Genomic DNA, 115,343 nt, shown 5'->3' with positions numbered 1-115,343 from the left:
AAGGAGATTGGATCATTTATTATTCTCCTAAAAAAAGTCTAGATGGTAATGAACCTGTAAGAGCATTTACCGCAATTGGAAGGATAAAGGACGACCGAATATACGAGTTACAAATGGCGGAAAATTTTATTCCTTTCCGAAGAGATATAGACTTTTATAAAGATGCAAAAGCTGTACCAATAAAAAGAATCTTAGATTTTTTAGAATTTGTAGAAGATAAATCGAAATATGGCTATAAATTCAGATTTGGTCATTTTGAAATAAGCAAAAAGGACTTTTTATTAGTTGCTCATGAAATGGGATTACCGTTGAAGTATGGGTGAATTTGGTTGGACAAAAAACGTTACTTTCTTAATTCCCCTTAAGAAAATAACGTTTTTAAATTTGCCTAAATCTTTATTTAAGAAGAGTATTAAGGTTAGTTACAAATACTGTCTTGCGCAAATTGCTAGCAACGACAATGCCTAATACAGCACCAATAGTACTTGAAGTTAAAAAGGCTGGCATGAAAAATAAAGCAGCTACAGAAGTCCCCGTTAATAAATGTGCGTAGGGCACTGCAATGAGTGAGGCAATAATACCTGTCCCAAACATTTCACCGACACCTGCGAGCCATTGTTTGTCGCTGTATTTATAGGCAAGGGCGGCGCATAAAGCACCAATGACACTGCCAGGTATAGCTAATAATGAGCCTGTACCTGTTAAAATACGAATAATAGCTGTGATAAAGGCGATCATAACAGTAGGCACTGGTCCAAGAATAATCGCGCCAATAACATTAATGGCATGCTGTACAGGGTAGGCACGCGCAATTCCTGTCGGTATTGAAACGAAGGTAGAACCTGCTACGGCAATTGCTACTAATAAGGCCATGATTGTTAATTTTCGAATTGACATATTTTCCACTCCTATTTTGTATTTATTGAATTGCTAATAAACCAGAAAAAAGCCGCTCCCTATAAGCATTAGGAAGCGGCCTTGCATTTAAAATAGTAAAAAGCAAGTGTCGCCACTTCCCTCCGCTAGTGTGAACTAGATCAGGTTCAAAGGGTCCGTATATGACAATATGCGTCTCAGCCTTTTAAAGACTCCCCTAGTGGTAATGATTTTAACTCTTAATTTTTCTAATAATAACGTAGTCAAGACAGCCTGTTTCCCTCGATATACAAGGAGTTTAACAGGAGGAATCAATCATAGTTACTAACATTTTAGCACACTCGAAAGAACAGAGCTAGAACTGCCACATACTCAATGGATGGTCTACAAGTGTCGTCACTAAAGAAATAGGGAGGAATCCTTCAAGTGAAGAACTAAAGTTGAAGCGCGATCAATAATTTGTCGCCTTTTTATGTATTGAGTCTCTCCATTCCGTGTGCATGGTCAACAATATTTTTCAGCTTATTACACTCCACTATGCAGTCTTGTTGGAGGAAATGTGTAGGTATATAATGGAATATATACCGCGAAACTAACTAAAGGAAAACCAAAACCATGAATACCAAACAAACCAATACGAATCGTTTAAGACTCATGCCATTTCAAATGACGAGGGATATTTTAAAGGTGTGGAAGTATGCGTACCGTCCTTTTCTTTTATTTGAATTGATATACAAACTGCTAACGATAAGTGTATTTATCCCGTTGTTATCCATAATTTTCAACAAATTACTGGCTGTAGGGGGCTTCGAAGCAGCCGCCAATCATGACCTTCTGCGCTTCTTGTTCAGCAAATATGGCTTACTTAGTGTACTAGTAATGGTGCCAATTGCGATAATGCTCATTTACACAGAGTTCACGGTTCTCTTCTATATTGCGTACTACGGGATTCAGGAGAAGCGCCCACGAATCCGCCCTGTATTGTTCAAGGCAATCTCTAGCTTACCAGGCTTATGGCGCATCGGGGTTTTCGGACTTGCTCTCTATTTATTGCTCCTGTTCCCGCTACTTGATGCCAACATCGGCGGAACACTTTTACCTAATATGACAGTTCCAAACTTTATTACGGGCGAGCTGATGAAGACAACCTTCGGAACTATCGCTCTTGTTATCGTCGGACTGCTCATCTTGGCATTGAACTTAATCTGTATCTATGCTCTGCCGATTATGGTATTGGAAGGCAAGTATCGATTCTGGAACGCCGTTCGCGAGAGCAAGCGATTGTTCTGGCGTAGTAAGTGGTCATTAGTTAGAGCTGTGTTTGAATGGGTAGTAATCTTCCTGTTTCTGTTTATTCTACTTATCTGTTTAATCATCCTAATCGTGCTTCTCCTTCCTAGTGGGGATGGTGAGTCCAGATTAATGACTACCATTGGCGTCATGCTAAGCCTTGGTTTGTATATCGCAACACTAATTATGACTCCAATGTTCATTACCATCATCACCTTGCTCTATGTACGCTATCAAGGCCATGACCATGTGAACATTGATACCGATGGAGTCGATGCTACTGTCTGGAAAGGACGCGATATGCAGCGTTCGCTCATGCGACGTTATCGTTCAATGCTGACTACATTCGGACTGTTCATTCTTATTGTTATAGGCTGGGGAGCAACTGCCCTGTTGACTGATTGGGGAGAAACCAATGAAAAGTTCATCATTATGGCTCATCGGGGCGACACCACTTCAGGCATAGAGAATACAATGGGTGCCTTCGAAGGCGCCATTCGCACAGGTGCTGATTATATCGAGCTCGATATTCTGCAGACGAAAGATGGCAAGCTTGCGGTCATCCATGATGAGAATTTGAGACGATTGTCCGGCAAAAATGTGAATGTTTTTGATCTTTCCCTTGCCGAACTTCAACAAATTTCGCTGCGCGTAGGCAAGTTCCAAGACAATGTCCCATCTCTTGATGAGGTGTTGGAGCGTACGAAAGGTAAAATCAAGCTTAATGTGGAACTCAAAACACATGGACATGAAAAGAATTTTGTCCCTATCTTAGTGGATACGATTCGTAGACATAAGGCAGAACAACAGATTATTCTCCAGAGCTTAGACTATGAGCTCGTAAAGAAAGTGAAGAAGGCCGCACCAGATTTAACAGTCGGGTATGTCATATTCGCTACATTCGCTTCGCTTAATCAGTTCGACGCGGATTTCTTCGTTGTTGAAGAGTCTTTCGCCCGTCCACGATTGATTAGTTCAGCGAAAATAATTGGCAAGCCGATTTATGTTTGGACCGTGAATGATGTGAAGAGCGTTGAACACCTCTATACGTTAGGTGTAGATGGCATCATAACGGACATTGCCGTTGACGCAAAGGAGACCGTTCAAAAGTTACAGAAAGAATAGGGTCAGAAATGAAAATATCATCTGCTCTTTTTTGAATAAAGCATGAACACCCGGTATTTCGCACGAGGCGCTAAATACCGGGTGTTTTGTGTTATCTATAGTTGCACATTATGACTGTCAGTCTGCAACTTCTCAAGTTTTATGTTGGTAACTTCTTATGAATAATCTTTCTCTATACAGCAAGTGAATAAAATTTTCCTATTGTCCAACGAGTTATCTAATCGTTGCGGTCATGCTAGTAAAAATAGTCAATCACTTTTCAGACTATTTTGTATCAGGATGCATAAGGTGAGGGGCTTTTTTCATTGTCCAAATAAGGGCAAGGAAGAAGCATGCCATTAAAATAATAGCCCCGAAAATATAAGGACTGTTCATATTCCAATCGAATAAAATACCTGCTAAAGCTGGACCAATCATATTACCAAGACTCATATACGCATTGTTCAGACCAGCTGCAAAGCCCTGTTCATTTTCAGCAAGCTTGGAAATCAACGTGTTGACTGCTGGACGAATCAATGTCGTAGCTGTAGAGAAGATTGTCGCTACCACTAAAATAAGAGCAAAGCCAGATACGAATAGTATTAAGAATATTGACACGGATGCAATAAATAAATTGACTAACACTACTTTCATTTCGCCGAAGCGATTAAACAGTGGTGTAATCACAAACATTTGAACAACAACACCAAAAGCGCCTCCCACAACTAATATAATGGCGATATCAGTAGGTGTGTAATTAAACTTATCTGTCACAAATAATGATAATGTTGTTTGGAAGTTAGCAATCCCGAATGAGAATACTAGCATGATAATAAGCATGACAAAATAAGGCATTCGGACTGAACGTGCCATTTGCTTTGCAAGATTATCCTGCCTCTGCGTTTTTTGTGCTGTGTTTGGTTTTGCACCAGGCAATAAAAAGAACGATAAAATCGCTGCTAAAATAGCTGCACATCCAGCTGTATAAAATGGGAAATGCAAACTAACTTTTGAAAGGAATCCACCGATACCTGGACCAATCATAAAGCCAAAGGACATTGCTGCTCCTAGCATACCCATACCTTTTCCTCGTTCCTCATACGTTGTGACGTCTGCCACAAAAGCCATAATAGGAGGTGCCACAAATGCAGAACCAAGGCCACCTAAAAAGCGTGCCAAGAAGAGCATCCACACATCTGTAGAAAGCCCGAAACCAATTTGTGCAAGTCCTGTTACGATAAGACCGAAGATAATGAGATTTTTTCGACCGTATTGATCTGAAAGATTCCCAGCAATTGGAGAAAATACGAATTGTGCTAAGGCGAACGTTGCAATCAACATGCCAAGTACTTGTCCTGCAGCACCAAATAGTTTTAAATACTCAGGCATGACAGGAATAATAATTCCAATACTCCCCATTGCGATAAACATATTAAACATTAAAATAAACAAAGCCGCCTTATTAGACTTCTGCTGGGTCATCGAATACCCCTTTCTTTATTCAAATATATTACAGTCTACCACAAGGCTTGTACGTTTACTATTGACTATAAGTCTGAAATAAGAATTCAGATGACCTTCCGGCAAAACGAGGGGTTGATTTCCGTTCCAACTGGGCGCTTTGTTGTTGCTGTCGCTTTGTTTTCGCACAGATAAACATTTGCTGTCGCTTTGCTTTCGCACAGATAAACATTTGCTGTCGCTTTGCTTTCGCACAGATAAACATTTGCTGCCGCTACGCTTTCGCACAGAGCAGAGCTTCCTGGGGGCGTCCGATGAGCCGCTTCGCTACGCTGCAGAGTCTCATCTGTGACGCTAATCCCCAAGGAGTCGCCCAGTCTCCACTCCAATCAACGACTACAAAAGAATGTATCTTTCTTACATATCACTCTAATTTATAGTAATAAGGCTATGTATCCTAGCCTCTTTTTTCGTTTAGCTAATGGTAGACTTCTATGGTGAAACTTGTGCAGTATTTGTTTTAATAATTAGAATCCCACACCTGACAGTAAGATTAAAAAAATATAACATCAAAAAAACGCAAGAAATCAACTTTTCTAAAATTGATTTCTTACGCTTTTTAAGTTTATTAGCTTTGAGCTTATCGAATACTCATTTTAAATTCTAAAAACAGCTCATTGTATTTACCTAAATAATCAGGGCCTAAGTTTTTATAAACTTCTAATGTTTTACGTTGTTCTTCAGAAGGATAGAATCGCTTATCAGATACAACTTCCTTATCCATTAACTTCACCGCTGCAATATTAGGAGTAGAGTAGCCTACATAATCAGCGTTTTTAGCACCTGATTTAGCTTTTAGCATGAAATTAATGAAGGCATGTGCACCATCTATATTTTTTGACGTTTTTGGGATGACCATATTGTCAAACCATAAGTTTGAGCCTTCCGTCGGTACAGCAAAGTCTAAATCTTCATTTTCTGACAACATGTCAGCTGCTTGACCAGACCAAGTGAGTGCCACGCTCGCTTCATTATTAACCATCAGCGGTGTAATTTCATCCCCGATAATAGCTTTTACATTTGGCGCCATGGTGATTAGCTTATCAGTAGCTTCACGTAGCTCCTCGTTATTTAAAGAGTTTAGAGAGTAGCCAAGGCTGTTTAAGCCCATACCAATCACTTCACGTGCACCGTCTACTAAAAAGACTTTACGCTTTAATGAAGGATCCCATAAGTCCTCCCAAGATGAGAAGTCAAGGTTTCCAACGAGCTTTGGATTATAGACAACGCCGACTGTTCCCCAGAAATATGGAACAGAATATTTATTGTCGTCATCAAATGGTAAATCTAAAAAATAAGGATCGATATTTTTAAAATTAGGGATTTTCGTTTTATCTAAAGGAACAAGTAAGTTTTCTTCCTTCATTTTTTCAATCATATATTCAGAAGGTACTGCAATATCGTAAGCTGTACCACCTTGTTGAATTTTTGTCATCATTGCTTCATTTGAATCAAACGTCTCATAAATAACGTGAATCCCTGTTTCTTTTTCAAATTGTTTCAGCAAATCAGGGTCAATATATTCTCCCCAGTTAAAGATTGTTAACGTATCTTTACCACTTTTCCCACCACCCGCACTTAGGGCGTCAGCAGCATAGAATAAAAGGGCGGAAACAACAAGTATTGCGATTGTTGCTTGAATTAATTGCTTCATTGAGTTCCCCCCGTTCTTTTACTAGCGCGGCTTGTGATGAAGTAATAGCCGACTACGACTATAACCGTTACAAAGAATACTAAACCAGAAATAGCATTAACCGTTAAGGAAATACCGGCACGTGCCATCGAATAAATTTCAACAGATAATGTACTGAAACCGTTACCTGTTACGAAAAATGTTACCGCAAAGTCATCTAGAGAATACGTTAAGGCAAGGAAGAACCCCGCAAAAATACCAGGTTGAATATACGGTAAAATAACACGCATCATAACATCTTTTTTCGTTGCTCCTAAATCTAATGCAGCGTCGATTAATGATTTATTCATTTCTAATAGTTTCGGTAAAACCATCAGAACAACGATTGGAACACTGAACGCTACATGTGCTAATAACACAGAAGCAAAGCCTAATTTAATACCAATCATTGTGAATAAAATTAAAAAGCTTGCACCAATAATGACATCCGGGCTAACAATTAACACATTGTTTAAAGAAAGTAGTGTATTGCGCATTTTTGAATCTTTAACAGTAACAATACCAATAGCTCCTAGTGTTCCGATGATTGTAGAAATCAATGCAGAGAGTAAAGCCACGATGACTGTATTTATTAGAATGACGAGTAGACGTGAATCCTCAAAAACAGCTTTATAATGTTCTAACGTAAAGGACTCAAAACTATTCATCGTTCCACCACTATTGAACGAATAGAAAATTAAATAGAAGATAGGTGCATACAAAACGATAAAAACAATCGCTAAATATACTCTTGCTGAAGCAGATAGTTTTTTCATCGTACGCGACCTCCTTTATCCTTTTTCTGTCCCGTAATTAACATAATAATGACCATAAATAAAATTAAGAAAACAGCAATTGTTGAACCCATTCCCCAGTTTTGAGTGACAAGGAATTGTTGTTCAATAGCTGTACCAAGTGTAATAACACGGTTTCCTGCAATTAAACGAGTGATCATGAAGAGTGATAATGCAGGAATAAATACAACTTGAATACCGGATTTAACACCGTCCATTGTTAACGGCAAAATAACGCGACGGAACGTAGTAAAGGCCGATGCCCCTAAATCACGTGCGGCATAAACAAGAGCCGGATTTAAACGATCCAATGAGTTAAAAATCGGTAAAATCATAAATGGAATAAAAATATAAACGGATACGAACACAAAGCTAATGTCAGTAAATAGCATTTGCTTCGGATCAAAACCAAATACTTCGATAAATGCATTTAATGGACCGTATAAGCCGAAAATTCCAATAAAGGCATATGTTTTTAACAAAAGATTAATCCAAGAAGGAATAATTATTAGTAAAAGCCAAAGTTGTTTATGTTTCGTCTTCGTTAAAAAATAGGCTGTTGGATACGAAACAAGTAATGTAAAGAACGTAATTAAAAACGCATACCAGAATGAACTTAATGTCATTTTTAAATAGACAGAAGTAAAGAATGCTTTATAGTTATCGAGTGTGAAATTGCCATGTATATCTAGTAGGGAATAGTAAACAACGAGTGCAATCGGTGCGATAACGAAAAGTGCAATCCATAAAACATAAGGAAATAAGGCTGATTTTGAAGTCTTAGTTTGCATCTTCGTCGTCCCCATACGCCTCTAAACGTTTATCGAATTCTTCTTCTGTTTCATTTAAGCGCATTACATGAATTGCTTCTGGGTCAAAGTCTAAACCAATTTCTGTCCCTACCTCAGCTTTTTTCAATGAATGCACAAGCCATTCATTGCCATCTTTGTCGTACGTAGATAATTCATAATGTACCCCGCGGAACAATTGAGTATCGACTTTAACGACAAGTTTTCCTTTATCGATTGTTGTCATTTCTAGATCCTCTGGGCGAATGACAATATCAATTTTTTCGTTTGGCTTCATACCTTGGTCAACACATTCAAAAACTTTACTAGCAAATTCTACTTTGAAATCTTCAATCATTACGCCAGGAACAATATTTGATTCACCAATAAAATCAGCAACGAAGCGGTTAATTGGCTCATCATAAATATCTACTGGTGTACCAGATTGTTGAATTTCACCTTCGCTTAAAACAAAGATTTCATCACTCATGGCAAGTGCTTCTTCTTGATCGTGTGTGACAAATACAAATGTTTTCCCAAGTCGTTGTTGTAACTCACGTAACTCATACTGCATTTCTGTACGTAGCTTTAAATCTAACGCTGACAGAGGCTCATCAAGTAAAATTACTTCAGGATCGTTCACAATCGCACGAGCAATGGCCACACGTTGACGTTGACCACCAGACATTTCAGAAATTTCACGATTACCATAGCCTGCTAAGTTTACGAATTTTAATGCTTCTGTAACACGGTTTTTAATTTCACTTTCAGGAAGCTTTTTTATACGAAGCCCAAATGCGACGTTTTCAAAGACGTTTAAATGAGGAAATAACGCATAATCCTGAAAAACTGTATTTACTTGGCGTTCATTAGCTGGTACTGAGTTGATTTTTTTATCATGAAAATAGATATTTCCTGTTGTCGGCTCTGTGAATCCAGCGATCATACGTAAAATAGTTGTTTTACCACAACCGGACGGACCTAGTAGCGTATAGAATTTTCCCTTTTCTAACTCCAGGTTAATGTTTTTTAAGACGACCGTGCCGTCATTATAAGACTTTGAAACGTTTTCAAAGCGGATAATCGAATTCGTTGTCATAGATGCGCCTCCTTAAGCTATAAATATGAATCCGTTGCGACAAGTAAAATTTTTGTTTCATCAGCATGTGCATTAAAAATTTGATGATGATCCGTCGCTTCAAAATAGAGAGCATTACCTTCACTCGCTATGTATTGTTCATCTCCTAAAACGAGACGAATACGCCCTTCGACAACATAAATAAATGTTTCTGAAAGGGAGGGTTCAAACTGCTTAAATTCACCATCAGCAGCAAGTGTTAAGAAAATGGGTTCCATTTCTTTTTCATTTGATGTAGGAATCAACCACTGAATTTCATATTTTTTTTCTTCATCTGTATAAGTGGATTGATCTTCCTCTGTATATACAACCTTTTGTTCAGGTGCTCCATCATCGAAAAATTCCTTAGGTGTAGACCCTAAAACTTCTAATAGTGAAAATAATGTTTCAATGGAAGGTGAATTTAGATCACGTTCTAATTGTGAAATATACCCTTTACTTAAATCTGTACGTTCTCCAAGTTCCTCTTGGGTAAGACCTTTTTTTAAACGAAGCGCTTTGATTTTTGCTCCTATTTGCATCTTTTCCCTCCTAGAAGAAGTTTAGCAATCATAAACTTTTGAAATATGAAGTTTACTTTAACGAAACTTTTAGTTTACTAAAACCATTACAATTATACATAATAAAAAAGAATTTGCAATCGTTTTTAATGAAAAAAAAGTAGATGAAATTTTTAGAAATTATACATAAATGTTGTGTAGAAAAAAATTGTTTAAACTAGAATAAAATCGTTAAAAGTAGCTAATAAATAGGCTGTAGCAGCTATTCCATTTGGGGATTTGACGAAAATTTGTCAGATAATTAAATGTGTGCACTTTTGTGAAGTTTACTTGTTTGAAAAACTACGATTACTCTGCTATCGTAGAAGACGAGTTCGCTGGTGCGAATGGAATATATACACTACATATATAATCGGAGGGATTTATAATGGCAGAACGCATGGTAGGTAAACAAGCACCTGACTTTACAATGGAAGCGGTACTTGCAGATAAATCATTTGGCAAAGTATCTTTAGAAGACATTAAAGCACAAGACAAATGGACAGTACTTTTCTTCTATCCAATGGACTTCACTTTCGTATGTCCAACAGAAATCACAGCAATGAGTGATCGTTACGATGAGTTCGAAGACTTAGATGCAGAAGTAATCGGTGTTTCTACTGATACAATCCACACTCACTTAGCTTGGATTAACACTGACCGCACTAAAAATGGTCTTGGTGAGTTAAAATACCCATTAGCAGCAGATACAAATCACCAAGTTTCAAAAGAATATGGTGTATTAATTGAAGAAGAAGGTATCGCACTACGCGGCTTATACATCATCAACCCAGAAGGCGAATTAAAATACCAAACAGTATTCGATAACAACATCGGCCGTGATGTAGACGAAACTTTACGTGTTCTTCAAGCTTTACAAACTGGTGGTCTTTGCCCAGCAAACTGGCGTCCAGGTCAAGCAACTCTATAATTAACTTCTTTCAGTTACTGAAAGAAGTTAAAGCCTCCGGCGGATGTCACGGAATCGGAAAGGAATGCTTTGTGCAGCACAAAGCCGATTCCGGACGCAATTATGCCGAGGCATAATTGATTAAATAGAGGTTTGTCGGGCTTTGAACTAAATTCAAGGTCTGATGAAATTGATCCTTTAACAAATAAAGAGTCCCCACAGTAAGTTTGTGGGGATTTTTTTAAACTTGATATAGAAAAAGGAGAATGTTTTATGAAACTTCGTGAACAAATGCCTGAACTTGCAGGCGCAACGACTTGGTTAAATGGAGAAGTAACAAAAGCGGATTTAGTAGGCGAAAAACCAACGTTAATCCACTTCTGGTCAGTTAGTTGTCATTTATGTAAAGAGGCGATGCCGGATGTGAACAATTTCCGTGACCAATACAAAGATGAGTTAAACGTTATTGCCGTGCATATGCCACGTTCTGAGGAAGATACAAATTTAGAAACAATTAAATCGGTAGCGGCAGAGCATGACATTGTTCAACCAATCTTTGTGGATAGCGAGTTAAAGCTAACAGATGCATTTGAAAATCAATACGTACCTGCATATTTTGTGTTCGATAAAGACGGTCAGCTTCGACACATGCAAGCTGGTGGTAGCGGTATGAAAATGCTAGAAAAACGTGTAAATCGTGTTTTAGATGAAATGCGTAACGCATAATAGCAGTAACAGGCGAGGATGTTTTATTCCTCGTCTTTTTTTATGTAAAATAAAATGTTAGTGATCCTGAGCAGAAGGATCACTAAAAATGCTCAAGGGTTGTCTTTCTATGACGAATAGTCTCTTGTTTTGGCGATACATATAGCAGAGAATGCGTTACAATATGGGTATAGTAGTTTTCGGAGGGATTTAAAATGATGAAAAAAGAGTTTGCTGTCATTGGACTTGGACGTTTTGGAGGTAGCATAGTCCGCGAGCTAATGAGTCAAGGGGCACAAGTTATGGCGATTGATCATTCCTCAGAGCGGGTGGACGAATTCGCTTCCATTGCCACACAGGCGGTTATCGCAGATTCGACGGATGAATCGGTATTAAATTCATTAGGTATTCGTAATTTTGAGCATGTGATTGTAGCAATTGGTGAAGATATTCAGGCTAGTATTTTGACGACGATTATTTTAAAAGAAATCGGTGTTCAGCAGATTACTGTAAAGGCTCAGAATGATTATCATGAAAAAGTTCTGCGAAAAATTGGTGCAGATTTTGTCGTGCATCCTGAGCGTGATATGGGAATCCGTATTGCTAATAATATGCTGTCTAATACAGTGCTTGATTATCTAGAGCTTTCGGATGAACATTCCATTATGGAGCTAAAGGCCAATGATGCGATTGCAGGTTATTCTATTATGGATTTAGATATTCGTGCAAAGTACGGGATTAATATTGTAGGTCTTAAGCGTGGTGCAGATATTATCGTATCTCCACAGGCGAGTGATAAAATTTTGCTAGGAGATATTATGCTTGTCATTGGGGCTGATGTAGATATTAACCGCTTTGTGAAAAAAGCATTGAATGGGTAATGAACATGAATAAACGAAGATGGAAACTAGTTATATTTGCTGCAATTATTCTGATTGGCGCTTTTACATTGCAGTCTCGCGAAAAAAATGAGGAAGAGGCTATTTCTCACATTTTAGATCATGCAGCAGAAATTGATGCAGTCGAGCTATTTAAAGGAGAGCAATCTGTAATTAAAGCAACAGGTCAAGATGCAACAGCCTATATTGAAAACTATCCTCTAAGCCATGTAAAGAAATTAAGCAAAAAAGAACGAGCTATATTTGAGGAAAAACCACTCTATCATATTGTCTACGAAATAAAAGGGAAGTCTTTATATGAGGTGGATATTTTAAAAGTCGCGATTAGCTCTGAGCTAAATGAGGAATTACAGCAGATGGTTTTTAATGTTGGTGATCAGCAATATTTGATCTATTGGGTAAATGAGAAAAAAGCACTTGAGCAATCAACAAATACGCAACGCTTGCTTGAACAATATGTTAAATAAAGGGGGTAGTGAAACAGCAGCACGCTGTCATCACTACCCTTTTTTATAAACTATAGACTAACTTTGCGTATTTGTTTCTAAGACACAATAGTAGTTTTTCCTTGAAGTGCACGTTCTTGCATCTCTACATCAAACTCTTTTTCAGATTTCGATACGACTACACAAGCTACACCGTTACCAATTAAATTTGTTACGGCGCGTGCTTCAGACATGAATCGGTCAACACCAATTAGTAGCGCGATCCCTTCGACTGGAATCATTGGGAAAGCAGCAAGTGTCGCTGCTAATGTAATAAAACCAGAACCTGTTACACCGGCAGCACCTTTAGATGTAATCATTAAAATCCCAAGTAGTGTAATGATTTGAATCCACGTTAAGTCCATTCCGTATGCTTGTGCAATAAATAATGCAGCCATCGAAAGGTAGATGGAAGTTCCATCAAGATTGAAGGAATAACCAGTTGGTACTACTAATCCAACAACTTGCTTAGAGCAACCAAAGTTCTCCAATTTACGCATCATAGATGGCAAGGCAGATTCAGATGATGAAGTACCAATTACTAAGAAAATTTCTTCTTTAATATAAGCGATAAATTTAAAAATATTAAAGCCGAAGAATTTTGCAATCGCTCCTAAAACAAAGACTACGAATAAGAACATAGTAATATAGACGGCAGCCATTAATAGACCTAAGTTGCTTAAAGATTTCAAACCAAAATTACCAATCGTATAGGCCATTGCACCAAAGGCACCGATTGGAGAAATTTTCATCACCATACTTACGATTTTGAAGAAAATTTCTGCCACTTGTTCAAAAAATGTAATGACCGGTTTTGCAGGTGCGCCAATAGAAGCAGCAGCTAAACCGAATAATATTGCAGAGAATAACACAGGAAGTAATTGCCCTGTTGCAAGAGCACCTACAACGTTTTCAGGAATGATGCTAGAGATGAAAGCACCTAAACCTTGCTCACTTTCAGAAGCAGCAGTTGTAAATTTTGAGATATCAGCTTCGGAAGCACCTGATGTATCTAATCCAGTACCTGGGCTTACGATTAGTGCAACAGCAATCCCAATTGCTAAGGCAATGGTAGAGACAATTTCAAAATACAGTAACGCCTTTCCTCCGATTTTTCCGACCTTTTTCATATCTCCCATACTACCGATTCCGATTACAACTGTTAAGAAGATAATAGGGGCGATTAACATTTTAATTAACTTAATGAATAAGTCTGCCAGGATTTTAAGGCTTGCACCAAACTCAGGGAAGACGGCTCCGACAATAACCCCCAAAATGATTGCAGCTATAACCTGAACAGTCAAATTTTTCAGTAATTTCATTTTATGCTACCTCGTTTCTGAATTTTCTCTTTGATATCGTTTTCACTAGAATTATCATAACGAATCCTTTTGGAAAAAAGAGATTTAGAAAATAAGAAACATATCGTTCATTAAGTACATTCATCCATATTTTCAATGAAACGTAGTGTTTTCAATGGCTCGACCTGTTATGATACTGTGCGGCTGATTTATCTTTGTTATAATACAATAATAATTAGTGATAGAAAATTTTGTTTTATACCAATTTTCCGTAATATTGTTCATTAAGTTCATGACTTTCTCCTACTTATGTCAACTAAAGTGTTGTCAAAAGATTTTTTTGAAGATAATCTTAAAAGCATATCATTTGAAGAAGTGAGATTGCCTTAAGACTTTTATAGTGCAAATGCAGATTTGGAAAGGGGAAGATTTCAAATGATGAAAATGCCTGTAAACGGCAAAATATTGTTAGTGACATTTTTAATCATCGCATTCTCCTTTTTACTTGGTGGCATTTTTGTACTTGGTAACCTGTTAACGGAGCAAGAAAAGGAGTTTGGTCAGCGTGCTATGCTCGTTGCACGGACTGTATCAAATGTGCCAGAAATTAGTACACATTTGAAAAATGACAATATGAAAGAAGCTGCGAAACATGTTAATAAAATTGTTGATGGAATTCGTGTTGTTAATAAAGCGGAGTATATTGTTGTGATGAATAAGGATCGTATTAAACTATCTCACCCAGTCAGTAAAGAAATAGGGAAGCGTAGTGAATCACAGGATTTAAATGCTGCCTTTAGTGAGCATTATTATGTATCGAAGGCGCAAGGGGAAGCCGGGGTAATGATTCGAGCGTTTGTCCCAATCATTGATGAGAAAAAAGAACAAGTGGGCATTGTCATTGTAGGGTATTCACTGCCTACTTTTATAGAAATGCTGCAAAATTATGAGCATGAAATATTTATTACGATTCTGATATCGCTTGTTTTTAGCATTTGGGGGGCTTATATGCTTGGCCGACATATTAAAAAGCAAATGTTTGGGCTTGAACCTCATGAGATTGCGAAGATGTATGTGGAACGAACAGAAACATTCAATGCTATGCATGAAGGCATTATAGCGGTGGATAAAGAAATGAATATTACAATTTTTAATGAAAAAGCAGCTGATATATTAGGCGTTACTAGAAAGATAGAGGATTGTATTGGGGAAAATATTTATGATGTTTTGCCAGACACACGATTGCCTGAAATTGTTGAAACAGCAAATCCTGTATACAATCAAGAGCTCTATATTAATCATCATAGTATTTTGAGTAATCGTGTCCCGATTATAGTAAATGGTGAGTTAGTCGGAGCAGTTGCTATGTTTAAAGATTTAACTGCGGTGAAAAAGCTTGCGGAAGAGGTGACGGGTGTTAAAGCTTTTGTTCAAGCACTCCGTGTACAAACACATGAGCATAAAAATAAGCTACATACGATTGCAGGTCTTCTGCAATTGGGACATACAAAGCAAGCACTTGAATACGTTACAGCTACTACCGAAAATGAGGCCTCTTTAACGAAGTTTTTAAATGAACGCTTTCATAATGAAAATATTTCAGGATTATTGCTAAGTAAAGTTAGCTATGGCAAGGAATTAGGCATACAAGTAGAAATCGATCGAAAAAGTCATTTTAAACGCTTTCCACCTTTATTAGATCACCACGATTTTGTTGTCTTATTAGGAAATTTAATTGAAAATGCCTTTGAAGCGCTAAATGTACTTTCAAAAGATGATAAATATGTAGCGATTTCTGTAGATGAGCATGACGGTGTTTTAGCAATTGCTGTTTCTGATAATGGAATTGGGATGTCTGAAGAGGTGCAAGCTCGTATGTTTGAAAATGGATTTTCTACAAAGGCAAGCGAGAATCGCGGTATTGGCTTGCATTTAATACATGAAATTGTAAAAAAAGGTAATGGTGATATTGAAGTAGTGAGTGAATTTATGAAAGGGACAAGTTTCTTAATCTTATTGGAGTTAGGAGAAGAGTAGATGGATGTAATGAACGTGTTATTAATTGAGGACGATCCGATGGTACGAGAAGTGAATAGGCAATTTATAGAGCAAATCAAAGGATTCTCGTTAATAGGCTATGCTAGTAATGGGATAGAAGGGATTGAGAGGATTAAACAATTAAATCCCGACCTAGTCTTTATGGATATTTTTATGCCCGAGCAAGATGGCATTATTACGCTAGGGAAAATTCGTGAAGAACATCTTCCCGTTGATGTTATTGCTGTAACTGCTGCAAATGATATGCCTACTGTGCAGCGAATTTTACATTTAGGCGTCTATGATTATATTATGAAACCTTTTACGTTTGAACGAATTGAACAAACTTTAAAGAATTATCAAACATATAAAAAGAAAATAAGCGGTATGGAAGATCTAACACAGCATGATGTGGATCATCTAATGCAGCAACGTATCCCTGAACAAGTAGCTGTTCCCCCCATCACTGAGACAATTGTAATAGAAGAACTACCAAAGGGTTTTAACCGGGCGACATTAGGCAAAGTGCTTGCCTATATTCAAGAAAGTAACGAAGCAGTCTCAGCGGAGGAAGTGTCTACATATATTGGAACAGCGCGCGTAACGGCTCGACGTTATTTAGACTTTTTAGAAAAACAAAATTTATTAAAGGTAGATATACAATACGGAAGTGTTGGACGTCCTATCCATCGATATTATATTTAACTTCTATCAGCGAGTGTTCAAACACCCGCTGAAATAGAGGAACTAGGCTAAGAACTTCTCATCCTGTAAAGACGTTATCACAGGACGTGATGCTTTTAGCCTTCGTTCCTCTATTGCTGATCCCCAAAGTGTCGCCGATTCGGAACGTGTTTTAACAATCATCATCCACATTTTAGTTATTAGCCATTGATTTTCCATTAACGCTTTGTAATAATAAAGAAAATTTTAGTTATATAATTACCTGAATTTTTCGAAAAAAAAACGAACGTTATGATGGCAAGGTTGAGGATCATGAAAAAATATATTCAATACAATGCATTTCAAAATGAAGAAGTAATAATTGCGATACCTGCGCTTGGTGAACGTAAAGAAATGTTTGCAGCATTAGCCAGCGCCCTTCCAGAAACTTATATTGTAGCAATCGATTTACCGGGGCATAATGGTCGACTAGACAGTGATTTTTCATTTCAAACGTTTATCAATACGATAAAGGAAATTATGGAGCATTTAAACATTACTAAAGCTCATTTTCTTGGGAATTCAATAGGTGCATGGATTATTCAAAAGTTTTATACAAACTATCCAGATTCGGTTCAATCATTAATATTGTTAGACGGTGGATATTATTTTATAGGAGAATATCAACTTGATGATGAAGCGGAAATACAATTACCTATCATCGAACGATTAGAAGATTTACAGGAAGCTATTACTGAAGAGGTAAGTAATATGATAAACTTATCCGCTGAAAATAAAGAATATTTGTATAATTATTTCTTTCATAATTTCGTTGAAAAAAATAATATCTTTTACCATCACAGCAATTTGAAACATATTAAAGGAGGGAGCAGTTTGCGTATTCCGAATAAGTTAACAGTAGGTGATGAGATACGTGTTATTGCACCTAGTCGTAGTGCGGCAATCATCACAGCAGAAGGCGCTGAACAAACAAAGAAAAAGCTTGAAGAGTTAGGCTTTCGTGTATCTTTTGGTCGATATATTTTTGAATGTGATCTACAACATTCATCATCAATCGAGCATCGAGTTGCAGACATTCATGATGCCTTTCGTGATGAGGGTGTAAAAGCCATATTAACAGTTATTGGTGGTTTTAACTGTAATGAAGTATTACCTTATTTGGACTACGACATGATAGCAAATAACCCGAAAATCCTTTGTGGTTTCAGTGATATCACAGCTTTAGCAACAGCAATTACAAAAAAATGTGAATTTGTTACGTATTCTGGGCCTCATTTTTCTAGCTTTCAAATGGAAGAGGCACAAGACTATCAGCTATCCTATTTCCAAAAATGTTTAATGACTAATACATCATATACGATCAAAGCGTCAAGCGTTTGGAGTGATGATGCGTGGTATTTAGATCAGCATAATCGTCATTTTGAAGCAGCTAGCTGGAAGGTGTATTCTGACGGTGAAGTAAGTGGACAATTATTTGGTGGGAATTTATGTACGTTAAATTTACTTCAAGGGACACTGTATATGCCAGATTTATCGAACAGTATTTTATTTGTAGAGGATGATGAAATAGTTAATCCAGAAATATTTGCTCGTGATTTCACCTCATTATTGCAAGCTACTAGCAATATTAAAGGTATTGCGATAGGGCGTTTCCAAAGAGCTTCTAATATGACAGAGGAGCAGTTACATTTTATTTTAGATAAGCATCCCAAGTTAAAAAGAATCCCAGTTATCTATGATGTTGATTTTGGACATACACAGCCAATTTTTACGTTTCCTATCGGTGGTGAAATTCAAATGAACACGGAAAACTTGATGATACAATTCACTCAATTTTAACTTCTTTCAGCAAATGTTTAATATAGCGACAGGTACAGAAGATGAATGCGGTTTTAAGTCACTTTTCAGCAGATGTTCCACCATCCGCTGAAATAGATGAACTCAGTCTAAGAACGCCACGTCCTGTGGCAATGACTGAGTGACCAACATCACGTTGGCCTAAAGCCTCCGGCGGATGTCGCGGAATCGGAAAGAAGTTCTTAGAGGATGTTAGCCTAAGATCATCGCATCCATGCGATAACGGCTAACTGACCTGCATCGTGCAGGCCTAAACACAAAGCCGATTCTGGACGCAATTATACCGAGGCATAAATGATAAAAAAGGAGCTAAATCAAGATGTTAATAAGAGAGGCTATACGAGAAGATACTGAGCAGGTCATAGCTGTCATAAAAAATGCGGAAGAATCTAATTTTATGTTGTTCAAGCCAGGTGAACGAAAGTTAGAGACTGAACAGTTTACTAAGTTTATAGAGAATATGAACAATAACAGCCATTCAGCTTTATTTATTGCTGAAATTGAAAAGGCTATAGTTGGTTATTTAATTGTTCAAGGTAATCAAACGCCATCTAGAGTTTCGCATCGAGCCTATATAGTCGTAGGTATCCATAGTGATTATAGAGGACGAAAAATAGGTACTGCATTATTTAGTCACCTCGACGATTGGGCAAAAGAAAAGGGTATGCACCGCCTGGAACTAACTGTAATGGCAAATAACACCGCAGGCATTGCTTTATATAAAAAAATGGGGTTTGAAATTGAGGGGACTAAAAGACATTCTTTATATGTTGATGGGGAGTATATGGATGAATATTACATGTCAAAAATATTGTAACAAAAAAGGAGGAGTTCCTATATGAATCCTATGAGCATCAGAAGCGGTATCAATATTGGTGTTTTTTCTCCATCATCGCCATCATCCGTCAGTTCACTTTCTCGATATAAGCGAGGGAAAGCTTTTCTTGAACAAAGAAATATAAACTTAATTGAAGGAAGTCTAACTGGTAAATCTGATAGTTATCGCGCTGGAACTCCAAAAGAGCGTGCCGAAGAATTAAATGAATTACTACGAAATCCAAACGTCCACATCATAATGTCGACAATCGGTGGTACAAATTCGAATAGTATGCTGCCATATATCGACTATGAGGCGTTTCAAAGCAATCCGAAAATCGTTGTTGGTTATTCTGATGCAACGGCAGTTTTACTTGCACTTTACGCAAAAACAGGAATTACAACTTTCTATGGTCCAGCTTTAGCTCCTTCATTTGGTGAGTTTGAGCCATTAGTTAATGATACATATCGATTCTTTGAGAACTACTTCTTTAAGTCACAATCATTACCTTACGAAATTCCGATGCCGTCTTATTGGTCAGATGAACCTGTCAATTGGCTAGAAAAAACGGTGGAAAAAAAGTTAAATAAGAATGAGTGGGTGACGGTTCGAGAGGGAGTTGCTGAAGGTAGGTTAATTGGTGGCAATGTAAATGCGATGTATGGATTTATTGGTACGGCTTATTTTCCAAATATTAAAGACGGAGATATTTTATTAGTTGAAGATTGTGCAAAAAATACAGCTATACTTGAGAAAAATTTTGCGATGTTGAAATTGCATGGTGTATTTGAAAAAATAAGTGGCATTATTTTAGGTAAGCATGAGTGTTATGATGACTTGGGGACTGGACGTAAACCGTATGAAGTCCTGCTTGAACAGTTAGATAACATTGATATCCCGATTTTAGCAGAATTCGATATATGTCATACGCATCCGATGCATCCAATTGCAATTGGAAAAAGAGTAAGATTAGATGCAACGGCCAAAAAAGTCTATTGTATTGAAGAATGGTTGTAATTTAAATAAGCCCTGCTGATTTTTGCAGGGCCTAATCCAATTTATGATTTAATATAGTCATCATCTGTAATAGCATACATTTTAATATTTTGGTGAAGTCCTTTAACAAACATACTTTTTCGTAAAATACCTTCGAAAAGCATACCCGATTTTTCCATTACTTTTTGGGAACCGATATTGTCCTCAAAACAGCGTGCTTGTATTCGAACCATTTTTAATTCGTTAAATCCATAGTCTATTAATTTTTTTACTGCTTCGGTCGTAATCCCTTTATTCCAATAATCTTCAGAAATAACGTATCCAATTTCCGTCCATTTATGTTGGTCATTAACAGAAACAAAGTCGATAGTGCCAATTAATTTCTGCTCAAATTCAATACCCCATAATAGATGATTACCTTGTTTATACCCATTTAAAACTAATTCAACAAACACTTTTGTTTCGTCTAAACTCTTATGAGGATCCCATGTAACATAGCGTGCAACGTTTTCGCAGGACGTGTAATTAAACATTGCCTCTAAATCATTTAATGAAATAGGTCTTAATATTAATCTTGCTGTTTTTAAAACTGTTGGTGCTTGTATAAAAATGTTATCGCTCACAAAACTCCCCCTTAAAAGCATTTTAGTGGATTTAATTATAACAAGATTTGTAAATTCCTGTTAAGCTTTTTATTTGAGATTGAAAGGGGATGACATTTTGTTAAAACGTATATCATGTAGAAAAGTTGATTGGTGTGAAGGCTGGGGCGACTCCTTGGGGATCAGCAATAGAGGAACGACGGCTAAAAGCATCACATCCTGTGATAACGCCCCCGTGACCAACATCATGCTGCTTCATCAAAATATAGAAAAAAGGCCCCCCTTTAAGGAGAGCCCATTTTACATTTATTTATTAATTTTCTTCAGTGTCTTTTCGGTTTTTCTTTAACATTTTAGATAGCATTTCATACACGATTGGTACAACTACTAATGTTAATAATGTTGAAGATAGTAAACCACCAATTACGGTAATCGCCAGGTCTTTTGAAATTAGACCACTGCCACCATTACCAATTGCCATTGGAATCATCGCACCGATTGTTGCGATAGCAGTCATTAGGATTGGACGTAAACGAGTTGCCCCTGCCTCTAAAATAGCCTCGCGCATAGCAAGTCCGTCACGTTCCATATGGATAATGCGGTCTACTAATACAATGGCGTTTGTTACAACGATACCTATTAGCATTAATAGTCCCATCATAACAGAAACAGAAATAGTTTGATTTGTGACGTACAAGCCGACAAATGCACCGATTACTGCGAATGGTAGTGAGAACAGAATAGCGAATGGTGCTAAACCTTCACCGAATGTAACTACTAGAATGAAGTAAACAATCGCGATTGCAGCTAACATAGCAATGCCAAGTTGTGTGAATGTTTCTTGCATATCTGCAGCCACACCTGCAACGCCAGTCGTTACACCTTTAGGTAAATCTAATTTATCAATTTCTTTATCAGCAGCTGAAGTTGCTTTTGAAATATCGTCACCTTTAATCGTGCCAGAAACTTTTGCGAAATACTCACCTTTTGAGCGAGATAATGTGTTTAACGTAGTGCCTTCTTCTTTTGTTACTAACTCACCGATTGTCATTGTTGTGCCTAAAGCTGTTTGGATTTTAGTAGCTAATACATCATCAATTGATTTAGCTGCAGCTTTTTCTTCGCGTTGTACAATAACATCGATATCTTCACCATCATACTGAACTTTAGTTAAAACTTCAGGCGATGTATTTTCATTTAAAGCCATTACAATTTGAGCAGTAGTTAAACCGTATTGTAGAACATTCTTTTGATCTACTTTTAAGGTATGCTCAACAAATGGATCTTCATTATCAGACTTGATTTCTTCTAATCCATCAACTTCTTTTAATGCGCCTTCCACTTGTTTCACGGCTTTACGAAGCTTATCTAGATTTTCACTATATAATGTGTAACTTACTTCATTTGAAGATCCCGACATTGATGAGAAGTTTTGAGATTTCCATTCTCCTGATTGACCAATGTTCGTTACATAGTCTTCTACTTCTTCGCGTGCTTCAGGGAAGTTCTCCATATCTGGATCGAAGATGAGGTACATTAAGGCACCACCAGCGCCGCCACCCATCATCATTGCCGAAGGATCAACATGTTTAGGGTCATTGATAGAAACTTGCAAAATATCTACGTCTTTGCGTTTCATTAATTCTTTTTCTACTTTTGCAACGTTTGCTTCTGTATCTTTCATTAGCTCGCCTGTAGCAGGAGTATACGTTAAGTACATAACCTTTTCTTCTTGTGAGCCCATGAAGCTGAAGCCAATAAGTGGTGTTAAAGCAAGAGAACCAACAAGCAATACGATCGCAATAACTGATGTAATGATTTTATGGTTTAATGTTTTCTCTAATACACCTTTATACCAAAGAGCTAGTTTACCAACTTCTTTATGTTGACTTTCTTTTTTCTCACCGTATATTTTTTTACGGAATAGGAAGTGAGATAAAGCAGGGACTATGGTAATAGCCACTATTAATGAAGCACCTAGCGCAAATGACATTGTTAACGCAAACGGCATGAATAATTCACCAACCATACCGCCTACAAACATTAGTGGGGCGAATACTGCCACAGTTACTAATGTAGAAGAAAGGATTGGTTTGAACATTTCAATTGTCGCTTCACGAATAAGAGCACGACCTGTTAGTTTTTCTTCTTTTAAATGGATACGTCGATAAATATTTTCAACAACTACAATGGAGTCATCGATGACACGACCAATTGCTACGGTAATCGCACCGAGAGTCATAATGTTTAATGTGATATCCATCCAGTTTAAGAGTAGTAATGCCATGAATACTGAAACTGGGATAGAAATAATCGAAATAATTGTTGATTTGAAATCACGTAAAAATAGTAAAATAATTAATACGGCAATGGCACCACCGAATACTGCTTTTTCAATCATTGTGAAGACTGAATCTTCAATTGGTTTACCTTGGTCAAGTGAGATATCCACTTTTAAGCCGTCTAATGATTTTTCTTCGTCTTTCATTAAATCTTTCACTGCATTTACGACTTTTACCGTATTTGCATCTTGAGCTTTAACGATTTGAATCGCAATCGCATCTTCGCCATTTGTACGTGATACAGATTGTACTTTACCTTCGACTTCAATCGTTGCAATATCGCCTAAGCGAACGAATGGTGAAGGATTTGTAGCTGAAGGTGTGACTGGGATCAATAAGTCTTTTAACTGATCGATAGATTGTACTTTACCGTCTACTGATACGGCCTGTTCGCCAACAGTAAATTGGTATAAACCAAGTGATAGTGACATATCACTTGCTTGAATCATTTGCTTGACAGAATCCTCTGTTAAGCCGAGAGCAGCCATTTTCGCTTGATCATATTTAAATGATATTTCATTAATGTGCTGGCCGTTGATAGTTGCTGAAGCAACGCCATCAATTTTTTCGATTTTAGGAAGTAAAATGTCTTCAACTGTTGACGTTAATTCAACAATATCTTCCTTAGAGCTACTAACTGATAAAGCGACAACAGGCATCATATTCATGCTAATTGCCATAACTGTAGGCTTTTGGGCACCTTCAGGTAATTTGATAGATTCTAGAGCGGACTCTAATTGGCGTTTTTTCTCATCCATATCAATTCCGTAGTCGTATTCAACTTGAACTTGTGCTACGTTTGAAGAGGAGTTTGAGTAAACAGCCTTTACATCTTCTAAGCTTTCTATTGACTTTTCAAATGGCATGGAAAGCTCATTCATAACCTGTTCAGGTGTTGCGCCTGGATAAACACCCATTACGATTAAATATGGTATAGAAATATCAGGTATGGATTCCATTTTCATTTTTGTACCTGAATAAATACCAGAGACAGTGATGATAATTGTTAATAACCACACTGCCAATTTGTTTTTCAATACGAAATTAACTAAACCTTTCACCTTTACACCTACCCTTTATTGACTAACTTGATTCAGTTATTTATACTAATGACTAATCGGTCATTTGTCAACGATATACATTAGGAGAGAATTAAAAGTATGTTAAAAAAGCAACTTATTATGGAGAAAGCGTTGGAGCTTTTCTCGGAACAAGGCTTTGAAGCTACATCTGTACAGCAAATTACAGAGCGATGTGGAATTTCAAAAGGTGCATTTTATTTATCTTTCAAAACAAAAGACGAGCTTATAATTTCCATGGTAGAGAACTATCTACAACGGTTTGTTACAGATGTTGACCAAGTAGTCAAAAGTTCCCTTAGTAAAGATATCAAATTAGTTGAGTTTTATAAAAGTATTTTTCAAGCATTTAAAAACCATGCTGCACCTGCCCGTGTGTTTTTTAATGAGAAAGTACTTCTTTCAAAAAAAGAGTTGTTTCAGAAAATTATTGCCTATGATGTCGAAATGTCTAAGTCGATTATCTATATGCTGGAACAGCTATATCAAGATGAACTCCACGAGACAAAATATGATGTCATGTATTGTATTAAAGGGTTTATGAAAAGTTATTCAGAACTTTTTATTTTTTCCGATATACCACTCGATTTAGATCAATTGGCTAGATCTCTAGCTGAAAAGACGGAAATTATTGCACGGCATACGACGATTCCATTTATAACCGAAGAGCTCGTTCAATTAACAGCGAAACCTTGTAATGAAGAAGTTTCACAGGAATCTTTACTAGAATTAATTGGACAACATTTAGATGGCTTAGAAGAGTCTATAGAACGCGAGTCTCTTGAATTATTAAAAGTTCAAATCGAAAATACAACCTATAGTAAACCGATTTTAAAAGGATTGATTGAAAATCTACGCTTGCAGCCAGACCATAGATGGGTTGCTTATGTAATAGCTAAATACTTTAATATTTAGGCATGGAACAGGATTGCTCACTCTCAAGGGTGAACAATCCTATTTTATTGACATTAAAGAGAGGTCGTACGAAAAATAGAAGTTTTAGTGGCTCTTATGTAATAGTCTAGGGAGTAAAATTGAGTTGTTATTACTATATACGAAACAAATAGCAAAGAGGTTTCAGAAAAATGAAAATAAAAAAACTACGCAAATTTGCGTAGTTTTTTGTAATGAGGTTAAACCTCCATAATAATCGGTAAAATCATAGGTCGACGTTTTGTTTTTTCAAATAAATATGGTCCTAATACGTCAGTAATTTCATTTTTCAGCTCAGTCCATTGAGGAGTCTTGCTTTGAATTGACTCATTCAGGTGACGATTTAGCATTTTTTGTGCTTCATTAATCATCGTACCTGACTCACGCATATAAACAAAGCCTCGTGAAATAATGTCTGGGCCAGAAACCATTTTTTGATTTTCCATATCCACACTTACAACAACGATCACTAAACCTTCTTCAGAAAGAATGCGTCGATCACGTAAGACGATATTGCCGATATCTCCAATACCATTGCCATCAATATAAACGTCTCCTGAAGGGATACGACCTGCAACATGTGCTTCATTGGCACTTAATGCTAGCACGTCACCATTCTCCATAACGAATGAATTTTCAAGTGGAACATCACAATCTTCTGCTAGATGAGTATGCATTTTCAACATACGGAATTCACCGTGAATTGGCATAAAGAATTTAGGCTTCATTAAGCGTAGCATCAATTTTTGTTCTTCTTGAGAACCGTGACCAGACGTATGGATATTATTAAGTGCACCATGAATAACTTCTGCACCTGCACGGAAAAGTAAGTTGATAATCTTATTTACACTTACCGTATTTCCTGGTACTGGCGAAGAAGAGAAGATAACTGTGTCACCAGGCTGAATTTGGATTTGACGATGTGTGCCATTTGCGATACGAGAAAGGGCCGCCATCGGTTCACCTTGAGAGCCTGTACATAATATCATTACTTCATTGGCAGGGAGACGATTAATGCTTTGGGCATCAATAAATGTATCCTTTGGTGCATTAATATAGCCTAGTTCACGACCGATTGTAATGGCATTGTCCATCGAACGTCCGAAGACAGCAATTTTTCTTCCGTATTTTATAGCAGCATCTGTTGCTTGCTGTAAACGGTGAATATTGGATGCGAAAGTTGCAAAAATGATACGACTATCAACCTTGCGGAAAATTTCGTCGATACTTTTTCCAACTGTACGCTCTGACATAGTGAAATTCGGCTTTTCTGCATTTGTACTATCTGAAAGTAAGCATAGTACTCCGTCACGTCCGATTTCAGCCATTTTTGTTAAGTTGGCTGGCTCGCCTACGGGTGTAAAATCAAATTTAAAGTCACCTGTATGCACGATGTTACCGGGTGGTGTTTTTACAACAATCCCGTAAGCATCTGGAATACTATGTGTTGTTCTAAAGAAGCTAACAGATGTTTTTCTGAACTTAATAACATCCTCTTCTTTGATTTCGATAAGCTTTGTTGTACGTAGTAAGCCATGTTCGTCTAACTTATTGCGAAGTAAGCCAAGTGCAAGCTTACCACCGTAGACAGGGACATTTACTTGACGTAATAAGTAGGGAATACCACCGATATGGTCTTCATGTCCATGGGTAATGAATAATCCTTTAATCTTGTCGACGTTGCGTACTAAATACGTATAGTCCGGAATAACATAGTCAATACCGAGTAAGTCGTCTTCTGGGAATTTAATGCCGGCATCAATTAAAATGATTTCATCTTGAAATTGAACGCCGTAAGTGTTTTTGCCGATTTCGCCCAGTCCGCCGAGCGCGAAAACAGCTGCTTGGTCATTTTTAACAAACTTCATGTTTGTTAAATTTCCTCTAAGACGAAGTTCGGACTTGCTTGTTCGTAAGCTAAATAGTTACCTTCAAGCAGTTGAATGAACTCGATGTTGTAGTTTCGGTCTTTTAGCTTTTCACGTACTTCGCGGTCTGAAGCAGCTTCAAGGTATAGACTTTTAGTATTTTCGCGAACTGGAATTTCATTTGCTTTTTCTTGGTAATAAACTTTGTAAATCATAGTTTGCTCTCCTTTTATTGCGTACAATTTTTTGCAGCTTTGACTAATACCACGCACGTACTACAAGAAAAAACAACGAATTTCTAGTATACTAATGGCGAAATTAGGCGTTTGAAGTTCTTGTATCTCAGTGTTTTAATCCAGACGTAATTACAACAAGTTGCAATTGAATAAAGCAATGAGCCAGTGGTTGCACATAGCCAAATAAATGCATTTCCTTTATATTATCACGCAGTTACTCTAAAATAAAGAAAAGCCCTTCAAATAATGAAGGGCAAATGTTAGGCAATTGATTTTTTTCCGAGTACGCCGCGAAGTTGCTTCAACAATTTGCGTTTGAGTTTCTTCAGCATGGCACATCACTCCTTAGGATCATTATAATGGAAAATCATACCTCTGTAAAGTCGTTGGCCTTTGCAGAATAATACATAATGAAGGGGACTATAAGATGAAGAAAATATTATTTTTTGATGTAGATGGTACGCTTTATAATAGTGAGAAAATATTACCTGTTTCTGCGAAAGAAGCGCTTTTTGAGGCTCGTCGAAATGGCTATGAGCTAGCGATTGCAACTGGCCGTGCGCCTTTTATGATTCAAACCTTACTAGAAGAGTTGGATATTAATACGTATGTGACATTTAATGGGCAATATGTTGTTTATCGTGGTGAGGTTGTCTATACAAATGGTGTTGAGAAAGACGAGCTAGCCGAAATCATTGCCTTTGGCGAAGCACGGAACGAACCTGTAGTATTTTTAGATGACAAGCAAATGATTGCATCTGTTGAAAATAACGCTATGGTGGCAGAAAGCTTAAATACTTTAAAATACCAGTATCCAAATTTAGACTCAACTTATTATATGCAGAACGATGTATATCAAACACTTATTTTTATGGAAGAAAAAGATGAACATTTATATCGTGAAGCATTTCCTAATGTGCAGTTTGTACGCTGGCATCGCTATTCTTGTGATATTTTACCAAATGGAGGCTCGAAGGCTGTTGGTATTGAAAAGGTTCTTGAAAAAATGGGGCTGACACTAAATGATGCCATTGCTTTTGGAGATGGTATGAATGATATAGAAATGCTACAGGCTGTTGGGACAGGTGTGGCGATGGGGAATGGACATGAGAGAGTAAAGGCTGTTGCTACCCATATTGCAGAGCATGTAGATGAGGATGGCCTTGCTAAAATCATGCGCCAATTAAATATTATCTAAAGAAATGAAAGAGAAGCAACTAGTTGGAGGATTGACTGCAGCTAGTTGCTTTTTTTAGTGATTTTCACAAGCATGTTGATTAACCATTTTTATCTACTCTTATTAATTAGAAGACTCTGATTCAGTTTCTGTGTTTGTTCTTACTATTTTTAACTGTACACCTTTATCCGTGAAATGATTGATTGTTTCTTTAGAGAGTCCACAATCTGTAATAATCATATTTACGGCATCTGCTGGACAAACTTGAATAGCGACATCTTTGTCAAATTTTGAAGAGTCAGCTGCTACATACACAGTTTGGGAAATATTGATAATTTGTTTTCGGGTAACAGCCTCCTCTAAATTGAAATCTGAAATTCCTTTTTCAATCGACACCCCACTAGCACAAATAAAAGCTTTATTAATATTTAGATGATTGAAGCGGAAGAGGAAATCATTAGACGTTACAGATTTTTCAGAATGACGAACTTTACCGCCGATAATGATCACTTCGATATTGGAGCCGATTAAATCAAAGGCTACAGGAAGTGAGTTTGTAATAACGGTTAATTTTTCTTTTTCTAATAAAAAAGGTGTCATTTGATATGTGGTCGTTCCACTATCTAAAAAAATACACTCCCCATCTTGTACTAAAGAAGCGCAAGCTTTTGCGATCGCGATCTTTTCTGGTAGCTGTTCATGAAGTCGATTATCCATCAACCCCTCAACAGGTTCAATATATTTAACACCGCCATAAAACTTCTCCATCTTCCTATCTAGTACAAGCTGTTGAATATCACGACGGATTGTTTCCATTGAAACGTTAAACTCTTTTGTTAATGTTACTAATTTTACTACTTTATGTTTCCGAACAAATTGCAAAATATGCTGTTGCCTTTCTATTGTATACATTTCATCACCTCTACTAAATAATAATCGAAATGAACGCAACCTTGTCAAAAGTTGGTCAGAATTTACTCAACATTTACACAAATATGTAATTCCTTTTACAAATTGTCCCTATACTAAGGTTAAGAACTAAAGAGAGGTGACCAATTTGTTAGAACTAAAAAATATCTCGAAAAACTATAAAAATAAAAAAGTTTTAATGAATATAAATTTAAACATTCAATCGGGTGAAATAGTTTCGTTACTAGGACCGAGTGGTTGTGGGAAAACAACTTTACTCAATATTATTCTAGGTCTTACTCAACATACGAATGGACAGCTTTTTTACAACGGACAAGATATATCGAAACAATCTATGCAAGATCGAGGGTTTAATATTGTTTTTCAGGACTTTGCGTTGTTCCCGCATTTAAATGCTTATGACAATATCGTCTATGGTTTGAAAAATAAAAAAGAAGGAATGTCAAAAAAAGAGGTGCAGGAATATATAGACTTTTTAGAACTGACCCCACATTTACATAAGAAGATTCATGAGTTATCAGGCGGGCAAAAACAGCGTGTCTCTATAGCTAGAACGCTTGTGATGCAGCCTAAAATATTATTGTTGGATGAACCGTTAAGTGCGCTTGATGGTGTGATAAAGGAATCGATTAAGGAACGTATTCAATCCATTGCTCGCCAATTTAATTTAACGACAATCATTGTCACGCACGATCCAGAGGAAGCTCTCACACTATCAGATAAAGTGCTAATTATTAATGAGGGAACTGTTTCGCAATTTGGAACGCCGCAAGAAATAGTAAATACACCAGAAAACCAATTTGTTGAAGATTTTATATTAAGACAGCTTCATATAAAACGTCATAACATTTATCAGCTATTTGGAGAATCGTATGCTTAAAACAAATAAAATAATGAAATTGATTTTTCTTCCGATTATTTTCTTTTTTGTATTCTTTTTAATTGTTCCGTTACTGTATATGTTTTGGCAATCTTTAAAAAAGGGGAAGGCCCTCACCATTCAAAACTATGTGGAAACATTGCGAAATGTGGAGATTCGTGATGCGTTTTTCAATAGTTTTCAAGTCTCTTTAATAGCAGCTTTGATCACGACAATTTTGGCTTTTTTATTGGCCTATGCTGTTCATTTTACAACGATGCATCGATTTACGAAAAAGCTTGTTCAAGTGGGTATTACCTTACCGATGCTATTACCAACCATAACATATGGCTTTGTACTGATTTATACCTTTGGCAATCAAGGGATTATTACGAAGATACTTGGTCAGCCCTTGTTTACGGTTTATGGATTTAACGGTTTATTAATTGGTTATGTGCTGTATACATTGCCTGTTGCTTTTATATTAATGCAAAATTCTATGCAATATATTGATAAAAGATTTCTGCTAGTTTCCATGCTGATGCATGATCGTCCATACCGAAGATTTTATCATACAGTATTTCGTCCGATGCTAGGGACGATTGGTGGGGCATTCATACTATCGTTTGTGTTAAGTTTTACAGATTTCGGGATACCTGCGTCAGTTGGTGGTAGCTACAAAGTTATTGCTACTGAGCTATATCAAGCGATGCTTGGTTCCATTGTACATTTCGAGAGAGGTGCAGTGATTTCGATTTTAATGTTAGTACCTGCAGTGCTTGGTGTCGTTATGTTAACAATTTTGGAACGATTTAATTTTCATTATAAGGAGGTTTCTAAAAGTGACCTCGTTGTCCATCGTTTCCGTGATGTAATGTTTACTGTTTTCTCGTTTGTTTGTGTAGGTGCGGTATTAATCATGTTTTCAACAATATTTATAATACCTTTTACGAAAGGATATCCATATGATTTCAGCTTTACATTTGAGCATGTGAAAAACGTACTAGCTGAACAGGGCTTGAAGCAAGTTTATATGAACTCGCTAATAGTGGCTGTTTTGACAGCTGTTTTAGGTGTGGCTGTAGCGTTTGTGTCCGCTCTATTAAATGTACGAACACCGCTTAAAGGAAGGAAAAGCATAGATTTTGCTTCAATGGTTACGAATACTGTGCCGGGCATGGTACTTGGTCTGTCTTACTTGTTTTTCTTTAATGGGAGTTCCTTAAAAGGGACATTCCTCATCATTATTGCGTGTAATGTCGTTCACTTCTTTACAACACCATATTTAATGGCGAAAAATTCATTGCAAAAAATGGATCCGACATGGGAAGTGACAGCAGAGCTATTAAAAGATTCATGGTTGAAAACGGTTATTCGCGTTATTTTACCGAATATTAGACCTACGATTTATCAAATGTTTAGCTATTATTTTTTAAACGCTATGGTGACTGTTAGCGGGGTAATTTTCCTTGTTAGCACGAAAACGATGCTTGTATCGACACGTATAAAAGAACTTCAACATTTCGCGAAGTATACAGACATTTTTGTTCTATCGATTTTTATTTTATGTACAAACCTCATTGTGAAATTAGGTTGTGACTATATAGCAACACCTAAAGAAAAAACAAAGGAGCATAAAGATGAAAAAATCAACAGTAATGATGTTAGGTACAGTTAGCTCAGCAATTGTTTTGGCTGCATGTGGAGGAGTGGAAGCGGGTTCGAACGATCAAGTTATTATTTATTCAAATGCGGATGATGAAGCAATTGATGTCATGGAAGCAACATTAGATAACAAGGGGTATAAAGGTAAATATTTAATACAATCATTCGGAACGTCTGAACTGGGCGGGAAAATAATGGCGGAGGGGAAAGACATTGAGGCAGATGTCGTAACAACAGCTTCTTATTTTATAGAAAGTGCGCAAAAATCTAAATCTATGTTTGTAGATGTATCTTCTGATTTAAAGCCTTTAGATGATGGTTCTACATTTGCATTACCGATTTTAGGGAATATCGGCTCGATTTTTATTAATACGGATTTATTAAAACAAAAAGGTTTGCCAGTTCCAACATCTATAAAGGATTTAACAAACCCTGCCTATAAAGATTTATTGTCATTTCCTAATATTCTAGACTCGTCAACAGGTTGGTTGTTAGTGCAGGCCATTATTAATGAGTATGGAGAAAAAGAGGGTAAAGAACTATTAGCTGATTTAATCAAAAATGCTGGACCGCATATCGAAAGCTCGGGCTCTGGGCCTATTAAAAAAGTAAAAACGGGCGAGGTAGCTGTAGGGTTTGGTCTACGGATTCAAGCTATTGATGCTAAAAAAGAAGGGATACCGATTGATTATATCGATCCAATAGAAGGTAACTTTACATTAACAGAATCAGTGGCTGTAGTAGATAAAGAGGGGGATGAAGCGTTAGCGCATGAAATAGCCAAAGTAATCGCAACGGAGGCCCGCCCTGATTTATTGAAGCAATATCCTGTAGCTCTTTATGAAGGTGAGCAAGTAAATGAAGAGTATGTGCCTAAACATTTAAAGAAATGGGACACGACATTAACGGTAGACCTATTGGAAAAACATCAAGCTTTCTTTAAAGAAGCGCAAAAATAAGGAGATATCAATTTTATGAACAACTATAAATTGTTAACGCCAGGTCCTTTAACGACAACTGCAGCAGTAAAACAAGAGATGTTAAAAGATCGTTGCACATGGGATGACGATTATAAAAGTGTCACACAAACAATACGTAAGCAGCTTTTAGAGTTAGCACAAGTGACAGAAACGGATTATACAACGGTTCTTATGCAGGGAAGTGGTAGTTTTGTTGTAGAATCTGTGTTAACAACTGCTGTTGGAGAGGAAGATAAAGTACTTATTATCACAAATGGTGCTTACGGTGAACGCATTGTTGAAATGGCAAAAGTGCTTAAACTACAGCACGCGGTCTATAGTGTTCCTTATAATGAACAGCCGTCACCACTCGAAGTGAAAGCGCTGTTGGAAAGTGATTTAACAATAACACATGTGGCTATTGTACATTGTGAGACGACAACGGGCATTTTAAATCCTATTCATGAAATAGGAGGCGTTGTCAAAGGGTTGGATAAAACGTTTATCGTTGATGCGATGAGTAGCTTCGGTGGCGTACCAATGGATTTAAAAGCATTAGGGATTGATTATTTAATTAGCAGTGCTAATAAATGTATCCAAGGGGTACCTGGATTTGGGTTTGTTATCGCAAAGATTGATGAATTAGAAAAGTGTAAAGGGCAAGCTAGAAGTGTTGCATTAGATTTATATAATCAGTGGGAAGTGATGAAACTCGATGGAAAATGGCGTTTTACATCCCCTACACATGTAGTAGCAGCTTTTGCGAAGGCATTAGAGGAACTTGTGGAAGAAGGAGGGATACGTGCTCGTTACGAACGATATGCGAATAATAATCGTATACTTCGTACTCAATTGCAAGCACTTGGTTTTAACGCTTATATTTCAGAGGGGTTACAATCACCTATTATTACGACATTTTTATTCCCTTATGAAGGGTTCTCCTTCGATCATTTCTATAGTGCGATGAAAAAAGCAGGATTTGTCATTTATCCGGGGAAACTAACAGATGTGGATACATTCCGAATTGGCAATATTGGAGATATTCATGAAGATGATATGAAGACATTGTGTAAGGTTATCGAAAATTATATGGTGGTGATAAAAAAATGAAGATTGAAGCGATTATTTTAGATTGGGCAGGTACAACTGTTGATTTTGGTTGCTTTGCTCCTGTGAATGTTTTTCTTACAGTTTTTGAAGATGTGGGAATCAAGGTTACGCTAGAGGAAGCACGTAAACCGATGGGCATGTTGAAAATAGATCATATTCGTACAATGCTTGAAATGCCAAGAATTCGTGAGGCATGGAACGAAAAGTATGGACGAGATTTTACGCAAGAGGATGTCTACGCTTTATATATGCAGTTTGAATCAAAGTTAATGGAATCTTTAGCGACTTACACGGATCCGATTCAGTATGTGATAGAAACGATACAACAATTAAAAGAAGAGGGTATTCGTATCGGTTCCACAACGGGATATACAGACTTGATGATGGAGGTAGTGACTCCGCATGCAGCGGCTAAAGGATATGAACCTGATTTTTTAGTAACACCTACTCAATTAGGAGATAAAGGACGCCCTTACCCATATATGATTTTTAAAAATATGGAGGCATTAGGGATTAAGTCAACGAAGCAAGTGGTGAAGATTGGTGATACAACTTCAGATATTCAAGAAGCTCTAAATGCAGGTGTATGGGCTGTTGGTGTTATTATTGGCAGCTCTGAAATGGGGTTATCTGAAGAAGAGTATTGGGCTTTATCTGAAGAAGAGCAGCAATTTGCTGTTGAAAAAACAGCAATAATATTTAAAGAAACAGGTGCGCATTATACGATTCGAACGATGAAAGAGCTCCCTGCATTATTGGAAAAAATTAATGAACGTTTAGAACGAGGAATCGTAACGGTTTAATGCCTCAGGTGGATGCTAGACTAATCCCGAAGTTAAAGTGTCAGATGAATATCATAGCGAGGCAAGAAAAAGTAAACCCCGCAGTTTAAAAAAACTGCAGGGGTTTGCTTTCTTTTTCGTGCGCCTAATCGCGCTCATATGGTGTAGAATCTGGAATTTCCGCAAATGGATTTTTTTCATTGATGCGGTCGTAAAACATAACGCCGTTAAGGTGGTCTAATTCGTGTTGGAAGGCTATAGCAGGCATTCCTTTAAGGCGCATTTTTTTCTCTTCACCGTCAACGGTTTTAAATTTAACTGTAACACGAGCATGACGCGGTACATAGCCTGGAACATTGCGATCTACAGAAAGACAGCCCTCGCCTGTTGCAAGGTACGTGTTTTCTACTGAGTGACTAACGATTTTTGGGTTGATTGCTACAAAACTTAATTGTTCGCCATTCTCGTCTGTTAAATGAAGGGCAAACATTCGATGGAGGCTATTTACTTGATTGGCAGCTAGTCCAATGCCGCTACGTAGGTTATATTTATCTGCCATTTCGGGATCTTGGCTGTATATTAAATATTGAAGCATGTCTTCTGCGAGTTGTTTTACTTCATCAGTTAAAGGGAATTTTACCTCCTCGGCTTTTGTGCGTAAAGTCGGATGACCTTCGCGAATAATATCATCCATTAAAATCATATATGAATCTTCCTTTCGACTTTGTAGTGTCTTACTTATAAGTATACATCACGTCTTTAAACAATCACATGAAAAAAACCTTATTTGAATATACTTAAAAAATTTTTCAATAGCTATTAGATTGTCTGAAACTGGGCATTCTACTATTGGTAATCATGTAGGAGAACGTAATAATTGAGTACCTTTAATATGGTGTTATAATACAGAAAAAATTAATTAATGGTACAGTATGGAACAGAGTTGTTTAATTGTTATGTTAGAAAAAATCTTTGTTTGTACGCGTAATATATGATTGACCGACAGTGTTTTATTCAGTATACTGAGTGCAAAGAATAAGTTGTACTAGTTGAAACGGTGATTTATTTTAATACAGCTGAAAGGGAGATGTGACAAATGAGCAAGAAAAACAATAATATTTTTGATGCTAAACAAACGCTAACTGAAATCGAAGATAAGTTTGAAATGTTTCAAATTTTGAATGAAGAAGGCGAAATTATAAATGAAGAGGCAGACCCAAAGCTATCTGATGAGGAACTAGTTGAGTTAATGACGCGTATGGTTTATACACGTATTTTAGACCAACGATCTATCTCTCTTAACCGTCAAGGTCGCTTAGGCTTCTATGCACCAACTGCTGGGCAAGAAGCTTCACAACTTGCGTCACACTTTGCATTAGAAAAAGAAGATTGGATTTTACCGGGTTACCGTGATGTACCACAAATCGTATGGCATGGTTTACCTTTAGATAAAGCGTTTTTATTCTCACGCGGTCATTTTGCGGGGAACCAAGTTCCTGAGGGCGTAAACGTATTAGCACCTCAAATTATTATCGGTGCACAATATATTCAAGCAGCAGGTGTAGCTCTTGGTATTCAAAAACGTGGTAAAAAGGCAGTGGCAGTAACTTATACAGGTGATGGTGGTTCATCACAAGGGGATTTCTATGAAGGCATTAACTTTGCAGGTGCATTTAAATCACCAGCAATCTTCATTGTACAAAATAACCAATTCGCCATTTCAACACCTCGCGAATTACAAACAGCTGCAAAAACAATCGCTCAAAAAGGTGTAGCAGCAGGCTTACCAAGTATTTTAGTAGATGGAATGGATGCGCTAGCAGTTTACGTAGCAACACGTGATGCACGTGAGCGCGCAGTAAATGGCGAAGGTCCAACTTTAATTGAAACAATGTGCTATCGCTATGGTCCTCATACAATGGCAGGGGATGACCCAACGCGTTACCGTACATCAGATACAGATAATGAATGGGCACAAAAAGACCCTCTTGTACGCTTCCGTAAATACCTTGAGGCAAAAGGTCTGTGGGATGAGCAAAAAGAAGAGGCTGTTATTGAGCGTGCAAAAGAAGAAATTAAAGAAGCAATCAAAAAAGCCGATGCTGCTCCAAAACAAAAAGTAACAGAGTTAATGGAAAACATGTATAAAGGCGAAATGCCATCTAATTTAAAAGAACAGTATGAAATCTACAAAGAGAAGGAGTCGAAATAACCTATGGCACAAATGACGATGATTCAAGCAATTACAGATGCACTTCGCACAGAATTAAAGAATGATGAAAACGTTCTTGTATTCGGAGAAGATGTAGGTGTCAACGGTGGGGTATTCCGCGCAACTGAAGGCCTACAAAAAGAATTTGGTGTTGACCGTGTATTCGATACACCGTTAGCAGAATCAGGTATTGGTGGCTTAGCGGTCGGTCTTTCTCTACAAGGTTTCCGTCCGGTTCCTGAAATCCAGTTCTTCGGCTTTGTATATGAAGTAATGGACTCAATCAGTGGTCAATTAGCACGTATGAGCTACCGTAGCGGTGGTGTCTATAATGCACCAGTAACAATCCGTTCTCCGTTTGGTGGAGGTGTGCATACACCTGAAATGCACTCTGATAGCTTAGAAAGCTTAATGACAGCACAGCCAGGTTTAACAGTTGTTGTGCCATCAACACCATACGATGCTAAAGGTTTACTTATTTCATCTATTCGAAATGATAACCCAGTCATTTTCTTAGAGCATTTAAAATTATATCGTTCATTCCGTGAAGAGGTACCTGAGGAAGCATACGAAATTCCACTAGGTAAAGCGGATGTAAAACGTGAAGGTAAAGATTTAACAATTATTGCCTACGGTTTAATGGTTCACGAAAGCTTAAAGGCAGCAGAGGAACTAGAAAAAGAAGGTCACTCTGTAGAAGTAATTGATTTACGTACAATCCAACCAATTGATATTGAGACAATTATTGCGTCTGTTGAAAAAACAGGTCGTGCAATCGTTGTACAAGAGGCTCAAAAACAAGCAGGTATTGCTGCAAACGTAGTGGCTGAAATTACAGAGCGCGCGATTTTAAGTTTAGAAGCACCTGTACTTCGTGTAGCTGCACCAGATACTGTGTACCCATTCCCACAAGCTGAAGGTGTTTGGTTACCGAACTATAAAGATGTAATGGAAACAGCTAAAAAAGTTTTAACATTCTAATGTAACTTCTAAACTTGAAAGACAGCAAATAGAAAGGATGGGTACACATGGCATTTGAATTTAGATTACCGGATATTGGCGAGGGTATTCACGAAGGCGAAATTGTTAAGTGGTTCGTTAAAGCTGGAGATACAGTAAAAGAAGACGATATTCTTTGTGAAGTACAAAATGATAAAGCAGTAGTAGAGATTCCGTCTCCAGTTGAAGGGACAGTAGAAGAAGTTTTAGTAGGAGAAGGCACAGTAGCAGTTGTTGGTGATGTCTTAATCCGCCTTGATGCACCTGGCTATGAAGATTTAAAGCTAAAAGGTGATGACCATGCTGAAGCGAAAACAGAGGCTCAAGTTCAGGCGACTGCTGAGTATGGTAAGGAAGTAGCAAAGGCACCTGTTGAAGTTGAGCAGGCTCCAGAGAAAGCTACTGAAAAGACTGAAACTGTTGTGGTAGCTGAAGATAATAAGCGTATCATTGCAATGCCATCAGTACGTAAATTTGCACGAGACAATGATGTGAATATTCGTGAAGTTAATGGTACAGGCAAAAATGGTCGTATTTTAAAACAAGATATTGAGAATTTCCTAAAAGGTGGAGGCGTTGTAGAGGCTGAAGCAGCAGCACCAGTGGCTAATGAAGAAGCTGTGCAGCAAGAAACAACTACACAAGTAGCACCAGTAGTCCTTGAAGGTGATTTCCCAGAAACACGTGAGAAAATGTCGGGCATTCGAAAAGCGATTGCAAAAGCGATGGTTCACTCGAAACAAACGGCTCCACATGTTACACTAATGGATGAAGTCGATGTAACAGCTCTAGTAGCACATCGCAAAAAATTCAAAGATATCGCTGCTGAAAAAGGTGTTAAATTAACGTACTTACCATATGTAGTTAAAGCGCTAATTTCAACTTTACGCGAATTCCCAGAATTTAACCGCTCATTAGATGATGCAACACAAGAAATTATTCAGAAGCATTATTACAATATTGGTATTGCAGCAGATACAGAAAAAGGCTTGCTAGTACCAGTTATTAAGCACGCGGATCGTAAATCTGTTTTTGCAGTATCAAATGAAATTAATGAATTAGCGACTAAAGCGCGTGAAAGCAAGCTTGCACCACATGAAATGAAGGGCGCTTCGATGTCGATTACGAATATCGGCTCTGCAGGAGGACAATGGTTTACTCCGGTAATTAATCATCCTGAAGTAGCGATACTAGGTATTGGCCGAATTTCAGAAAAACCTGTAATAAAAAATGGTGAAATTGTAGCCGCACCTGTGTTAGCATTATCATTGAGCTTTGATCATCGTATGATTGATGGAGCCACTGCGCAAAATGCTTTAAATCACTTAAAGCGTTTGTTAAGTGAACCAGAATTATTATTAATGGAGGCGTAACAAAAATGGTAGTAGGAGATTTTCCAATCGAAACAGATACTCTTGTCATTGGTTCAGGTCCTGGAGGATATGTAGCAGCAATTCGTGCAGCTCAAACTGGCCAAAAAGTAACAATCGTTGAAAAAAATGTACTTGGTGGTGTGTGCTTAAACGTAGGTTGTATCCCATCAAAAGCATTAATTTCAGTAGGTCACCGTTTTGAGCATGCTAAACATTCAGATGACATGGGTATCATCGCTTCTGATGTGAAATTAGACTTCTCAAAAGCACAAGCATTTAAAGACAGCGTTGTTAAAAAATTAACTGGCGGTGTTGAAGGCTTACTTAAAGGTAATAAAGTTGAAATTGTACAAGGTGAAGCTTATTTCGTTGACGCTCATTCAGTGCGTATCATCAATGGTGAATCTGCTCAAACTTACACATTTAACAATGTAATTATCGCAACGGGTTCTCGCCCAGTTGAAATTCCAACATTTAAATTCTCTGATCGCGTACTAAATTCTACTGGCGCACTTTCTTTACAAGAAGTACCAGGTAAATTAGTCGTTATCGGTGGAGGCTATATTGGTACAGAGTTAGGTTCAGCATATGCTAACCTTGGCTCACAAGTAACAATTATCGAAGGCGGAAAAGATATCTTAGCTGGCTTCGAAAAACAAATGACACAAATCGTGAAAAAAGGCCTTAAAAAGAAAGGCGTTGAAATGGAAGTAAACGCATCTGCAAAAGGCGTTGAAGAAACAGAAAACGGCGTAGTAGTAACATATGAAGTTGGCGGAGAAGAGAAAAAAGTTGAAGCTGACTACGTATTAGTAACTGTAGGTCGTCGTCCAAATACAGATGAAATGGGCCTTGCTGAAATCGGTGTTGAATTCGGTGAACGTGGTCTTATCAATGTTGACAAACAATGCCGTACAAATATTCCAAACATCTATGCAATTGGTGATATTGTAGCTGGTCCTCAGCTTGCTCATAAAGCATCTTACGAAGGTAAAGTTGCTGCTGAAGCAATCGCTGGTGAAAAATCAATCGTTGATTATTTAGCTATTCCTGCTGTATGCTTCACAGATCCAGAAATGGCAACAGTTGGTTATAACGAAGATGAAGCGAAAGCTGAAGGCATCGAATACACTGCAGCGAAATTCCCATTCGCAGCAAATGGTCGTGCACTTGCATTAAACCAAACAGAAGGTTTCGTGAAGCTAGTTGCGCGTAAAGAAGATGGCTTATTAATCGGTGCTCAAATCGTAGGTGCTGGTGCATCAGATATGATCGCTGAAATGGGCTTAGCTATTGAAGGCGGTATGACTGCTGAAGATATCGCGTTAACAATCCATGCTCACCCAACATTAGGTGAAATTACAATGGAAGCTGCTGAGGTATTACTTGGCAATCCAATCCATATTGTAGCAAAAAAATAATAAAGTTTATGAAAACGGCTATAAAGCATTTGCTTTGTAGCCGTTTTTTTGTATATTACATGTAATTTTGATAAAGTAATTATATCGAATGAATATTCTAAAAATATAGTTCGGTTGGGAACGTATTACATACCGGATAGACTTTGTGTCAAATAAATCTAGTAATTGACTGCTAGATGTCCGGAAATGATAACGATGTCTTTGAAACAAGGGAAGTTGAACAAAATACTGGGGTGATAAAAATGGAACTAGGCTTAAAGGGGAAAGTAGCAGTTATTACAGGCTCAAGTAAGGGAATTGGCTATTATACAGCGATGCAGCTTGTGAAAGAGGGAGCGAAGGTTGTACTTTGTGCTCGTGGTGAAAAACAGCTTCAAGTGGCTGCTGGCTGTATTAAAAATGAAACAGGCGAGGACGTTTTAATTGTACCAACTGATATTACAAAAGAAAAAGATTGTAAGTACTTAATAGAACGAGCAGTAGAGCATTTTGGTCGCCTTGATATTCTGATTAATAATGCAGGTACAGCTTCAGCAAATCCATTTGAATCGGTTAGTAGTGAGCTATGGCAGGCTGATGTAGATTTAAAGGTGTTTGGTGCTGTCAATTGTTCAAAATATGCTGCACCTCATTTGCGTAAGGTTGGTGGCGGTGCAATAGTTAATGTAACTGCGGTAATGGCTAAAACACCACCGGCAAGCTCACTCCCTAGTACTGTAAGTCGTGCGGCAGGTCTGGCATTAACGAAAGCTATGAGCAAAGACTTAGGAAAAGATAATATACGTGTGAACTCTGTTTGTATTGGGCTTATTCGTAGTGATCAAATAGAGAAGACATGGAAAGAGGCAGAACCCGAGCTATCGTGGGATGAGTATTCTCGTAAAGTAGGTCAAGCAATTCCACTTGGTCGTGTAGGGGATACTCAAGAAGCGGCAAATGTCATTACTTTTTTAGTATCTGATGCAGCTAGTTATGTGTCTGGCACTTCTGTAAACATTGATGGCGGTTCTGGACACGCATTATAGATACATAAAAGAGTGAAGAGAATAGGTTCTCTCCACTCTTTTTTATTCTTCTTCATTAATAATGACATTTTTACCACGCATTTTCATAAAGATCGGTATGAGTAACCAAGACACTGCAACAATTAGAAATACTAATGATAATGGCTTACTTACAAAAATTGAGAAATCACCATTTGAAATAGTTAAAGCGCGACGCATATTGTTCTCGATCATAGGGCCTAAAACTAGGGCTAGTACTAGCGGTGCTACAGGATAGTCGTTTTTGGCGAAAAGATATCCGAGTATACCACAGGCAAGTAATAAATATAAATCGAACGTCGTATATTGAACAGCATAAACGCCAAAGAATGATATAGCTATTATTATAGGTAATAAATATTTCTTTGGAGTTTCAATGACCTTTGCAAAAACACGAACAAGTGGCATATTCAAAATTAATAACATTAAGTTACCGATAAACATACTCGCGATTAAACCCCAAGCCACTTCAGGATGCTCGTCGAAAAGTAAGGGACCAGGCTGAATATTATACATAATGAGTGCCCCCATTAAAATAGCGGTAGTTCCAGAACCAGGGATACCTAATGTTAATAATGGAATCATTGCGCCACCCGAAGCTGCGTTGTTCGCTGATTCAGGTCCAGCTACACCAGCAATATGACCTTTACCGAATTGCTCTGGTGTTTTACTGAATTTTTTCTCGGTAATATAAGAAAAGAAAGAAGCAAGAGTTGCTCCAGCCCCTGGTAAGACACCAATGAAAAATCCTAAAAATGAGCCACGTGCAATGGGTACCATACTATCTTTAAAATCTTGCTTTGTTGGGAAAACGCGATTAATCTTCGCAATTTGACCGTCATCGTTGTCTTTTTCAAGTATTGTTTTGAATACTTCACCTAAGGCAAATAAACCAACTGCAATTGTCAAAAATTCAATCCCAGAGAACAGTGTTGGTTGACCAAATGTAAAACGTTCGATTCCAGATACAGCATCAATCCCGATTGTACCAATCATTAAACCAAGCACCGTCATGATTAAAGCTTTTGTAATCGAGCGCCCAGCTAGTCCACTAACTGCGGCAAGACCTAATAGCATTAAAGAAAAATATTCAGCAGGGCCGAATTTTAATGCGATACTTGATAAAGGCTTTGCTAATAGTACAAGGCCAAGCAATGCTATAATGCCTGCGCAAAATGAGCCAATCGCCGCAATAGCAAGAGCACTACCGGCACGACCTTGTTTAGCCATTTGATAACCATCTAGTGTTGTAACAACAGAAGAAGATTCTCCGGGTGTATTCAATAAGATAGAAGTAGTTGAGCCGCCGTACATAGCTCCGTAATATACGCCTGCAAGTAAAATAATGGAACTTGCAGCGGCAGCTTCAGTTGGTAGCCCTGAAGTAAGTGTTGCAGTAACTGGAATGAGTAAAGCAACTCCACTCATTGGACCTATTCCAGGAAGTACTCCAACCGCAGTTCCGATAATAACACCGACGAACGCAAATAATAAATTTTGCCATTGAAAGGCAACTGCAAAGCCATCTGCTAGAAATTGCAATGTTGTCATGTTTTCACTCCTTTACATTAAAAAGTTGGGAAACTAGGCAAAGATCCTCCTAAAATAACTGAAAATACATAATAAATGCCAACTGAAAAAGCGACTGAAATACTAATAGAAGCTAATATTTTTCCTCGTTCCATCGTTTGGAAACCGATTAATAAAAAGATAAATGTTGTAATAACGTAACCTACTATTTCAAGAAAAAATACATAGGCAATCGCACTAATAAATAGTATTAGAAACTTCTTTAGTTCAATGGGTGTTGTTTGTGATGATGTTTTTGTGTTTCTCACTATTTTTGACTTCGCAGCTTGTTTCCATGTCTCGTAGAAGAGCCGTAAACTTAGTAAAATTAGAACTATACCTAATCCCAAAGGAAATGATTTGGGTCCAACTGTGGATCCATATGCACTATCAGAAATTTGTGTTGCTTCTGTGATAAATAAAATACCAATGATGAAAAATGCAATACTCGAAATTTTATCGAAAGTTTGGCTCAAACGTTTTATCCTCCCCTTGAGAAAAGCGACTATTAAAGTCGCTTTTCTTTATTTTTGCATATCTAAGGCTGTTAAAAGTTCAACGATTATTTTATTTTGTTGATCTAAATACTTTGTGAATTCTTCAGCATTGCGGTACTCACTTTGCCAGCCATTACGCGCTACTTCAGATTTCCACTCATCCGTTTCTACCATTGCTTGTAATTTTTCGGACCAGTATGCAAAAGCATCTTTTGACATATTTTTCGGACCAAAAATACCGCGCCAAATTGTAAACTCTTCATCAATACCTGCTTCTTTAAATGTTGGTACATCGGCTAGTTCACCTTCTAAACGATCTGAAGAACTGACTGCTAGTACGCGGACATCACCTGATTTTACATAAGTTGCAATTGTCGAGGCATCTGTGGCAATTACATCGGCATTACCTCCTAAAAGCGCGGCAACAGCTTCACCACCACCATCATAAGAAACGTATTTAACTGTTTTTAAATCGATTCCTGATTTAAATGCCGGAATAATACCTATCAAATGATCCATGGAACCAGGTGAAGATCCTCCTGCAAGTGTTACATTTTGTGGATTAGTTTTTAAAGCATTTAACATGTCATTTAGGGTTTTGTAAGGCGAATCCTTTTTAACAACAATTGCACCATAGTCACGCGTTAACTGTGCTATTGGCGTTGTATCCTTGTAACCAAATTTACTGTTTCCTTCAGCTTTTTCATGATTAATCAAAATAGGTGGTGATTTTACCATTAGCATGTAGTCATTATTAGATTCTTTAGTTGCAAAAGTAGCCATAAATACTGCGCCTCCGCCACCAGGTTTGTTTTCGACTTGAATTGGTTTTTCAATAAGTTTCGTATCATTCATCGTTTTAGAAATTGCACGTGCTGTTAGATCCCAGCCACCTCCAGCGCCAGAAGGAGCAACAATCGTAATATTGTTTTTTGGATAATTGCTTACTTTCTTTTCTTCTGTGCCTTCATCGCTTGAAGAATCTGAAGAAGTACAGCCTGCTAAAGTAGCTAATAAAAGTGCAGCTGTTGCAAATTTCATCCATGTTTTCCACATAAGAAATCCCCCTTGTAAAAGAAATATGGTAGCGCTGGAATTGCGAGCGCTACCATAAATTTACCGTATATTCTGACAATAACAATGTTGTGATAATAATGATAATTTATTTCATTTTGATCATAAAGTTTATTCTGCATTAACAATTAGTAAATTATCTGTACCGAAAGAAGAAGTTTGGTGGGCGATTGACTGTGCGTGAAAGCCCGATTGGTGAAAACTAATAATTAGTAGGGATGAAGAAAAACCCCTGCTAAAAGTTTCGCTTTATTGAGTGATGAAGTATCTACGCTCTGGTCGACCGACGGTACCATAAATAAGTTCAGTATGTGCCTGTCTTTGCGTAACGAGAAATTCTAAATAACGCCGAGCTGTAGAACGGCTAACCCCGATATTTTTTCCTAGTACTTCTGCAGTGGTACCATCTTCGATTGTATTTAAATAACTGATTACATAATTCATTGTTGTTGGATCGATCCCCTTTGGCAATAATGATAATTTTACTTTTTCATTGGAAGGTGCTTTTGGCCAGAGCTGTTCAATTTTTTCTTGTGTGAATTTTTCATCATTTTGTAAAATAACATGTTTCAAGCGGTATTTTTCGATACTTTCCTTCAATTGCTCGAAAGTAAAGGGTTTTAAAATATAGTCCGTCACATTTTTTCGATAAGCGTCATGCACAATATGCGCCTCTGTTGCGGCTGTAATCAAAATAATGTTAGTAAATGGTCGAAGCTCTTGGATTTTATCAATCAAATCAACACCAAGAATATCAGGTAAAAAAACATCTAATAGAATAAGTTGCGGAGAAAAAGACATGAGCCAGTCTAGTGCCTCCTCACCGGTATTTGCACAGGCAATGACATGAAATCCTTCAATTTTTTCTAAAAAACGCCGATGCACGTCCGCCACACGTACATCATCCTCTATAATCAATACTTCAATACTTTGCATCTTCTAAATTGCCCCCTTTGTTAATAGATACAATGAATAAAGCCCCGCTTAAATCTCCTTCTCCAAGAGCTAGTGTGCCGTTTAATTCATGAACACTTGAGATAACTTTACGTAAACCGTATCCTCTAAATTTTGTATCTTTTGTCGAAATATTTTCTAAGAAGAGTATTTCTAGCTTTTCTTGTGCTATGCCGTTCCCTGAATCTTCAACCTCTATTACAATTTCTTCGCCATTGTCAAAAACAAAAAGTCTAACAATTGGTGGCCGATCTTTGTTTTTCTCAACCTCTTCAAAAGCATTTGTCAACAAATTACCCATGATGGAAATGATGAGACTTTTTTCGATGTTTTCAGGCAATGTTTCTATATAACTGTCTTCATCGAAAATAAGTTTGACTTTTAATTCCCGGGCTCGATTGAAAAATCCAATAATAAGTCCATTTAAAAATGGATCTTTGACACGATTTGTAATGAACTGAGTTAATGAGGATTGTCCTTGTACCTCTTTATGAATAATAGATAAAGCTTCATCTGAGGCATTCAATTGAATTAGCCCAGATATTGTATAGAGAATATTGTTAAACTCATGTGTTTGTGAACGTAAGGCTTCGGTATACTGCTTCACTTGAGATAATTCGATCGCTAGCTGGTCAATTTCAGACTGCAAACGAAAACTAGCAACAGCGCCAACAATTTTACCTTTCATCTTTATGGGCACGCGGTTCACAATTACTTCATTTCCATTAATAATCATTGGTTTATCGTGTTGTTTTTTTCCATAAGTAAGTACTTCAAGAAGGTGAGTATTTGGAACATAATATTTAATATTTTCGCCAATTACGGAATCTTTGTCAGATAAATGCAGAATTTTAGCTGCGGCATTGTTCAGAGTTGTAATTTCACCTTTATGATTAACAGTAATAATTGCTTCTCGTACAGATTCAATCAATGCATTTTTCTCTGTGAAAAGATTGGCGATTTCATTTGGTTCGAGATTAAAAATTTGTTTTTTGATGCTACGAGATAAAAAAACGGAACAGAGAATACCAATTATTAAGGCAATCATCATAATATAAAAAATGTTGTCGAGATATTGCAAATATAGATGGTCTAATTCACTTGTTAAGTAGCCAATTGAAACGACACCGAGAACCGTTCCATCCGTATCTAACACAGGTGCTTTACCTCGAATTGACTCACCCATAGAGCCATTTGCAATCGAAATATAGGATTCTCCATCTAATAATGCACGGTCATTGTCGTCACCAACCATGGGTTTGCCAATTCGTTCAGTAATCGGATGGGAATAACGAATCCCATTTTTATCGCCAATAACTACATAAGCAGCTTCTGTTGTGTTCATAATAGTGATGCTGATTTTTTGAAGTGCTTCAGTTGGATTATCTGTTTTAAACGCAGCTAAAACATCACCACGATCAGCAGTTGTTTCTGCTAAATAAAGTGCTCTTTTTCCAAGTTGTGTTTGCAGTGCATCGGAAATTGTTAAATAAAATAATAAGCCAGCAAAGACTACAATGATTAGAATGAAAAAACTACTATAGTAGGCAAAGCGTGTTTGTAATTTTAATGGTTTTATAATAGATATTCATCTCCTTTTATAGGAATTTAGAAAATTCGAAATAGTAAATCTATAATAACAGCTAATATGTTCTATAATCTATGGTTGTTCAAAAACTATAAAAGGGATTCAAAGGTTGATAGAGTTGAGGAGCATTTAATTATTTTTGTATTTAGAAATAGTAGAAAGATACGTGTACCTAAATAGTATGTTTTGTTGAAATATTGTTTCTATTGTAGGTTTTTTTCTATTGTTTTTCTAAAATTATAATAGACAGAAAATTCCTGCAGTTGTAGAATGGACGTAATGGGGGGGAATGTGGCGAAATGTTGAACGAAAATTTTGTTGCGATGTTAAAGAGAGTTGTTCGAATTATTGTCCAGATTGGGATACTCAATATCTTTTATTACATGGGCGTCGGTATTGTTACTTTACTACAGGTACCTCTTCCCGGAAGTGTAATTGGATTACTATTATTAGCACTTTCACTCCATTTAAAAATAATTAAAGTAGAATACATTCAAGATGGAGCAGGTTTTTTAATTGGCGTATTAACCTTGTTTTTCATTCCTGCAACAGTAGGAGTGATTGACTACCCTGAACTTGTTTCAACAACTGGTCTATTGATTATGCTAGCCGTTATTGCAAGTACGCTAATCTCTATTTATGTGACGGGATTACTTAGTCAAATTGTTGAGAAAAAAGAGCTAACTAAAAAAGAAACAGAAGCCATTGTAGAAGAAGGAGAGGGGGAATTAACGGTTGATTGAAATTATTGTTGTCGTTAGTACCGTTGTGTTATTCGTATTATTTACAAAACTTTATCAACGTTTCCCTCATCCTTTAATGATTCCGCTAGTGACGACAACTATCGTCAGTGCAATTATGTTAGTAATCTTTAATATTCCATACTCTACATATATGGAGGGTGGTGAATGGCTACAAAAAATGCTAGGTCCAGCAGTTGTAGCACTTGCTTATCCTTTATATAACCAGCGTAAGATTATTATGAAATATAAATATGCAATTTTGTCAGGTATATTTATTGCCATGATTACAGGTTTAGTGACAATATTTATTATGCTGAAATGGATTGGTGTTAATAAAAGCTGGTTGCTGACAGCATTACCTAAATCGTTAACGACACCTGTAGGTATGCAGGTGAGTGAGACAATTGGAGGCATACCACCTTTAACAGCTGTGCTTGTCATGCTGGCAGGGTTTGTAGGCGCTATTATAGGACCATTAGTCATTAAACACGGCAAAATTGACTCCGCCGTTAGTAGAGGTGTTGCGGTAGGTAGCGCTTCACACGGTGTTGGTCTTGTTAAATTAAGAGAATACGGAGAACAAGAATTATCAGTAGGCTCATTATCTATGGCCTTAACTGCAATTATTGGCGCATTTTTATGTCCATTATTTGTTTATTTATTCTTGTGAAAAAGCTATATACAGAATCTGTATATAGCTTTTTTTAACTTTTTTCGATAATAAACTGAATGGTATGAGCAAGGCCTGTGTGGAGCTTACCTTCATTTCGCACTTGTTCACCTGTGAAAAAATGAATGATTTTATAAGGCTGACACCATTTTAGAATATCTAATGGATCATATAAAAAATCAAGCTGTCTTGGGCCACCTGAGGCGTAGGGTAGTTGATAAATTGAATAAAGTTCCATCATAATACGACCGCCAGACTTTACGGAATCGACAATCTTCTTAAACACTTCTTGTTGGTGCTCAGCCGGAAAATGTCCAAACACCATAATAGCAGCATCAAACGTTTCGATTGGTAGTTCATCTTCAAGTAGGTCAGTAAGCTTTGTATGAACAGCAACATTATGCTTTTCTGCAAGCTGATTTGTTTTTTTAAGACCGCTTTCAGCATAATCAAAGGCAGTTACTGTATGGCCTTGTAAAGCTAAAAATACTGCATTGCGACCTTCACCTTCTGCGTATGCAGCCACGTTTGTATAATCTTCTAAGTAGTGAACATAGTCTTCTATAAAAGCATTTGGTTGCTCACCATAAACGTATTCGATTGTGTTAAATCGTTGATCCCATGTGTTCAATCCTATCACTCCCATTAAGTTCTTTCAGCGGATGTCAAGGAATCGGAAAGGAGTTCTTAGGGGATGTTAGCCTAAAATCATCGCATCCATGCGATAACGGCTAACTGACCTGCATCGGTAAAAACGCCACGTCCTGTGGCATTACCGAAATGACCGACATCGTGTCGGCCCTCGTGCAGGCCTAAGCACAAAGCCGATTCTGGACGCAATTATGCCGAGGCATAATTGATTATATATATTGTAAGCGAAGCAAGCGCTACAATCGAATTTTTTGCTTCGTTCATGAGAGCAACTATGCGTTGCGAATTAGCAAATAACAACTTCTAGAATAAAGTGTATTAATCCAGTAATATTTGTTCAAATCCAATAAATTGGAGGTGAAATTCAATGAATTTAGAAAACCGTTTAAAAGAATTGAGAGAACAACATAAGTATACACAGGATGATGTCGCAGGCTTTTTAAATATTTCAAGGCAATCCGTTTCAAAATGGGAGTTAGGAAAAGGTTATCCGGATATTGATAATTTGAGAAGGTTAAGTGATTTATATGAAATTTCTTTAGACCAACTTATTACAGGTGAAGAAAAATATCAAACACCTGTAGTTTCTGATTCAAATCAATCCGATCATAAAACTGTTGGTGATTTTTTATGGAAGTATTGGTGGCTTATTTTCCCTGTATTCGCTATGCTCTCTTCTTGGTTCTATTATCAGTATTGATTCGAAACAAAAAGCTACCTCAGAAAGAGGTAGCTTTGCTATTAAATAATAGGTTTGCGTTCTTTTATGACGCGAATCGTTTTTAATGTTGTATCTTCTGGTCCTTGTACAGGTAAACCAGCTTCAATATTCATTTGTATATAACGAATATTCTCTTGTGTAATTATTTCCCCGGGAATAAAAATCGGAATACCTGGGGGATATACCATAACGAATTCTGCACAAATACAATTATCTGCCTCTTCAAGAGGAACAACTTCAGTATCTGCATAAAATGCATCGCGTGGTGACATGGCAAGTGCAGGAATATCCGGTACATTAACCATTGCCTCAGTAATAGTAGCTTCTGAATTGAATGCTTTTGACATACGACTAAGAGCATTGATGAGGAGATTAATTTCCTTTTTCGTATCACCTAGTGTCACTAAACATAAAATATTGTATAGGTCCGATAATTCTACTTCAATATTTGCGTTGTGACGAAGCCATTCTTCAGCTTGATGACCAGAGATGCCTAAATCTTTAACACTTATTAGTAGCTTTAAAGGGTCCATATCATAAGTTGCTGATGAATTTAATTTTTCTTTACCAGCACATTTTATATGTGGAATTTGGTTAATGCGTTTACGCGCATCCTTTGCCAAGCGAAGTGCATCACCAATTAAATCATAACCATGGATTGCCAGCTGACGTCGTGCTGTGTCAAGAGAAGCAAGTAATGGGTAAGATGTCGATGTCGTTGTTAGCATCGACAGAACAGCTTGTACACGTTTGGCAGAAACAAGACCTTCACGAACATTTAAAATAGACGTTTGAGTCATAGAGCCACCAAGTTTGTGTACGCTTGTTGCAGCCATATCAGCCCCGGCTTCCATTGCGGAGTAAGGGAGGTCATCATGAAATTTAATGTGTACACCATGTGCTTCATCGACAATTACCGGAATATTACGTGTATGGACTATTTCTACAATACGCTTTAAGTCTGCGGAGAAGCCGAAGTACGTTGGATTAATTACAAGTACTGCTTTTGTATCTGGATAAGCATTTAAAGCTTTTTCAACAGCTTCAGGCGATATTCCATGAGAAATACCGTATTCACTATCTACTTCAGGATGAATAAAAATCGGGATTGCTCCAGCGAAAACAATCGCCGACATAATGGATTTATGAACATTCCGTGGTACTAGAATTTTATCACCTGGACCGACGACGGTCAGAATCATCGCCATAATGGCGCCACTAGTACCTTGAACGGAAAAGAATGTATGATCAGCACCAAAGGCTTGTGCAGCAAGTGCTTGCGCTTCTTTAATGGCGCCCTTTGGTGAATGTAAATCGTCTAGTGGAGCAATATTAATTAAATCGATTGATAAAACGTTGTCGCCGACGAATTCCCGAAACGCAGGATCCATACCTTGACCTTTCTTATGGCCTGGAATATGGAATTGAATTGGGTGTCTGTTCCGATGTTTTAATAATACGTCGAACAATGGAGTCTCTAGTTGTGACAACGCAGGTACCACCTCACTTTTTAATATCTAACAAAACAAAAGAATTATAGCACCTAATTGCACGAAAAAATAGACTTTACAGAAAAAAATAAAAAATAAAGGTTTTTTTGATAATTTAGAGAAATTAGTTATCGTAGGAAAGGGGAGGTACTATGAATTGGAATACGCGTGTGACGGAGCTTTTAAATATTAAATATCCAATAATACAAGGGGGATTAGCCTATTTAGCCTATGCTGATTTAGCAGCAGCGGTGTCGAATGCTGGGGGGCTAGGGCAAATAACAGCGATGAGTTTACGGGATCCTGACTTATTGCGCGCAGAGATTCATAAAGTACGAACATTAACGGATAAACCGTTTGGCGTAAATTTTGCAATTGGTATGTATGGCACTGGTTATGAGGAAATGGTGCGCGTTGCGGTGGAAGAAAAAGTACCCGTTGTTACAATGACTGGCGGGAATCCTGCACCAATTTTTGATATTTTGGAAGGAACGGATATTAAAAAATTAGTTCTTGTTGCTGCACGTAGACAAGCTCAAAAGGCGGAAGAACTAGGCGCAGATGCTGTTATGGTTGTTGGACAAGAGGGTGGAGGTCATCTTGGACGCGATGATATAGGGACAATGGTGCTCGTGCCACAAGTTGTAGATAGTGTGAAAATACCTGTTATTGCCTCTGGTGGTATTGGTGATGGCCGTGGCTGGATAGCAGCTCATGCACTGGGAGCAGAGGGAATTGAAATGGGTACACGTTTTATTGCGACAAAGGAATGTGTTGATGCCTCTGAGGCATATAAAGAAGCATTACTCGCAAGCACCGAGGCAGATACGACTGTTATAAAACGCTCTATAGGTGCACCAGCAAGAGCGTTACGCAGTGAATTTACGGAAAAGATTTTAGAAATTGAGCGCACTACACCTACGTATGAGGCATTAAAAGATTATATTAGCGGGAAAGCAAATAAACGTTTTATTTATGAGGGTGAAAAAGAAGAAGGCATTGGCTGGGCTGGACAAGTTACAGGAATGATCCATGATATTCCAACTGTCGAGGAGCTGATCACTCGAATGGTTGCAGAAGCAGAGAGTATCCGGGTAAAATGGGCTTAACGACATACGAACAAATCATTTACATCAGTGTTCTAATGAGATTGTGAAAACCAAGCCATCTCGTATTGTAATCGCCTTTGGAGAGCCATACTAATTGGCAGTAGCTTAGGCGAAACTAGGCTCGGAGAATAAGGAAGACACAAAAGCGAAAGTCAAAAGATATAAGTTGTGTCACTGTAGAGATGTCTACATTTTTTAAGAAATGTATATGTTTTTTGTATCGGGTCAATAACATAAAGGTGGTTATGTCCAATGGAATACTCTTATCCGTTTTCGACGGATTGGTCAACTGAGGAAATTGTTGATGTTGTCCAATTTTTTGAAGGAATTGAACAAGCTTATGAAAAAGGAATTAAGCGTGAAGTGATGATGGCGAAATATCGTCGTTTTAAAGAAATTGTTCCTTCACAGGCCGAGGAAAAAACAATTTTCCGTGAATTTGAAGAAGCGAGTGGCTATGTCAGTTATCCTGTTGTGAAACAAACAAAAGACGCAACGGATGGCACAATTATTAAAGTTGCCCCGAAGCAGCGTAGATAAATAAAACTGGTCAAAACCTTAAAAAGCGCGAGAAATCAATTTTAAAAACGTTGATTTCTTGCGCTTTTATAATGTGAAATTTTTAAAATTTGCTTTTAAAAGAGGGTGATTTTCGTTTCAGGCTACTCATCATAGTTTATCGGAACAATTTCAGTTCTTGTTTTTATCCGATCCCTTTACACCATCCCAGTGGTAAAAATAAGCGTGTTTCATATACTACTTAAACAAAATCAAACTTTTTTAAATTTCTTGAAAAATAGAGAAAAAATAATAACTTTCTCAACTCAAATCCATAAAAGTATTCCTCAAACAAATTTTTATTTGCTAGGGATAATGACGTAAATTTTCCACAATATATAAATATTTATCATGGAACATTGTTTTTTAGTTATTATGCCATAAATCTTAAAGCACAATCCTTCAAACTTTATTTTCCAACAATGATGGTATAAATAGGGAGTAAACGGTTAAAGGTATCTTCTGCTAATTGATGAAGTTCACTAGCTGACAGCTTGACCGCTTGATCTTTTGGAATATGTCGACCTACTAAAAACTCACCTTTTTTTACATCGCGTAAACGAATAAGTAATGCATCTAGCTTGTCTTCCTTTGCATCTTGCATGGAGATTGCTGCTGGTGACATATGATCCCCAGAGACAATGAAGTCATCAGGAAGTTGCTGCAGCATTGCTCTGTTGGCGATTAAACGTTCTGCCATCACATTTTTTTGTGGAGCTTCATAAATAATAGCTAAGACGATGAATAAATGTGTGCTCCAAAGACCAATCTGAAAGTGAGGTAATGATTTATAACCTCTTTTGTACGGAGCGAAGGCAACCCAGCTATCATTCGGAGGATTTACTGTTCTACGTGCATGCTTCGCAACATGAGGATAAAATTCCTCTCCAAGATGACTCGAAAAGAAGGAAGAGAAATCCTCTCCAAGAGTTTGGAATTTTGGTCTTACACATTCATTTAAGGCATCCATTCTCTGTTCTAATCCGTCTATTTGAAAAACATTGAAGTCTTTATTCGTCCATTTTATTTTCGTCATTTTTTATTTACTCCTTTCGATTTATAAGGTTTATTTTATTACGAAAATGGGAAAAAATCTTATAACAAGAACTTTCTCGAAGTTGTTATTGTGAAAAAATAAAAAAAGGAAGTGATTTTTATGAAACCTATCGTAAAAATTATACGTAAAGTCGACATTGAAAAGCAATATGAACACATTTTACAATTAGAATTAGATTATGAATTAGCCTCACTCTTTTCGGCAATGAATGAAAAAAATGAGTTTGAAATTGAAAAAAGTAAAAAACGTCTGGCTGAAATTCAGCTTGAACTTGAGAGCTTGCACGTCTATGCGTAGTCAAAATTTTATACCGATTTGAAAAATCACTTGCTGAATATTCCGACAGCAGGTGATTTTTATTGCTATAAAGGGTAAAATAGACAGTATATCATAATAGGAAGTTTTAATTTCAAAGAAGTACTAGGTGCTACGTATTAACAAAACGTCATGAGAAATCAAGCCTTAAGTAGTGAGAAAGTTAAAAAATGTGTGAGGCCTTTTCTTATAATCGAAGGGTGGGTTTTTATGGATTTACAACAAATTGATCAGTTTGCGAAAAGTATTATAGTTGAAGCGGGGAGACGTATTCGGGAGGCCTTTTCGTACAATCTAATTATTGAGACAAAATCAGGTGCCAATGACCTTGTTACAAATATTGACCGTGAAACAGAATTATTTTTTATCGAAAAAATACGAAGTTTCGATCCAACCCACAAAATTTTAGGGGAAGAGGGAATGGGAGAGAAAGTAGAGTCGTTAGAAGGTGTCGTATGGATTATTGATCCGATCGATGGCACGATGAATTTTGTGAAACAACATCGTCATTTTATGATTTCTATCGGTATTTTTGTTAATGGGGTAGGCAAGCTAGGTTACATATTCGATGTCATGCGTGAAGATTTATTTTATGCTATTGCAGGTCAAGGGGCATGGTACAATGACTCTCCATTACGTAAGTTGCAGTCAGTCAAAATGGAGGAATCGGTCATTGGTATAAACGCTCATTGGGTAGCACCCAATCGACATATTCACCATGAAAAAGTCATTGAAATGGTTCGGAAAGTACGTGGTACGCGGTCATATGGTTCAGCGGCAATGGAAATAGCGTTTGTTGTCAGTGGTAAATTAGATGCTTATGTATCGATGCGACTATCACCATGGGATATTGCTGGGGGGACTATTATCGCTAAGGAAGTTGGTGCCATCACCACTAATTTACATGGAGAGGGCTTTGACTTTTTACATCAGGATACTTTTATCATTGCCAATCCTTCTATACACAAAGAGCTATTAGAAAATTATATTGTGCCTTATGAATAAAAAAGGAGCCGTCTATTTTTTAGACAGGCTCCTTCTTACTTAAGCAATCAACATTTATTATAGTAAACCTTGCTCACGTAGTTTACGTTTCATTTTAAAGGCTGTCATGAAAATGACACAAGTAGCCACAATGCCTGCTATTATACCTAATACACTGCTAATTGCTACTGAATACCCGATAGAACACATTGCTAAAACAGCAGCTAATGCGTAAATGGCCATTACGAATTTTGCACGATTCATAGCCGAGCCTCCTATATTAAAAATTTGTAAATCAAATATATTTTTTAGAATGAGGAAAATTCTAATAAGGACATTTCTATCCTTCTTGTGCTATAATATCACAGTTAAACATTCGAAAAAAGAATATGGAGTGGAATAATGACAAACTTACGTCAAGATCTTCGCAATATCGCAATTATCGCACACGTTGACCATGGTAAAACTACTTTAGTCGACCAATTACTAAAACAATCAGGTACATTCCGTTCAAACGAACGTGTTGAAGAACGTGCAATGGACTCTAACGATATTGAACGCGAACGTGGTATTACGATTTTAGCTAAAAATACAGCAGTAAACTATGAAGGAACTCGTATCAACATCCTTGATACGCCTGGACACGCTGACTTCGGTGGTGAGGTAGAACGTATTTTAAAAATGGTAGATGGCGTTGTACTAGTTGTCGATGCGTATGAGGGTTGTATGCCACAAACACGTTTTGTGTTGAAAAAAGCATTAGAACAACGTTTAACACCAATCGTTGTTGTTAATAAAGTAGACAAAGATTCAGCTCGTCCACTAGAAGTAGTAGATGAAGTACTTGAATTATTCATTGAACTAGGTGCAGATGAAGATCAATTAGAATTCCCTGTTGTCTATGCTTCAGGTGTAAATGGTACAGCTTCTTTAGATGCTGATCCATCTAAGCAAGAAGCGGATATGAAATGTCTATTTGAGAAAATTATCGAAGCTATCCCAGCACCAATTGATAATTCAGAAGAGCCATTACAATTCCAAGTAGCTTTACTTGACTATAATGACTTCGTTGGACGTATCGGTATTGGTCGCGTATTCCGCGGAACAATTTCTGTAGGTCAACAAGTATCTCTTATGAAGTTAGACGGAACAGTGAAAAACTTCCGTGTAACGAAAATCTTTGGTTTCTTCGGCTTAAAACGTGAAGAAGTTGAGACAGCAAAAGCTGGTGACTTAATCGCCGTTTCAGGTATGGAAGACATCAACGTTGGTGAAACAGTTTGCCCTGTTGAGCATCCAGACGCGCTAACGCCATTACGTATTGATGAGCCAACTTTACAAATGACTTTCTTAGTAAACAATTCTCCATTCGCAGGTCGTGAAGGGAAATGGGTTACTTCTCGTAAAGTAGAAGAGCGTTTACGTGCTCAATTACAAACAGACGTATCTTTACGTGTTGAAGATACTGATTCTCCAGATGCTTGGACAGTTTCAGGTCGTGGGGAGCTTCACTTATCTATCCTTATCGAAAACATGCGTCGTGAAGGCTTCGAATTACAAGTGTCAAAACCACAAGTAATCGTGCGTGAAATCGACGGCGTGAAATGTGAACCTTTCGAACGCGTTCAAATCGATGTGCCTGAAGAAAATGTTGGTTCAATTATCGAATCAATTGGTACACGTAAAGGTGAAATGCTTGATATGGTGAACAACGGCAGTGGTCAAGTTCGTTTAACGTTCTTAGTACCAGCTCGTGGATTAATCGGTTATACAACTGAATTCATGTCGATGACAAAAGGTTTCGGTATTATCAACCATACGTTCGATTGCTATCAACCATTAGTACCAGGAAAAATTGGTGGCCGTCACCAAGGTGTACTAGTTTCAATGGAAACTGGTAAATCAACAACTTATGGTATGATGCAAATTGAAGACCGTGGTACACTGTTCTTGGAGCCAGGTACAGATATTTACGAAGGTATGATCGTTGGAGAAAATACTCGTGACGCTGATATCACTGTAAACATCACAAAAATGAAACAAAAAACAAACATCCGTTCAGCAAACAAAGACCAAACGAATGTTATTAAAAAGCCACGTATTTTATCACTAGAAGAAGCGCTTGAATACTTAGGTGATGACGAGTACTTAGAAATCACACCAGAATCTATTCGCCTTCGTAAACAAATTCTAGATAAAAACGAACGTGAGAAAGCAGCGAAAAAATTACGTAACGCAGAACAATAATTTTCCGCTGACATGAAAGGAAGAGGAGTCTTGGATATAAAGTCCGCTTTATTGGGTGAACTAAATGTTATTCAAGTTGCTGCATCAACAAATTCAGAGGAAACAACAAAGGTTTATGAGAGAATGGCAGGTATAACAAGATTTTTATATGAAAATTTACCGAGCTATGACATTGCAGGCTTCGTTGTATTTCTTCTTGTATTTGTACTTTCTGCAATTGTCTATAAATTAGGCTTTGCAAAGAAGTTAAAGCTATCTCAAAATATTGTCATTTATGCGTTCCTATTCCTGGGATGTATTATGTTGACATTTTTCGCGTTATTCCTACCTATGATTGAGGGTCTCATCGTAGCGGCGTTAATTTTAATTGTATATAAAACACGTATGTGGCGTGAAAAAAGAGAAGAGCAACAAGCTGCCAATCAATGAGAGTAGCTTGGCTCCTATACCGTGAAACTTGTATTGAGTTTTTAAGTAATAAAACAGCCTTAGCATTAATTTGCTAAGGCTGTTTTATTTTATCGTTTTAAGCCATCTACATATAAACGTTTGGCTACGGAACCCAATTTCTATCGATTGTGTCTCTCAAACCTAAATTGATTGGCACCGAAATCTTCTAGTGTGAATAAGTTAATGTCGATAGGCTTATTTCATCAATTAAGGAGGAAATGGAATGCGTTGGCTTAAAAAAAGTTTACTATTTAGTGTTATTGCTTTATTACTCCTTTCTTTAACAGCGTGTAATAAAACGGAGCTAGAAAAAGTCAAAGTTGGAGAAGTGACGCGCTCAATTTTCTATGCGCCGCAGTATGTAGCACTTGAAAAAGGCTTCTTCAAGGATGAAGGGCTTTCCGTTGAGCTACAAACAATTGCGGGTGGCGATAAGACAATGACGGCGTTACTATCTGATGGGATTGATATCGCCTTAGTTGGATCGGAAACTTCTATATATGTAACGCTCCAAGGCTCTAATGACCCGATTCAAAACTTTGCGCAGTTAACACAAACAGATGGTACATTTTTAGTTGCACGCGAAAAGATGGATAATTTTTCATGGGATCAATTGAAGGGATCTACATTTTTAGGGCAGCGTAAAGGTGGAATGCCACAGATGGCTGGTGAGTTCGTACTGAAAAAGCATGGCATTGACCCTACCAATGATTTAAAACTCATTCAAAACATTGATTTTGCAAATATTTCTACAGCGTTTGCTTAAGGGTGCAAAAAACACTACTATATATTGAGTGACGATGTTACAGAATTGAGTAGAACCTATTTCATAACGCATCACAACATATGGTAGAGGATTTAATGTCAAACAGGATGACGAAAAAAAGAAATTTACTTTGGAAGAACCATCTGTATTCCTCATTTAAGAGAGCATCGGTTTCCATTTAATCACTTTTTCACCACATTAATAGGTTTTTGTGAACTGGAAATATCAGTTTATAGGAGGGTGTACTAATGGAGGCAAAGCTTATGTTATATATTGAAATACATCAATTACGTGAACGGAAATTTAGAATTGCCCAGACTTAAAATTTCACGCAATACTGTGTACAAATATTTAGATATGTCATTTGACAAAGCTATGGATGGGTTTAGTCATACAGGACGGAAAAAGAAGTTAGATTCTTATCAGGATTGATTAATTGGTTACGTGAATATCCAAGCTTAAGTGGTGCCCAAATCTACGATTGGCTGCTAGAGAATTTTTCTAACATTAAAGTCGGAGAAAGTACTGTTCGGCGATATGTAAATAAAATGCGCGAACTTTATCAAATTGAAAAGATAGATGAGCCACGAGAATATGAAGCAGTGGATGACCAGCCATTGCTCATTTTATTTCCATATGAAGGCGCAGAGCAATATATTCAAGATGTTTGTTATACATACGGTCGCTATCGACGTGACCAGCTGTTACTTTTCAAAAAAATCGCAACAGAAAGTCCAGAATGGATTTCTAGAGCAGTAGAAAAATGTATTCAAGAAAAATTGTATAGTGCTAATGAATTTCGGACGTTGTCGCTTATTTTAAGCGTACGAAAACAGAACCGGGAATTGAAGCAGCTGTAGAGGTAGAACCTAAACAGCCTGTAACAATAGCAGTACAAACAAGGGACTTACAAAAGTACATTCACCGTATGGGAGGCAAATAAATGAGTAAAAGTGTGGTAGATATTCAACAAGCATTTAAACAATTACGATTAGTTGAAACAGCGGAGGGGCTTCCTGAGCTTCTTCGCGAAGCAGAACAAGTATCTTGGACGAGGGCCTTTCACAAGGTGTAGTACGCCCTTTATAAGAAACATTTTTAAAACACGAAAACCTTATCTCATGCATTTTGATTAATTCTGTTCAAAATGTATGGGGTTTTTCTGTTAAAGCAGGCATAAAAAAAACTGCTGATTTAATATCAGCAGTACTAAGTTTTGTTATCAATAGATATATAGGTATTGGATAATTATTTACTATGGCAAATATACGTCGTTTTATAATAAGTCTTAAAAATTATCCTTAAGATCAATCAGATACTTTGTTTTGTAAATAACTTAATAAATCATTAATTTTATATTCTTTATGAGATAGGTCCATGATTTTTGATTGAGGGATATTGTTTAAACCAGAAATAATATAAGGTAATGAGGTTCCCCAGTCATAAATTTTTTTTAACTCTATAAATTTTTCTACAAGATCTTCAATTTTTGAGAAGTCATATGCTAAATCTCTTTTATGTATCTCATAAGTACAATAAAGTTCAGTTGCAAGATTTCCAGCTCCACGTCCAATTCCAGTAATAGTAGAATCAATAATATCTGCTCCGCTTTTACAAGCTGAAATTGAATTACTAAAGGCCAAAGATAGATTATCATGACCATGAAAACCTATTGGTATATTGCAATAACTTTTAACCTTATTGATTTTTTCAGTAACTTCATCAGGATAACAGGAGCCAAATGAATCGACTAAATAAATAAAATCAACGTTAGCAGAATCATTAGCTACTTCACAAATTATATTTTCTAATTCGTAAAGGGTTATTTGTGACAAGTACATTATATTCAAAGCAACTTCAAATCCAATATCTTTAATTTTTCTTGCTAATTCTATTCCATGATTTATATTTTGTGGCGATACTGCAATCCGTATTAAATCGACATAATTTTTACAGCTATATAATAAGTCATTTATATGATTAATATTTTTATATTCTTTAGCATTAATCATAACTGCTATTTTTTTGCTTTTATTTAAATTATTCCGTATTTTACGAATGGTTTCTAATGGTAAATAATAAAAGTCCCCATAATCCTTATCAGGTAAATTTCTGAGATAACCAATTTCTATATAATTTATAAGCGGTAAACTAGAAATAGTATTAAGATAATCATCTACCAATTCTTCTGAAAATTCCCAGTCAGTATAATAACCACCATCTCTAAGAGTGCAATCGAGTAGCATATAGAGTCCTCCCCTCAATTAATAAAAATAATTACAAAATTTGTATATTTATATTAACAATAATACTTATATAAAGTAAAAGTCAATGATATATTTGAATATTCGAAAACTTAAATCTACCATTGACAAATAATCAGAATATTGATATTTATTAAAAAACGTAAATTTTCCTAAATTATTACATGTAAAATAAAGGGGTATTAAGGAATCTGAAAAAGTCAAAAATCACTTAAAAAATAATTGACAAATAATTAAAATATTGGTAATTTTTAAAAAAGGATAAATTTTCTAAAAAGTTGACCGAAATTTTAAGGTTTTGTGTAATAAAAAAATATAGTTAAAGAATAATTGACAAATAATTAAAATATTGGTAATTTTTAAAAAAGATAAATTTTCTAAAAAGTTGACTAAAATTTTAGGGTTTTATGTAATAAAAAATCTAGTTAAAAAATAATTGACAAATAATTGAAATATTGGTAATTTTTAAAAAAAGGATAAATTTTCTAAAAGTTGACCGAAATTTTGGGGCTTTGTGTAATAAAAAAATCTAATTAAGTTAGAAAGATACATAAAAATAATTTAAATTACTGTTACTTAATAAAGAATACATTTTCAAAAAGAGAGGAGGGCAAAGAATGCTGTCTAAATTTGTTGAAGAATTACCTGAACATTACATATCCAAGATTATGAAAGAAATTAATAATATAGAGAACTGTATTAATTTAGGACAAGGTAATCCTGATATGAAAACTCCATCATTTATTACAAACCATATGAGCCGAACTATTGAATCCGGAGTTTATTCTGGATATCCTTCTTTTACCGGAAGTGAGGCCTTAAAACTTGAATTAATTAATTTATATAAGAGTAAGTTTAATGTTCATTTAGATATGGATGAAGTTGTAATTGTTCCTGGAGGGAAAACGGCTCTTTCGATGATTGCGACTACGATTTTAAATTACCACGATAGGGTTATAATTCCGGATCCGTACTATCCCGATATATTACCTGTTCTTAATTCTTTAAAAGTTAGTATTGATTTTCTTCCTTTAAAGAAAGAAAATTTCTTCCTACCGCGCTATTCTGATTTGCCAATTGAAATTTATGAGTCAGCCAGAATGATTTATTTAAACTATCCAAACAATCCAACTGGAGCAGTTGCAAATGATTATGTCTTTGAGGAAATTATTAGTCTTGCCCTAAAAAATAATTTTTATATATTACATGATTTTGCTTATGGAGAAATAGGTTTTGATGAAATAACTCCACGTAGTTTTCTTAGTTATAACAGTAGTAAAAATGTGGGGGTTGAACTCTATACTTTTTCTAAATCCTATAACATGGCTGGAATGAGAATTGCCGCTGTAGTAGGAAATAAAGAAATTATTTCTGGTATTGAAAAAATATTGTGTAACTTTTATACAGGTGTATATGGCGCTATTCAAGAAGCTGCAATAATAGGGATTCAAGAGGGAGAAGAATACAAAAAGAAAATTGCAAAATGTTATGAAGAGAGAAGGAATATTTTTCTAGATAATTTTTGCAACAAAGAGGTTCTTGCCCCTAAATCAACTTTTTATTGTTGGATTGAGATTCCCAAGAATTTTACTGACTCGTATCAATTTTTTAGACACTTACTATATGAGAAGAAAATAGGTGTATTTCCGGGTGGTGGATTTGGTTCTCAAGGAGAAAGATATGTGAGAATTTCCTTACTTGATACAAAAGAAAATTTACGATTGGCAGCTAAACTTATTGGAGAGTGTTACTAGTGAAAACAACATATATGGATGTATTTAAAGTTAAAGGTATTTCTAGCTTATTTATAATTAACTTTTTGCTGAGGGCAGGAGCTTGGATGTTTAGTACAGCAATAGTTGTATTTACTCTAAAGGTATTTGGTTCCTCCGCTTTAGCTGGGACAGCTGTGTTTTTCAGTGGTATTTTTAGTATATTAATGGGTCCTTTTACTGGAACAATTATTGACAGATATAATAAATCTTTCATTATTAAACTATCACTATTTTTGACAGGAATAGGAATTTTATTGATTCCTATCCTTAACAACTTTGATGTTTTGCCTAAATTTCTCTTTATTGGATTGATAATATTCACAGGTCTAACTAGACCAGTTGCTTTAACTGCTGTAGCTACTCTTTTTCCAATTTTAATTCCAGAAAAGTATTGGGATAAAGCGAATGGTTTAGATGGGGTCAATCAAGAAGTGTCTGTAGTTTTTGGACAACTTTTAGTCGGAACTCTTTTTGCTTCTTTATTACCAGAAGTGGCCATGGGTATTGTTGCAATGTTTTATTTCTTTGCAATTATTTTTGTTAAGAAAGATATACCAAGCACTAATTCAAGTAAAGATACAGCTTCGAACATCAAAACAATCTTTGATGAAACATTACAAGGTATTACTTATGTGTTTAAACATAATAAAACATTAAAGTCTCTATCTTTAAATGTTCCTATTTATGTAATAACTTTTGGAAGTTTAACAATTTTACTACCCTTAATTGTGTATAACCATTTAGATGGAAATGAGTTCTATATAGGATTACTTTGGGCAATAGAGGGAGTGGCAGCTCTTCTTTCCAATTATTTTTTTGGAAAAGTAAATACAAAAGGGAAAGAAAAAAGATATCTATTAACTGGTATGGGAATTAGTTTAATTGGTTTTCTACTTTTAGCTTTCTCTGCAAATATATATCTATTAATATTGAGCCTTATGTTTATTGGAGGAACTCAAGGGTTAGTAGATGTAAGTTTAAATTCTCTTAGACAACGGGTTACTGATCCTATATGGTATGGTCGTGCTTTTGCTATTAACGGTACGGCTATAGGTTTAGGAATGCCTGTGGGATCACTTATTGCAGGTTATTTTGCTAAAGAGTGGTTTGAAATTACATTATTCTTACCTATTGTTGCTGCTACACTTGCATGTCTTTTTATAATGAAAACTTTAAGTTCAGAAAATACTGAAATAAATAAAATACCTGATGAAATGTCTATTGAAAGAAATGTAAATTAAAAGAGTCTTTTGAAAGGAGGTGAGACAAATGATTTCTCCGATCGTTGGGTTATTATCAGAAGATACAGTAAAAGAATTAAAAAAAGCTTTTGCTGAGCAAAATGAGAAGTAAATTGTATCAATATGCCAACTGTTAATTTAGTTGGCATATTCTTTACATAGGAGGAGAATGGTTTGAAATTAGTTCAAATTTTAAAAAAAAGAGCTGAAACTCAGGCAGATCATGTTGCATATATTTTTTTAGAAGATGGAGAGAGTAAAGAAAATATTATTACATATTCAGAACTTTATACTAAAGCTAAAGATATAGCTAGATATTTACAAACTAAATACAAAAAGGGCGATAAAATATTAATAGCTATGCCTTCAAGTATAGAAACAATAGAATTAATTTATGGAATTTTAATAGCCGAAATGATTGTAATACCTTGCAATACCCCAGGTGAAATAACTTTTAACGAGAAAATAAACTCTATTTTACAAGACACGGAAATTAGTTTAATAGTTGTCAATTCTCATTCTGATTCACAACAGATTAGTATGGAATTCGAAAAAGAAATCATCGTTTTTAATGATTTGAAAATAGAAAATACTAGTGATTTATTTATAAATGAAGATAGTTCAACTACTGCTGTAATCCAATATACTTCAGGCTCCACTTCCCGACCTAAGGGGGTAATAATTAGCAACGAAAACATTAACTTTAATAATATTAATTTAGAAGAACATCTTAAGGGTAATATTGGAACGATTGTAACTTGGCTACCGATCCACCATGATATGGGATTAATGGGAAGTTTATTTTTTGCTATGTATTGTGGTGAAAAATGTGTTGTAATGACCCCATCTCATTTCCTCAGAAAGCCTATAAGATGGTTAAATGCAATAAGTACATATAAGGGAGTAATTAGTGCGTCTCCTAACTTTGGTTATAAATGGTGTATCGAAAAGATCAGTCAAGAGGATTTAAAAAATGTAAATTTATCTTCTTGGAAAATAGCGATAAATGGCTCAGAACCAATTGATGATTTGGTTATTAAAGAGTTTAATGAGAAGTTTAAAGAGACGGGATTTACTTATAATTCTTGGATGCCATGCTATGGTATGGCAGAAGCAACTCTATTCATTAGTGGGATAGAACCAAAGGAAAACCCGAATATTATTAATGTGTTAACCTCGTCTTTAAAAAATGAATCACTAAAGATATCTAGCTCCAACACAATCCAAAATACAAAATTTGTTTCAGCAGGGATACCAAAAATAGAAACCAAGATAATTAATCCTAATAATGACTTTTTGGAAGAACTTGAATTAGGTGAAATTGTTATTAAAGGTAACAATGTATTTAATGGTTATATTAATTATAAAGATAAAGATATGTGGATTGATGGATTTTTCAAAACGGGGGATATGGGCTTTTTTTACAAAAAACAGTTATATATCACTGGTAGAAAAAAGGATATGATTATTCTTCATGGGGTTAATTATTATCCAGAAGACATAGAAAAACAAGTTACTCAAACTATAACAGAGTTGAAGAATTATAGAAATGTTTGTTTTTCTATTACTTCTCATGGAGAAGAAAAAGTAGTTTTCATTCAAGAGGTTTTAAAGAAAGACAAAGAAAATTTCGATGAATTTACTAATAAAATTAGAGAAACCATTAATAATAAATACGGAATAGATATAAATAAAATTTTATTAGTAAGGAAAAATTCATTATTAAAAACTTCAAGTGGAAAAATAAAAAGAAAAGCTATTAAACAGTTGTTTGAGGAAGACAAAATTAACTATTTATACGAGGGCATTATTCACGCATCTCATAATATTAAACAAAATCTGAATGATTTTGTTTCGGAACTGTTGGATTATCCTATTGAAAAAATAGATTTATCAGAACCTTTAGTGTCTTACGGCCTTAATTCAATTAAACTTGCACAATTGGCAGAATATATTTATATGAACTGGTCCAAAGAACTAGATTCTACAAAAATCTTAAATATTACTCTGAATGATTTACTTGACCTGAAAGGAGAAAATTCTAATTTTTATAAAGTTCCAGAGAAATTTAGGTTAGCAAAGAATTTAGAAAGTATATGGTTTCAAAGTGAAGTTAAAAAGAACTCTTATTACTCATTAAATTCATTATTTATTGTAAAGAATTTAAACAAATTAGCTCTTGAAGATGCAATTAATAGATTAATAATGAGACACCCTATGTTAAGATCAGGCTATCATAGCGGACAATCTAATATACATGGATATATAAAAGAAAAAATAAATTTTCAAATTGTAGACGTAAATGTTAATAATGAAATAGAATTTGAAAAATTCCTAAAAAAAGAAGTTAATACTCGCATTGATTTAAATAAACCACCTTTACTAAAGGTTATTTATATCAAGACTGATAAAAATAATTATTTATTATTTAGAATACATCATATAATCACAGATTTTTGGTCATTGTCTCTATTATATAGCGAAATAAAAGAAATCTATGAACGAAAAGAAGAAAGTTTAGATTTTGGTATAGATGAATTTTATGTAAATGAAAGTAAAGGTATTGATCATATTGATTCCGATAAAGAAAAATTCTTCAGGAATTATTTTAATAAGATAAAGCCTTTAAAATTAGACATTGAACGTAATAATAATGAAAATACTTTTAACTTTATGTTGGAGAAAAATATTCTTGATTCCAATATGAGTAAACGAATCAAAAATTTTTGCCTTCAAAATAATGTATCAGAGAATATTGTTTTTTTAAGTGTATTTATTATTCTTTTAAATCGTTATACTCACCAAAAAGACATCAGTTTAGCTATTCCTTATCATGGAAGAGTTAGCCCAAAAAGTTATAGAAGCCAAGGCAATTTTGTAAAAACTATCCCTATAAATTTTGAATTAAAAAATGAAATGAATTTTTTAGATATTATTGCTGGAGTAAATAATGAATATTTAAGAATGATTAGTGAATTCAGTGCTAATCAAGGCAGTGCATATAATAACTATTTAATTAACAATAATAAAGCTTTTGAGACAAACATCTTATTTACTTACAGAGATTTACCGAAATTAAAAAATTTAAATCGATTGAATTTAAATAATACATTTGAAATAGGAAATACTCAACTTAAGTTAATAAGAAGAGAAGAATTGGAAAAGGAATCAATCTACAATATTGATTTTCTAATTGAACAAGATACAGATCACTATTTTATTTGGCTAAAATATAATAATTGTTTATATGAGACTGATAAAATAAAAAAATTTATTAATCACTTTTTGATATTGTTTAATAAATTAATTCATAATGAAGAAAAAAGTATATCTAACTTTAGTTTATTGGAAGATAACTCAGAGATTCTTTTAAAGAAGGATAGTTTTGAAAGTAATACTACTATTAAAAAAGAGCTAATTAATCAATTCGAAAAAAACGCCAACAATATAGCTGCTAGTTTTAATACAAAAGAAATATCATATGAATTCTTATATGAAAGGGCAAAAAAATTAGCATCAATATTGAAAAAACTATAAGAGAGGAGGGAAATGTTTTGGAAGGAAATCAAAAGCATATTGGTGTTTTTGTAGAGAATAAGCTACATTTTTTAGAATGTTTGTGTGGGATTATTTTGTCAGGAGATATTATAGTTCCTTTAAATATAGAATATAGTAATAGGAATATTATCAAAATTATTAAGGATTGTGAGATCGATACAATCCTTACAGAAGAAAAATTCCTAAAAAAATTTGTAGATATTAGTCTAATTAAAAATATAGTTTTAATAGATAAAGACAATGAAATGATTACACAAAGTATAGATAAAACAATAATACCAATTGGATTAGAGAAAACAGAGCTGTTAGATACTACCATAAGAGACGTTGAGGATACCCAAGATAATTTTGTCTATGCAGTCTATACTTCTGGTAGCACTGGTAGTCCAAAGGGAATTCGAGTTAGTAACTATAACTTAATGCACCTATTTAAATGGTTAGATAAATTTTTTGAACTATCTGATAAGACTATTAGTTTTCAACATCTATCTTTAAACTTTGATTTTGGGTTAAAAGAGTTATTTAATGTCTTATTAAACGGAGGGAAATTAATACTAAGTACAAATGAGGAAAAATATAATCCTTTCAATGCTGTTTCTAAAATTAATTTGGAAAATGTAAATATGCTATATACAACTCCAACAATGTTTCGAGAACTTTTAAATCAGGAAGTAAATTTACCATCACTTCGTTTAATTTGTTTGGGTGGTGAAGCTCTTGATTATTCCTTAGTACAGAAAGCTAAAAAATTTTTAAGAGATGATGTATCAATATTTAATGGATATGGACCATCTGAAACTAGTATTAACGCTTTAATGTACAAAGTTGATTGGAAAACAGTTAATAGAAATGATATTAAAGCTCCCGTGCCAATTGGTACGCCATCGGGTAATAACAACGTTATTTTGTTAGATGAAAATTTAAACTTATTACCTGAAGGAGTAGAAGGAGAAATATATATTGGGGGACCCGGTGTCACTAATGGATATATAAACGAACCTGATTTAACTAGAAAAAGTTTTATAACGCTTAACTTTGAGGGGAATAAATCAGTTTACTATAGAACTGGAGATTTAGCTATTTATAATGAAAAAAGAGAACTAGTATTTATAGGAAGGAAAGATGAGCAGGTTAAAATCAGGGGATATAGAGTGGAACTGAAAGAAATTGAGAGTATATTAAATCAACTTTCTTTTGTGAAACAAAGTGTAGTTATTTATGAACATAAATTGGTGGCCTATTTAGTTTTAGAGAAAGAGATCCATTCGGTAAGAAATGTAATATTTAAAGAATTAAATAATCAATTACCTAGTTATATGATTCCCGGATTTTTAGTACAAATTCCGGAAATTCCAAAAAATATAAACGGTAAAACAGATAAAAAGAAATTACAGAGTTATTCGGAAGAAGAAAAAATATTATTAATTTCTTCTTCTATAACTAAAAATAAGACAGAAAAGCGTATTCTACAATGTTGGGAGGCGATAATTGGAGAAGGAAAAGTGGAATCCATAGACACTAATTTTTTTGAAGTTGGTGGACATTCGTTGAATGCATATAAATTATTAGAAGTATTAGAGCAAGAATTTAATCGTAAATTTAAAATAATGGATATTTTTGAGTATTTTAGTATACTAAAATTTCGCAATTTTCTTGAAAATGGAGAGCGACCAATTATTAAAGATAAAAGCTTAAAAGATAAGCATAATATTATGCAAGAAATTAGAGAGCGGAGGAAACAATTATGAGTAATAATGATATCGCAATTATAGGTTTAGCTGGTATTTTTCCAGATGCAATTGATGTAGCGCAATATTGGGAAAATATTTCTAATAAAAAAGAGAGTATTAGAGAATTTTCGGATGAATATTTAATCAGTCAAGGAGTTAATGAAAAATCCTTAAAAGATCCTAATTATGTTAAAGCGGGAACGATGCTAGAAGGTGCAAAAGAATTTGATGCTGAATTTTTCGGATATACGCCTAGGGAAGCAGAAATTATGGATCCACAACAGCGAAAATTTTTAGAAGTTGCATGGGGAGCATTTGAAAACGCCGGGTATTCAACTGAATCTAATACTATTAATAGAATTGGAGTTTTTGGTGGCAGTACAATGAATACCTATATCCTACAAAATTTAATAAAAGAACGAGATTTATTAAATTTCTTGGGTGAACAACAAGTGATGATTGGAAACGATAAAGATTACTTAACTTCTCGAGTTTCTTATAAATTGAATTTTAAAGGCCCAAGTATAGTTGTTCAAACTGCTTGTTCTAGTTCATTATTTGCTATTCATTTAGCATGTCAGCACCTATTAATTGGTGATTGTGATATGGCATTGGCCGGAGGATCCTCTATTCGTATGCCATTAGAAAAAGGTTATAAATATACACCTGGGGGTACTTCTTCAAAGAATGGTCACTGTTATGCATTTGATAAAAGAGCAAACGGTAGTGTAGTTGGAAGCGGTACTGGAGTAGTTGTATTAAAAAGACTTGAAGATGCTATTAAAGATAATGATACTATTCATGCAGTAATTAAAGGATCAAATGTTGGAAATGATGGATCTGATAAACCTGGTTTTAGTGCTCCTAGTATACAAGGACAGGCTAGAGTTATTAATGATACATTCTCGTTGACAGGAATTAGTCCAGAAAGCATTCAATATGTTGAAGCTCATGGAACAGCAACACAACTAGGCGATCCTATAGAGTTTTCAGCACTAACTAATGGATTTAATAAATCTTCCAATGAAAAGAACTATTGTTCTTTAGGTTCTGTAAAAACAAATATTGGGCATCTTGATGCAGCAGCAGGGGTTGCTGGACTTATTAAAATTGTAATGGCTTTAAAAAATAAAAAAATACCGGCAAATTCCAATTTCGAGAGTCCAAACGAAAAGATTAATTTAGAAGAAAGCCCTTTTTATATTAATAAAGAAATACTTGACTGGGAAATTGAAAATGACCAGCCAAGAAGAGCTGCAATTAATTCCATAGGAATGGGAGGAAATGATGCTTTTATGATTTTAGAAGAGGCTCCTGCCCAACCTATTGAATCACTAACAAAGGAAAATAATCTTTTAATTCTATCTTCCAAAAATGAAGAAGCATTAAATCGATATAAAAAGAATCTGTTGCAATTCTTGATTGACAAACCAGATACTCCTTTGACTGATTTAACTTATACTTTACAAGTTGGTCGTAATCAATTTGATAAAAGATTTACTTGCGTTTTTAGTGATTACAATAACTTGATTCAACAATTATCTACTAATAAGATTGAGAAACAAAATACAAATAAAAATTCGGAATTGACTTTTATTTTTGGTGGGAATGGTTCCCAGTATATTGATATGGCTAAAAAGTTGTATCAAAATAACTCACATTTTAAAAATATTTTAGAAAATAATAATAATAAAATAAACGAAATTATTGAATTAGATTTACTAAACGATGTTATAAAATTCGAAGATACAAGTCTGCAAGTAAAACAAAAAATTAATGATAACAAGAATTCTGAATTATGTTTATTTTTAATCGAGTTTAGTTTAGCCGAATTTTTAATTAATCTAAATATACTACCTAAATCTGTATTAGGTTTTGGTATAGGTGAATATGTCGCTGGCACTGTATCAGGTAGAATTGAATTTAAGAAAGCAGTTGAATTAATTAAATTAAGATCAAACTTTATTGAACAAGATCCTAATAAAATTGTATTAAAAGTTAATTCAACACTCGAATTAATATCTGAATATATAGATGACTCGGTAAAAATTCTAACCTCTTATTCGGATTCTCTTCATATTTTAAAGGGAGATATTAATAGCATTAATGATATTGAAAGAGAATTATCAAAAGTAAATATTAAATGTGAAAAATTATTTAACTATTCGACTCTTAATGATTTAGAAATTAATAATTATATTACTGAAAATCAAAAGGTTTATTGTGAAAAAGATGAAGCAATTCCTTTAATTAATGAAATAGGGTATACCTCTTATTCTACGAATGAAATTCAAACTAAATATAATAGTGCTTTAAGTAGCCTAAAAGAAGATATTAATGAGGAAGATTTTATTGTAATAATAGGTCATGATGAGCTTATAGAAACAGCATTAAAACAGTATAATTTTAAAAATGTTCTAAGTATATTAAATGGAAATGCAATACTTGATTATTCAACATTTTTAACAACATTGGGTTGCTTATGGAGCAATAACATTGATATAAATTGGAAAGAGTTTTGGAAAAACCAACAGGTAATGAGAATTCCTGCACCAACTTATCCTTTCAGTAAAACTGTTTATTGGATTGATGAAAAAGCTGGGGTGAAACAAAAGCATGTTGAAATTCCTTTACCTTCTTCCGTAGAAGTAGAAAAGAAAGAAGAAAAAAAAGACCGAGAGGATTCTCCTAAAGAAAACAAATATTATGACAGAGAGCAAATTAAAGAAGAGTTGCTTTCTATATGGAAAAAAGCCACAGGTTTTGAGGAGATAAATGTAAAAGATGATTTGTTTGACTTGGGGGGGCATTCTCTAATGGCTACTCAGATTGTTTCTTCAATTCGAGAGAAATTTTCTGTCTCTATTTCTATCGACGATATGTTGGAAGATGCATCAGTAGAATATATCTCTGATTTAGTTTACCAAGAATTAAATTCTTTAGAAGAAATATCTGAGGATGATCCAGAAGAAAAAATGAAATCGGAAGTTCTTGAGAGAATAAACTCATTATCAGATGAAGAAGTTAATAAAATTTTACAGGAATTGAGGTAGAATGATGAAATCACAAATAGATAATGAAGTTATTAAATTGAGTGAAGAACGTCAAAAATTATACGAAAAGTATCTTGAAAATAATTTGAAAAATAAAAAAACTAAGACTCTGAAATTTGGTCTTTTCTCTTTTTCAGCTGTAGGAATAAAAAGTAAACAAGAGAGCTATGATTTATTATTTGAAAGTGTTAAATATGCTGATCAAAATGGTTTTAGTTCGATTTGGACACCAGAAAGACATTTTGATAAATTTGGAGGTTTATATCCAAACCCTGCTGTTATTGCTGCTTCTATTGCAGCAATAACAGATAACATTAATATAAGAACGGGAAGCACCGTATTGCCTATTCACAATCCACTTGAAACTGCTGAAAGTTGGTCAATGGTTGATAATATTTCAAATGGAAGAATCGGATTGGGTGTGGCACCAGGTTGGCACCCAAGTGATTTTGTCTATAGCCCCTCTACATATGTAAATAGAAGAGAGGTATTATTTGAACGCTTAGAAACTCTTGAAGGTTTGTGGTCTGGAAATAGACTGAAAATAACGGGGGTAAATAATACAACGGAAAATTTAAAAATCTATCCAGAACCTATACAAAAAGAACTTCCGATTTGGATTACAAGTTCAAATAATATTAAGACTTGGGAAAGGGCAGGTGAGCTTGGGAAAAATGTACTTACCGCTCTTTTAGGGCAACAAACAATAGAAGAATTAGCTAATAACATTAAGGCATATAAAAGTAAGCTTTTAGAATATGGACATGATGATAATAAAGAAATTACCGTTATGATTCACACCTATTTAGGAAGAAGTAACGAAGTTGTGAAAACTGAAATTAGAGATTCGTTTATCAAATATTTAAAGGTACACATGGAACAATATAGACATGAGTTATTGGGAAAAGAAATTAAAGTAGACACACTTGGATTTTCTGATCATGATGAGGATTCTTTGGCAATTTTTGCTTTTGAGCGATATTTTAATGATCGAACTCTTTTAGGATCAAAAGAAAAATGTTTACCACTACTTGAAGAACTTAGAGGAATTGGAGTAACAGAAATAGCTAGTTTGATAGATTTTGGAATGCCAAATAATAAAGTGTTAGACTCATTAGAAATATTGAATGAATTGAAACAAGAGGTAAATAATGAATTCTGAAATTATGATTGGCACATGGGCATGGGGGAACAAGAAGTGGAATTATGGAATAAATTTCAATAAAGAAAATTTAGATGAAATGTTTCTAAAGGCAATTCAACAAGGATTTCTATCTTTTGATACTGCAATTGGTTATAGAGATGGAAAGCGTATTTTAGGAGAATTAATAGAAAGACATAATGTTCAAAACGAAGTTAAAATAGCAAGCAAGATCATGCCTTATCCATGGAGATATAATCCAAAGATATTTAAATCGGTTGTTAAAAGGCACATATTTGATTTAGGATTGAATAAAATTTTTTTATTACAAATACATCGTCCATTACCACCATTCCCTATTGAGAATTGGGTGGAAAAGTGTGTGTGTTTAAAAGAAGAAGGTTTAATCGAACATATCGGTATCTCTAATTGTAATACAGAAGAAATGTTGAGAGCACATGAGAAACTTAAAGATCACGGATTGGAACTTTATTCCAATCAAATTCAATTCAATTTAGTCAATCCCCATGCTGATGCAGAAGGAATGAGAGAAGCAGCAAATATTAATGGAATAAAATTATATGCCTATAGCCCTTTAGCAAGGGGATTGCTAAGTGGTTATAGAAATAGTCGTCCACTAGAAAAAAGTCGAAAGAATATTTCCTTGAAGCATATCACGCAAGTTGAACCACTACTTGATTTAATGGAAAACATAAGGAAAAAACATAATGTTAAATCAATTGAACAAGTCGCACTAAAATGGATTATGCAAAAAGGAATTGTTCCTATTGTTGGAACAAAAAAAAGTGAGCATATAAATAGTTATAAACAGTTAGCCGTATGGGAATTAGATAATGATGAAATGGAGATATTAAATAAAATTTCTCTATATTGGCTAAGTTAATTAATAATTTTATAATCCAGATTGAGGTGTTTTAAATGAACCAACGAGAAGAACTAGTAAAAAAGTTATTAGTAGAAGAGAAGAAAAAATTTATTTCACCTTCACAAAAGAGATTTTGGTTTATTAACTTGCTCAATAATAATAAGAAAAATTTGAATTTTAATACTTGCTTGGTTAAGTTAAACGGAATTTTAGATTTTAATGCTCTAAATCAAAGTATTAATATTATTTTTAAAAGACAAGACATGCTAAGGACCTCAGTAAAGACAGTTAAAGGAAGACCCGAGCAAATAATTAAACCATATAAAAAATTCATTATAAATACAGTAGACCTATCAAAGGATGATAATTTAAATAATGTTATTAATGATTTCAGGAGTAATCTTAAATTTGAAGATAGCCCCTTAGCTAATATATTGCTTATTAAGAAAGGTGAAAATTCTCATATACTTCTTTTATCACTCCATCACTACATTTCCGATGGTTGGTCTTTTCAAGTTTTTTTTAATGAGCTGAAACACTTTTACGAGCAGAATACTTTAAACATTGATATTAAGCAATTACCTCATTTGAAATACCAGTATTATGAATATGCGTTTAACGAACAGCAGAAATTTAAAAGTGAGTTATTTACTCAGAAATTAATTTTTTGGAACAATTATTTAAAAGATCAACAGAATTTAAAACTCCCTTTAAAACATAGTAATGAAACTCCACTTGGAAGTTCAGTTGAAACATATTTTTTTACTATAAGAGAAAGGGAAACCATATTAAATTTTTGTCAAAAAAATAAATTAACTCTTTTTCAATTTATGGTTAGTGTTATCCAATATGCATTTTATCTGAAAAGCCCTCACCTACATGAATTAAGTATCGGGACACCTGTATCCAGAAGAGAGGGAGGACCTTCTAATGATGTAATCGGGTGCTTCATTAATACAATAATAATAAGAACTTTATTTTCAAATCAAAAGACTTCAATTGAAGAATTCATTATAAAAAATAAGCCTAATATAACAAAAGCTTTAAAAAATCAAAGTGTCCCCTACGAACAAATCATAAAAGCCAGTAGAGATTCTTCAAATAGTAAAGGATACAAAATTTTAGTTTTTGAAGATAATACTCCACCCCATAGATTTTGCCTAGGAGATTTAGAATGTGAATATTTTAAAATCAATTCAAATGATTTAGATGAAGAGATGGCTATTTATTATCACTTTAGTAAAAATGAGTTCTCTTTAAATATAAATTATAAAAATTATTACGAAGAAGAAGAAGTTCAAAATTTAATGGCTAATATAATTAAATTAATACGTCAGTTATAGGGAGAAGATTAAAAATGGATAACTATATCAATATTTATGAAATAATATGTAGAATTTTAAACCAAAAGGATTTAAAACTTACTCCTGACACTGATTTTTATGAAATCGGTGGAGATTCAATGTTAGCAGTAGAATTAATACATTATATAAATTCTCACTTTGATACTGAAATATCTTTAGGGGATTTTCTTGAAAACACTACCCCAAGAAATTTATTAAATTTAATTAAGTCCAATAAGAGTAGTTTAAATTACCAAGAGAATGACGAAGATAATTTAAACTCTAAAAATATCCCTCTTCTTCCTACTCAAGAAGCGCTTATGGATTTTGAAGATATGGTGCCTAAAATGCATTTTAATCACCTTTTTGATGTTTTAGGGATAAAAGGGATAATAGAATCAGAGTTTCTTGAAAAAAGTATTAATAATGTGTTGAAACGCCATGATGCATTAAGAGCATCATTTAATTTTAAATCAAGAACCCAAATAATTAATGAATTTAAATATTTACCTCTAAGAATCACCGAAGTGAAGGATATGACAGAATTAAAAAAACAGGTAGAATCAGATTTACATCAACCTTTTAATTTAGAATCAAATGCATTTTTTATACGTTTTCACTTAATTTGTGTAAATAAAAGTGAGTATTACTTAAATATTGTTGCTCACCATCTTATTATTGATGGATATTCATTGCAAATGCTAGAAAAAGAAATATTTATGTTTTATAAAGCGTATTTAAATGCGGAACTGCCTCAAATAGATATTGACCCACCTAAATATAAGAGCTATGTAATCAAGTCCTTGAAAAATCTTCCCCTTACAAGTGCTGCTTTGGTGAGTCAACCAATAAAGTTTCCTCAAAATATTAAAGAACACATCAATCAATTCCAGAGGAAAATATTAATTAGAGAACTAAATATCGAGGAATTAAAGATTTTACAAAATACTCCAGAAATGAAAGGTACTACGCTTTTCCAGATTTTATTTAGCCAATTTGCTTTGCTTTTAGCCTTAAAAACTAAAACTAACAACTTTCAAGTATCTCTCCCAATACTGAATAGAAATAGTTCAGTAGAAATAGGAACAATGGGCAATATTTCTAGTGTGAGTACTGTAAACGTTGTGCTAGATGAAAATACAAAATTAAGAGATTTAATTGACGATATTGGAAAGCAAATTAAACAGACGGATATTAAATTCAAGTGGGCTACTGAAAGGAATTATAAAGAAAATCCTAATAATAGTAATGTTTACTTTTCATATCAAAAAAGATTCTTGTTTAAAGATTTTAAATTCGAAGTTCAAAGTGAAAATGAGAAAATTTTTAATAACACTTATATTTCTCCGAATGGTATGAAATTAATGATGAATATTGATTATAATCAGAATAAAATTATATTTCGTCTAGATTATCAAATGAAATATTTTGACGAAAACTATATTTATGAGTTAATCCGAATGTATGAATTACTATTGTCGAAATTCAGCACCAATATTAATTTGACTCTTAATGAAATTGCTGAAGATATAGTGAATTTAAACTAAATTGAGGTGTCTTTTATTATGAAGTATCTAATAGTGCTGCTTATACTAATATCTAACTCTATTATATTTAAAATATCTGCAAACTTGTTTTTTATAACTCTTATTATTGAATTTAGTCTTCTGATTTATTTTTTACAGAAGAAAAAAGTGTTGTTTGTTTTATATACTTTAATTAAAACTTTGCCAAAAAAGAATACTAAAAATATGGAAATAGATGGATTATTCGAAAATGTTCATGTCCAATTTGATTCTTATGGAGTTCCTACTATAAAAGCTGAAAGTTTAGAGGATAGTTCCTTTGTTCTGGGTTATTTAACTGCGAGGGATCGTTTATTTCAAATGGATTATCAACGGCGTGAAAGTTATGGGGAACTGGCAGAGATCTTAGGAAAAGTCTTCATAGACAAAGATAAAGAAATGAGATTATTAGATTTAAAAAAAATTGCAACAAAAGTAGTTGAACATCTTAATAAAGAGGAATTAAGTCTGTTAAAAAGTTATACCGATGGTGTTAATAATTATTTAGAAACTGTTAGTATTAAAAATAGTTTTGAGTTTATATTACTTGATTATACCCCCGAAAGATGGACGATTATTGACAGCATAGCGGTTTTTTTGGGTTTTTTCAAAAAATTAACGCTAGATCCAGAAGACAAAAAAATGGTAGAAGTTATGAATAATATACTTCCTAAGGATATTGTTGACTTTCTACTTCAAGATGACGATTGCTTTAATAATAAATATTTAAATAATGCTAATAGAGCATTTAACGGGATTCCAAAAGAACAAATTATTTCATTAATTAAACGGTTAAAAAATAAGCCTTCTATAAAAGAATCAATGCCGGAATTTATATTACCTATTGGTTCGAACGCTTGGGGGAAAAGGTACAAAACAAAGCAAGGGAAATATATTTCAAAAATTGCAAATGACATGCATTTACCTCTCTCAGTTCCAATTACTTGGTATCGCGCTCACTTAAAATTACCTGAAGGAGGCGGGAGTGGAATTATTTTGCCTGGCTTACCAGCTATAATTGCCGGCTCGTCTGATCATCTTAGTTGGGGTTTTACCAGATTTTGCGGAGATAATATGGAATATTTAAAATTAGAGTCTAATGAAAATGAAGATAGCTATCTGACTGAAGACGGGTGGAAACCATTTGAATATGAAAAACAGCTTATTAAAGTTAAAAATAGTGAAACTATTGAAATTAATATAAAAAAGACAATATACGGAAATGTAAATGCCAACAAAGTTTTAGATAAAAATGTATTACAATTCGGTAGTTTATTAGACTATAAAGCAATTAATTTTTCCATATATAAAATGATGCTAGTTAAAGATGTAGATGAAGGTATTCAAGTTATGAAAGAGTTTGGGGGTCCCCCAATGAATGTAATAATAGGGGACGATAAAGGAAATATTGGATGGACTGTATGTGGGAAAATACTGAAAAATACTAACAAAGATTTGTTGGGAATGGTCAATTGGGATGAATATAAATCAAGAAATGTATATTTGCATGATTCAGAAAAACCAGAAATTATTAATCCGACTGTAAATTATGTAGTTTCCGCAAATAATCGAATTATAGGAAGTGAAAGTAAGAATATATTAGGAAATAATTATTTTAATGGTTACCGTTTTTACCGAATTACTAACTTACTAAGGAATGAGCAACCATTATCGGCTAATCTAAAATGTGAAAGCATGGAAAATATTCAAAATGATACGTATGGTGAATTTTATTTTTATTATAGAGATTTAATTTTTGAAAGTATGACAAAGAAAAATGATGATTTCTCTAAAAAAATATTACACATGCTTGATAAGTGGGACAATAATGTTCAAAAGAATAGTCAATATTTTTCAATGCTCGTTGTATTTCACGAAAATTTAGTTAAAAAGGTAATCGAGCCACTGGTAAGTGAAGCTAAAGAAATTCAGCCAGATTTCCTTTTTGCATGGAACAACATTGAAACCCCACTAAGAGCAATACTTAGTGAGAAAAATTGTGAACTTATTTATACAGAAAAAGAAGACTTCGATGACTTTATTATAGATACTTGTAAAGAAGCATATGAACAACTTAGAAGTAATTTTAAGTGGAATGGTAAAAAGGCGTTAAGATGGGGAAAGACTAATAAAACTTTTATTTTTAATATTTTAAGCTTTTATTATCAAGAATTCTGGTCTGTTTTTAACATGCCAGTTAGGGAACTAGAAGGTTGTCAAAATACTGTTAATGTTTCATGGCCAGGATTTGGAGCATCTGTTCGTTTTATTTCCATACCAGGTGAGAAGGTAGGACTAATATCTATCCCGGGAGGGCAGTCTTCACATCCACTATCCAAAAACTACCGTGATCACTTTAAAAAGTGGATTAACGGTGAATATATTAATTTATATCCAGAAAGTAGTGTCTATGAATTGAATTTTTATAAAAAGGAATAAATAAAATGAAAAATATATATTATTTATATTTATCTGACCAGGAACTTAGATCTGAAAAATTCAAATATTTAATTGACGATATGAGCAAATTAGAATGCTTATACATAAATAAATATAAAAGAATTGAGGATCGTAATAGAGCATTATTAGGAACCTATATAGTTAAAAACCTTTATAATAGAAAGAACTCATCAATAGAATTAATTAGGGATGGAAAGAAAAAGCCTTATATTATTATTGGTAATAAAAAAGAGAAGAATTTTAATATAAGCCATTCTGGAAATATTATCATGGTTTCAATATGTGATACAAACGTAGGAGTAGATGTTGAGCTAATAAAAGAAGATTCTTTAATAAATAAATTTAACACTCAACAATTTTCAGAAAATCCAATAATTAATTTTTTCTTAAACTGGGTGTTGAAAGAAAGCTATGGCAAGAAGGTAGGAAAAGGATTATTAACTGAAAATCTATTTGAGACTGAATTTATTAAGATTAATGAGCAAGTCTATATGTATAAATCTAATTATTTACATATTTTCTACCCAGAAAGAAATTATATTGCTTGTATATGTGCAGAGAGTCCTGAAATTCCAGATATCATAAAGTTGAATTTTTGATAAGGAGATGTGCCTGATGAATAAGAAATTCCCAATAAACTATCCAATTGATAAAAAAACTGCTGATAAAATTAAGAATGAAATAGAAAAGCAAGGTATGGTTGCTCAAATAGATGAAAGATTTAATTTATGGATTACAAGTCCGACATTAAATGACAGTGAAGTTGACGCAATTGTTGAGAATACTATAATATCTAGTCAAAAAATTAAGATGATTGATAAAAATGATTTTAATAAAATGGTGAAAAGAGATGTTTCACTTTATGGGTACAATCTTAGTGAAGATGGAGTTGTTTACTTAAAAGGTCATGCTTTAAATGTTTATAATGAATTTAAAGATATTTTTGAGGAACTTAAAAAATGTTATAATGCAGAATTGCTTGAGATTCCTTATGTTATAGGGAGTAAAGAGTTGAGAAAAATAAAGTATAATCAACAATTTCCTGATAACTATACGGAAATAAAAAATACATCTCATTCAGAAACTATTGAATATTCCGTTTTGCCTGCTGCCTGTTTCCATACTTATAAAAATTTGGAAAATATTAATTTAAAATCCAAAAAACTAGTTGGAACATTAGGTAAGTGTCTCAGAAATGAAGAAAAAAAGTTGATTTCAGAGTATAGACTAACTTATTTTACGATGTCAGAAATTGTGACTTTCGGTACTTTTTTTGAAGTAGAGGAAACCAGAAAATGTATAATGGATAGAGTTTGGAATTTATTTAACTTGCTTGGTTTAAGAGGAAGGATTGAAACAGCATCTGATCCATTTTTTAATTCAGACAACAAAAAAAAATACCAGTTAGACAATGAAATTAAATATGAATTAATCTATGAATTAAAAGGGGAAGATTTTTCGGTAGCTTCATTTAATATTCATGAAAAATTCTTTACATCGAAATATAACATAAAACTTTTAGATAATCTTGCTTTTTCTGGATGCAATGCATTTGGTATTGAAAGATGGGTTTATGCTTTTTTATTAACGTATGGAGATGAAAAACTTCCAAAGTCATTTAAATATAAAGAAATATTCTGAGGAAAATGAAATCACCCACTTTTTTGAAGTGACCCCAAAAAGTTAGACACGGTTATTTCTTTTAGGCAGCTTGGTAAACTGAGTTCGGTATTGTACCGGACTCAGTATTAATTTTGCCTTGATACGTTTCGTGTTGTAATAATTCATATATTTTTCTAGTTCCTCTTTAAACTGCTCGACACTTTCGAATTCTTTAAAGGAATTCAGACTTCATAATCCCCAAAAAATTCTCCATCACCGAATTATCGTGACAATTTCCGTTGCGTGACATACTTTGTACAATACCTCTTTCTTTTAGGGCATGGCGATATTGTTTCATCTGAAAATGCCAGCCTTGATCTGAATGCATCAGTAGCTGATGTTCCGCTGGTAACTTCCCTAAAGCCTTTTCCAACATCTCTGAAACAAGTGAATACGTTTGAGCCAATGTAACCGTCAACCAAAATTGAACATTTTTTGCCCATTAACGATGAACACTTTTTACTCGTTAAATATCTTTTGCTGATGCTTTAATCGATGATTTTCATTGTTCATATGAATAACTTCTACTCAGTGTAACAGTCGATCTAAAATCGCTGTCATCATTCCTTGATTTCCTACTAATTCCGTCTATTCTTCAGGACTCGGTTTGATGTTGAAATGAGCAAGCTTTGCTCGTATATCTTATGTATCAATTGAAAGAATAACGTCGCCTAACGTTGATTTAAAGCCATGTACATGACATCATCTATAATGCCCAAATCCGAAGCCCGCAAACATTTTAACTGAATTTGCGAACGATGCGTAAATTCTTCTGTTTTTAATAACTGGATTAGTTCTCCCATTGTTACGAAATAGACTTGAAATCCTTTCTGAATTGCTTCAATACCTAAGCCTACTGCCAATAAAGTTTTACCGGCTCCAGGTGGTCCTAAGAGAATTAAGTTATAGCTCTGCTCTAACCACTGAAATTCTTGTAATTGCTTCATTTGACCCACTGTAATCGCTGTCTGCTCATCTAACTGAAACATATGCAACGGTTTATGATATGGAAAACATGCCTATGTAAGCGTTTTTCAATACTCTTTTCTTCACGTCTTCTTAACTCTAACGTAGTGAGCTCCTCTAAAAACTCTAAATAAGTCCAAGGTACTTGTTCTGCTTCGCGAAGAAGCTCTGGAAGCCCCTCCGCTGTTTCAACTAATCGTAATTGTTTAAATGCTTTTTGAATATCTACTACACTTTTACTCATTTATTTGCCTCCCATACGGTGAATGTACTCTTGTAAGTCCCTTGTTTGTACTGCTATTGTTACAGGCTGTTTTAGGTTCTACCTCTACAGCTGCTTCAATTCCGGGTTCTGTTTTCGTACGCTTAAAATAAGCGACAACATCACGAAATTCATTAGCACTATACAATTTTTCTTGAATACATTTTTCTACTGCTCTAGAAATCCATTCTGGACTTTCTGTTGCGACTTTTTTAAAAAGGAACAGCCGGTCACGTCGATAACGACCGTATGTATGACAAACATCTTGAATATATTGCTCTGCGCCTTCATAAGGAAATAAAATGAGCACATTTCGTTGTAATTGATCGAGCGATGTAGAGCGATCGCGTCCATGATTTACATTTTTAATTAGCTTTCCTTTTTCTAAGCTAATCGAATGCTCCGCAAGAATTTCTCCTGTATACGGCGCTAAAATCTTTAGTATTTGCCCATGGAGCAATAGATTTACTTCTGGATATTTCGTATAATTACCTAAAGGAATAGAGTATCGATTGGACGCATATCGAACCGTATTGTCCTTGTTCACATTCCTTGTTATAATTTCAGTATGGTTGCTTTCTATAATAGAAAGCGGTGATGAGACTTTTCTTAAGTGTTGCTTTTCGAGGAGAAACACTTCGAAAGGTCTCTTTTTTGTCGTGTTATGTATTTTATAATTGCCTGTCCGTTCGAGCCATTTCCAAGCTTTTTCGTTCCAATCCTCATGCGATGAATAGACATGATTTTTCGCAAAGTTATTTTTTACGTACTTTACGACATTTTCAATTTTTCCTTTAGACTCAGGGTCTGCTTTACGATAGAGATAGATGTTGAATCTACGTTCCTTTACATACTGATGAAATTCCTTTGTTAATATAAGGTCTCCGGCATTTTCACTAACAGCGATTAAATTATCCTGATCATATACAATCTCTTCCGTAATACCATCATAATATTTGAAACGCTTTTTCATGACAATGAATTGTATCTTTCGTAGTAAAAGGGCGATGTTGCCAAATCATATATTTTTGCCTAGAATGGTCCAATACAAAGCCGATAAAATACAACTTCATTTCTTTACCATTAGTCATTTTGTATTTCATCAAAATAAACAATCTTTATCATCTTTTTTTGTTCAGTAGATTTTTTTCTTGATATACACGCTTCCTCCAATTTCAATGTCATAAGATATCGGCTGTGTACCTAATTTCTGTGAATACTTCCCCCATTGAGGATTGAAACCTTTTTTAGATTACTCATATTCAAATTCATTTTTTTCTTCACTATGTAGTAGATTTCTCTTCAATTTATGCATGCTCCTTATATTTTAGATTTTTAAACACTCCTGGTTAATTAAAATCCGAAAAGTAAATATATCCCATTAAATTATACAATAAATGTTTAACTAGGTTCGTGTAAAAAAAGGTACTTTTGAACTATTGCTATTTTAAGGATTTTGAGTATTATGATTAACGCTTGAGGTCAATAGCAACTAATTTATATAAACACCTATCTTTACTAGAAAGGAGGTACCTCTTAGTGGAGGACAAACATTATCACAATATCCCCAATTGGTATCAGCAATGTCTTGTACATTGTGAAGTCTTAGGTATATCAAAAACAACTATCAAATTGTTCATCCACCTTCAGGAACAAAAACATGAACAAAATAATGAAGAAGTTAAAAATCAAAGGTTATGAAAAAAGCACCATTATTAAACCAAGATTGAACTACAAATTGAAAGAAATAAAAGATGTTCAATTATCACTTCATTTTGAAGAAATAAATTCTATTAATATTAAGAATGAGAAATAAAGTATAAAAAATTCCTTTCCAGTCAAGATTGATTATAAAAATAAGACTGGAGGGAACTATATAAACGACCAATATCGTGTTGTAAAAGTAAGTTACTCTGAAGAATTATCATCCGAATCTGAATTATGGTTTAGAAGATTTATTGAAAAAAGACTTCTTGATCATGTTGCCAAAAATGATTATAGACTCCGAGCTTTACTGATTAGTAGAAAATAAATTTACGAAAGGATTATTACATGAAGGAAAAAAATTTGATTATTGTTTATAGCCGAGTGAGTTCCGCTGCTCAAAATCTTGAATTACAAGAAGCGGCTGCAAATCGGTATCTTGAGTCAATGGGATATAGTGGAGAAGAAAATTTTATTATTAGACTAGATGATCACGATGTTTCAGCTACGAAATTAAAAATGGCTCAAAGACCAAGTTTAATGCAACTAATTCGTTTAATTAAAGAAGGTAAAGTTAAAACAATAGTTGCTTATAAACGGGATAGGTTGGCAAGAAATTTTTACGAATTCGTCGATATAACAAAAATTTTTATTGAATATGATGTCGAAGTCATTTATACAGCTAGTAATGAGCCACCATTTAAGAAAAAGTTAGCTTTGGAAGCTTTTTACGGGATGTTTGCACAGATGGAAGGCCAGAATATCAGTATACGTACTGCGGATGCGAGAAAGCAATATCCATCAAATATTTTTGGATATAAACGAATTACTTATGAGACAAGTAAACCACGTTACATTGTTAATGAGGATCAGAAATGTTTGATTGAATCATTAGTCACGGATTTCAGTAAGGTTACAAATGAAGAACAGTTCCTTGATTATTTAATGATTAAAAGAAAAGGATTAAAAGATCCAGACAAGATAATTAAAATCTTAACAAATCCTTTTTATTCAGGGCATTACGAATCAAAAAGTCATTATCAGGTGCTACTTAGGAAACCGAAAGGAAATGTAGTAATTACATTCTTACAAAAACTGCTTTCCTTAAATCGCTTAATATCAAGCGGTTTAGAGCATAATCATTCGGTTTCTCAACCATCTTGGAATTCCTCGATGGTTAAAAAACCGAACCCTTAAATTTATTTATGGTCAAAAAACCGAAAATTTAAACCTGAGAAAATACATTTCCTTAAATGACTTAAAATATAAAGGTATAAAAAATGAATAAACGCAAAGGGATAACCCCATGGAAGGTTTACACAAATGTGTAGATCTCTCTGTGGGGTTTTTCTTTTTAAAGAGAACTAAAAAGGTGTGGAATTAGGTGTTGTTATAAGAAGATTTTGATAATAAGTAACTAATATTATCAATTCAAAGCGAATACACTTTAACAACCCATAACATCGGAGTGATTTATTATGAAGGAAGTAAGTCAGCACCAAACGTTGGGTGAAATTAACATAGGTGGCGTAAAGTATTTACACAAACCAGACGATAAATTTGATTTCCTAAAGGATATTTCAGGTAACGAAGTAAAAATACATCTAAAATTTACTAAAGATAAAGAAAAAAGAAAAGAAGCAAAAAATGCATTAAAAACGTTTTTTTTAGAGATATTATAAATATCTCTTATTAAGGCGAAAGAAACGGGTGTGTAAAAATGAAACGAGTTTGGTGTCTTTTTCGAGTATCGAAGAAACAACAAGTCAGTACAGATGATGATATACCGATGCAAAAAAATTCTTGTCATCAATTCGTAAAAAATAAACCAAATTGGATAATAACAAATGAGTTATATGAAAAAGGAGTATCTGGTTGGAGAAAAACGGTAAATGAACGAGATGAAATGGCAATACTAAAAGAAGGCGCATTAAATAAAGAATTTGACGTTTTATTGGTTTTCATGTTCGATCGTTTAGGTCGTAGAGAAGATGAAACACCAGTAATGGTAAATTTTTTAATTCAGAACGGTATTGAGGTTTGGTCTGTAAAAGAGGGCCAAAGAAAAATTGAGTCTCATATTGATAAGCTTCTAAACTATATAAGCTTTTGGCAATCGGATGGAGAAAGTCAAAAGACTTCAATTAGGGTAAAGGAAGCAAAGAAGCAGCTAAGTGAACAAGGCTATTTTCAAGGTGGTTCTGCTCCGATTGGCTACAAAATAGTTGAAACAGATGAGCAGCATTGGAAAAATAGAGAACGTCGAGTTAAAGAACTAGTGCCAGATGAATCTGAATCTGAAATGATTAAGTTGATATATACGTTATATGTAAACAAACATATGGGTTATCGAAAAATTGTTGATTATTTAAATGAAAATGGATATCGAAATAGAGAAGGTAAAGTTTTTACGGTGAGTACTATACAGAAAATATTATCAAATTCAATTTACATTGGATTAAAGCGATATAAAAATGCTGTTGGTGGTACGCAACCATATAACGAAAAATTAAGAATTATTTCAGATGAGTTATTTAGTCAGGCTGAGCAAATAAGAAATAATAGGAATAGCAAAATTACCGAACAAGACAAATCAAATATACCGAGAACAGGAAAATTACTATTCTCTGGTTTAGCATATTGCAAATATTGTAGTTCAAAATTAACCCCTAATTATCTATATAGAAAAACAAAATATAACAATAAAGAGGGATATTATAAAAATACAATTTACCGATATAAATGTCCTTTAAATAAAGGGAAATTACATTGTGACCATCAACAAAATATCTGGGGCGGAAAGAAATTCGATACTCTAATTATTGATAAGATAAAAGTTATCTTATCACAATTTGAAATGAGTTCTTTCCTTGATACAAGCAAAAGTATGAAAGTGGATTTGCTAAAGCTAAAGGAACGGAATGTTCATAACTTAGAAAAAGAGTATTTAGCTTTAACAAAGCAACATGAAAAATTAAACCTTGAAATTGGGAAAACTTTAATCGGAGAAAGTTCTTTTACTGCTGAGCAGTTATCAGGAGCGATTAACGCAGTTGAAAAGCAAATAGAAGAAAAGTCATCACAATTAAATTCTTTGAAAGCAGAATTAGAAAAAGAAAGAGAGAACTATTCTGATGTGAATTACTTGGCAAATGAATTAGAAGATTGGGAGCAAAAATTTAATGAAGCAGACGATGATCTAAAAAAAGCAATGCTCTCAAGAATAATTAATAAGGTTTATTTAGGGAAAAATGAAATAGAAATTGAACTGAATATATGGTTGTCCGATTATTTTGAAGGGAAGTTTAATTAGAGTATCTAGATTTATAATTATTTTGGTTTTATGGAACAAATGTACTTCTGTGATTTTGATTAAAATCCTGTGTTGATATGCAGGATTTTTTCTTATGCCACAATCGGGCCAGATTGTGGAGAAACCTTTTAATAAGGATAGTACTCATAATCTAATACCACTAGTGAGTATATTGTGAAAAATACGAAAGCTAGTGGAGAATGTTTACTAGAAGAAAGAAAATAGATGAGTATTATATTAACAGTATTGATAATCTTAAAGAGAAAGTTGATAACTTAAAGGACACTTTTTGGTATTAAAAGAATTTATTGATTATTTTAGAGGTAAGAGTTGCAAGGTAATTGGTTTAGAAAAGATTAAAGATGAATGGATTTTACTATATAAGCTGGATACTGGATCATCATTGTATATTATGTTTAACAAACTAGAAAAGTTTAGACCAGATTGGAATTTTGGGATATTATCAAGTGTTTATTCAGATTTTCATTATAAGTCTGGAAAAAAATTTAAATATGTTCATATTGGAGATATTCAAGGCAGTGAGAAGAATAATGGATATGGTTCATTCTTAATGAAATATCTGCAGAAAGAGATTGTGATACAAAATTTTACACATATCTAAAATTGTCTTCAGAGATTGGGATCACATTAATAGACTAGAACATTTCTATAAGAAACACGAATTTACTGTAAAGTTAAATTATGATATTAAAAATGGTGAGATTAAATGGGTGAAATTTTTCTCAAAAAGTATATACCACAAACGGGCGCGATTATGGAGCAACATAGGGAGAAATCATTCAAACTTTTCTGTAAAAACGAAATTTAGGGCTGTTGATTAAAATACAAATCAATAGTCATTTTATTAAATAGGAAGAAAGTCTAATCGAATTCAATACATTTATAACATACTGATTAGCAAATCATTTTTGTTAAGTTTATAAGTGATTACGTATTTTCCTCAAATAATGCAAATTACTTCGGTTAGTTATCGTTTTTAGTAGTGTTTTTTGTTAACATTAGCCTTTGCTTCTGGAACAGGGGACTATGTACAACTATTTGAGCCGACAGCAAGTATGTTTGAGAAAGAAGGTAAAGGCTATATTGTCGCTTCGTTTGGTACTGAATCTGGGCAATTGCCGTATACATCGTTTATGGCGAAAAGCAGCTATTTAAAGGACAAAGCGAAGACAGTTCAAGGTTTCACAAATGCCTTGAAGCGAGCACAGGATTTTGTGCAAAAATCGAGTGCAGCAGAAATAGCGAAAATTATTCAGCCATACTTTGAAAATGTAGATATTGAATTAATCGAAACAGTGGTAGAGCGTTATAAATCACAGGGTTCCTATGCTACAGATCCTATTTTGGATAAAGGGGAATGGGATAACTTGCAAACGATCATGGGAGAAGCGGGTGAACTTCCTCAAAAAGTGGATTATGAAAAGCTTGTAAATACAACCTTTGCTAAAAAGGCAGCTGAGTAATATGGAATTTTTAAAAGTAAAAAATATTCACCATAGCTATTTTTCGAAAACGCAGGCAAAAGAAGTTTTACGTGATATCAATTTAGATATTCGTGAGGGTGAGTTTGTTTCTTTTATAGGACCGAGCGGATGTGGGAAAACAACGTTATTATCAATTATTGCGGGCTTATTTTCGTCTACAGAGGGCAAGGTATACATTGATGGTGAGGAAATTTCAACACACAATCAGTCTCTCATTGGCTACATGCTCCAGCAAGATTATTTATTTCCTTGGAAGACCATTGAAGAAAATGTCACTATTGGGTTGAAAATCATGGAACGAAGTAATAAAACTCATAAAGTAACTGCAAATGCACTTTTGCAAGAAATTGGTTTGCCGCATGTAGGGAACAACTATCCGAGAGAGTTATCTGGTGGCATGCGTCAACGTGTAGCACTTGCAAGAACTTTAGCAGTGGACCCTAAAATTTTATTGCTAGATGAACCATTTTCGGCACTTGATTATCAGTCTAAATTAAAACTGGAGGATTTGGTTGTTGAAACGTTAAAGGCCTATCAAAAAACTGCAATTCTTGTGACACATGATATTGGTGAAGCAATTGCGATGAGTGAACGGGTATTTCTGTTTTCTGCCAATCCGGGTACAGTGCATAAAGTATTTGAAATACCTTCAGAGTTACAAGAGCTGTCACCTTTTGATGTTCGACAGCATCCAGCGTATTCAGACATATTCCAAATTATTTGGAAGGAGCTGGAGAGTCTTGGATAATACAATGTTTAAACAGTATCAGCAAATGTTAAAAAAAGAAAAGCGCTATGTTCGATTATATCAGCTTATTATCTTACTCGTATTTTTCGGTGGGTGGGAGCTTCTATCAAGAGTTGGGTGGATTGACCGTTTAATTTTTAGTTCTCCAACGCGCGTGTGGCAAACATTGGTAGAAAAAGTGGGCGATGGTACGTTAACACTTCACGTTGGCGTTACTTTAATGGAAACGATTATTGGCTTTATTGCTGGAACACTACTGGGTACATTAATAGCAACAGTATTGTGGTGGTCATCGATGCTGTCAAAGGTACTAGATCCATATTTAGTTATTTTAAACGCTATGCCGAAAGTTGCTTTAGGACCCATTTTAATAGTCGCCCTTGGTCCTGGTTATTTTTCTATTATAGCGATGGGCGCTTTGATTTCAATCATTATTACAACCATCGTGGTTTATACGGCTTTTAAAGGGGTTGATCCTAACTACAGCAAAGTATTACAAACTTTTGGGGCAACCAGATGGCAAATATTTAAAGAAGTTATTTTACCTGCTTCCTTCCCAACGATTATTTCTACTTTGAAAGTAAATGTAGGACTTTCTTGGGTAGGTGTCATAGTTGGTGAATTTTTAGTTGCCTCAAAAGGGCTTGGTTATTTAATTATTTATGGTTTTCAGGTGTTTAATTTTAATCTTGTGCTTATGTCACTTCTCATCATCGCCTTTTTTGCGACGATTATGTATCAGGTTGTCGAATTGATTGAGAAGGCGATTATAAAAAATAATGGTTAAATGTTAAAGGAGGTGTCTCAAATAATGAGTCGCCTCCTTCGTGTTGATAATATTCCGATAAAAACAGAAATTGTTCCGATAAAACGAGATAATATTCCGATAAAAGTTAAAATTGTTCCGATAAAATGAGATTTTGTTCCGATAAATCTTGGTGAGTAGCCTGAAATGGAAATCACCTTTTTTTCAATATGATAAAGGAGGTGACGCAAATAATGGGTCACCTCCTTCGGCTGATCAGTTAAAATTCTTTATCCATCTGTGGTGAAGTACGATAAAAACGGAAATTTCCTGTTTCAATGCGTGCGACGGTATTATCTTCAATACGGTCATGACATGTTTCACACATATACGTATGAATTGGTCGATTGCGTAATTTTTTTGCTAACGGTAAATTATCATCTAAATTGTTAATAGTATCGCAAATAACGCACTTTACGCGCATTGCATTCCCTCCTACTCAGCACGAATAGCTAATACATTTTTGATAGGGTTGTCTACATTTGAACCGTCTCTAAATAGCACATGAACAGGACCATCTTCCATTAATGGCTTACCATCTTGGCTATATTTTAAAATTAATGTATAAGCTTCTTCGATTGTAAATGGATATTCTTTGTTATCTTCACATTCAATGACGATTGTTGTTGCTTCAGGTTTAATATCAGCATTTTTTAAGAAGTGACTTAATTCGATTCCGAAAGTGCCTGTTTCCATCCCTTTGCGGTCGAATTTTCGTTCTGATTTCAATGTTGGTGGGAAAGTAGCTCCTTCCATAATCTCACGTGACCAGTGAGCACCTACCTCACGCATATATTTAATATCCGAATCTTCTTCAACTTCTTTAGTGTCGAAATACGTTTTTAAATCTAATTTACGATCATCGAAAATCCAAACAGTGGGATCTAATGTTAATTGGAATGTAACTGCGCCCTTAATAGGAATTATTGTTTCCATTATAGAAATCCTCCTTAAATCTTGTATATCCATGAAATAGTATAACGCTAATGACTAGAGATAATAAAGAAATATAATTCGATTTCTCTATTTTCCAATGTAGACACTTGCATTTTTAACGACTAAAAGATAAACTTTATTAAGATAGAATCGAAGAAATATCAGATAATGGGGGCGTCCTCATGGATACTAAATCACAAACTTCTTTTCAAGAGAAGGCTTTGGAGCTTTTAGTTGCTGATGCAGATAAAATTGCTCGCCTCATTCGAGTACAAATGGATCATTTAACAATGCCACAATGCCCTCTATATGAAGAAGTATTAGATACACAAATGTTCGGCCTTTCACGTGAAATTGAATTTGCTGTTAAGCTTGGACTCATTGAACGCGAAAAAGGCAAAGAAATTCTCGATTCACTCGAGAAAGAACTTTCTGTACTACATGACGCGTATACAGACAAATAAAAAGAAAAAACTCAAACGCATTTGCGATTTGAGTTTTTTTTCTAGAATGAGGTTTTCCGATGAAACAATATTTAAAACGTTATGCACAAAATTTTGATTACCCGTTGTTTTTTACTGTTCTATTATTAAGCTTATTTGGTTTAATAATGATTTATAGCTCCAGTATGATGGTGGCGATTGCACAAAAAGGAGAAGCTCCAGATTTCTATTATCACAAGCAAGTAATCAATTTAATTGTAGCTTTTTTTGGATTATTAGTAGCAGCATTTTTCCCGTATAAACATTATGCGAATAAAAATGTTATGTTGTTATTGACGGCTGTGTTAGTTGTTCTATTTACTTGGGTAAAAGTTGCTGGTAACGGTGATACGGCAGGGATAGGTTCTAAAAGTTGGATACATGTTCCGGGTTTTGGTAATTTTCAACCTTCTGAATATGCGAAGCTATTTATAATTTTATATTTTGCTGCAGCTTTTTATCGGAAAGGACAGAAGTATACGCTTGAAAAGCTACAACCAAATGAAATATTTTATCCTATATTCCTCTGGATTCTTGTTGTTGCGGGTGTAGCATTTGAAACCGACTTGGGAGCAAGTATTATTCTATGTGGAATTGCGGTTAGTGTTGTAGCAGCGAGTGGTATTCCATTTAAAACATTTTGGAAGTTTTTTGGGGTGTTGGGCGCGTTTGGAGGAGTCATTTTTGGTATACTAATGCTGTTTAAAGGAAGTATGTTAACGACAAACCGTTTAGGACGTCTTAAATCATTCATTAACCCGTTTGAGTATGAGACTGGTAGTGGTCACCAAGTTGTCAATAGTTATTATGCCATTGGCGGAGGCGGTTTAGAAGGAAGAGGTCTCGGTCAATCAATTCAAAAATTGGGGTATTTACCTGAACCACAAACCGATTTTATTATGGCAATTATTATGGAGGAACTAGGAATTTGGGGAGTTCTTATCGTTTTAGGTGGTTTAGGGTTTATTGTATATAAAGGGTTTTCGATTGCGTTGCGCACGAAAGATCCACTAGCACGTATGATTACGGCTGGTATTGCGAGCTGGATTGGCTGGCAAACGTTTATCAATCTTGGGGGTGTAACTGGGTTAATCCCGTTAACCGGTGTCACGCTACCTTTTATTAGCTATGGCGGGACATCTATAATTATTCTATCTTTAGCGATGGGAATATTAATCAATATTTCTATGTTTGAAAAGGTAGAAAGGAGAAAGACACAATCATAAAGGGGGATATCAATGGAATCAATCAACAAAATTCTCGTAGCCAATCGAGGAGAAATTGCAATTCGTATTTTCCGTGCATGTACGGAGTTGAATATCCAAACTGTAGCCATTTATTCGCGGGAGGACAGTGGGGCATTCCATCGTTTTAAAGCAGATGAAGCCTATTTAGTAGGAGCTGGCAAGAAACCAATTGATGCTTATTTAGATATTGAGGGCATTATTACGATCGCGAAAGATGCTAATGTTGATGCGATTCATCCAGGTTATGGCTTTTTATCAGAAAACGTAGAATTTGCACGTCGATGTGAAGAAGAGGGGATTGTTTTCATTGGACCTACTTCTCAGCATTTAGATATGTTTGGGGATAAGGTGAAGGCGCGTGAACAAGCAATTGCTGCAGGTATTCCTGTTATTCCAGGTACAGATGGTCCAGTAGCTAATTTAGCGGAGGTAGAAGCTTTTGCTAGCGCATATGATTATCCAATTATGATTAAGGCAGCACTAGGCGGCGGTGGTCGAGGAATGCGCCTTGTTCATACAAAAGAGGAGCTAGCGTCCTCCTATGAACGTGCAAAATCAGAGGCGAAAGCAGCATTTGGCTCTGATGAGGTGTATGTAGAAAAGGCGATTATTAAGCCAAAGCATATTGAAGTCCAAATTATTGGCGATCAACAGGGCAATATCATTCATTTATATGAACGTGATTGCTCGATTCAACGTCGACATCAAAAGGTTGTAGAAATCGCACCATCTAATTCAATTTCGGAGGATTTAAGAAGCCGAATTTGCGATGCTGCGGTTCAATTAATGAAAAATGTCTCATACATAAATGCAGGGACAGTAGAATTTTTAGTTGCAGGCGATGAGTTTTATTTCATCGAGGTCAACCCTCGTATTCAAGTAGAGCATACGATTACTGAAATGATTACGGGTGTTGATATTGTGCACGCCCAAATTAAAGTGGCAGCAGGGTACGGTCTCCATAGTGAGGAAATCCATATTCCACAACAGGCAGATATTCCAATGATCGGCTATGCGATTCAAGCGCGTGTCACAACGGAAGACCCAGCTAATGATTTTATGCCTGATACAGGGAAGCTTATGGTGTACCGTTCAAGCGGTGGTTTTGGCGTTCGATTGGATGCCGGCAATGGCTTCCAAGGAGCTGTTGTAACGCCGTACTATGATTCGCTACTAGTTAAAATTTCAACGACAGGGATGACGTTTAAAGAAGCGGCAGCAAAAATGGACCGAAACTTAAAAGAGTTCCGTATTCGTGGGGTGAAAACGAATATTCCATTTTTAAATAATGTTGTAACGCACGATAAATTTTTAACGGGTGCATTTGATACAAGCTTTATCGATTCAACACCTGAATTATTTAATTTCCCTGAGCGCAAAGACCGTGGGACAAAGCTCTTAAGCTATATTGGCAATGTGACACTAAATGGCTTCCCTGGTGTAGAGAAGAAGTCGAAACCAATTTTTGTGCAGCCGAGCATCCCAAAAGTCGATAAATTAATCGTTCCTCCGGCAGGGACAAAGCAAATTTTAGATGCCCAAGGAGCAGATGGGCTTGTGAAATGGATTTTGGAGCAAGAGGATGTGCTATTAACGGATACAACTTTCCGAGATGCACACCAATCACTTCTTGCAACACGTGTGCGTTCACAGGATATGTTCGAAGTTGCAGATGCAACAGCGCGCATGATGCATAATTTCTTCTCACTAGAAATGTGGGGGGGCGCGACGTTTGATGTGGCGTACCGTTTCTTAAAAGAAGACCCATGGGAGCGTCTTGCTAAGCTACGAGAACAAGTACCGAATGTACTATTCCAAATGTTATTGCGTGGTGCGAATGCAGTTGGCTACACAAATTACCCAGACAATTTAATTCGTGAGTTTATCGCTGAATCAGCGGCATCAGGCATTGACGTATTCCGTATTTTCGATAGCTTGAACTGGATTAAAGGAATGGAAGTAGCCATTGATGCAGCACGTCAATCAGGTAAAATTGCTGAAGCTGCGATTTGTTACACAGGAGATATTTTTGATGAATCAAGAGCGAAATATTCAGTTCAATACTACAAGGAAATGGCAAAAGAGCTAGAGGCAGCAGGTGCCCATATTTTAGCGATAAAAGATATGGCTGGATTATTGAAGCCAGAAGCAGCTTATCGTTTAATTTCAGAGTTGAAAGAGACGACAAGTCTGCCAATCCATCTGCATACGCATGATACAAGTGGCAATGGTATTTATTTATATGCCAAGGCGATCGAAGCAGGGGTAGATATCATTGATACGGCGCTCGGTTCAATGGCAGGTTTAACATCACAGCCAAGTGCAAACTCCTTGTATTATGCAATGAAAGGCGGTAAGCGCGAGGTTCGTGCCGATATCGATGCGCTTGAAAAGTTATCGTACTACTGGGAAGATGTGCGTAAATACTATAAGGATTTTGAAAGCGGCATGATTAGCCCGCATTCAGAAATTTATGTCCATGAAATGCCAGGTGGTCAGTACAGTAACTTGCAACAACAAGCCAAAGCAGTTGGCCTTGGAGATCGATGGGAAGAAGTGAAGCGTATGTATTCCCGCGTAAACCTTCTATTTGGCGATATTGTCAAAGTAACCCCATCTTCGAAAGTAGTCGGTGATATGGCGTTATTTATGGTGCAAAATGATTTAGATGAAAACTCTGTCCTGACAAGAGGGCAAACAATCGATTTCCCAGATTCTGTGATTGAATTCTTCCAAGGCTATTTAGGACAACCACATGGTGGCTTCCCAGAGGCACTTCAAAAGGTTGTGTTAAAGGATCGTGAAGCAATTACGGTACGCCCTGGCGAACTACTAGAGCCTGTGAATTTTGAGCAATTAGAGGCGATACTAGAGGAAAAATTAAATCGTCCTGTGACAAAGCAGGATGTGCTAGCGTTTGCTTTGTATCCTAAAGTGTTTGAAGAGTATGCAAAAACAGTGAATTCCTTCGGCAATATTTCGGTATTAGATACGCCAACATTCCTTTACGGGTTAAAACTAGGCGAAGAAATCGAAGTCGAGATCGAAAAAGGAAAAACACTAATCATTAAACTTGTTTCTATTGGTGAACCGCAGCACGATGGTACGCGTGTTATATATTTTGAGCTAAACGGTCAATCTCGTGAATTAGTGATTCAAGATATGACTGTCGAAGTAGATGGCAGTCTGGCATTAAAAGCAGACCCAAACAATCCAAATCAAATTGGCGCAACGATGCCTGGAACGGTCTTAAAAGTAGTCGTATCGAAAGGAAGCCATGTAAAACGTGGGGATCACTTATTAATTACCGAAGCGATGAAAATGGAAACAACCGTCCAAGCGGCGAAAGACGGTATCGTGAAAGAAGTATACGCTCATGCGGGCGATGCTATTTCAACAGGTGATTTGTTAATTGAAATTGAATAATTGATAATAAAGAAGGTTATTAGAGGGCTTTTACAGCATACTAATAACCTTTTTTTATGGCCCATCACCATAATGTGTGGTTGATTTCCGTTACGGCTGGGCGCTTTGTTGCTGTCGCTTCGCTTTCGCACAGTTAAAACATTTGTTGTTGCTGTCGCTTCGCTTTCGCACAGAGCAGAGCTTCCTGGGGGCGTCCGATGAGCCGCTTGGGCCAACAGATGTTTTTTGCGTGAAAGCGTAGTGCTAGCGTAGCGGCAGGATGTTGGTCACGAAGGCGTTATCACAGGACGTGATGCCTTTAGCCTTCGTTCCCCTATATCGCTAATCCTCAAGGAGTCGCCATCCTTCACTCCAATCAACTAATATATAGAGCATATATTTTTAAGCTTTTTGCTTATGAGCCTTTTTTATCTTCATTCAGAAAATATTTTTGTAGCGAAAGCACACCGAGGCAACAACTAATTTTGCTATATTGTAATAATAAACTTGTTGATTTTTATAGACATAAATGGTAGAAGTGTTTGCCGAAATAAAAAAGATTCACTACTTAAAAATGTAGCGAATCTTTTTCTACTATTATTTGCTTTTTTCATTATAATTGCTACGTGCAACTAGCATTATCATGTAACAAAGTAGACCAAATAGAATTGAAATGAATAATGAATGAAGTAATGCGACTGTTAAATTCAATTTAGTTAGGACTACTAACATACCTGCGATCATTTGTAAAATTACTATAGTAAAAGCAATAATCCAGCCATAGTAAATAACGCGTTGATTTTTATATTCTTTTACAACGTGCCAAGTTATGTATGCAATCCAAATGAAAAAGATAAGAACTGCTAGGCGATGTCCCATTTGCACCCATTCATACATATTATTAAAAGGTGCGAATGGTGTTTCATTATAGCAAAATGGCCAGTCAGGGCATATTAAGCTAGAATCTGTATGGCGAACAAGCGCCCCTGTATAAACGACTAAATAAGAATAAATTGTGACAGCAATTGTATGCCAACGTAACTTTTTACCAATAAATACGTTATCGGCATCAAATTTCCGATCGACTTCAAATACAATCATAGAAAGAAGGAGCACAGCAGCAAAGGAAATAAGAGAAATCCCAAAGTGGAGGGCTAATATGAAATCGCCTTGTCCCCACAACACTTGAGCTGCTCCAATAAGAGCTTGTGCGATTAAGAAAAACATCGCTAAGAAACCTAATAATTTTACTTCTCGAATATGACCGAGTTTACGCCATGTCCAAACTGTTAACGCAAGAATTGAAATAGATACAACTCCAGTTACAAGACGATGAGAAAATTCAATTAAGACTTCTGGTGTTATTTCTTTTGGAATAAGAGAACCATTACAATCAGGCCAATTTCGACCACAGCCTAAGCCACTATCTGTTTTGGTAACGAGTGCTCCACCTAATAAAATAAGAAGCATTCCAACTGTAGCGGCAACAGCAAACCATTTCATATACTTGTTGTGTTGCATAAAATGAGTCACCTACTTTATCTATGAACATTACATGAAAGTAATGTTTCTGCTAATAGATGATATCGAAAATACAGGTAAAAAACAACTTGTAAAGAGTAGGGAGTATTAGATGTCGATTCCATTTCACAAATTGTTCATAATTTCGTACTCTAACCTTCACAATTCATTTTGGAAAATGATTTACTATAGATATGTTGTTTTTATTATATTTCTAGACAAAGCTAATTTTTACAACTTCATCTAAATTTCACTTAATGTCTAGAAATCAATCGCAAATTTCGCTATAGTAATTGGTAGCGGAATATGCTTACAAAAATGAAAGGAGAGGTATCATGTCAAACGGTCGTGCACTGACGGCTACTAGAAATGGTGGACCAGCATCAACATCTGTTGTGAAAGATTTCTTAGCACTGATAAAAATTGGAATTGTTAACTCGAATCTTGTCACAACGTTTACAGGGATGTGGCTGGCATTTCAATTTACTAGTAGACACTTCTTGCAAGAGCTTGATGTCATATTGTTCACCATGCTGGGTGCAGCATTGATTATAGGTGGCTCGGGCGCAATGAATAACTTTATTGATCAGGATATTGACCCAATCATGAAAAGAACGAAGGCAAGACCGACAGTAACGGGTAGATTTAAGCCGAATTTTGTACTGACCATTGCCCTCTCATTTTTAATTGTAGGTGAAATTTTGTTATTTGCGGCATCGTTTGCGGCCGGCATGTGGGGACTTGTAGGAATATTTGCTTATGTTGTTCTGTACTCAATGTGGTCAAAGAGGAAGCATGTTAGTAACACGGTTGTAGGAAGTATTTCGGGGGCAATCCCACCAGTTATTGGGTTTGCAGCTGTTGAGCCTACATTAGGTGCTGGAGCACTTGCCTTATTCCTGATCATGTTTGCATGGCAACCACCGCATTTTTATGCACTTGCTATGAAACGTACTGAGGAATATCGTGCAGCTAATATACCAATGCTACCAGTAGTAAAGGGATTTAAACGAACTAAGTACTCAATGTTATTCTGGATTCTTTTATTATTACCGTTACCTTTCCTTTTACCGGAGCTTGGGATTGGCTTCTTAATTCTTGCGACTGCATTGAACTTGGGCTGGTTGATTCTAGCTTTTAAAGGCTTTACGACAAAAGATGATATGAAATGGGCAAATAAAATGTTTATCTATTCTTTGAATCATATGACCATACTATTTGTATCCATCATAATTTTTGCGTTGTTTAGCTAAATGTAGGAATTCTTTCTTTTCTTAAAGAATTCATATAGACAGAACTGATGTCCTAGGTACACATGAAAATACAACAAAGAAAGAGGGGTTTAATTAAGCTATGATGAAAGGGCTTAAAAAGTGGCGTCTTTTTTCACTACTAGCAGTGATGATGGTTTTCCTTTCTGGTTGTGGTGAAGATTATATTTCTGCACTGAAACCATCTGGTCAAGTAGGTAAAGAACAATTTAATCTATTAATGCTAGCTACTGGAATTATGACGTTAGTTGTAGTAGTAGTATCCGTTGTCTATTTACTTGCATTCTTAAAATTCCGCCGTGCAAAAGTTGGCGAAAATGTTATTCCTAAGCAAGTAGAAGGAAGTCACACTCTTGAAGTGATTTGGACAGTTATTCCAATTATTTTATTATTAATCTTAGCTGTACCAGTTGTTACGGCTACTTACAAATTTGCAGATGTTGCTGCGATGGACGAAGTAGATGAAAACGGTGACAAAACAGCACTTACAGTAAATGTAACTGCAAAATTATATTGGTGGGAGTTTGAATACCCTAACCAAGGTATTGTAACGGCACAAGAATTAGTAGTACCAACAGGTCAAAAAGTTTACTTTAACTTAAAAGCTGCCGATGTTAAGCACTCATTCTGGATTCCTGCTATAGGCGGTAAAATGGATACGAACGTAGATAACTTGAACAAGTTCTATCTAGAATTCGATAAAGAATCAAAAGACCTTAAAGACGGCGTATTCTATGGTAAATGTGCTGAGTTATGTGGTCCTTCACATGCATTAATGGACTTCAAAGTTAAAGCATTAAGCCCAGATGCATTCGATACATGGGTAGCTTCAATGAAAGCAACAGATGGTAAAAAGGCTGACAAAGCTTCAACAGATTTAGGGGAAGCAACATTTGCTCAGAGCTGTATGGGTTGTCATGCTATATCAGGTACAAGTGGTGCAGGCACACCAGGTCCTAACTTAGCTACTTTTGGTGACCGTAACCGTGTTGCTGGTTTCTTAGAACATACTGAAGAAAACTTAAAAGATTGGATTCAAGATCCTGGGAAATTCAAACCAGGTAACTTAATGATGAATCCAGAAGGCACTGCGCCAATTTATGGCGACTTAACTGACGAAGAAATTCAAGCTCTTGCAACGTATATCATGGGCTTATCTGTTGAGAAATAATTTTAGTTTTATGTAACAAACTTGAGGGAGGTAAAAGTTGTGAGCTCATACACACAGAAAAAGGGCTTTGGAGCAACTGTCTGGGACTACATTACAACTGTTGACCATAAAAAGTTAGCAGTAATGTATTTATTAGCCGGTACACTGTTCTTTGCTATCGCTGGTTTTGAAGCGTTATTAATGCGTATTCAATTAATGAAACCAAATAACGACTTCGTATCAGCTGGTTTTTTCAATGAATTATTAACAATGCACGGAACAACGATGTTATTCCTAGCTGCGACTCCATTACTATTCGCATTTATGAACATGCTTGTACCATTACAAATTGGTGCGCGTGACGTAGCATTCCCGTTCCTTAACTCTTTAGGGTTCTGGTTATTCTTCCTAGGTGCAGTATTCCTTCACCTATCATTCTTTATGGGTGGCGCTCCTGATGCGGGCTGGACATCTTATGCATCATTATCTTTATATTCTCCTGGACATGGTATTGACTTCTATGTTCTCGGTTTACAAATATCAGGTGCAGGTACGTTAATTTCAGGTCTTAACTTTATCGTTACGATTATTACAATGCGTGCTCCAGGTATGACATTTATGCGTATGCCATTATTCACTTGGACTTCTCTAGTATCAAGTGCATTAATCCTATTCGCATTCCCTCCATTAACAATTGGTTTATTAATGATGTTATTTGACCGTATGTTCGGTGGTAACTTCTTTGACCACTTAATGGGTGGTAACACAATTATTTGGGAACACCTATTCTGGATCTTCGGACACCCAGAAGTTTATATCTTAGTATTACCAGCGTTCGGTTTATTCTCTGAGATTATTCCAGCGTTCTCTCGTAAACGTTTATTCGGATACTCTTCAATGGTATTCGCAACAATTTTAATCGGTTTCTTAGGGTTCATGGTTTGGGCTCACCACATGTTTACAGTTGGTCTTGGGCCAACAGCTAACGCAATCTTTGCTGTTGCAACAATGGCGATTGCGGTTCCGACAGGTATGAAAGTATTCAACTGGATCTTAACTATTTGGGGCGGATCTATTAAAGTTACAACACCAATGCTTTATGCACTTGGTTTCATCCCGTCATTCGTTGCGGGTGGTGTTACAGGGGTAATGCAAGCATCTGCACCTCTTGACTACCAATTACACGATTCTTACTTTATCGTTGCTCACTTCCACTACGTAATCGTTGGTGGTATCGTAACAGCGTTATTTGGTTCAGCGCACTTCTACTGGCCAATTTTCTTCAACCGTATGTTAAACGAAACACTTGGTAAAATTACTTTCTGGGTATTCTTTATCGGATTCCATTTAACGTTCTTCGTTCAACACTTCTTAGGTTTAATGGGTATGCCACGTCGCGTATTCACTTACATGGAAGGTCAAGGTTGGGATCAGTTTAACTATATCTCTACAATCGGTGCATTAATGATGGGTGTAGGGGTTATCTTAATGGTAATCAACTGCTTAATGTCAATCAAAGGCAAACCAGCAGGTCGCGATCCATGGGGCGATGGACGTACTTTAGAATGGTCAATTCCACAACCAATCCCATTCTATAACTTCCGTCAAACACCTCTTGTTCGTGGTTTAGATCCTTGGTGGATTGAAAAGCAAGAAGGTAATAAAGAAGTTACATTTGCTGAGCCAATCGGTGATATTCATATGCCGAACAACTCAGCTATCCCATTTGTTATTTCTATGGGTTTGTTTATCGCGGCATTCGGTGCTCTTTACAACCCAGATGCAGATAAACCATGGTCAATTTATATTTTAATTGCTGGTCTTGCAATTACATTTGGTGCTATGATTTTCCGTTCTGTTAAGGACGATCACGGCTTCCACTTACACAAAGAAGAAATTCTTGAAATTGAAGAACATCTTTACGGCAAAGGAGGAAATAAATAATGGATTTCAATACTAAATTTACTCCTCATACTTGGCCAGATCATCCTGAACAAGCGACGATGGAAGGGAAAAATAAAGTTGTTGGTTTCTGGATTTTCCTTGCCTGTGAAGTTGTACTTTTCGCAAGTTTATTCGCTACTTACCTAGCGCTTAAGAACAAAGGGCCAGCTGGCATGGAGTTCACAACACAAGATTTATTTGAATTACCTTTAGCTTTCGCTATGACGATGTTATTATTAACATCTTCACTAACGTCTGTTTATGCCATTTACCATATGCGTAACTTTAACTTTAAGGCTATGCAAACTTGGCTTGGTATAACATTACTTTTAGGTCTTGGATTCTTAGGTCTTGAAATTTATGAATTCAATCATTATGTAGGTCTTGGTTTTACATTTGACCAATCTGCATTCTCAACTGCGTTTTATTCATTAGTTGGTACACATGGTTTCCACGTAACATTAGGTCTTGTGTGGATTGCTACGTTAATGCTTCGTAATGCTAAACGTGGTCTTAACTTATACAATGCACCTAAATTCTTCGTGGCTGCATTATACTGGCACTTTATCGACGTAGTTTGGGTATTCATCTTTACAGTAGTTTACTTGATGGGAGTGATCGGATAATATGTCATCACACGATACACCTATAGTTGCTAAGTCACAGGCACAATACGAGTATGATCGTCATCATAATGCCGTTCATATGCGTAAACAAGTAATTAATTTTGCGATGATGATTTTCTTTACGTTTATCGCATTCGCAGTAGTTGCAGCTGATTTTTCTAAATACTTAATATTACCGCTTATTTTATTGCTTGCTGGAGTTCAAGTTGTTCTTCAACTTTACTCTTTCATGCACTTAGAAGACAAAAAAACACACTTCGGTGGTGTAATTGGCTTCTTCATGTGGATGGGTATTTTAATCGCATTTACATTCTTCTTAGCATTTTTAACAATCATTTGGTGGTAATCATCAAAAAAAGCACGTTCTCTACTTACTGTAGGAACGTGCTTTTCTTTTTGGGTTCTGCTAAAAAGTTAAATGGATGAAGAGTAATAATTAGTGGTAGATAGAAAAACCTAACACTGCTTTCATATGAGCTTAAAACGTTGTTTAAAAATGCTAAACATGTACACCTTGATTTCTTTTGTATGGGGTTAAGCACTTTATTATTTTGAGCAGAGGCACCTTACCTTATATAAAAAGACGACAAGCAAATAAAAATGTACATTTCTGTGCGGACATTTATACTTTAATTAAAGTTTTCATTTTATACAAGTTGATTGGAGTGGAGACTGGGCGACTCCTTGGGGATCAGCGATATAGAGGAACGAAGGCTAAAAACATCACGTCCTGTGATAACGCCTTCGTGACCAACATCGTGCTGCTGTCGCTACGTTGCACTCACGCTTTCGCGCAAAAGACATCTGTTGGCCCGAGACCCTGCAGAGAAGCGAAGCGGCTCATCGGGCGCCCCCAGGAAGCTCTGCTCTGCGCGAAAGCGAAGCGTCAGCGGCAAAGCGCCCAGTCGGAACGGAAATCAACCCTGCGCTATGTTGATAGCCACGAGAAATAAGATATTCTTCAGGATGATTTATAGTTTTTAACATTTTTTCAATAGATGAACTAGCTTGTATGAGTAATATATTGTGGTTAGTAATTTGTTCACCTTTCGTTCATTGCAGAATGTTTGTAAGCGTTCTATAATAGGGATACTGAAGTTAAAGGAGTGCGTTTTGTATGCCACTTAGTATATTTGGTTTCCAAGCTTTATGGAGCCCATACTTAATAGGGGTTCTTGTATTTATAACAGTCATCTATTTTCTAGTCACAACAAAGTGGCGCAAGGATTTTAAAGTAAGTGAGCCTTTGAAAAAAGGAGAGGCTATTTATTTTGTACTGGCGATGGTAACGATATATATTATTAAAGGATCTCCAATAGATTTAATGGCGCACATTATGTTTACAATGCATATGGTGCAAATGGCTATTTTATTGTTACTTGTACCGATTTTCTTAATTAAGGGGATTCCTTGGTGGGTATGGAAAGTTGCGATTGAAGCACCAGTTGTTAGATCTTTATTTAAAGTATTTACATTTCCCGTCGCTGCAGTATTTGTGTTTATTGGTCTATTTTCTTTCTATCACTTACCTGCAGTGCTAGACTACATTAAATTAAACGAAACTCTACATGGTACATATACATTTGTATTATTTGTTTCTGCTGTCTTAATGTACTGGCCTTTGATTCAAAAGATGCCAAATCAACCACAAATGAAGCCTTTGCATAAATTAGCCTATATCATTGCGAATGCGGTATTAATTACACCTGCGTGTGCGTTAATTATTTTTGCGCCAAACGCTATGTATGAAACATATACAAATGGTGAAGCATGGCTAAAAGCAATGGAACTTTGTGTACCAGTGGCCACACTTTCTAGCTTATCTCTTTCAGGGCCAGAGCTCTTTACAAATATGACACCTGTTGCTGATCAGCAACTAGGCGGCGTTTTAATGAAGATTTTACAAGAGATTATTTTTGGGGTATTACTAGGGGCGATTTTCCTTAATTGGTATCGTGCAGAACAAAAGGATCCGGATAAAATTACTGCCGATGCTTTAAAAGAGCATCAAAAGAAATGGGAAAGCCAGCAGCAACATTAATTGTAAAATAAAGAAATTTAACTTCTTTCAACAGGTGTCCAAATACCTGTACCTGTCGCTACGCTTTCGGTACAAAAGATACTTGCTGAAATAGAGGAACTCAGTCTAAGAGCGCCACATCCTGTGGCAACGACTGAATGACCAACATCGTGTTGGCCTAGAGCCTCCGGCGGATGCCACGGAATCGGAAAGGAGTTCTTAGGGGATGTTAGCCTAAAAACATCGCATCCATGCAATAACGGCTAACTGACCTGCATCGGTAAAAACGCCACGTCCTGTGGCATTACCGAAATGATCGACATCGTGTCGGCCCTCATGCAGGCCTAAGCACAAAGCCGATTCCGGACGTAATTATGCCGGGGCATAATTGATTTTAAAGTATAAGGGGTTTTGTCAATGGAATTGCAAATTTTGCCTACTATAAGTACATCATTCATTGTTATTAGTGCTGTACTTGTAGCTATTGGTTGGGGCTTAATTATAAAAAGAAAAGTTGAGGCACATAAAAAAGTAATGCTTGCAGCAGGTGTCGCAGCACTTATCTTCTTTATTATTTATGCTTCACGTACAATCTTTATTGGTAACACAGCGTTTGGTGGCGGAGAAGATTTAAAACCATATTATACGTTCTTCTTAATTTTCCACATTACGCTTGCAACAACTGGAGCAGTATTTGGGATTGTTAGTATCATCTCTGGTTTGAAAACGAATCTTAAGCTTCACCGTCGTATTGGACCGATTACAAGTATTATTTGGTTCTTCGTAGCTATTACCGGAGTTCTCGTTTACCTGTTACTTTATATTTTATTTGAGCCAGGTGAAACAACATCTGTCATTAAAGCTATTTTAGGCTTTTAACTTCTTTCAGCTGGTGTCATTGTGCTGAAGCATAATTGATCAAAAAGATCTCCCTCCTTTTTATTTTTGAGAAGGAGGGAGATTTTTTATGGATGTTTGATTAAATAGGGATATGACAACAACAAAGAGTAAAGGGCCGATTAAAATACCAACAAATCCAAACATTTCAAAACCGATATACATTGCAATAAAGGTTGTGAGTGAGGAGAGTCCAACTTTATTTCCAATCACTCTAGGTTCAATCATACGTCGAACTAAAAATAGTGCGATTGTTAATACGACTAGCATAACAGCAAAAATATAATCACCTGTAAAGGCTTTGTATAGTGCCCAAGGAAGAAGCAAAATGAATGAGTCTAAAAAAGGAACGAAGTCTAAAATGACTAGCAAGAGTGATAAAACGAGTGGGAATGGAGTTTTAAGAAAATAAAAAGTCCCAAAAGATATAGCTAAAATACAAATACCAACAAAAAATTGTGCTTTCATAAAACCAAATAAAGCAAGTTTCACACGCTGTCCAATAAATAGAATTTTTTGTTGATAGTGAAACGAAATAGGTGCTAACATTTTCCGGTTAATATTCGGTAGTTCTAAAAGAAACATATATAACACAATCCAATAAACAAAAATATCAAACAAACGAGAAGTAATATACGTAAGTAAAGATGACCAAACATTCACATTTGTTAAAGAAAGAGCATATTTCTCAATTGAAGAAAGAACTTGTGTTATCATAAGTTGAATTTGTATAACAAGATCTAAGGGCAAACGATGCGTGTAGTTGGAGAGCTTGGATTGCATTTGAATCCATATTGCTGAGAGCTGATTGAGGTACTCTGGAATATCAATGATAAATATTGAAAATTGTTTCCAGCTTATAAATATGATGAGAATACATAATAATAATGTCACAATTGAAAAGATCATAAAAAAAATGGATGCGACTATTTTTCGTTTTTTTCGGAACCGTTTACTAATTCGTATGATGACAGGTTCCAATAATAATGCAGTTACGTAGGCAAGCAGTATAGGTAATGACAGGGATATAAACCAGAGAATTGCAATTCCAGCCGCTATAACGATTATCGGATGGCGAAAAAAAGGGCTTTTTAAAAATTGTAACATTTATCTCACCTACATCATGTAAAAGATATAGTTAGTATGAGAAGAAAAAAATTTTTTACTCAAAATAAAAAAGACTGGACCACCAGTCTTTTCAGTTTAGCTATTGCACTGCATGCTATTGCCGTTACTGTTACCTGATAAAAAATAAAATGATTTCGATGTTTAATCGACATATATGCACCGTGAAATAACTATCTAAAATTACGCACGAATTTCAAAAGCTTGTAAGTCTAATTTAACCTTTTTTAAGATTTCTTCACATTTTTTTACAAGATGAGCTGGATAAACTTCATCATCACCATACTCAACACCGTGTGGATAGTAGTACTTACCAAGTACTGGTTTCATTAATGTTAAGATTGCATCGTGTGCACCAACATCACCTGATTTAGCATATGAGAATACACGTAGGTAATAACGTCCCTCACGAGTATCGAAACGCTTATCAAATGTCATACGTTCGTAGTCCCAGCCGCCATCACATTCTAAACCGTTTTTTTTCATGACGCTTACAATAAGTTCTTGATCAGCTGTTAAATTTTCAAGGTTAGTATTTTCAAAATACATCTCTAATCCTCCTTTAGGTTCTCGTACAAAGTATACGCTCATTTTTATAATAGAGCATATTCGACATTGTTGCAATGACAACATTGTGTCAACACAACTACAATTGATATAATAGTTTTAGAATAATCGTGATAAGAAGGAGTCATGTATGAAAGCTTTATTTCGCATTTTTATGGCATGTGCTGCAATTGCGTTGATTGGCTTTATGTTTTTTAATACACCACGTGAAAACGAGCCGCTAAAAGGCCCGAATGCCAATTCAAATATCATTCCCAAAACCGAGTTAACGCAACCTGAAATGGGGGCAATGCCACGTCCGGAAAGCGGGATGTCGACATTAATCGGGAAAGAAATAAAGGCAGTTTCAGATAAATATGGTGAACCAGTGCGAAAGGAACCATCGTCCTTTGGCTATGATTGGTGGATCTACAATGCAAGTCCTTCCAAATTTTTTATGGTAGGCGTTGAAAATAATGTGGTGACACAAGTTTATCTAGCTGGTGAAGATTTAGATGCTTCTCCTTTTAAGGTTGGTCAGAAGCGTGATGATATATACCGAATGACTATCATTGATTACGAAGTAACCGCGAATGTTGGTAAAAATATTTTCTCTTTCTCGATGAGTGAAGAAGATATGCAGACACGGTTGCTTGTAAAATTCGATGGGCTGTTTGCACAACTCTATCTCGATAGAGAAACGAGTGAGCTACAAGGCATACGCTTTACTAATAGTAAAACTCTTGTTCTTCATCAACCTTATGAAATGACTTATCAAGGCGAGCTAGTTATACCAACACCACCTTCTTCCTTTTTACAGAAGGAAATTAATGAAGCAAGTGCTGCGCAACTTGACGATTTAATAAATGTAGCAAGAGTTCAACATGATTTATCTCCATTAAATATTGATGAATCAATAGAAGAAGTTGCAAATATGCATAGTGAAGATATGAAGGTTCAAAATTTCGTTGGTCATGAATCACCAACAAATGGAGATTTAAAAAAGAGATTAGAAACACAGGGTATCGAATATAGTGAGGCAAATGAAAATCTTGCGACTGATTATTTTGATGCTATCGAAGCAATGCATGGCTGGCTTAATTCATCTGAGCACCGAAAAATCATTTTAAATGATTTATATACTACAGTGGGATCTGGAGTCTTTTTAAACTATTATACGCAAATATTGTTAGAATCTTCTTCACAGGAGCTGGATAGTGAGAATAAAGACTCTGAGGAACCAGTAGAAAATATTGATGAATCATCACCTTGAAGAGAAACTTAACCTGTGGAGTTTTTCTTCACCTCACTGATTAGTAGTTTTCAATAATCAAGCGTTTACGGGAAGTGAATCTTGTTCCGCTTTCGGTACATCTAAAATGCTGGAATATATAGAAATCAAAGACTGAAAATACACTTGGCAAAATCAAGTGTATCTTCAGTCTTTTCAGTTAGACGAAAAAGAGAAGCACAATAACCAACTACAATTTTCGTCACACCATTATATACGCCGTCATATGCTAGAGAACCGAAAGGGGGAATGAAGCTTGCAATTAGCTGAGCTATTAAAAGACTGGCCGTGTAGTGTAACTGGAGGATCTATTCGTACAGATATTACAGGCGTTGAGGATTATGCTCAGGCAGTAAAACCTGGGGATATTTTCATTGTACGTAAAGGTAAGAAAACATCGGGAAGTCGTTTTGTAAAAGAAGCATTAGCTCGGGGAGCTGCCGCTATAGTATCAGAGGAAAGTATTTCAATACCTATTACTGATCAAAGTATTCCTTTTGTTTGGGTTCCGAATACATCCTTATTTTTATCGTATGCGAGTGCAAAGCTTTCAGCCTTTCCAGCGGAAGCATTAACAGTCATTGCGGTTACGGGTACGAATGGTAAAACAACAGTGAGTCATTTTGTGAGCCAATTGCTAAGAGCTCTACATAAAAACGTCGCGGTTATTGGAACTGTAGGATTTTTCATCAATGAACAGAAACAACAAACAGTGCATGAGCAATTAACTACATTACAGGCAAAAGAGTTGCATCCGATTTTAAAGCAATGTGTACGAAATGGTGTTACACATGTTGTTTTAGAAGCTTCGTCAATGGGGTTACAGCAACATAGGCTTGATCATTGTGATATCGATTGTGGTGTTTTTTTAAATTTAACGGAGGACCATTTAGAAGATCATGGAGGACTTGAAGCGTATAAGCGGGCGAAAAAAAGGTTGGCAGATTTGTCAAAAAAGCTTGTGCTAAATGGGGATGATAATTTTTGCCGTTCCGTTGGTATTTATGATAAGAAAAAATCCTGCTCATTCGGGTTTGATAATCATAATGATTTACATATCCAAATTGTTAGTGAATCAATTGGAAAAACGGTGCTTTGTTTACAAACGTCCTCGAGCGAACATATCGTGGAAATTCCTTTTAACGGAAAATATCATGTGCAAAATGCTGTAGCTGCGTTAATGACTTTATGGCGGCTAGGTTTTTCAATTGAAGATCTAGCGGAGCATATGTGGTTGTTAAGGCTACCAGAAGGAAGGCTTGAGAAAATAGACAATCCATTTGGGGTTGACGTGTATGTAGATTATGCTCATACGGCCGAGGCATTACAGGCTGTTTTGCAAACTTTGGATCGTTCTAAAAACCTTTACCTTGTATTTAGCTGTGGGGGGAATCGAGATAAGGCGAAACGTTTTGCGATGGGAGCGGTAGCTAGTAAGTATGCGGATGTCATTTTTTTAACAACGGATAATCCACGTGATGAGGACCCTATTTTAATTAATGAAAGTATTATTGCTGGTTTTACTGAGCAGCAATATTATGAAATCTATTTAGATCGAAAAGTTGCTATTCATCAAGCGCTAGCAAAGGCAGAAAAAGGCGATATTGTACTTGTTGCCGGAAAAGGGCATGAACAAACCCAACAAATAAAAAATCAAAAATTCCCTTTTTCCGATCAACAATGTATTCGAGATTACTTTTTAAATCTTATGTCTAAGGACGGCGTTGAATAACAAAGAAAGATCCAGTCGCAATAGCAAGTCTTCGTCCAGTCTCATCCTCGATATCGCATTCCATCACAAGTGTCTGGCGCCCTTTATGGACGAAACGCCCACGAGCGATTAGTTCCTTGTTCGTTGTTGTAGCAATATAAGAGATATTCATATTTGTTGTGACAACATTAAAGCCTTCTGGCACTGAACGCGAAGCAAGTCCGCCCATTGCTGCATCTGCAATTGTTGCAATAATCCCACCGTGTGGTACCTTAATAGTATTATGGATAACAGGTGTAATGGGAATACGAACTTCACTAACTTCGGATTCAAATTTGCCTACCATATGTAAGGCAGCATTAATATAACGTCGATGAATACCTTGTTGTTTATCGCGAAGTCCAGACAATAAATGTAGTAAGACTTCCTCATCTTCAGGCGTGCTATGTTGTAAAATCTCTGCAAGTAATTGTTCTATTTGTTCTTTAGATGATGGTACCAATTTAAAAACTCCTCCATTTAAAAATATCAATAATGTAAAATTACCATAAAATCTGTTATGATGGAAAAGAGATTGGGGGAATTAAAAATGATGATGACCTCTGACTGGGCAATCATTTTGGATGAGGCCGATGCGCTTTGTGAGATGATTCTTTCCTCTGAGCCTGCGAAAGCGCTGCAACAAGCTTATGATGATGTGTATAGCGACGTCCAAATAGTGGAAGCTATTTACGCTTTCAATCGCATGAAAGAGCAGTACGAAGATGTACAACGTTTCGGAAAATATCATCCGGATTATCATACAATTATGAAATCGATTCGTCAGCAAAAGCGCGCACTCGATTTAAATGAAAAGGTTTCGGCATTGAAACTTGCTGAGAACGATTTTCAAGATTTGCTTGACCAAATAAGCTTACTTATAGGAAAAACTGTTTCTGAAGCGGTAAAAGTTCCTGTAAGTAATCCGTTCTTTGCATCAGGTTCTTCATGTGGTGGAGGATGTGGCTCAGGCGGTTCATGCTCATGCTCTGCTTAACACAAGGTAATGCTTTTTAATAGACTATATACAAAACTCGATTGAGTTTGTATATAGTTTTTTTATTACTATATTATGTTGTAGCGACAGCAACATACATCAGGATGAAATTGCTGAATAAAAATAAAAATTGTATAGTAATTGAATAGGTGATAGAGAAAGTAAAGGAGGATAAATGGATGAAGACTTATCGAATTGCCGTTATACCAGGAGATGGGATTGGTAAAGAGGTTGTACCTGCGGCGATAGAAGTGCTTAATAAAGCTGCTCAACTAGATGGCAGCTTTCAGTTTGAATGGACAACATTCCCATGGGGGTGTGATTATTATTTAGAGACAGGTAAAATGATGCCTGATAATGGTATTGAAATTTTAAAAGGTTATGATCAAATCTTTTTAGGTGCCGTAGGTATGCCCGATTTAGTACCAGATCACATTTCATTATGGGGACTACTTATTAAAATCCGCCGTGAGATGAAACAATCTATTAATGTGCGTCCGGCAAAGCTACTTCAAGGTTTGCCTTCACCTTTACGTAACCCAAATGGCTTTGATTTTGTAGTTGTACGTGAAAACTCAGAAGGAGAGTATGCTGAGAGTGGTGGCAGAATACATAGTGGACAAGATGAAGTTGCTATCCAAAATGCTATTTTCACGAGGAAGGGAACAGAGCGGGCAATGCGATATGCATTTGAAATGGCGAAAACTCGACGCCAGCATGTTACAAGTGCCACAAAATCTAACGGAATTACGTATAGTATGCCTTTTTGGGATGAAGTATTTGCAGAAGTAGGTAAAGATTATGAGGACATAGGCCAAGTATCTAATCATATTGATGCTTTAGCTGCTTTTTTAGTGATGAAGCCAGAAAACTTTGATGTAATTGTTGCATCGAATTTATTTGGGGATATTTTAACCGACTTAGGTGGTGCAATTATGGGCAGCATCGGAATTGCGCCAGCTGCAAATTTAAATATAGAACGACAATATCCATCCATGTTTGAACCAGTTCATGGCTCAGCTCCTGATATTGCAGGACTAGGAATCGCAAATCCGCTTGGACAAATTTGGACAGGAAAAATGATGCTTGATTTCTTAGGCTATCATGAGGTTGGTACAAAAGTGCTGAATGCGATGGAAGCAACATTAGCGCAAGGTGTTAAAACAGGTGATTTGGGAGGAAAAGCAACATTACGTGATGTAACGGATGCGGTATTACATCATTTACAATGAAGTGAAATTTAAAAAGTCATGACCAAAAGTAGTGGGGGACATTTGTTAAAACGTATGCCATTCATCCTCATTCCGTAAAAACTCTTACTTTTGAGGGGGGATAAGTTGATCTCCGTTACGACTGGGCGGCTCCTCGGGGATTAGCAATAGAGGAACAAAGGCTAAAAGCATCACATCCTGTGATAACGCCTTCGTGACCAACATCCTGCTGCTGCCGCTACGCTAGCACTACGCTTTCGCGCAAAAAACATCTGTTGGCCCAAGCGGCTCATCGGACGCCCCCAGGAAGCTCTGCTCTGCGCGAAAGCGAAACGACAGCAACAACGAATGTTTTCTGTGCGAAAGCGAGGCGACAGCAACAACAAATGTTTTATCTGTGCGAAAGCGAAGCGACAGCAACAAAGCGCCCAGTCGGAACGGAGATTAACCACACGTTATGGTAATGATAGAACTTTAAACAGTGGGGTTTTCATCAGTTCGACTGTTTATTGATCTTTGCTAAAACTTACTAAAAAATCTAAGGGGTGTAGGGTCACATGATCAAGTTTTTTCAGTATAACTGGCAAGTAAGAGACGAATGGTTCGAGTGGTGTAATCAGCTAAGTATAGAGGAATTATTGAAAAAGCGAAGTGGTGGAGTAGGTAGTATTCTATATACACTATTTCATATTATTGAAGTTGAATATAGCTGGATTCGCGGCATTATGGGAGAAAGAGACATAATATTCGATTTTGATGAATATAGAACGCTTGAAAAAGTAAAAAATCTCTCAATTGAATTACAAGAAGAAATTATTGAATTTTTGAAGCATAATGAAAATTTAAGCGATGAAATCGTAAAGGTTTCTTGGGATACAAATACTTATACAAAAAATGATATTTTACACCATACTATTGCACATGAAATTCATCATATAGGGCAGCTTTCTGTGTGGGCGAGACAATTAAATTTATCCCCGGTACCTGCTAATTTTATAAGAAGAAAATATTAAAAGGTAAGGGCTATAACAAGTAGCCCTTACCCATCAATGTGTTAACCTAATGGAACTTAAGCTCCATTCCATGGTTCTTATTTTTGTAGTAATTCCACAGCAATATCAGGTCGATCTGTAACAATACCTTTTGCACCATTGTGAATTAATTTATTCATTGTTGGAGCGTCATTGATCGTCCAATAATGAACAGGGATATTTAAATTGCTTAAAAACTGGATAAACTTCGGAGAATCTAAGTTAATTACTCCTGATTTAGGTGGTATTTGGAATACATCTACCTTTGGATGATATAAATGTCCGAACTGGCTTGAAAAAGAAGCGAATGCTTTACGAACATCTGATTCGCCTGCACCTAGTGCTACTTGATTTTGAGCATATAAATTAAAGCGATCGATCTGTTCGCCGTAGAAGCTTGTAACAACTACTCGATTCTCAGCACCAAGCTCTTCAATTAAACGCCATAGTTTAGATGGCATTAAAC

The 115,343-nt window shown here is 35.5% G+C and carries 100 protein-coding genes, 5 pseudogenes and 1 riboswitch (1 of these 106 only partly in view); of the genes and pseudogenes, 71 read left to right on the top strand and 34 right to left on the bottom strand.

The window, feature by feature from the left end:
• Positions 1-323: the 3' portion of an EVE domain-containing protein gene (locus AC3WSK_RS02180; RefSeq protein WP_492411637.1), read on the top strand. 157 nt of this gene lie to the left of the window's left edge; 323 of the gene's 480 nt are visible here — the last part of the coding sequence; its start codon lies beyond the left edge, outside the window; its stop codon occupies positions 321-323.
• A 73-nt stretch (positions 324-396) separates the two neighbouring features.
• Here the strand turns inward: AC3WSK_RS02180 and thiW are convergent, their stop codons facing one another.
• Complete coding sequence (gene thiW, locus AC3WSK_RS02175) at positions 397-897, bottom strand: energy coupling factor transporter S component ThiW (protein ID WP_492411635.1); 501 nt, start codon at positions 895-897, stop codon at positions 397-399.
• Between the two features lie 100 nt (positions 898-997).
• A riboswitch (TPP riboswitch) is annotated at positions 998-1,105 on the bottom strand.
• A gap of 386 nt (positions 1,106-1,491) precedes the next feature.
• On the opposite strand from thiW, the gene AC3WSK_RS02170 reads away from it, so the two are divergent.
• Positions 1,492-3,291 carry a glycerophosphoryl diester phosphodiesterase membrane domain-containing protein gene (locus tag AC3WSK_RS02170; RefSeq protein ID WP_427481983.1) on the top strand — a complete coding sequence of 600 codons (1,800 nt, stop codon included), beginning with the start codon at positions 1,492-1,494 and terminating at the stop codon, positions 3,289-3,291.
• 264 nt (positions 3,292-3,555) lie between these two features.
• On the opposite strand, the gene AC3WSK_RS02165 is transcribed toward AC3WSK_RS02170, so the two are convergent.
• From AC3WSK_RS02165 to AC3WSK_RS02140, 6 genes are all read right to left on the bottom strand, one after another.
• Positions 3,556-4,752, bottom strand: a complete 1,197-nt coding sequence (locus AC3WSK_RS02165; RefSeq protein ID WP_492411633.1) for an MFS transporter — start codon at positions 4,750-4,752, stop codon at positions 3,556-3,558.
• Between the two features lie 619 nt (positions 4,753-5,371).
• The gene (locus AC3WSK_RS02160; RefSeq protein WP_492411631.1) at positions 5,372-6,445 is read right to left on the bottom strand and encodes an ABC transporter substrate-binding protein; all 1,074 of its coding nucleotides are present in this window, start codon (positions 6,443-6,445) and stop codon (positions 5,372-5,374) included.
• A complete protein-coding gene (locus AC3WSK_RS02155; protein WP_079559674.1) occupies positions 6,442-7,239 on the bottom strand; it encodes an ABC transporter permease in 798 nt (265 codons plus the stop codon). The genes AC3WSK_RS02160 and AC3WSK_RS02155 overlap by 4 nt, the downstream gene beginning before the upstream one ends.
• Complete coding sequence (locus AC3WSK_RS02150; RefSeq protein WP_079559675.1) at positions 7,236-8,048, bottom strand: ABC transporter permease; 813 nt, start codon at positions 8,046-8,048, stop codon at positions 7,236-7,238. The genes AC3WSK_RS02155 and AC3WSK_RS02150 overlap by 4 nt, the downstream gene beginning before the upstream one ends.
• Positions 8,038-9,144: an ABC transporter ATP-binding protein gene (locus AC3WSK_RS02145; RefSeq protein WP_079559676.1), complete on the bottom strand. Its 1,107-nt coding sequence runs from the start codon at positions 9,142-9,144 to the stop codon at positions 8,038-8,040. Before AC3WSK_RS02145 ends, AC3WSK_RS02150 begins: the two co-directional genes overlap by 11 nt.
• A 17-nt stretch (positions 9,145-9,161) precedes the next feature.
• Positions 9,162-9,704 carry a helix-turn-helix domain-containing protein gene (locus AC3WSK_RS02140; protein WP_079559677.1) on the bottom strand — a complete coding sequence of 181 codons (543 nt, stop codon included), beginning with the start codon at positions 9,702-9,704 and terminating at the stop codon, positions 9,162-9,164.
• Between the two features lie 406 nt (positions 9,705-10,110).
• Here AC3WSK_RS02140 and AC3WSK_RS02135 point away from each other — a divergent pair, with 406 nt between their 5' ends.
• The 4 genes from AC3WSK_RS02135 (at position 10,111) to AC3WSK_RS02120 (ending at position 12,703) form a co-directional block, all read left to right on the top strand.
• Entirely contained in the window at positions 10,111-10,653 is a 543-nt protein-coding gene (locus AC3WSK_RS02135; RefSeq protein ID WP_079559678.1) for a peroxiredoxin, read from the top strand.
• 252 nt (positions 10,654-10,905) lie between these two features.
• A complete protein-coding gene (locus AC3WSK_RS02130; protein WP_049668264.1) occupies positions 10,906-11,358 on the top strand; it encodes a TlpA family protein disulfide reductase in 453 nt (150 codons plus the stop codon).
• Between the two features lie 197 nt (positions 11,359-11,555).
• A complete protein-coding gene (locus tag AC3WSK_RS02125) occupies positions 11,556-12,218 on the top strand; it encodes a potassium channel family protein (protein ID WP_079559812.1) in 663 nt (220 codons plus the stop codon).
• Between the two features lie 5 nt (positions 12,219-12,223).
• Positions 12,224-12,703, top strand: a complete 480-nt coding sequence (locus tag AC3WSK_RS02120) for a hypothetical protein (protein WP_427481988.1) — start codon at positions 12,224-12,226, stop codon at positions 12,701-12,703.
• A gap of 77 nt (positions 12,704-12,780) precedes the next feature.
• Here AC3WSK_RS02120 and AC3WSK_RS02115 read toward each other — a convergent pair whose 3' ends face one another.
• Entirely contained in the window at positions 12,781-14,043 is a 1,263-nt protein-coding gene (locus AC3WSK_RS02115) for a dicarboxylate/amino acid:cation symporter (RefSeq protein WP_492411626.1), read from the bottom strand.
• Between the two features lie 414 nt (positions 14,044-14,457).
• Between AC3WSK_RS02115 and AC3WSK_RS02110 the strand changes: the two genes are divergently transcribed.
• From AC3WSK_RS02110 to AC3WSK_RS02085, 6 genes and pseudogenes are all read left to right on the top strand, one after another.
• On the top strand, positions 14,458-16,059 hold the full coding sequence (locus AC3WSK_RS02110) for an ATP-binding protein (RefSeq protein WP_492411624.1): 1,602 nt from the start codon (positions 14,458-14,460) through the stop codon (positions 16,057-16,059).
• Positions 16,060-16,764, top strand: coding sequence for a response regulator (locus AC3WSK_RS02105; protein WP_079559686.1), 705 nt, complete (start codon positions 16,060-16,062; stop codon positions 16,762-16,764).
• A gap of 270 nt (positions 16,765-17,034) precedes the next feature.
• Positions 17,035-17,385: pseudogene (locus AC3WSK_RS02100) on the top strand (alpha/beta fold hydrolase); the annotation flags it as partial.
• A 231-nt stretch (positions 17,386-17,616) separates the two neighbouring features.
• Positions 17,617-18,582: a S66 family peptidase gene (locus AC3WSK_RS02095; protein WP_427481997.1), complete on the top strand. Its 966-nt coding sequence runs from the start codon at positions 17,617-17,619 to the stop codon at positions 18,580-18,582.
• Between the two features lie 337 nt (positions 18,583-18,919).
• On the top strand, positions 18,920-19,417 hold the full coding sequence (locus AC3WSK_RS02090) for a GNAT family N-acetyltransferase (protein ID WP_427481999.1): 498 nt from the start codon (positions 18,920-18,922) through the stop codon (positions 19,415-19,417).
• Between the two features lie 21 nt (positions 19,418-19,438).
• Positions 19,439-20,434, top strand: a complete 996-nt coding sequence (locus tag AC3WSK_RS02085) for a S66 family peptidase (RefSeq protein WP_492411621.1) — start codon at positions 19,439-19,441, stop codon at positions 20,432-20,434.
• Positions 20,435-20,475: 41 nt separating this feature from the next.
• On the opposite strand, the gene AC3WSK_RS02080 is transcribed toward AC3WSK_RS02085, so the two are convergent.
• Together AC3WSK_RS02080 and AC3WSK_RS02075 are read right to left on the bottom strand one after the other, a co-directional pair.
• Positions 20,476-21,036 carry a GNAT family N-acetyltransferase gene (locus tag AC3WSK_RS02080; RefSeq protein WP_240518166.1) on the bottom strand — a complete coding sequence of 187 codons (561 nt, stop codon included), beginning with the start codon at positions 21,034-21,036 and terminating at the stop codon, positions 20,476-20,478.
• A 292-nt stretch (positions 21,037-21,328) separates the two neighbouring features.
• The gene (locus tag AC3WSK_RS02075; protein WP_492411619.1) at positions 21,329-24,418 is read right to left on the bottom strand and encodes an efflux RND transporter permease subunit; all 3,090 of its coding nucleotides are present in this window, start codon (positions 24,416-24,418) and stop codon (positions 21,329-21,331) included.
• A 99-nt stretch (positions 24,419-24,517) separates the two neighbouring features.
• Here AC3WSK_RS02075 and AC3WSK_RS02070 point away from each other — a divergent pair, with 99 nt between their 5' ends.
• The gene (locus AC3WSK_RS02070; RefSeq protein WP_079559692.1) at positions 24,518-25,351 is read left to right on the top strand and encodes a TetR/AcrR family transcriptional regulator; all 834 of its coding nucleotides are present in this window, start codon (positions 24,518-24,520) and stop codon (positions 25,349-25,351) included.
• Between the two features lie 218 nt (positions 25,352-25,569).
• Here the strand turns inward: AC3WSK_RS02070 and rnjA are convergent, their stop codons facing one another.
• Both rnjA and AC3WSK_RS02060 read right to left on the bottom strand, forming a co-directional pair.
• Positions 25,570-27,237 (bottom strand): ribonuclease J1, encoded by a 1,668-nt coding sequence (gene rnjA / locus AC3WSK_RS02065; RefSeq protein ID WP_079559693.1) that lies wholly within the window; start codon positions 27,235-27,237, stop codon positions 25,570-25,572.
• Between the two features lie 5 nt (positions 27,238-27,242).
• Complete coding sequence (locus tag AC3WSK_RS02060) at positions 27,243-27,452, bottom strand: DNA-dependent RNA polymerase subunit epsilon (protein ID WP_079559694.1); 210 nt, start codon at positions 27,450-27,452, stop codon at positions 27,243-27,245.
• A gap of 448 nt (positions 27,453-27,900) precedes the next feature.
• Between AC3WSK_RS02060 and AC3WSK_RS02055 the strand changes: the two genes are divergently transcribed.
• On the top strand, positions 27,901-28,671 hold the full coding sequence (locus AC3WSK_RS02055) for a Cof-type HAD-IIB family hydrolase (protein WP_492411616.1): 771 nt from the start codon (positions 27,901-27,903) through the stop codon (positions 28,669-28,671).
• 102 nt (positions 28,672-28,773) lie between these two features.
• Here the strand turns inward: AC3WSK_RS02055 and AC3WSK_RS02050 are convergent, their stop codons facing one another.
• Entirely contained in the window at positions 28,774-29,562 is a 789-nt protein-coding gene (locus AC3WSK_RS02050; protein WP_492411614.1) for a DeoR/GlpR family DNA-binding transcription regulator, read from the bottom strand.
• A 145-nt stretch (positions 29,563-29,707) separates the two neighbouring features.
• On the opposite strand from AC3WSK_RS02050, the gene AC3WSK_RS02045 reads away from it, so the two are divergent.
• The 5 genes from AC3WSK_RS02045 to phnX are packed head-to-tail and all read left to right on the top strand — an operon-like array spanning position 29,708 to position 34,976.
• Positions 29,708-30,460, top strand: a complete 753-nt coding sequence (locus AC3WSK_RS02045; RefSeq protein WP_492411612.1) for an ABC transporter ATP-binding protein — start codon at positions 29,708-29,710, stop codon at positions 30,458-30,460.
• Positions 30,453-32,117 (top strand): ABC transporter permease subunit, encoded by a 1,665-nt coding sequence (locus tag AC3WSK_RS02040; protein WP_492411610.1) that lies wholly within the window; start codon positions 30,453-30,455, stop codon positions 32,115-32,117. Before AC3WSK_RS02045 ends, AC3WSK_RS02040 begins: the two co-directional genes overlap by 8 nt.
• Complete coding sequence (locus AC3WSK_RS02035; RefSeq protein ID WP_427482010.1) at positions 32,080-33,063, top strand: extracellular solute-binding protein; 984 nt, start codon at positions 32,080-32,082, stop codon at positions 33,061-33,063. The genes AC3WSK_RS02040 and AC3WSK_RS02035 overlap by 38 nt, the downstream gene beginning before the upstream one ends.
• A 15-nt stretch (positions 33,064-33,078) precedes the next feature.
• Positions 33,079-34,173: a 2-aminoethylphosphonate--pyruvate transaminase gene (phnW, locus tag AC3WSK_RS02030; RefSeq protein WP_079559700.1), complete on the top strand. Its 1,095-nt coding sequence runs from the start codon at positions 33,079-33,081 to the stop codon at positions 34,171-34,173.
• The gene (phnX, locus tag AC3WSK_RS02025) at positions 34,170-34,976 is read left to right on the top strand and encodes a phosphonoacetaldehyde hydrolase (protein WP_079559701.1); all 807 of its coding nucleotides are present in this window, start codon (positions 34,170-34,172) and stop codon (positions 34,974-34,976) included. Before phnW ends, phnX begins: the two co-directional genes overlap by 4 nt.
• A 124-nt stretch (positions 34,977-35,100) precedes the next feature.
• Here phnX and def read toward each other — a convergent pair whose 3' ends face one another.
• Positions 35,101-35,658, bottom strand: a complete 558-nt coding sequence (gene def / locus AC3WSK_RS02020) for a peptide deformylase (protein ID WP_079559702.1) — start codon at positions 35,656-35,658, stop codon at positions 35,101-35,103.
• Positions 35,659-36,051: 393 nt separating this feature from the next.
• On the opposite strand from def, the gene pdhA reads away from it, so the two are divergent.
• The 5 genes from pdhA (at position 36,052) to AC3WSK_RS01995 (ending at position 41,985) form a co-directional block, all read left to right on the top strand.
• On the top strand, positions 36,052-37,167 hold the full coding sequence (gene pdhA, locus AC3WSK_RS02015) for a pyruvate dehydrogenase (acetyl-transferring) E1 component subunit alpha (RefSeq protein WP_079559703.1): 1,116 nt from the start codon (positions 36,052-36,054) through the stop codon (positions 37,165-37,167).
• A gap of 3 nt (positions 37,168-37,170) precedes the next feature.
• Positions 37,171-38,148 carry an alpha-ketoacid dehydrogenase subunit beta gene (locus AC3WSK_RS02010; RefSeq protein ID WP_079559704.1) on the top strand — a complete coding sequence of 326 codons (978 nt, stop codon included), beginning with the start codon at positions 37,171-37,173 and terminating at the stop codon, positions 38,146-38,148.
• 47 nt (positions 38,149-38,195) lie between these two features.
• Positions 38,196-39,539 carry a dihydrolipoamide acetyltransferase family protein gene (locus AC3WSK_RS02005; protein ID WP_079559705.1) on the top strand — a complete coding sequence of 448 codons (1,344 nt, stop codon included), beginning with the start codon at positions 38,196-38,198 and terminating at the stop codon, positions 39,537-39,539.
• Between the two features lie 5 nt (positions 39,540-39,544).
• Positions 39,545-40,960, top strand: a complete 1,416-nt coding sequence (lpdA, locus tag AC3WSK_RS02000; protein ID WP_053483451.1) for a dihydrolipoyl dehydrogenase — start codon at positions 39,545-39,547, stop codon at positions 40,958-40,960.
• A gap of 242 nt (positions 40,961-41,202) precedes the next feature.
• Positions 41,203-41,985, top strand: a complete 783-nt coding sequence (locus AC3WSK_RS01995; RefSeq protein ID WP_079559706.1) for an SDR family NAD(P)-dependent oxidoreductase — start codon at positions 41,203-41,205, stop codon at positions 41,983-41,985.
• A 42-nt stretch (positions 41,986-42,027) separates the two neighbouring features.
• Here AC3WSK_RS01995 and AC3WSK_RS01990 read toward each other — a convergent pair whose 3' ends face one another.
• From AC3WSK_RS01990 to AC3WSK_RS01970, 5 genes are all read right to left on the bottom strand, one after another.
• Positions 42,028-43,554: a tripartite tricarboxylate transporter permease gene (locus AC3WSK_RS01990; RefSeq protein ID WP_079559707.1), complete on the bottom strand. Its 1,527-nt coding sequence runs from the start codon at positions 43,552-43,554 to the stop codon at positions 42,028-42,030.
• 17 nt (positions 43,555-43,571) lie between these two features.
• Positions 43,572-44,048, bottom strand: coding sequence for a tripartite tricarboxylate transporter TctB family protein (locus tag AC3WSK_RS01985; RefSeq protein WP_079559708.1), 477 nt, complete (start codon positions 44,046-44,048; stop codon positions 43,572-43,574).
• A 48-nt stretch (positions 44,049-44,096) separates the two neighbouring features.
• The gene (locus AC3WSK_RS01980; RefSeq protein ID WP_492411604.1) at positions 44,097-45,125 is read right to left on the bottom strand and encodes a tripartite tricarboxylate transporter substrate binding protein; all 1,029 of its coding nucleotides are present in this window, start codon (positions 45,123-45,125) and stop codon (positions 44,097-44,099) included.
• A gap of 267 nt (positions 45,126-45,392) precedes the next feature.
• Positions 45,393-46,079: a response regulator gene (locus AC3WSK_RS01975; protein WP_427482020.1), complete on the bottom strand. Its 687-nt coding sequence runs from the start codon at positions 46,077-46,079 to the stop codon at positions 45,393-45,395.
• Positions 46,066-47,616: an ATP-binding protein gene (locus AC3WSK_RS01970; RefSeq protein WP_492411960.1), complete on the bottom strand. Its 1,551-nt coding sequence runs from the start codon at positions 47,614-47,616 to the stop codon at positions 46,066-46,068. The genes AC3WSK_RS01975 and AC3WSK_RS01970 overlap by 14 nt, the downstream gene beginning before the upstream one ends.
• Positions 47,617-47,984: 368 nt before the next feature.
• On the opposite strand from AC3WSK_RS01970, the gene AC3WSK_RS01965 reads away from it, so the two are divergent.
• Both AC3WSK_RS01965 and AC3WSK_RS01960 read left to right on the top strand, forming a co-directional pair.
• Entirely contained in the window at positions 47,985-48,428 is a 444-nt protein-coding gene (locus AC3WSK_RS01965; protein ID WP_079559712.1) for a CidA/LrgA family protein, read from the top strand.
• Positions 48,421-49,098 (top strand): LrgB family protein, encoded by a 678-nt coding sequence (locus tag AC3WSK_RS01960; protein ID WP_492411602.1) that lies wholly within the window; start codon positions 48,421-48,423, stop codon positions 49,096-49,098. Before AC3WSK_RS01965 ends, AC3WSK_RS01960 begins: the two co-directional genes overlap by 8 nt.
• A 34-nt stretch (positions 49,099-49,132) precedes the next feature.
• Here the strand turns inward: AC3WSK_RS01960 and AC3WSK_RS01955 are convergent, their stop codons facing one another.
• Positions 49,133-49,729, bottom strand: coding sequence for a class I SAM-dependent methyltransferase (locus AC3WSK_RS01955; RefSeq protein WP_492411600.1), 597 nt, complete (start codon positions 49,727-49,729; stop codon positions 49,133-49,135).
• A 387-nt stretch (positions 49,730-50,116) separates the two neighbouring features.
• Between AC3WSK_RS01955 and AC3WSK_RS01950 the strand changes: the two genes are divergently transcribed.
• Positions 50,117-50,449: a helix-turn-helix transcriptional regulator gene (locus tag AC3WSK_RS01950; protein ID WP_079559715.1), complete on the top strand. Its 333-nt coding sequence runs from the start codon at positions 50,117-50,119 to the stop codon at positions 50,447-50,449.
• A gap of 41 nt (positions 50,450-50,490) precedes the next feature.
• Here the strand turns inward: AC3WSK_RS01950 and AC3WSK_RS01945 are convergent, their stop codons facing one another.
• Positions 50,491-51,960 carry an aminotransferase class I/II-fold pyridoxal phosphate-dependent enzyme gene (locus AC3WSK_RS01945; protein ID WP_079559716.1) on the bottom strand — a complete coding sequence of 490 codons (1,470 nt, stop codon included), beginning with the start codon at positions 51,958-51,960 and terminating at the stop codon, positions 50,491-50,493.
• Positions 51,961-52,112: 152 nt separating this feature from the next.
• Here AC3WSK_RS01945 and AC3WSK_RS01940 point away from each other — a divergent pair, with 152 nt between their 5' ends.
• Complete coding sequence (locus tag AC3WSK_RS01940) at positions 52,113-53,069, top strand: NAD(P)H-dependent flavin oxidoreductase (protein ID WP_427482025.1); 957 nt, start codon at positions 52,113-52,115, stop codon at positions 53,067-53,069.
• A gap of 252 nt (positions 53,070-53,321) precedes the next feature.
• Positions 53,322-53,609: a UPF0223 family protein gene (locus AC3WSK_RS01935; RefSeq protein ID WP_079559718.1), complete on the top strand. Its 288-nt coding sequence runs from the start codon at positions 53,322-53,324 to the stop codon at positions 53,607-53,609.
• A gap of 427 nt (positions 53,610-54,036) precedes the next feature.
• Here the strand turns inward: AC3WSK_RS01935 and AC3WSK_RS01930 are convergent, their stop codons facing one another.
• A complete protein-coding gene (locus AC3WSK_RS01930; RefSeq protein ID WP_427482027.1) occupies positions 54,037-54,663 on the bottom strand; it encodes a YktB family protein in 627 nt (208 codons plus the stop codon).
• Positions 54,664-54,783: 120 nt separating this feature from the next.
• Between AC3WSK_RS01930 and AC3WSK_RS01925 the strand changes: the two genes are divergently transcribed.
• Positions 54,784-54,981 carry a YkzI domain-containing protein gene (locus AC3WSK_RS01925; protein ID WP_079559720.1) on the top strand — a complete coding sequence of 66 codons (198 nt, stop codon included), beginning with the start codon at positions 54,784-54,786 and terminating at the stop codon, positions 54,979-54,981.
• 228 nt (positions 54,982-55,209) lie between these two features.
• Positions 55,210-56,004, top strand: a complete 795-nt coding sequence (locus AC3WSK_RS01920; RefSeq protein WP_079559721.1) for an inositol monophosphatase family protein — start codon at positions 55,210-55,212, stop codon at positions 56,002-56,004.
• Between the two features lie 57 nt (positions 56,005-56,061).
• Here AC3WSK_RS01920 and AC3WSK_RS01915 read toward each other — a convergent pair whose 3' ends face one another.
• Positions 56,062-56,247: a DUF5325 family protein gene (locus AC3WSK_RS01915; protein ID WP_079559722.1), complete on the bottom strand. Its 186-nt coding sequence runs from the start codon at positions 56,245-56,247 to the stop codon at positions 56,062-56,064.
• Positions 56,248-56,385: 138 nt separating this feature from the next.
• Between AC3WSK_RS01915 and typA the strand changes: the two genes are divergently transcribed.
• The 5 genes and pseudogenes from typA to AC3WSK_RS01890 all read left to right on the top strand — a co-directional run bounded on the left by typA (position 56,386) and on the right by AC3WSK_RS01890 (position 60,521).
• Positions 56,386-58,230 (top strand): translational GTPase TypA, encoded by a 1,845-nt coding sequence (typA, locus tag AC3WSK_RS01910; RefSeq protein ID WP_079559723.1) that lies wholly within the window; start codon positions 56,386-56,388, stop codon positions 58,228-58,230.
• Positions 58,231-58,260: 30 nt separating this feature from the next.
• The gene (locus AC3WSK_RS01905; RefSeq protein ID WP_079559724.1) at positions 58,261-58,659 is read left to right on the top strand and encodes a YlaH-like family protein; all 399 of its coding nucleotides are present in this window, start codon (positions 58,261-58,263) and stop codon (positions 58,657-58,659) included.
• A 244-nt stretch (positions 58,660-58,903) separates the two neighbouring features.
• Positions 58,904-59,443, top strand: a pseudogene (locus AC3WSK_RS01900) (ABC transporter substrate-binding protein); the annotation flags it as partial.
• A gap of 431 nt (positions 59,444-59,874) precedes the next feature.
• The gene (locus AC3WSK_RS01895; protein ID WP_492411594.1) at positions 59,875-60,306 is read left to right on the top strand and encodes a hypothetical protein; all 432 of its coding nucleotides are present in this window, start codon (positions 59,875-59,877) and stop codon (positions 60,304-60,306) included.
• 83 nt (positions 60,307-60,389) lie between these two features.
• A complete protein-coding gene (locus tag AC3WSK_RS01890; protein ID WP_492411592.1) occupies positions 60,390-60,521 on the top strand; it encodes a hypothetical protein in 132 nt (43 codons plus the stop codon).
• 232 nt (positions 60,522-60,753) lie between these two features.
• Here AC3WSK_RS01890 and AC3WSK_RS01885 read toward each other — a convergent pair whose 3' ends face one another.
• Positions 60,754-61,692 carry a hydroxymethylglutaryl-CoA lyase-like TIM-barrel protein gene (locus AC3WSK_RS01885; RefSeq protein WP_427482034.1) on the bottom strand — a complete coding sequence of 313 codons (939 nt, stop codon included), beginning with the start codon at positions 61,690-61,692 and terminating at the stop codon, positions 60,754-60,756.
• A 635-nt stretch (positions 61,693-62,327) separates the two neighbouring features.
• Between AC3WSK_RS01885 and AC3WSK_RS01880 the strand changes: the two genes are divergently transcribed.
• The 12 genes from AC3WSK_RS01880 to AC3WSK_RS01825 all read left to right on the top strand — a co-directional run bounded on the left by AC3WSK_RS01880 (position 62,328) and on the right by AC3WSK_RS01825 (position 82,103).
• Positions 62,328-63,464, top strand: coding sequence for an aminotransferase class I/II-fold pyridoxal phosphate-dependent enzyme (locus AC3WSK_RS01880; protein ID WP_427482036.1), 1,137 nt, complete (start codon positions 62,328-62,330; stop codon positions 63,462-63,464).
• Positions 63,464-64,726 carry an MFS transporter gene (locus AC3WSK_RS01875; protein WP_427482038.1) on the top strand — a complete coding sequence of 421 codons (1,263 nt, stop codon included), beginning with the start codon at positions 63,464-63,466 and terminating at the stop codon, positions 64,724-64,726. Before AC3WSK_RS01880 ends, AC3WSK_RS01875 begins: the two co-directional genes overlap by 1 nt.
• Positions 64,727-64,900: 174 nt before the next feature.
• Entirely contained in the window at positions 64,901-68,263 is a 3,363-nt protein-coding gene (locus AC3WSK_RS01870; RefSeq protein WP_427482040.1) for an AMP-binding protein, read from the top strand.
• A gap of 17 nt (positions 68,264-68,280) precedes the next feature.
• Positions 68,281-70,032 carry a non-ribosomal peptide synthetase gene (locus AC3WSK_RS01865; RefSeq protein WP_427482042.1) on the top strand — a complete coding sequence of 584 codons (1,752 nt, stop codon included), beginning with the start codon at positions 68,281-68,283 and terminating at the stop codon, positions 70,030-70,032.
• Positions 70,029-73,067: a beta-ketoacyl synthase N-terminal-like domain-containing protein gene (locus AC3WSK_RS01860; protein WP_427482044.1), complete on the top strand. Its 3,039-nt coding sequence runs from the start codon at positions 70,029-70,031 to the stop codon at positions 73,065-73,067. The genes AC3WSK_RS01865 and AC3WSK_RS01860 overlap by 4 nt, the downstream gene beginning before the upstream one ends.
• 1 nt (position 73,068) lies before the next feature.
• The gene (locus AC3WSK_RS01855) at positions 73,069-74,229 is read left to right on the top strand and encodes a MupA/Atu3671 family FMN-dependent luciferase-like monooxygenase (protein WP_427482046.1); all 1,161 of its coding nucleotides are present in this window, start codon (positions 73,069-73,071) and stop codon (positions 74,227-74,229) included.
• A complete protein-coding gene (locus tag AC3WSK_RS01850) occupies positions 74,219-75,112 on the top strand; it encodes an aldo/keto reductase (RefSeq protein WP_492411588.1) in 894 nt (297 codons plus the stop codon). The genes AC3WSK_RS01855 and AC3WSK_RS01850 overlap by 11 nt, the downstream gene beginning before the upstream one ends.
• Positions 75,113-75,147: 35 nt before the next feature.
• Positions 75,148-76,437 carry a condensation domain-containing protein gene (locus tag AC3WSK_RS01845; RefSeq protein WP_427482050.1) on the top strand — a complete coding sequence of 430 codons (1,290 nt, stop codon included), beginning with the start codon at positions 75,148-75,150 and terminating at the stop codon, positions 76,435-76,437.
• Between the two features lie 14 nt (positions 76,438-76,451).
• On the top strand, positions 76,452-77,984 hold the full coding sequence (locus AC3WSK_RS01840; protein WP_427482052.1) for a condensation domain-containing protein: 1,533 nt from the start codon (positions 76,452-76,454) through the stop codon (positions 77,982-77,984).
• Positions 77,985-78,002: 18 nt separating this feature from the next.
• Complete coding sequence (locus AC3WSK_RS01835) at positions 78,003-80,441, top strand: penicillin acylase family protein (RefSeq protein WP_492411585.1); 2,439 nt, start codon at positions 78,003-78,005, stop codon at positions 80,439-80,441.
• A gap of 5 nt (positions 80,442-80,446) precedes the next feature.
• On the top strand, positions 80,447-81,061 hold the full coding sequence (locus AC3WSK_RS01830; RefSeq protein ID WP_427482056.1) for a 4'-phosphopantetheinyl transferase family protein: 615 nt from the start codon (positions 80,447-80,449) through the stop codon (positions 81,059-81,061).
• Between the two features lie 16 nt (positions 81,062-81,077).
• Positions 81,078-82,103 carry a class-II aminoacyl-tRNA synthetase family protein gene (locus AC3WSK_RS01825; RefSeq protein WP_427482058.1) on the top strand — a complete coding sequence of 342 codons (1,026 nt, stop codon included), beginning with the start codon at positions 81,078-81,080 and terminating at the stop codon, positions 82,101-82,103.
• 42 nt (positions 82,104-82,145) lie between these two features.
• Here the strand turns inward: AC3WSK_RS01825 and AC3WSK_RS01820 are convergent.
• The 3 genes and pseudogenes from AC3WSK_RS01820 to AC3WSK_RS01810 form a co-directional block, all read right to left on the bottom strand.
• Positions 82,146-82,524, bottom strand: a pseudogene (locus AC3WSK_RS01820) (transposase); the annotation flags it as partial.
• Between the two features lie 59 nt (positions 82,525-82,583).
• Positions 82,584-83,334: pseudogene (gene istB / locus AC3WSK_RS01815) on the bottom strand (IS21-like element helper ATPase IstB).
• Positions 83,327-84,325, bottom strand: coding sequence for a transposase (locus AC3WSK_RS01810; RefSeq protein ID WP_492411582.1), 999 nt, complete (start codon positions 84,323-84,325; stop codon positions 83,327-83,329). Before AC3WSK_RS01810 ends, istB begins: the two are co-directional and overlap by 8 nt.
• A gap of 687 nt (positions 84,326-85,012) precedes the next feature.
• On the opposite strand from AC3WSK_RS01810, the gene AC3WSK_RS01805 reads away from it, so the two are divergent.
• The 8 genes and pseudogenes from AC3WSK_RS01805 to AC3WSK_RS01770 all read left to right on the top strand — a co-directional run bounded on the left by AC3WSK_RS01805 (position 85,013) and on the right by AC3WSK_RS01770 (position 91,409).
• Complete coding sequence (locus AC3WSK_RS01805) at positions 85,013-85,168, top strand: hypothetical protein (RefSeq protein ID WP_427482062.1); 156 nt, start codon at positions 85,013-85,015, stop codon at positions 85,166-85,168.
• A gap of 236 nt (positions 85,169-85,404) precedes the next feature.
• Complete coding sequence (locus AC3WSK_RS01800; RefSeq protein WP_427482064.1) at positions 85,405-86,253, top strand: recombinase family protein; 849 nt, start codon at positions 85,405-85,407, stop codon at positions 86,251-86,253.
• A gap of 281 nt (positions 86,254-86,534) precedes the next feature.
• Positions 86,535-86,738, top strand: a complete 204-nt coding sequence (locus tag AC3WSK_RS01795; RefSeq protein ID WP_427482067.1) for a hypothetical protein — start codon at positions 86,535-86,537, stop codon at positions 86,736-86,738.
• 38 nt (positions 86,739-86,776) lie between these two features.
• Entirely contained in the window at positions 86,777-88,369 is a 1,593-nt protein-coding gene (locus AC3WSK_RS01790; protein WP_492411579.1) for a recombinase family protein, read from the top strand.
• 289 nt (positions 88,370-88,658) lie between these two features.
• Complete coding sequence (locus AC3WSK_RS01785) at positions 88,659-88,991, top strand: hypothetical protein (RefSeq protein WP_427482071.1); 333 nt, start codon at positions 88,659-88,661, stop codon at positions 88,989-88,991.
• 400 nt (positions 88,992-89,391) lie between these two features.
• Positions 89,392-89,853, top strand: a pseudogene (locus AC3WSK_RS01780) (ABC transporter substrate-binding protein); the annotation flags it as partial.
• Position 89,854: 1 nt separating this feature from the next.
• Entirely contained in the window at positions 89,855-90,622 is a 768-nt protein-coding gene (locus AC3WSK_RS01775; RefSeq protein ID WP_079559726.1) for an ABC transporter ATP-binding protein, read from the top strand.
• Positions 90,615-91,409 carry an ABC transporter permease gene (locus AC3WSK_RS01770; RefSeq protein ID WP_492411576.1) on the top strand — a complete coding sequence of 265 codons (795 nt, stop codon included), beginning with the start codon at positions 90,615-90,617 and terminating at the stop codon, positions 91,407-91,409. Before AC3WSK_RS01775 ends, AC3WSK_RS01770 begins: the two co-directional genes overlap by 8 nt.
• A gap of 238 nt (positions 91,410-91,647) precedes the next feature.
• On the opposite strand, the gene AC3WSK_RS01765 is transcribed toward AC3WSK_RS01770, so the two are convergent.
• Both AC3WSK_RS01765 and AC3WSK_RS01760 read right to left on the bottom strand, forming a co-directional pair.
• On the bottom strand, positions 91,648-91,851 hold the full coding sequence (locus AC3WSK_RS01765; protein ID WP_079559728.1) for a YlaI family protein: 204 nt from the start codon (positions 91,849-91,851) through the stop codon (positions 91,648-91,650).
• Between the two features lie 11 nt (positions 91,852-91,862).
• A complete protein-coding gene (locus AC3WSK_RS01760; RefSeq protein WP_079559729.1) occupies positions 91,863-92,363 on the bottom strand; it encodes a molybdopterin-binding protein in 501 nt (166 codons plus the stop codon).
• A gap of 182 nt (positions 92,364-92,545) precedes the next feature.
• Between AC3WSK_RS01760 and AC3WSK_RS01755 the strand changes: the two genes are divergently transcribed.
• The 3 genes from AC3WSK_RS01755 to pyc are packed head-to-tail and all read left to right on the top strand — an operon-like array spanning position 92,546 to position 97,518.
• Entirely contained in the window at positions 92,546-92,827 is a 282-nt protein-coding gene (locus AC3WSK_RS01755; RefSeq protein WP_079559730.1) for an Fpa/YlaN family protein, read from the top strand.
• Between the two features lie 59 nt (positions 92,828-92,886).
• Complete coding sequence (locus tag AC3WSK_RS01750) at positions 92,887-94,071, top strand: FtsW/RodA/SpoVE family cell cycle protein (RefSeq protein WP_492411573.1); 1,185 nt, start codon at positions 92,887-92,889, stop codon at positions 94,069-94,071.
• A 12-nt stretch (positions 94,072-94,083) separates the two neighbouring features.
• Positions 94,084-97,518, top strand: coding sequence for a pyruvate carboxylase (pyc, locus tag AC3WSK_RS01745; RefSeq protein WP_492411571.1), 3,435 nt, complete (start codon positions 94,084-94,086; stop codon positions 97,516-97,518).
• Between the two features lie 576 nt (positions 97,519-98,094).
• On the opposite strand, the gene AC3WSK_RS01740 is transcribed toward pyc, so the two are convergent.
• Entirely contained in the window at positions 98,095-99,018 is a 924-nt protein-coding gene (locus tag AC3WSK_RS01740; RefSeq protein WP_079559733.1) for a COX15/CtaA family protein, read from the bottom strand.
• 335 nt (positions 99,019-99,353) lie between these two features.
• Here AC3WSK_RS01740 and cyoE point away from each other — a divergent pair, with 335 nt between their 5' ends.
• From cyoE to AC3WSK_RS01705, 7 genes are all read left to right on the top strand, one after another.
• Positions 99,354-100,271, top strand: coding sequence for a heme o synthase (gene cyoE, locus AC3WSK_RS01735; RefSeq protein ID WP_079559734.1), 918 nt, complete (start codon positions 99,354-99,356; stop codon positions 100,269-100,271).
• A 100-nt stretch (positions 100,272-100,371) separates the two neighbouring features.
• Complete coding sequence (coxB, locus tag AC3WSK_RS01730; RefSeq protein ID WP_079559735.1) at positions 100,372-101,460, top strand: cytochrome c oxidase subunit II; 1,089 nt, start codon at positions 100,372-100,374, stop codon at positions 101,458-101,460.
• 39 nt (positions 101,461-101,499) lie between these two features.
• The gene (gene ctaD / locus AC3WSK_RS01725) at positions 101,500-103,383 is read left to right on the top strand and encodes a cytochrome c oxidase subunit I (RefSeq protein WP_079559736.1); all 1,884 of its coding nucleotides are present in this window, start codon (positions 101,500-101,502) and stop codon (positions 103,381-103,383) included.
• The gene (locus AC3WSK_RS01720) at positions 103,383-104,009 is read left to right on the top strand and encodes a cytochrome c oxidase subunit 3 (protein WP_079559737.1); all 627 of its coding nucleotides are present in this window, start codon (positions 103,383-103,385) and stop codon (positions 104,007-104,009) included. The genes ctaD and AC3WSK_RS01720 overlap by 1 nt, the downstream gene beginning before the upstream one ends.
• Position 104,010: 1 nt before the next feature.
• Positions 104,011-104,355, top strand: coding sequence for a cytochrome C oxidase subunit IV family protein (locus AC3WSK_RS01715; RefSeq protein WP_079559738.1), 345 nt, complete (start codon positions 104,011-104,013; stop codon positions 104,353-104,355).
• A 771-nt stretch (positions 104,356-105,126) separates the two neighbouring features.
• A complete protein-coding gene (gene ctaG, locus AC3WSK_RS01710; RefSeq protein WP_079559739.1) occupies positions 105,127-106,050 on the top strand; it encodes a cytochrome c oxidase assembly factor CtaG in 924 nt (307 codons plus the stop codon).
• Between the two features lie 396 nt (positions 106,051-106,446).
• A complete protein-coding gene (locus AC3WSK_RS01705) occupies positions 106,447-106,908 on the top strand; it encodes a DUF420 domain-containing protein (RefSeq protein ID WP_079559740.1) in 462 nt (153 codons plus the stop codon).
• A gap of 60 nt (positions 106,909-106,968) precedes the next feature.
• Here the strand turns inward: AC3WSK_RS01705 and ytvI are convergent, their stop codons facing one another.
• Positions 106,969-108,033, bottom strand: a complete 1,065-nt coding sequence (ytvI, locus tag AC3WSK_RS01700; protein WP_079559741.1) for a sporulation integral membrane protein YtvI — start codon at positions 108,031-108,033, stop codon at positions 106,969-106,971.
• Between the two features lie 201 nt (positions 108,034-108,234).
• A complete protein-coding gene (locus tag AC3WSK_RS01695) occupies positions 108,235-108,600 on the bottom strand; it encodes a YugN family protein (RefSeq protein WP_079559742.1) in 366 nt (121 codons plus the stop codon).
• Positions 108,601-108,748: 148 nt separating this feature from the next.
• On the opposite strand from AC3WSK_RS01695, the gene AC3WSK_RS01690 reads away from it, so the two are divergent.
• Both AC3WSK_RS01690 and AC3WSK_RS01685 read left to right on the top strand, forming a co-directional pair.
• The gene (locus AC3WSK_RS01690; protein ID WP_079559743.1) at positions 108,749-109,870 is read left to right on the top strand and encodes a CAP domain-containing protein; all 1,122 of its coding nucleotides are present in this window, start codon (positions 108,749-108,751) and stop codon (positions 109,868-109,870) included.
• Between the two features lie 274 nt (positions 109,871-110,144).
• Complete coding sequence (locus tag AC3WSK_RS01685) at positions 110,145-111,620, top strand: UDP-N-acetylmuramoyl-L-alanyl-D-glutamate--2,6-diaminopimelate ligase (RefSeq protein ID WP_492411566.1); 1,476 nt, start codon at positions 110,145-110,147, stop codon at positions 111,618-111,620.
• Here the strand turns inward: AC3WSK_RS01685 and AC3WSK_RS01680 are convergent.
• A complete protein-coding gene (locus AC3WSK_RS01680) occupies positions 111,601-112,101 on the bottom strand; it encodes a PaaI family thioesterase (RefSeq protein ID WP_079559745.1) in 501 nt (166 codons plus the stop codon). The genes AC3WSK_RS01685 and AC3WSK_RS01680 overlap by 20 nt on opposite strands.
• 87 nt (positions 112,102-112,188) lie before the next feature.
• On the opposite strand from AC3WSK_RS01680, the gene AC3WSK_RS01675 reads away from it, so the two are divergent.
• From AC3WSK_RS01675 to AC3WSK_RS01665, 3 genes are all read left to right on the top strand, one after another.
• Positions 112,189-112,635, top strand: coding sequence for a YlbF/YmcA family competence regulator (locus AC3WSK_RS01675; protein WP_079559746.1), 447 nt, complete (start codon positions 112,189-112,191; stop codon positions 112,633-112,635).
• Positions 112,636-112,814: 179 nt separating this feature from the next.
• On the top strand, positions 112,815-113,867 hold the full coding sequence (locus AC3WSK_RS01670; protein ID WP_427482087.1) for a tartrate dehydrogenase: 1,053 nt from the start codon (positions 112,815-112,817) through the stop codon (positions 113,865-113,867).
• 536 nt (positions 113,868-114,403) lie between these two features.
• Entirely contained in the window at positions 114,404-114,859 is a 456-nt protein-coding gene (locus AC3WSK_RS01665) for a DinB family protein (protein WP_079559748.1), read from the top strand.
• A gap of 77 nt (positions 114,860-114,936) precedes the next feature.
• Here AC3WSK_RS01665 and AC3WSK_RS01660 read toward each other — a convergent pair.
• Positions 114,937-115,343, bottom strand: a 407-nt coding sequence (locus AC3WSK_RS01660; RefSeq protein WP_492534766.1) for a glycerophosphodiester phosphodiesterase family protein, incomplete at its 5' end; no start/stop codon positions are given.

The sequence above is a fragment of the Lysinibacillus sp. EB271-A1-10B genome (assembly GCF_058791335.1).
The sequence above is the reverse complement of the archived record's forward strand: the minus strand, read 5'-3'. Positions and strand labels throughout refer to the sequence as shown.

What these genes read in the sequence shown, in the direction of transcription:
- thiW (WP_492411635.1), bottom strand. Translation starts at nt 897, where the DNA reads ATGTCAATTCGAAAATTAACAATCATGGCCTTATTAGTAGCAATTGCC.
- AC3WSK_RS02170 (WP_427481983.1), top strand. Translation starts at nt 1,492, where the DNA reads ATGAATACCAAACAAACCAATACGAATCGTTTAAGACTCATGCCATTT.
- AC3WSK_RS02165 (WP_492411633.1), bottom strand. Translation starts at nt 4,752, where the DNA reads ATGACCCAGCAGAAGTCTAATAAGGCGGCTTTGTTTATTTTAATGTTT.
- AC3WSK_RS02160 (WP_492411631.1), bottom strand. Translation starts at nt 6,445, where the DNA reads ATGAAGCAATTAATTCAAGCAACAATCGCAATACTTGTTGTTTCCGCC.
- AC3WSK_RS02155 (WP_079559674.1), bottom strand. Translation starts at nt 7,239, where the DNA reads ATGAAAAAACTATCTGCTTCAGCAAGAGTATATTTAGCGATTGTTTTT.
- AC3WSK_RS02150 (WP_079559675.1), bottom strand. Translation starts at nt 8,048, where the DNA reads ATGCAAACTAAGACTTCAAAATCAGCCTTATTTCCTTATGTTTTATGG.
- AC3WSK_RS02145 (WP_079559676.1), bottom strand. Translation starts at nt 9,144, where the DNA reads ATGACAACGAATTCGATTATCCGCTTTGAAAACGTTTCAAAGTCTTAT.
- AC3WSK_RS02140 (WP_079559677.1), bottom strand. Translation starts at nt 9,704, where the DNA reads ATGCAAATAGGAGCAAAAATCAAAGCGCTTCGTTTAAAAAAAGGTCTT.
- AC3WSK_RS02135 (WP_079559678.1), top strand. Translation starts at nt 10,111, where the DNA reads ATGGCAGAACGCATGGTAGGTAAACAAGCACCTGACTTTACAATGGAA.
- AC3WSK_RS02130 (WP_049668264.1), top strand. Translation starts at nt 10,906, where the DNA reads ATGAAACTTCGTGAACAAATGCCTGAACTTGCAGGCGCAACGACTTGG.
- AC3WSK_RS02125 (WP_079559812.1), top strand. Translation starts at nt 11,556, where the DNA reads ATGAAAAAAGAGTTTGCTGTCATTGGACTTGGACGTTTTGGAGGTAGC.
- AC3WSK_RS02120 (WP_427481988.1), top strand. Translation starts at nt 12,224, where the DNA reads ATGAATAAACGAAGATGGAAACTAGTTATATTTGCTGCAATTATTCTG.
- AC3WSK_RS02115 (WP_492411626.1), bottom strand. Translation starts at nt 14,043, where the DNA reads ATGAAATTACTGAAAAATTTGACTGTTCAGGTTATAGCTGCAATCATT.
- AC3WSK_RS02110 (WP_492411624.1), top strand. Translation starts at nt 14,458, where the DNA reads ATGATGAAAATGCCTGTAAACGGCAAAATATTGTTAGTGACATTTTTA.
- AC3WSK_RS02105 (WP_079559686.1), top strand. Translation starts at nt 16,060, where the DNA reads ATGGATGTAATGAACGTGTTATTAATTGAGGACGATCCGATGGTACGA.
- AC3WSK_RS02090 (WP_427481999.1), top strand. Translation starts at nt 18,920, where the DNA reads ATGTTAATAAGAGAGGCTATACGAGAAGATACTGAGCAGGTCATAGCT.
- AC3WSK_RS02085 (WP_492411621.1), top strand. Translation starts at nt 19,439, where the DNA reads ATGAATCCTATGAGCATCAGAAGCGGTATCAATATTGGTGTTTTTTCT.
- AC3WSK_RS02070 (WP_079559692.1), top strand. Translation starts at nt 24,518, where the DNA reads ATGTTAAAAAAGCAACTTATTATGGAGAAAGCGTTGGAGCTTTTCTCG.
- rnjA (WP_079559693.1), bottom strand. Translation starts at nt 27,237, where the DNA reads ATGAAGTTTGTTAAAAATGACCAAGCAGCTGTTTTCGCGCTCGGCGGA.
- AC3WSK_RS02060 (WP_079559694.1), bottom strand. Translation starts at nt 27,452, where the DNA reads ATGATTTACAAAGTTTATTACCAAGAAAAAGCAAATGAAATTCCAGTT.
- AC3WSK_RS02055 (WP_492411616.1), top strand. Translation starts at nt 27,901, where the DNA reads ATGAAGAAAATATTATTTTTTGATGTAGATGGTACGCTTTATAATAGT.
- AC3WSK_RS02050 (WP_492411614.1), bottom strand. Translation starts at nt 29,562, where the DNA reads ATGTATACAATAGAAAGGCAACAGCATATTTTGCAATTTGTTCGGAAA.
- AC3WSK_RS02040 (WP_492411610.1), top strand. Translation starts at nt 30,453, where the DNA reads ATGCTTAAAACAAATAAAATAATGAAATTGATTTTTCTTCCGATTATT.
- AC3WSK_RS02035 (WP_427482010.1), top strand. Translation starts at nt 32,080, where the DNA reads ATGAAAAAATCAACAGTAATGATGTTAGGTACAGTTAGCTCAGCAATT.
- phnW (WP_079559700.1), top strand. Translation starts at nt 33,079, where the DNA reads ATGAACAACTATAAATTGTTAACGCCAGGTCCTTTAACGACAACTGCA.
- phnX (WP_079559701.1), top strand. Translation starts at nt 34,170, where the DNA reads ATGAAGATTGAAGCGATTATTTTAGATTGGGCAGGTACAACTGTTGAT.
- def (WP_079559702.1), bottom strand. Translation starts at nt 35,658, where the DNA reads ATGATTTTAATGGATGATATTATTCGCGAAGGTCATCCGACTTTACGC.
- pdhA (WP_079559703.1), top strand. Translation starts at nt 36,052, where the DNA reads ATGAGCAAGAAAAACAATAATATTTTTGATGCTAAACAAACGCTAACT.
- AC3WSK_RS02010 (WP_079559704.1), top strand. Translation starts at nt 37,171, where the DNA reads ATGGCACAAATGACGATGATTCAAGCAATTACAGATGCACTTCGCACA.
- AC3WSK_RS02005 (WP_079559705.1), top strand. Translation starts at nt 38,196, where the DNA reads ATGGCATTTGAATTTAGATTACCGGATATTGGCGAGGGTATTCACGAA.
- lpdA (WP_053483451.1), top strand. Translation starts at nt 39,545, where the DNA reads ATGGTAGTAGGAGATTTTCCAATCGAAACAGATACTCTTGTCATTGGT.
- AC3WSK_RS01995 (WP_079559706.1), top strand. Translation starts at nt 41,203, where the DNA reads ATGGAACTAGGCTTAAAGGGGAAAGTAGCAGTTATTACAGGCTCAAGT.
- AC3WSK_RS01990 (WP_079559707.1), bottom strand. Translation starts at nt 43,554, where the DNA reads ATGACAACATTGCAATTTCTAGCAGATGGCTTTGCAGTTGCCTTTCAA.
- AC3WSK_RS01980 (WP_492411604.1), bottom strand. Translation starts at nt 45,125, where the DNA reads ATGTGGAAAACATGGATGAAATTTGCAACAGCTGCACTTTTATTAGCT.
- AC3WSK_RS01975 (WP_427482020.1), bottom strand. Translation starts at nt 46,079, where the DNA reads ATGCAAAGTATTGAAGTATTGATTATAGAGGATGATGTACGTGTGGCG.
- AC3WSK_RS01965 (WP_079559712.1), top strand. Translation starts at nt 47,985, where the DNA reads ATGTTGAACGAAAATTTTGTTGCGATGTTAAAGAGAGTTGTTCGAATT.
- AC3WSK_RS01950 (WP_079559715.1), top strand. Translation starts at nt 50,117, where the DNA reads ATGAATTTAGAAAACCGTTTAAAAGAATTGAGAGAACAACATAAGTAT.
- AC3WSK_RS01940 (WP_427482025.1), top strand. Translation starts at nt 52,113, where the DNA reads ATGAATTGGAATACGCGTGTGACGGAGCTTTTAAATATTAAATATCCA.
- AC3WSK_RS01935 (WP_079559718.1), top strand. Translation starts at nt 53,322, where the DNA reads ATGGAATACTCTTATCCGTTTTCGACGGATTGGTCAACTGAGGAAATT.
- AC3WSK_RS01930 (WP_427482027.1), bottom strand. Translation starts at nt 54,663, where the DNA reads ATGACGAAAATAAAATGGACGAATAAAGACTTCAATGTTTTTCAAATA.
- AC3WSK_RS01925 (WP_079559720.1), top strand. Translation starts at nt 54,784, where the DNA reads ATGAAACCTATCGTAAAAATTATACGTAAAGTCGACATTGAAAAGCAA.
- AC3WSK_RS01920 (WP_079559721.1), top strand. Translation starts at nt 55,210, where the DNA reads ATGGATTTACAACAAATTGATCAGTTTGCGAAAAGTATTATAGTTGAA.
- AC3WSK_RS01915 (WP_079559722.1), bottom strand. Translation starts at nt 56,247, where the DNA reads ATGAATCGTGCAAAATTCGTAATGGCCATTTACGCATTAGCTGCTGTT.
- typA (WP_079559723.1), top strand. Translation starts at nt 56,386, where the DNA reads ATGACAAACTTACGTCAAGATCTTCGCAATATCGCAATTATCGCACAC.
- AC3WSK_RS01890 (WP_492411592.1), top strand. Translation starts at nt 60,390, where the DNA reads ATGAGTAAAAGTGTGGTAGATATTCAACAAGCATTTAAACAATTACGA.
- AC3WSK_RS01885 (WP_427482034.1), bottom strand. Translation starts at nt 61,692, where the DNA reads ATGCTACTCGATTGCACTCTTAGAGATGGTGGTTATTATACTGACTGG.
- AC3WSK_RS01880 (WP_427482036.1), top strand. Translation starts at nt 62,328, where the DNA reads ATGCTGTCTAAATTTGTTGAAGAATTACCTGAACATTACATATCCAAG.
- AC3WSK_RS01860 (WP_427482044.1), top strand. Translation starts at nt 70,029, where the DNA reads ATGAGTAATAATGATATCGCAATTATAGGTTTAGCTGGTATTTTTCCA.
- AC3WSK_RS01855 (WP_427482046.1), top strand. Translation starts at nt 73,069, where the DNA reads ATGATGAAATCACAAATAGATAATGAAGTTATTAAATTGAGTGAAGAA.
- AC3WSK_RS01850 (WP_492411588.1), top strand. Translation starts at nt 74,219, where the DNA reads ATGAATTCTGAAATTATGATTGGCACATGGGCATGGGGGAACAAGAAG.
- AC3WSK_RS01845 (WP_427482050.1), top strand. Translation starts at nt 75,148, where the DNA reads ATGAACCAACGAGAAGAACTAGTAAAAAAGTTATTAGTAGAAGAGAAG.
- AC3WSK_RS01840 (WP_427482052.1), top strand. Translation starts at nt 76,452, where the DNA reads ATGGATAACTATATCAATATTTATGAAATAATATGTAGAATTTTAAAC.
- AC3WSK_RS01835 (WP_492411585.1), top strand. Translation starts at nt 78,003, where the DNA reads ATGAAGTATCTAATAGTGCTGCTTATACTAATATCTAACTCTATTATA.
- AC3WSK_RS01830 (WP_427482056.1), top strand. Translation starts at nt 80,447, where the DNA reads ATGAAAAATATATATTATTTATATTTATCTGACCAGGAACTTAGATCT.
- AC3WSK_RS01825 (WP_427482058.1), top strand. Translation starts at nt 81,078, where the DNA reads ATGAATAAGAAATTCCCAATAAACTATCCAATTGATAAAAAAACTGCT.
- AC3WSK_RS01810 (WP_492411582.1), bottom strand. Translation starts at nt 84,325, where the DNA reads ATGAAAAAGCGTTTCAAATATTATGATGGTATTACGGAAGAGATTGTA.
- AC3WSK_RS01805 (WP_427482062.1), top strand. Translation starts at nt 85,013, where the DNA reads ATGAACAAAATAATGAAGAAGTTAAAAATCAAAGGTTATGAAAAAAGC.
- AC3WSK_RS01800 (WP_427482064.1), top strand. Translation starts at nt 85,405, where the DNA reads ATGAAGGAAAAAAATTTGATTATTGTTTATAGCCGAGTGAGTTCCGCT.
- AC3WSK_RS01795 (WP_427482067.1), top strand. Translation starts at nt 86,535, where the DNA reads ATGAAGGAAGTAAGTCAGCACCAAACGTTGGGTGAAATTAACATAGGT.
- AC3WSK_RS01790 (WP_492411579.1), top strand. Translation starts at nt 86,777, where the DNA reads ATGAAACGAGTTTGGTGTCTTTTTCGAGTATCGAAGAAACAACAAGTC.
- AC3WSK_RS01775 (WP_079559726.1), top strand. Translation starts at nt 89,855, where the DNA reads ATGGAATTTTTAAAAGTAAAAAATATTCACCATAGCTATTTTTCGAAA.
- AC3WSK_RS01765 (WP_079559728.1), bottom strand. Translation starts at nt 91,851, where the DNA reads ATGCGCGTAAAGTGCGTTATTTGCGATACTATTAACAATTTAGATGAT.
- AC3WSK_RS01760 (WP_079559729.1), bottom strand. Translation starts at nt 92,363, where the DNA reads ATGGAAACAATAATTCCTATTAAGGGCGCAGTTACATTCCAATTAACA.
- AC3WSK_RS01755 (WP_079559730.1), top strand. Translation starts at nt 92,546, where the DNA reads ATGGATACTAAATCACAAACTTCTTTTCAAGAGAAGGCTTTGGAGCTT.
- AC3WSK_RS01750 (WP_492411573.1), top strand. Translation starts at nt 92,887, where the DNA reads ATGAAACAATATTTAAAACGTTATGCACAAAATTTTGATTACCCGTTG.
- pyc (WP_492411571.1), top strand. Translation starts at nt 94,084, where the DNA reads ATGGAATCAATCAACAAAATTCTCGTAGCCAATCGAGGAGAAATTGCA.
- AC3WSK_RS01740 (WP_079559733.1), bottom strand. Translation starts at nt 99,018, where the DNA reads ATGCAACACAACAAGTATATGAAATGGTTTGCTGTTGCCGCTACAGTT.
- cyoE (WP_079559734.1), top strand. Translation starts at nt 99,354, where the DNA reads ATGTCAAACGGTCGTGCACTGACGGCTACTAGAAATGGTGGACCAGCA.
- coxB (WP_079559735.1), top strand. Translation starts at nt 100,372, where the DNA reads ATGATGAAAGGGCTTAAAAAGTGGCGTCTTTTTTCACTACTAGCAGTG.
- AC3WSK_RS01720 (WP_079559737.1), top strand. Translation starts at nt 103,383, where the DNA reads ATGGATTTCAATACTAAATTTACTCCTCATACTTGGCCAGATCATCCT.
- AC3WSK_RS01715 (WP_079559738.1), top strand. Translation starts at nt 104,011, where the DNA reads ATGTCATCACACGATACACCTATAGTTGCTAAGTCACAGGCACAATAC.
- ctaG (WP_079559739.1), top strand. Translation starts at nt 105,127, where the DNA reads ATGCCACTTAGTATATTTGGTTTCCAAGCTTTATGGAGCCCATACTTA.
- AC3WSK_RS01705 (WP_079559740.1), top strand. Translation starts at nt 106,447, where the DNA reads ATGGAATTGCAAATTTTGCCTACTATAAGTACATCATTCATTGTTATT.
- ytvI (WP_079559741.1), bottom strand. Translation starts at nt 108,033, where the DNA reads ATGTTACAATTTTTAAAAAGCCCTTTTTTTCGCCATCCGATAATCGTT.
- AC3WSK_RS01695 (WP_079559742.1), bottom strand. Translation starts at nt 108,600, where the DNA reads ATGTATTTTGAAAATACTAACCTTGAAAATTTAACAGCTGATCAAGAA.
- AC3WSK_RS01690 (WP_079559743.1), top strand. Translation starts at nt 108,749, where the DNA reads ATGAAAGCTTTATTTCGCATTTTTATGGCATGTGCTGCAATTGCGTTG.
- AC3WSK_RS01675 (WP_079559746.1), top strand. Translation starts at nt 112,189, where the DNA reads ATGATGATGACCTCTGACTGGGCAATCATTTTGGATGAGGCCGATGCG.
- AC3WSK_RS01670 (WP_427482087.1), top strand. Translation starts at nt 112,815, where the DNA reads ATGAAGACTTATCGAATTGCCGTTATACCAGGAGATGGGATTGGTAAA.
- AC3WSK_RS01665 (WP_079559748.1), top strand. Translation starts at nt 114,404, where the DNA reads ATGATCAAGTTTTTTCAGTATAACTGGCAAGTAAGAGACGAATGGTTC.